Origin of the sequence: Methylobacterium sp. Leaf361, from assembly GCF_001424445.1 — a bacterium.
Classification (GTDB): domain Bacteria; phylum Pseudomonadota; class Alphaproteobacteria; order Rhizobiales; family Beijerinckiaceae; genus Methylobacterium.
Window position 1 is genome coordinate 1 of record NZ_LMPY01000056.1, and the last position, 112941, is coordinate 112941.

General features: G+C 72.9%; 101 protein-coding genes, 1 tRNA gene and 1 pseudogene (1 of these 103 only partly in view). 70 read left to right on the top strand and 33 right to left on the bottom strand.

Translation table 11 applies throughout. The annotated features are described in order from the left end of the window. The 4 genes from ASG32_RS26820 to ASG32_RS26835 form a co-directional block, all read right to left on the bottom strand. A partial coding sequence (locus tag ASG32_RS26820; protein WP_157862087.1) for a HAMP domain-containing protein occupies positions 1 to 938 on the bottom strand: 938 nt, incomplete at its 3' end. 36 nt (positions 939 to 974) lie between these two features. Continuing rightward, a complete protein-coding gene (locus ASG32_RS26825; RefSeq protein ID WP_056532348.1) occupies positions 975 to 1547 on the bottom strand; it encodes a chemotaxis protein CheW in 573 nt (190 codons plus the stop codon). Beyond that, entirely contained in the window at positions 1547 to 3079 is a 1533-nt protein-coding gene (locus ASG32_RS26830; protein ID WP_056532350.1) for a protein-glutamate O-methyltransferase CheR, read from the bottom strand. The genes ASG32_RS26825 and ASG32_RS26830 overlap by 1 nt, the downstream gene beginning before the upstream one ends. Positions 3080 to 3086: 7 nt before the next feature. Continuing rightward, complete coding sequence (locus tag ASG32_RS26835) at positions 3087 to 3581, bottom strand: chemotaxis protein CheW (RefSeq protein ID WP_056532757.1); 495 nt, start codon at positions 3579 to 3581, stop codon at positions 3087 to 3089. A 207-nt stretch (positions 3582 to 3788) separates the two neighbouring features. On the opposite strand from ASG32_RS26835, the gene ASG32_RS26840 reads away from it, so the two are divergent. The 7 genes from ASG32_RS26840 (at position 3789) to ASG32_RS26870 (ending at position 10891) form a co-directional block, all read left to right on the top strand. After that, a complete protein-coding gene (locus ASG32_RS26840) occupies positions 3789 to 4031 on the top strand; it encodes a hypothetical protein (protein ID WP_026605287.1) in 243 nt (80 codons plus the stop codon). A 278-nt stretch (positions 4032 to 4309) separates the two neighbouring features. Next, positions 4310 to 5131, top strand: coding sequence for a DeoR family transcriptional regulator (locus tag ASG32_RS26845; RefSeq protein WP_020095420.1), 822 nt, complete (start codon positions 4310 to 4312; stop codon positions 5129 to 5131). Positions 5132 to 5214: 83 nt separating this feature from the next. Then, on the top strand, positions 5215 to 6747 hold the full coding sequence (gene glpD, locus ASG32_RS26850; protein WP_056532352.1) for a glycerol-3-phosphate dehydrogenase: 1533 nt from the start codon (positions 5215 to 5217) through the stop codon (positions 6745 to 6747). 55 nt (positions 6748 to 6802) lie between these two features. After that, complete coding sequence (gene glpK / locus ASG32_RS26855) at positions 6803 to 8308, top strand: glycerol kinase GlpK (RefSeq protein WP_056532354.1); 1506 nt, start codon at positions 6803 to 6805, stop codon at positions 8306 to 8308. Positions 8309 to 8567: 259 nt separating this feature from the next. Next, positions 8568 to 9299 carry an MIP/aquaporin family protein gene (locus ASG32_RS26860; RefSeq protein WP_056532356.1) on the top strand — a complete coding sequence of 244 codons (732 nt, stop codon included), beginning with the start codon at positions 8568 to 8570 and terminating at the stop codon, positions 9297 to 9299. 134 nt (positions 9300 to 9433) lie between these two features. Continuing rightward, positions 9434 to 10417, top strand: a complete 984-nt coding sequence (lipA, locus tag ASG32_RS26865; protein WP_056532358.1) for a lipoyl synthase — start codon at positions 9434 to 9436, stop codon at positions 10415 to 10417. A gap of 15 nt (positions 10418 to 10432) precedes the next feature. Continuing rightward, positions 10433 to 10891 carry a type II toxin-antitoxin system RatA family toxin gene (locus tag ASG32_RS26870; protein WP_020095415.1) on the top strand — a complete coding sequence of 153 codons (459 nt, stop codon included), beginning with the start codon at positions 10433 to 10435 and terminating at the stop codon, positions 10889 to 10891. 258 nt (positions 10892 to 11149) lie between these two features. On the opposite strand, the pseudogene ASG32_RS33550 reads toward ASG32_RS26870, so the two are convergent. Then, positions 11150 to 11298, bottom strand: a pseudogene (locus ASG32_RS33550) (FAD-dependent oxidoreductase); the annotation flags it as partial. 77 nt (positions 11299 to 11375) lie between these two features. Then, complete coding sequence (locus tag ASG32_RS26875) at positions 11376 to 11873, bottom strand: CinA family protein (RefSeq protein ID WP_056532360.1); 498 nt, start codon at positions 11871 to 11873, stop codon at positions 11376 to 11378. A 103-nt stretch (positions 11874 to 11976) separates the two neighbouring features. Between ASG32_RS26875 and ASG32_RS26880 the strand changes: the two genes are divergently transcribed. Next, complete coding sequence (locus ASG32_RS26880; RefSeq protein WP_020095413.1) at positions 11977 to 12375, top strand: MAPEG family protein; 399 nt, start codon at positions 11977 to 11979, stop codon at positions 12373 to 12375. 45 nt (positions 12376 to 12420) lie between these two features. Here ASG32_RS26880 and ASG32_RS26885 read toward each other — a convergent pair whose 3' ends face one another. After that, positions 12421 to 13752 carry a bifunctional 2-C-methyl-D-erythritol 4-phosphate cytidylyltransferase/2-C-methyl-D-erythritol 2,4-cyclodiphosphate synthase gene (locus ASG32_RS26885; RefSeq protein WP_056532362.1) on the bottom strand — a complete coding sequence of 444 codons (1332 nt, stop codon included), beginning with the start codon at positions 13750 to 13752 and terminating at the stop codon, positions 12421 to 12423. Between the two features lie 171 nt (positions 13753 to 13923). Here ASG32_RS26885 and dusB point away from each other — a divergent pair, with 171 nt between their 5' ends. From dusB to ntrC, 3 genes are read left to right on the top strand one after another with little or no spacing between them, the layout of a single operon-like run. Further along, positions 13924 to 14958 (top strand): tRNA dihydrouridine synthase DusB, encoded by a 1035-nt coding sequence (dusB, locus tag ASG32_RS26890; RefSeq protein ID WP_056532364.1) that lies wholly within the window; start codon positions 13924 to 13926, stop codon positions 14956 to 14958. Continuing rightward, positions 14955 to 16097 (top strand): ATP-binding protein, encoded by a 1143-nt coding sequence (locus ASG32_RS26895; protein WP_020095410.1) that lies wholly within the window; start codon positions 14955 to 14957, stop codon positions 16095 to 16097. The genes dusB and ASG32_RS26895 overlap by 4 nt, the downstream gene beginning before the upstream one ends. 48 nt (positions 16098 to 16145) lie before the next feature. Further along, a complete protein-coding gene (gene ntrC / locus ASG32_RS26900) occupies positions 16146 to 17612 on the top strand; it encodes a nitrogen regulation protein NR(I) (RefSeq protein ID WP_012319142.1) in 1467 nt (488 codons plus the stop codon). Between the two features lie 99 nt (positions 17613 to 17711). Here the strand turns inward: ntrC and ASG32_RS26905 are convergent, their stop codons facing one another. After that, on the bottom strand, positions 17712 to 17981 hold the full coding sequence (locus ASG32_RS26905) for a hypothetical protein (protein WP_056532366.1): 270 nt from the start codon (positions 17979 to 17981) through the stop codon (positions 17712 to 17714). An 88-nt stretch (positions 17982 to 18069) separates the two neighbouring features. Between ASG32_RS26905 and ASG32_RS34625 the strand changes: the two genes are divergently transcribed. The 10 genes from ASG32_RS34625 (at position 18070) to ASG32_RS26950 (ending at position 27627) form a co-directional block, all read left to right on the top strand. Then, on the top strand, positions 18070 to 18243 hold the full coding sequence (locus ASG32_RS34625; RefSeq protein WP_012319140.1) for an Rmf/CrpP family protein: 174 nt from the start codon (positions 18070 to 18072) through the stop codon (positions 18241 to 18243). 107 nt (positions 18244 to 18350) lie between these two features. Further along, complete coding sequence (metC, locus tag ASG32_RS26910) at positions 18351 to 19541, top strand: cystathionine beta-lyase (protein WP_056532368.1); 1191 nt, start codon at positions 18351 to 18353, stop codon at positions 19539 to 19541. Positions 19542 to 19706: 165 nt separating this feature from the next. After that, entirely contained in the window at positions 19707 to 21428 is a 1722-nt protein-coding gene (locus ASG32_RS26915; RefSeq protein ID WP_056532370.1) for a glycosyltransferase family 39 protein, read from the top strand. Continuing rightward, positions 21425 to 22216 carry a glycosyltransferase gene (locus tag ASG32_RS26920; RefSeq protein ID WP_056532372.1) on the top strand — a complete coding sequence of 264 codons (792 nt, stop codon included), beginning with the start codon at positions 21425 to 21427 and terminating at the stop codon, positions 22214 to 22216. Before ASG32_RS26915 ends, ASG32_RS26920 begins: the two co-directional genes overlap by 4 nt. Then, the gene (locus ASG32_RS26925; protein ID WP_020095404.1) at positions 22210 to 22542 is read left to right on the top strand and encodes a lipid-A-disaccharide synthase N-terminal domain-containing protein; all 333 of its coding nucleotides are present in this window, start codon (positions 22210 to 22212) and stop codon (positions 22540 to 22542) included. Before ASG32_RS26920 ends, ASG32_RS26925 begins: the two co-directional genes overlap by 7 nt. Further along, a complete protein-coding gene (locus ASG32_RS26930) occupies positions 22539 to 23141 on the top strand; it encodes a pyridoxamine 5'-phosphate oxidase family protein (protein WP_056532374.1) in 603 nt (200 codons plus the stop codon). The genes ASG32_RS26925 and ASG32_RS26930 overlap by 4 nt, the downstream gene beginning before the upstream one ends. Positions 23142 to 23287: 146 nt before the next feature. After that, on the top strand, positions 23288 to 24184 hold the full coding sequence (rarD, locus tag ASG32_RS26935) for an EamA family transporter RarD (RefSeq protein ID WP_056532376.1): 897 nt from the start codon (positions 23288 to 23290) through the stop codon (positions 24182 to 24184). A gap of 52 nt (positions 24185 to 24236) precedes the next feature. Then, entirely contained in the window at positions 24237 to 26627 is a 2391-nt protein-coding gene (locus tag ASG32_RS26940; RefSeq protein WP_056532378.1) for a response regulator, read from the top strand. Then, positions 26624 to 26905: a hypothetical protein gene (locus tag ASG32_RS26945; protein ID WP_056532380.1), complete on the top strand. Its 282-nt coding sequence runs from the start codon at positions 26624 to 26626 to the stop codon at positions 26903 to 26905. The genes ASG32_RS26940 and ASG32_RS26945 overlap by 4 nt, the downstream gene beginning before the upstream one ends. A gap of 107 nt (positions 26906 to 27012) precedes the next feature. Next, positions 27013 to 27627: an NIPSNAP family protein gene (locus ASG32_RS26950; RefSeq protein ID WP_056532382.1), complete on the top strand. Its 615-nt coding sequence runs from the start codon at positions 27013 to 27015 to the stop codon at positions 27625 to 27627. 66 nt (positions 27628 to 27693) lie between these two features. Here the strand turns inward: ASG32_RS26950 and ASG32_RS26955 are convergent, their stop codons facing one another. Together ASG32_RS26955 and ASG32_RS26960 are read right to left on the bottom strand one after the other, a co-directional pair. Further along, entirely contained in the window at positions 27694 to 27960 is a 267-nt protein-coding gene (locus tag ASG32_RS26955; protein ID WP_100252347.1) for a hypothetical protein, read from the bottom strand. Between the two features lie 133 nt (positions 27961 to 28093). Beyond that, the gene (locus tag ASG32_RS26960) at positions 28094 to 29116 is read right to left on the bottom strand and encodes a P1 family peptidase (RefSeq protein ID WP_056532384.1); all 1023 of its coding nucleotides are present in this window, start codon (positions 29114 to 29116) and stop codon (positions 28094 to 28096) included. Here ASG32_RS26960 and ASG32_RS26965 point away from each other — a divergent pair. Together ASG32_RS26965 and ASG32_RS26970 are read left to right on the top strand one after the other, a co-directional pair. Beyond that, positions 29115 to 30095, top strand: coding sequence for an NAD(P)-dependent oxidoreductase (locus tag ASG32_RS26965; protein WP_348271902.1), 981 nt, complete (start codon positions 29115 to 29117; stop codon positions 30093 to 30095). The two genes, ASG32_RS26960 and ASG32_RS26965, sit on opposite strands and share 2 nt — an antisense overlap. A gap of 127 nt (positions 30096 to 30222) precedes the next feature. After that, positions 30223 to 31911, top strand: coding sequence for a methyl-accepting chemotaxis protein (locus ASG32_RS26970; RefSeq protein ID WP_244492240.1), 1689 nt, complete (start codon positions 30223 to 30225; stop codon positions 31909 to 31911). 4 nt (positions 31912 to 31915) lie between these two features. Here the strand turns inward: ASG32_RS26970 and ASG32_RS26975 are convergent, their stop codons facing one another. Further along, on the bottom strand, positions 31916 to 32773 hold the full coding sequence (locus ASG32_RS26975) for a S49 family peptidase (RefSeq protein ID WP_056532389.1): 858 nt from the start codon (positions 32771 to 32773) through the stop codon (positions 31916 to 31918). A 246-nt stretch (positions 32774 to 33019) separates the two neighbouring features. Between ASG32_RS26975 and ASG32_RS26980 the strand changes: the two genes are divergently transcribed. From ASG32_RS26980 to ASG32_RS27005, 6 genes are all read left to right on the top strand, one after another. After that, positions 33020 to 33349, top strand: coding sequence for a hypothetical protein (locus tag ASG32_RS26980; protein ID WP_056532391.1), 330 nt, complete (start codon positions 33020 to 33022; stop codon positions 33347 to 33349). Positions 33350 to 33562: 213 nt separating this feature from the next. Continuing rightward, positions 33563 to 36295: a DNA gyrase subunit A gene (gene gyrA / locus ASG32_RS26985; RefSeq protein WP_056532393.1), complete on the top strand. Its 2733-nt coding sequence runs from the start codon at positions 33563 to 33565 to the stop codon at positions 36293 to 36295. Positions 36296 to 36344: 49 nt separating this feature from the next. Further along, the gene (coaD, locus tag ASG32_RS26990) at positions 36345 to 36848 is read left to right on the top strand and encodes a pantetheine-phosphate adenylyltransferase (protein ID WP_020095391.1); all 504 of its coding nucleotides are present in this window, start codon (positions 36345 to 36347) and stop codon (positions 36846 to 36848) included. Positions 36849 to 36875: 27 nt separating this feature from the next. Next, positions 36876 to 37424, top strand: a complete 549-nt coding sequence (locus tag ASG32_RS26995; protein ID WP_020095390.1) for a peptidylprolyl isomerase — start codon at positions 36876 to 36878, stop codon at positions 37422 to 37424. 7 nt (positions 37425 to 37431) lie between these two features. Continuing rightward, positions 37432 to 37929: a hypothetical protein gene (locus ASG32_RS27000; RefSeq protein WP_056532395.1), complete on the top strand. Its 498-nt coding sequence runs from the start codon at positions 37432 to 37434 to the stop codon at positions 37927 to 37929. Positions 37930 to 38006: 77 nt separating this feature from the next. After that, positions 38007 to 38465, top strand: a complete 459-nt coding sequence (locus ASG32_RS27005; RefSeq protein ID WP_010686120.1) for a peptidylprolyl isomerase — start codon at positions 38007 to 38009, stop codon at positions 38463 to 38465. Positions 38466 to 38623: 158 nt separating this feature from the next. Here the strand turns inward: ASG32_RS27005 and mobA are convergent, their stop codons facing one another. The 3 genes from mobA to ASG32_RS27020 form a co-directional block, all read right to left on the bottom strand. Beyond that, positions 38624 to 39172, bottom strand: a complete 549-nt coding sequence (gene mobA, locus ASG32_RS27010) for a molybdenum cofactor guanylyltransferase MobA (RefSeq protein ID WP_244492257.1) — start codon at positions 39170 to 39172, stop codon at positions 38624 to 38626. A 70-nt stretch (positions 39173 to 39242) separates the two neighbouring features. After that, positions 39243 to 40391 (bottom strand): iron-sulfur cluster carrier protein ApbC, encoded by a 1149-nt coding sequence (apbC, locus tag ASG32_RS27015; RefSeq protein ID WP_056532397.1) that lies wholly within the window; start codon positions 40389 to 40391, stop codon positions 39243 to 39245. Positions 40392 to 40546: 155 nt separating this feature from the next. Continuing rightward, the gene (locus tag ASG32_RS27020) at positions 40547 to 40834 is read right to left on the bottom strand and encodes a hypothetical protein (protein WP_026605283.1); all 288 of its coding nucleotides are present in this window, start codon (positions 40832 to 40834) and stop codon (positions 40547 to 40549) included. 127 nt (positions 40835 to 40961) lie between these two features. Here ASG32_RS27020 and ASG32_RS27025 point away from each other — a divergent pair, with 127 nt between their 5' ends. From ASG32_RS27025 to ASG32_RS27060, 8 genes are all read left to right on the top strand, one after another. Then, entirely contained in the window at positions 40962 to 41465 is a 504-nt protein-coding gene (locus ASG32_RS27025; protein WP_024830124.1) for a pyridoxamine 5'-phosphate oxidase family protein, read from the top strand. Between the two features lie 122 nt (positions 41466 to 41587). After that, complete coding sequence (locus ASG32_RS27030) at positions 41588 to 42880, top strand: nicotinate phosphoribosyltransferase (RefSeq protein WP_056532399.1); 1293 nt, start codon at positions 41588 to 41590, stop codon at positions 42878 to 42880. Between the two features lie 277 nt (positions 42881 to 43157). Further along, positions 43158 to 44612 (top strand): MmgE/PrpD family protein, encoded by a 1455-nt coding sequence (locus tag ASG32_RS27035; RefSeq protein ID WP_056532401.1) that lies wholly within the window; start codon positions 43158 to 43160, stop codon positions 44610 to 44612. Between the two features lie 114 nt (positions 44613 to 44726). After that, complete coding sequence (locus ASG32_RS27040) at positions 44727 to 46814, top strand: AI-2E family transporter (protein ID WP_056532403.1); 2088 nt, start codon at positions 44727 to 44729, stop codon at positions 46812 to 46814. 107 nt (positions 46815 to 46921) lie between these two features. After that, complete coding sequence (hisN, locus tag ASG32_RS27045) at positions 46922 to 47710, top strand: histidinol-phosphatase (RefSeq protein WP_012319114.1); 789 nt, start codon at positions 46922 to 46924, stop codon at positions 47708 to 47710. A gap of 46 nt (positions 47711 to 47756) precedes the next feature. Continuing rightward, positions 47757 to 48884, top strand: a complete 1128-nt coding sequence (locus ASG32_RS27050; RefSeq protein WP_056532405.1) for a hypothetical protein — start codon at positions 47757 to 47759, stop codon at positions 48882 to 48884. A gap of 86 nt (positions 48885 to 48970) precedes the next feature. After that, entirely contained in the window at positions 48971 to 50416 is a 1446-nt protein-coding gene (locus tag ASG32_RS27055; protein WP_056532408.1) for a YcjX family protein, read from the top strand. Between the two features lie 28 nt (positions 50417 to 50444). Continuing rightward, complete coding sequence (locus ASG32_RS27060) at positions 50445 to 51473, top strand: TIGR01620 family protein (protein WP_056532410.1); 1029 nt, start codon at positions 50445 to 50447, stop codon at positions 51471 to 51473. A gap of 7 nt (positions 51474 to 51480) precedes the next feature. On the opposite strand, the gene ASG32_RS27065 is transcribed toward ASG32_RS27060, so the two are convergent. The 3 genes from ASG32_RS27065 to ASG32_RS27075 form a co-directional block, all read right to left on the bottom strand. Beyond that, positions 51481 to 51708 (bottom strand): hypothetical protein, encoded by a 228-nt coding sequence (locus tag ASG32_RS27065; RefSeq protein ID WP_012319110.1) that lies wholly within the window; start codon positions 51706 to 51708, stop codon positions 51481 to 51483. A 154-nt stretch (positions 51709 to 51862) separates the two neighbouring features. After that, positions 51863 to 52414, bottom strand: coding sequence for an alpha/beta hydrolase (locus tag ASG32_RS27070; RefSeq protein WP_056532412.1), 552 nt, complete (start codon positions 52412 to 52414; stop codon positions 51863 to 51865). A 46-nt stretch (positions 52415 to 52460) separates the two neighbouring features. Then, positions 52461 to 53534, bottom strand: a complete 1074-nt coding sequence (locus ASG32_RS27075) for a UV damage endonuclease UvsE (protein WP_056532415.1) — start codon at positions 53532 to 53534, stop codon at positions 52461 to 52463. 113 nt (positions 53535 to 53647) lie between these two features. Between ASG32_RS27075 and ASG32_RS27080 the strand changes: the two genes are divergently transcribed. The 6 genes from ASG32_RS27080 to ASG32_RS27105 all read left to right on the top strand — a co-directional run bounded on the left by ASG32_RS27080 (position 53648) and on the right by ASG32_RS27105 (position 60214). After that, positions 53648 to 54838 carry a YihY/virulence factor BrkB family protein gene (locus tag ASG32_RS27080; protein WP_056532419.1) on the top strand — a complete coding sequence of 397 codons (1191 nt, stop codon included), beginning with the start codon at positions 53648 to 53650 and terminating at the stop codon, positions 54836 to 54838. A gap of 99 nt (positions 54839 to 54937) precedes the next feature. After that, the gene (gene msrB / locus ASG32_RS27085; RefSeq protein WP_020095375.1) at positions 54938 to 55348 is read left to right on the top strand and encodes a peptide-methionine (R)-S-oxide reductase MsrB; all 411 of its coding nucleotides are present in this window, start codon (positions 54938 to 54940) and stop codon (positions 55346 to 55348) included. Between the two features lie 318 nt (positions 55349 to 55666). Beyond that, a complete protein-coding gene (locus tag ASG32_RS27090; protein ID WP_056532421.1) occupies positions 55667 to 56659 on the top strand; it encodes a hypothetical protein in 993 nt (330 codons plus the stop codon). 223 nt (positions 56660 to 56882) lie between these two features. Then, positions 56883 to 58256: a dicarboxylate/amino acid:cation symporter gene (locus ASG32_RS27095; RefSeq protein WP_056532763.1), complete on the top strand. Its 1374-nt coding sequence runs from the start codon at positions 56883 to 56885 to the stop codon at positions 58254 to 58256. Next, positions 58256 to 59194, top strand: coding sequence for an ROK family protein (locus ASG32_RS27100; RefSeq protein WP_056532423.1), 939 nt, complete (start codon positions 58256 to 58258; stop codon positions 59192 to 59194). Before ASG32_RS27095 ends, ASG32_RS27100 begins: the two co-directional genes overlap by 1 nt. Positions 59195 to 59317: 123 nt before the next feature. Further along, entirely contained in the window at positions 59318 to 60214 is an 897-nt protein-coding gene (locus ASG32_RS27105) for a bestrophin family protein (RefSeq protein WP_056532425.1), read from the top strand. 3 nt (positions 60215 to 60217) lie between these two features. Here ASG32_RS27105 and ASG32_RS27110 read toward each other — a convergent pair whose 3' ends face one another. Beyond that, positions 60218 to 60799 (bottom strand): histidine phosphatase family protein, encoded by a 582-nt coding sequence (locus ASG32_RS27110; protein WP_056532426.1) that lies wholly within the window; start codon positions 60797 to 60799, stop codon positions 60218 to 60220. A 186-nt stretch (positions 60800 to 60985) separates the two neighbouring features. On the opposite strand from ASG32_RS27110, the gene ASG32_RS27115 reads away from it, so the two are divergent. The 3 genes from ASG32_RS27115 to metH all read left to right on the top strand — a co-directional run bounded on the left by ASG32_RS27115 (position 60986) and on the right by metH (position 67033). Further along, on the top strand, positions 60986 to 62011 hold the full coding sequence (locus tag ASG32_RS27115) for a metalloregulator ArsR/SmtB family transcription factor (RefSeq protein WP_020095369.1): 1026 nt from the start codon (positions 60986 to 60988) through the stop codon (positions 62009 to 62011). Between the two features lie 56 nt (positions 62012 to 62067). Next, positions 62068 to 62988: a methylenetetrahydrofolate reductase [NAD(P)H] gene (gene metF / locus ASG32_RS27120; RefSeq protein ID WP_020095368.1), complete on the top strand. Its 921-nt coding sequence runs from the start codon at positions 62068 to 62070 to the stop codon at positions 62986 to 62988. Positions 62989 to 63280: 292 nt separating this feature from the next. Then, positions 63281 to 67033, top strand: coding sequence for a methionine synthase (metH, locus tag ASG32_RS27125; protein WP_056532428.1), 3753 nt, complete (start codon positions 63281 to 63283; stop codon positions 67031 to 67033). Between the two features lie 135 nt (positions 67034 to 67168). Here metH and ASG32_RS27130 read toward each other — a convergent pair whose 3' ends face one another. The 4 genes from ASG32_RS27130 to ASG32_RS27145 all read right to left on the bottom strand — a co-directional run bounded on the left by ASG32_RS27130 (position 67169) and on the right by ASG32_RS27145 (position 72080). Next, positions 67169 to 68173, bottom strand: a complete 1005-nt coding sequence (locus tag ASG32_RS27130; protein WP_107352004.1) for an SMP-30/gluconolactonase/LRE family protein — start codon at positions 68171 to 68173, stop codon at positions 67169 to 67171. Between the two features lie 51 nt (positions 68174 to 68224). After that, positions 68225 to 69955, bottom strand: coding sequence for an L-arabinonate dehydratase (gene araD / locus ASG32_RS27135; protein ID WP_056532430.1), 1731 nt, complete (start codon positions 69953 to 69955; stop codon positions 68225 to 68227). Between the two features lie 16 nt (positions 69956 to 69971). Continuing rightward, the gene (locus ASG32_RS27140) at positions 69972 to 71279 is read right to left on the bottom strand and encodes an MFS transporter (protein WP_056532432.1); all 1308 of its coding nucleotides are present in this window, start codon (positions 71277 to 71279) and stop codon (positions 69972 to 69974) included. A gap of 81 nt (positions 71280 to 71360) precedes the next feature. Beyond that, complete coding sequence (locus tag ASG32_RS27145) at positions 71361 to 72080, bottom strand: ribonuclease activity regulator RraA (RefSeq protein ID WP_012319094.1); 720 nt, start codon at positions 72078 to 72080, stop codon at positions 71361 to 71363. Between the two features lie 192 nt (positions 72081 to 72272). On the opposite strand from ASG32_RS27145, the gene ASG32_RS27150 reads away from it, so the two are divergent. The 6 genes from ASG32_RS27150 to ASG32_RS27175 all read left to right on the top strand — a co-directional run bounded on the left by ASG32_RS27150 (position 72273) and on the right by ASG32_RS27175 (position 77695). Beyond that, the gene (locus ASG32_RS27150) at positions 72273 to 72974 is read left to right on the top strand and encodes a GntR family transcriptional regulator (protein WP_244492241.1); all 702 of its coding nucleotides are present in this window, start codon (positions 72273 to 72275) and stop codon (positions 72972 to 72974) included. A gap of 129 nt (positions 72975 to 73103) precedes the next feature. Continuing rightward, positions 73104 to 74774: a thiamine pyrophosphate-binding protein gene (locus tag ASG32_RS27155; protein ID WP_056532437.1), complete on the top strand. Its 1671-nt coding sequence runs from the start codon at positions 73104 to 73106 to the stop codon at positions 74772 to 74774. A gap of 59 nt (positions 74775 to 74833) precedes the next feature. After that, positions 74834 to 76411 carry an aldehyde dehydrogenase (NADP(+)) gene (locus tag ASG32_RS27160; protein WP_056532439.1) on the top strand — a complete coding sequence of 526 codons (1578 nt, stop codon included), beginning with the start codon at positions 74834 to 74836 and terminating at the stop codon, positions 76409 to 76411. Between the two features lie 82 nt (positions 76412 to 76493). Then, positions 76494 to 76568, top strand: a tRNA-Gln gene (locus ASG32_RS27165). Positions 76569 to 76887: 319 nt separating this feature from the next. Beyond that, complete coding sequence (locus ASG32_RS27170) at positions 76888 to 77088, top strand: hypothetical protein (protein ID WP_056532440.1); 201 nt, start codon at positions 76888 to 76890, stop codon at positions 77086 to 77088. Between the two features lie 58 nt (positions 77089 to 77146). Continuing rightward, on the top strand, positions 77147 to 77695 hold the full coding sequence (locus ASG32_RS27175; RefSeq protein ID WP_056532441.1) for an HD domain-containing protein: 549 nt from the start codon (positions 77147 to 77149) through the stop codon (positions 77693 to 77695). Positions 77696 to 77748: 53 nt separating this feature from the next. On the opposite strand, the gene ASG32_RS27180 is transcribed toward ASG32_RS27175, so the two are convergent. Beyond that, complete coding sequence (locus tag ASG32_RS27180; RefSeq protein ID WP_056532442.1) at positions 77749 to 77988, bottom strand: hypothetical protein; 240 nt, start codon at positions 77986 to 77988, stop codon at positions 77749 to 77751. 878 nt (positions 77989 to 78866) lie between these two features. Here ASG32_RS27180 and ybaL point away from each other — a divergent pair. Beyond that, positions 78867 to 80741 carry a YbaL family putative K(+) efflux transporter gene (ybaL, locus tag ASG32_RS27185; RefSeq protein ID WP_056532444.1) on the top strand — a complete coding sequence of 625 codons (1875 nt, stop codon included), beginning with the start codon at positions 78867 to 78869 and terminating at the stop codon, positions 80739 to 80741. Positions 80742 to 80820: 79 nt separating this feature from the next. Here the strand turns inward: ybaL and ASG32_RS27190 are convergent, their stop codons facing one another. Further along, on the bottom strand, positions 80821 to 81999 hold the full coding sequence (locus ASG32_RS27190) for a heparan-alpha-glucosaminide N-acetyltransferase domain-containing protein (protein WP_056532446.1): 1179 nt from the start codon (positions 81997 to 81999) through the stop codon (positions 80821 to 80823). 387 nt (positions 82000 to 82386) lie between these two features. Beyond that, a complete protein-coding gene (locus ASG32_RS27195) occupies positions 82387 to 83292 on the bottom strand; it encodes an AraC family transcriptional regulator (protein ID WP_056532448.1) in 906 nt (301 codons plus the stop codon). A gap of 96 nt (positions 83293 to 83388) precedes the next feature. Between ASG32_RS27195 and ASG32_RS27200 the strand changes: the two genes are divergently transcribed. After that, entirely contained in the window at positions 83389 to 84135 is a 747-nt protein-coding gene (locus ASG32_RS27200; RefSeq protein ID WP_056532449.1) for an SDR family oxidoreductase, read from the top strand. A 97-nt stretch (positions 84136 to 84232) separates the two neighbouring features. On the opposite strand, the gene ASG32_RS27205 is transcribed toward ASG32_RS27200, so the two are convergent. The 4 genes from ASG32_RS27205 to ASG32_RS27220 form a co-directional block, all read right to left on the bottom strand. After that, the gene (locus tag ASG32_RS27205) at positions 84233 to 87274 is read right to left on the bottom strand and encodes a PAS domain-containing protein (RefSeq protein WP_056532452.1); all 3042 of its coding nucleotides are present in this window, start codon (positions 87272 to 87274) and stop codon (positions 84233 to 84235) included. Between the two features lie 208 nt (positions 87275 to 87482). Continuing rightward, positions 87483 to 89945, bottom strand: coding sequence for a two-component system VirA-like sensor kinase (locus ASG32_RS27210; protein ID WP_056532454.1), 2463 nt, complete (start codon positions 89943 to 89945; stop codon positions 87483 to 87485). Continuing rightward, complete coding sequence (locus tag ASG32_RS27215; protein WP_056532456.1) at positions 89942 to 90970, bottom strand: cytochrome c peroxidase; 1029 nt, start codon at positions 90968 to 90970, stop codon at positions 89942 to 89944. Before ASG32_RS27215 ends, ASG32_RS27210 begins: the two co-directional genes overlap by 4 nt. 2 nt (positions 90971 to 90972) lie before the next feature. After that, the gene (locus ASG32_RS27220; protein ID WP_056532458.1) at positions 90973 to 91833 is read right to left on the bottom strand and encodes a response regulator; all 861 of its coding nucleotides are present in this window, start codon (positions 91831 to 91833) and stop codon (positions 90973 to 90975) included. Between the two features lie 374 nt (positions 91834 to 92207). Here ASG32_RS27220 and ASG32_RS34205 point away from each other — a divergent pair, with 374 nt between their 5' ends. The 4 genes from ASG32_RS34205 to ASG32_RS27235 all read left to right on the top strand — a co-directional run bounded on the left by ASG32_RS34205 (position 92208) and on the right by ASG32_RS27235 (position 96002). Continuing rightward, positions 92208 to 92510: a hypothetical protein gene (locus ASG32_RS34205; RefSeq protein ID WP_157862089.1), complete on the top strand. Its 303-nt coding sequence runs from the start codon at positions 92208 to 92210 to the stop codon at positions 92508 to 92510. Positions 92511 to 92620: 110 nt separating this feature from the next. Continuing rightward, positions 92621 to 93904 carry a nucleotide disphospho-sugar-binding domain-containing protein gene (locus ASG32_RS27225; protein ID WP_056532460.1) on the top strand — a complete coding sequence of 428 codons (1284 nt, stop codon included), beginning with the start codon at positions 92621 to 92623 and terminating at the stop codon, positions 93902 to 93904. Continuing rightward, on the top strand, positions 93895 to 95148 hold the full coding sequence (locus ASG32_RS27230; RefSeq protein ID WP_056532462.1) for a Bcr/CflA family efflux MFS transporter: 1254 nt from the start codon (positions 93895 to 93897) through the stop codon (positions 95146 to 95148). Before ASG32_RS27225 ends, ASG32_RS27230 begins: the two co-directional genes overlap by 10 nt. After that, on the top strand, positions 95145 to 96002 hold the full coding sequence (locus ASG32_RS27235; RefSeq protein ID WP_056532463.1) for an alpha/beta hydrolase: 858 nt from the start codon (positions 95145 to 95147) through the stop codon (positions 96000 to 96002). The genes ASG32_RS27230 and ASG32_RS27235 overlap by 4 nt, the downstream gene beginning before the upstream one ends. 82 nt (positions 96003 to 96084) lie before the next feature. Here the strand turns inward: ASG32_RS27235 and ASG32_RS27240 are convergent, their stop codons facing one another. Next, the gene (locus ASG32_RS27240; RefSeq protein ID WP_056532465.1) at positions 96085 to 96324 is read right to left on the bottom strand and encodes a hypothetical protein; all 240 of its coding nucleotides are present in this window, start codon (positions 96322 to 96324) and stop codon (positions 96085 to 96087) included. Between the two features lie 244 nt (positions 96325 to 96568). On the opposite strand from ASG32_RS27240, the gene ASG32_RS27245 reads away from it, so the two are divergent. The 4 genes from ASG32_RS27245 (at position 96569) to ASG32_RS27260 (ending at position 101011) form a co-directional block, all read left to right on the top strand. After that, positions 96569 to 97891 (top strand): cytochrome P450, encoded by a 1323-nt coding sequence (locus ASG32_RS27245; protein ID WP_082558074.1) that lies wholly within the window; start codon positions 96569 to 96571, stop codon positions 97889 to 97891. A 307-nt stretch (positions 97892 to 98198) separates the two neighbouring features. Next, the gene (locus ASG32_RS27250; RefSeq protein ID WP_056532467.1) at positions 98199 to 99500 is read left to right on the top strand and encodes a glycosyltransferase; all 1302 of its coding nucleotides are present in this window, start codon (positions 98199 to 98201) and stop codon (positions 99498 to 99500) included. A 300-nt stretch (positions 99501 to 99800) separates the two neighbouring features. Then, positions 99801 to 100046, top strand: coding sequence for a hypothetical protein (locus ASG32_RS27255; RefSeq protein ID WP_056532469.1), 246 nt, complete (start codon positions 99801 to 99803; stop codon positions 100044 to 100046). A gap of 8 nt (positions 100047 to 100054) precedes the next feature. Beyond that, on the top strand, positions 100055 to 101011 hold the full coding sequence (locus ASG32_RS27260; protein ID WP_082558075.1) for an adenylate/guanylate cyclase domain-containing protein: 957 nt from the start codon (positions 100055 to 100057) through the stop codon (positions 101009 to 101011). A gap of 57 nt (positions 101012 to 101068) precedes the next feature. On the opposite strand, the gene ASG32_RS27265 is transcribed toward ASG32_RS27260, so the two are convergent. After that, positions 101069 to 102673 (bottom strand): ATP-binding cassette domain-containing protein, encoded by a 1605-nt coding sequence (locus ASG32_RS27265; RefSeq protein ID WP_056532473.1) that lies wholly within the window; start codon positions 102671 to 102673, stop codon positions 101069 to 101071. A 237-nt stretch (positions 102674 to 102910) separates the two neighbouring features. Here ASG32_RS27265 and ASG32_RS27270 point away from each other — a divergent pair, with 237 nt between their 5' ends. From ASG32_RS27270 to ASG32_RS27305, 8 genes are all read left to right on the top strand, one after another. After that, positions 102911 to 103660 (top strand): NAD(P)H-binding protein, encoded by a 750-nt coding sequence (locus ASG32_RS27270; protein WP_056532476.1) that lies wholly within the window; start codon positions 102911 to 102913, stop codon positions 103658 to 103660. Positions 103661 to 103722: 62 nt separating this feature from the next. Next, the gene (locus tag ASG32_RS27275; protein WP_056532478.1) at positions 103723 to 104664 is read left to right on the top strand and encodes a sigma-70 family RNA polymerase sigma factor; all 942 of its coding nucleotides are present in this window, start codon (positions 103723 to 103725) and stop codon (positions 104662 to 104664) included. 86 nt (positions 104665 to 104750) lie between these two features. Beyond that, a complete protein-coding gene (locus tag ASG32_RS27280) occupies positions 104751 to 105248 on the top strand; it encodes a peptide deformylase (protein WP_056532480.1) in 498 nt (165 codons plus the stop codon). Positions 105249 to 105377: 129 nt separating this feature from the next. Beyond that, the gene (locus tag ASG32_RS27285) at positions 105378 to 106145 is read left to right on the top strand and encodes an FkbM family methyltransferase (RefSeq protein ID WP_056532483.1); all 768 of its coding nucleotides are present in this window, start codon (positions 105378 to 105380) and stop codon (positions 106143 to 106145) included. 202 nt (positions 106146 to 106347) lie between these two features. Next, on the top strand, positions 106348 to 107466 hold the full coding sequence (locus ASG32_RS27290) for an HWE histidine kinase domain-containing protein (RefSeq protein ID WP_056532772.1): 1119 nt from the start codon (positions 106348 to 106350) through the stop codon (positions 107464 to 107466). Continuing rightward, entirely contained in the window at positions 107463 to 107921 is a 459-nt protein-coding gene (locus tag ASG32_RS27295) for a response regulator (protein ID WP_056532487.1), read from the top strand. Before ASG32_RS27290 ends, ASG32_RS27295 begins: the two co-directional genes overlap by 4 nt. 67 nt (positions 107922 to 107988) lie before the next feature. Then, on the top strand, positions 107989 to 108183 hold the full coding sequence (locus tag ASG32_RS27300; RefSeq protein ID WP_020092206.1) for a helix-hairpin-helix domain-containing protein: 195 nt from the start codon (positions 107989 to 107991) through the stop codon (positions 108181 to 108183). Between the two features lie 306 nt (positions 108184 to 108489). Next, on the top strand, positions 108490 to 109734 hold the full coding sequence (locus tag ASG32_RS27305; protein ID WP_020092207.1) for a capsule polysaccharide transporter: 1245 nt from the start codon (positions 108490 to 108492) through the stop codon (positions 109732 to 109734). A 261-nt stretch (positions 109735 to 109995) separates the two neighbouring features. On the opposite strand, the gene ASG32_RS27310 is transcribed toward ASG32_RS27305, so the two are convergent. After that, positions 109996 to 112719, bottom strand: coding sequence for an ATP-binding protein (locus ASG32_RS27310; RefSeq protein ID WP_082558076.1), 2724 nt, complete (start codon positions 112717 to 112719; stop codon positions 109996 to 109998). Between the two features lie 85 nt (positions 112720 to 112804). Continuing rightward, a protein-coding gene (locus ASG32_RS27315; protein ID WP_056532491.1) for an HD domain-containing phosphohydrolase crosses the window boundary here: on the bottom strand, positions 112805 to 112941 show its 3' end. The gene runs 901 nt beyond the window's last position; 137 of the gene's 1038 nt are visible here — the last part of the coding sequence; the start codon falls outside the window, past its right edge; it ends in the stop codon at positions 112805 to 112807.

Here is a 112941-nt window from a genome sequence, read left to right on the forward strand (position 1 = left end):
GAGGCCGCCTGCTCCTGCGCCGAGGCCGCCTGCTCCTGCGCCGAGGCGCGGATCTCGGCCGCGGCCGCGTTCAGGTCCGCCGTCGCCGCCCGGTTCGTCCGCGCCAAGTCCGACAGACCCGAGACCATCGTGTTCAGCGTCGTGCTCAGACGGCCGATCTCGTCGCGCCCGCCCGCCGCCAGCTGGCCGGACAGGTCACCCTCGCCGACGCGGCCGACGAAGGCCATGACCGTCTCGAGCGGCCGCACCACCGCGCGGCTGATCAGCCACGTGATCAGGACCGCCAGCAGCACCGCGGCGGCCAGGGTCAGGTAGATCGAGAGGCGGGAGCGCTCGTAGACCTCTTGCGCGGCGCGCTGGCCCAGCGCCATGCCGCCGTCGAGCTGCGAGCGGAGGTTCTTGATCCCCTCGAGGAAGGGTGCCTGCAGCCGCGCGATCTCCGCGTTGCGGGCCTCGACCGCCGCGACGTCCTGCTGGGCGATGGCGGCGAACTGCGCCTCGCCCTGCGCCTTAACCTCGCGGAACGAGCCCTGGACCGCGGTCGCCGCCGCGGCGATGCGGTCCCAGGCCGCGACGCGCTCGGCGGATACGACCTGCGTCCGGTACTGGGTGGCGAGCTGGATCGTCGTGGCGAGCCGGTTCTCGACCTGGGCCGCGGTCTGGCGCCAAGCCGCCAGGGTGTCGCCGGCCTGGGTCGCGCGCCCCTGGGCCTGCATCAGCATCGTGATCACGGCCGTGCGGCGCAGGAGACCGAGGTCGCGCGCGTCGTTCCCGAGATCGTCGAGCTGGCGCAGGATCGTCATGTCCCGCCGGACGATCGCGTCGGTCGTGTCGCGCACCGCGCCGATCTGCTCCAGGGCGTAGAGGCCGAGCGCCACCACCACCACCGTGATGGCGAAGAAGCCGAGGAGGATGCGTTTTCCGATCGAGAGCGACACGGGCGGGGATGGCTCCGGTTGGGGCAGGCGGCCCGGTCAGGGCAGCGCGCGGCGCAGGAGGCGGGGGAGGTCGATGACGACGAAGTCGGGACGGCCGTCGCCCGCCGCCCCGGAGGCCGGGGCATAGACCGAGGCGGCCTCGTTGCCCAAGCGGTCGGGATCGGCCGCCCCGGCGCCGGCCGCGGCGACCGCGCCAGGGGCCCGGGCGATGCCCAGGACCCGGTCCACCGCGAGGGCGAGGGGCTGGGGGTGGACGCCGCGCAGCACGATCATGTGGCCCGCCGCGTCGGCGTCGGACGCGGGATCCGGCCGGCCGAGGGCCCGGGCGAGGCTGAGCACGCCGACGATCCGCCCGGACAGGGCGACGAGACCGTCCAGCGCCGGCACCGCCCCGGGCATCGGCGTGGCGGGGCGCGACGGCAGGACCTGGGCGACGGCCGCCAGCGGCACGCCGTAGCGCTCGCCGCCGCAGGCGCAGACGAGGTGATCGACGCCCGAATCGGTCGCGGCCGCCGCGGCACAGCGCCGGGCGAGGGCGGCGGCGCGCTCGGCGCGCAGGTCCCGCTCCGGCCGCGGACGGCCGCCCTGTGCACTCGGGCCTGCGCCCATCAGGACCTCCTGCTGCCGGCACCGCCGAGCGCGGCGCGGGCCGCGGCCGCGCTGGCCGCGATCTCGCCCGCGGAGGCGCCGTCGCCCTCGGGCAGCGCCGTGTCCGGCCCGAGGGCTTGACTCAAGGCGACGGCGTTGTCGAGGGCGCGGAGCGCCTCGTGCGGCCGTCGCAGCGCGATCAGCAGCAGGCCGAGGTGGTAGTGGGCCATCACGAAACCGCGGTCGAGGTAGAGCGCGGCCCGCAGCGCCCGCTCGGCCTCGGCGTCGCGTCCGAGGGTGCGGGCCAGGAGACCCTCGTAGAAGCGCAGGGCGGTGTCGGTCGGATCGCGGTCGAGGGCGCCCCGCAGCGCGCGCCAGGCCGCTCCGGTCTCGCCGGAATCGGCCAGCGCGCGGATCCGGTCGAGGTCGACGGCGTCCTCCTCTTCCGGCCGGTCCTCCCGGGTCTCGGGCGCTGCGGGAGCCGGACCGGTGCCGGGTGCGGCGACCGGGTCCGGGGCGGGAACAGCCGCGGCGTCGGCCTCTGCGGCCCCGGACTGGCCCGGGCCAGGATCCGCCGGGAGCGGCTCCGTCGCCTGTCGCGCCGGAGGGACGGGGTTCGGCGCGGGCGCAACGGACAGGTCGACCGGCGGCGCGACCGGCGGCGCCTCGGCGCGCGGTCGGTAGGCCACGGTCCCGGGCAGGCTGACGGCGTCGAGGAAGCTCGCGAAGGCGGGACTCGGCTCGGCGTGGCCGAGGAGCAGCCAGCCCTCCGGCCGCAACCTTCGGCCCAGCCCGCGCACCACCGCGGCGACCGTCCGGGCATCGAAGTAGATCAGCACGTTCCGGCAGAGGATCAGATCGAAGGGCTCGCCCTGCGGCGGCCCCGGCTCGACGAGGCTCAGCAGGTTGCCGCGCTCGAACCGGACCGGACCGCGGTATTCGGGCCGGAGGGCGTAGCCGCCCTCGCGCCGGATGCCCGGCGCGGGCGGCAGCCGGGTGAAGTAGCGGAGCCGGTCCTCCGGCGGCATGGTCCGGAGCGCCCAGCGGCCGTACTCGGCGGCGCGGGCCGTGGCGAGCGCCTCGACGCTGATGTCGGTGCCGAGGATCGCCACCCGCCACTCGGGCAGGGCGTCGCCGAGCAGCTCGTGCACCAGGATCGCCAGGGAATAGGCCTCGGCCCCGGTGGAGCAGCCCGCGCTCCAGATCCGCAGGACGCGCTCGGACGCCCGTGCCGCGATCAGCGCCGGCAGGATCGTCGCGCGCAGCGCGCTGAACTGCTCGGCGTAGCGGAAGAAGAACGTCTCGCCGACGGTGATCTCGGCCTCCAGCCGGGCCCATTCCGCCTCGCCCTCCGGGCCGCTCGACAGGAGGGCCGCGTAGGCGGCGCAGTCGGCCACGGCGGCGGCGCGGAACCGGCGGTGCAGCCGCTCGATCAGCAGCTCGTCCTTGTCGGTGTAGTAGTGGTGGCCGGTGCGCGCGATGATCCGCGCCTTGAGCGGCGCGTAGGCGGGATCGGCAGCCAGGTCGGGACGGGGATTCCCCGGTCGGGCCATCGCGCGGTCAGACGGCGTGCGGCAGCGCGGCGAGACGTTCGGCGGCCGCCCGGGCCAGGGCGTCGACGCGGGCCCGTTCCTGCACGGTCAGAAGGCGCTCCGGCGCCAGAGCGTGGACGAGGCGCTCGCCGAGGACGAGCTCGGCCGCGACGCAGCCGTTGAGCGTGTCGGCCGCCTCGGCCGGCCGGATCGCGGAATCCGGGACGGTCGCGAGGTCCGCCACGCGATCGACGAGGTACGCGACGGCCTCGCCCTGCATCAGCGCGAGATGGGCGTAGAGTCCGGGCGTCGCGCCGGCCGGGCGCAGGCCGAGCAGCGCCGCGAGGTCGACGACCGGGACCGGCGTGCCGCCGAGATTGAGGAAGCCGGTGAGCCAGCTGCCGGAGGCGGGCGGCGCGTGCAGATCCGGCAGCGGCAGGATCTCGGCGACCGCGCCGCGGGGCAGGGCGCAGGCCGTGCCTGCGACATCCAGCAGGAGATAGGCCGAACCGCTGCTGGCCACCGCCACCCGCTCCCCTGTTGCTCGGTCGCGGCCGGGCCGGGACGGGTCGCGACATAGGCCGAGTTAACGCTGCCGGCAATTGTGCGCCGCACGGGCGCGATGACGCGGAACCAAGTCTCGCCTGAGCCGCTTATTTTCCGACGCAGCGGCAACGCGCCTGACGAGGCGCGGCGCTTTGCCTGCGCCGGTCTACGCCAGGGATTGACGATGAGGAAACTTCTGTTGGCCGCCGCGTCGCTGACGCTCCTCGCGGGCTCCGCCTACGCCCAGGGCAACTCGCCCTACAACGCCTCGGGCGCGCAGGCCGGCGGCCCGCGCGGCGGCCTGGAGCGCGCCGGCGAGGCGGCCGCGATGGAGCAGGGAGCCGCTCCGGCCGCGCGTCCGATGATGCGCAAGCGCATGAAGCACAAGCGGATGAAGCATCATCGCCGGATGCGCCACCACATGTGAGTGGCGAACACCGGGACGCGCCGCAGGCGTCGTCCGGGTGGCTCGGCCTGTCGCACCCGCGGCAGGCCTTTTTTATGCCCGGTCGCAGGCGAAGTGCCGGTCGTGCGGGCCTGAAGCATAGTGCAGTCCGGTCGACGCGTGCCGTCCGACTGTTGCCGGCCGGCGCGGCGCGGTCCAGAGTTGTGCGAAAGCCGCGACGCCCGAACATGTTCGCAAACGAACATCGTCCGGCAATCAGTACAGCGGTGCGACGGCCTCACGAAGGCGAGGGAGTATCGATGTCACGACCGCTCGACCGGAGATCCGACGACAGGATCGAGGCGACCGGTGTCGAGGGGCGGCGCAGCGCGATCGTCGCCTCGGTCCGCCAGCGCGGCTTCGTGACGATCGAGGCCCTGGCGGCGCAGTTCGGCGTCACCGTCCAGACGATCCGGCGCGACCTCAACGAGCTGAGCGCCGAGGGGCGGCTGGAGCGCTACCGCGGCGGCGGCGGCCTGCCCTCCAGCGTCGAGAACATCGATTACGCCGACCGGCGGGTGACCCTGCTGCCGGAGAAGAGCCGGATCGGCCGCCTCGCGGCGAGCCGTATCCCGTCGCACTGCTCGGTCTTCATCAACATCGGCACGACACCGGAGGCCGTCGCCCGCGAGCTGACCCGACACGACGATCTCAGCATCATCACCAACAACCTCAACGTGGCGATCTCGCTCGCCGAAACGACCGAGTTCCGCATCGTCGTGGCGGGCGGCACCGTGCGGAACCGCGACGGCGCGGTGCTGGGTCAGCTCACCTGCGACACGCTCAGCCAGTTCCGGGTCGACGTGGCGGTGATCGGCATCAGCGGCATCGACGGCGACGGGGCGCTCCTCGACTACGATTACGAGGAGGTGCGGGCGACCCAGACCATCCTGGCCCATGCCCGGAAAACCTTCCTGGTGGCCGACCACACCAAGTTCACGCGGCGGCCCATGGTCCAGGTCGGGCGCTTGGAGCAGGTCGACACCTTCTTCACCGACCGGGCGCCACCGGCCGAGATCGTCGCGCTCATGGAGCGCCTGGGCGTCAACCTGGCGGTCGCCGACAGCGCGGACGAACCGTAACGAACATCGATTTTTCGCTTGCGAAAGCCGACCGCCGCGTCAATATAGTGCCGAACCGCCACCAAGGCGGCCCAGGAGGAACCATGGCGGCTGCACCGCGACAGCGCGAGCCGTCCGACGCCTACGATCTCCTGATCATCGGCGGCGGCATCAACGGCACGGGCATCGCCCGGGACGCGGCCGGCCGGGGCCTGTCGGTCCTGTTGGCCGAGCGCGGTGACCTAGCCGGCTTCACCTCCTCGTCGTCGACGAAGCTGATCCACGGCGGCCTGCGCTACCTCGAATACTACGAGTTCCGCCTCGTGCGTGAGGCGCTCGCCGAGCGCGAGCGGCTGCTGCGGCTCGCCCCGCACGTGATCTGGCCCCTGCGCTTCGTCCTGCCTCACGACGAGGGCCTACGCCCGGCCTGGATGCTGCGGCTCGGCCTGTTCCTCTACGATCACCTCGCGCGGCTGCGCACGCTCCCGGGCTCGCACGGGGTCGACCTGCGCAGCTCCGCCTACGGGGCGCCGCTGCAGCGGCGCCTGACGCGCGGCTTCGTCTATTCCGACTGCTGGGTCGAGGACAGCCGCCTCGTGGTGCTCAACGCCATGGACGCCCGCGAGCGCGGGGCCACGGTGATGACCCGCACCGGTGTCGTCTCGGCCCGGCGCGAGGGTGACGGCTGGGTCGCGACGCTGCGCGACGAGCGCGGCGGCACCGAGCGGACGATCCGCGCGAAGGCCGTCGTCAACGCCGCCGGCCCGTGGGTCAGCGAGACGCTCGGCGGCACGCTCGGCATCAACAGCCGCGCGGCGGTGCGGCTGATCAAGGGCAGCCACATCGTGGTCAAGCGCCTGTTCGCGGGCGATCAGGCCTACATCCTGCAGCAGCCCGACAAGCGCATCATCTTCGCGATCCCCTACGAGCGCGACTTCACGCTGATCGGCACCACCGACGTCCCCTACGAGGGCGAGCCCGGCCCGGTCTCGATCTCCGAGAGCGAGACCGACTACCTCTGCGGCTGCATCAACCGCTCCTTCGACACGACGATCACCCCGGCCGACGTGGTCTGGAGCTACTCGGGCGTGCGCCCGCTCTACGACGACGCGGCCGAGAACGCGTCGGCCGTGACCCGCGACTACGTCCTCGACGTGGAGGACCAGGGCGGGGCGGCTGCGGTGCTGTCGGTCTTCGGCGGCAAGATCACGACCTACCGGCGGCTCGCCGAGCACGCGCTCGAGAAGCTGAAGCCCTACTTCCCGCACCTCGGGAAGTCCTGGACCGGCGACGCGGTCCTGCCGGGCGGCGCCATGAAGGACGCCGATTTCGACCAGTTCCTCGCCAAGCTGCGGGCCGAGACGCCGTTCCTGCCGGAGGAGACCGCCCGGCGCCTCGCCCGCGCCTACGGCACCCGGGCCCGGGACATCGTCGGGACGGCGCAGTCCCTGGCGGATCTCGGCGAGGCCTTCGACGGCGGCCTCACGGCGGCCGAGGTCGACTACCTGCGCACCGAGGAGTGGGCGGTCACCGCCGACGACATCCTGTGGCGGCGCTCCAAGCTCGGTCTGCGCACCGGCGCGGAGAGCGCCGCGCGCCTCGCCGCCTACCTCGACCGCAGGGCCGAGGCCGCCTGACGCTTTCGAACCCGATCCGGCGACAGACCGGTCGGGCCATCTAGGGGAGGGAACGATGAGCCGTTACGTCGGGGCCATCGACCAGGGCACAACCAGCAGCCGCTTCATCGTGTTCGACCGGGAGGGCAGCGTGATCGCGCTCGCCCAGGCCGAGCACGCGCAGATCTACCCGGCTCCCGGCCACGTCGAGCACGACGCCACCGAGATCTGGACGAAGACCCAGAGCGTGATGCGCGAGGCCCTGGAGAAGGGCGGGCTCCAGCCCTCCGACCTCGCGGCAGTCGGCATCACCAACCAGCGCGAGACCACGCTGATCTGGGACCGGACGACCGGCAAGCCCCTGCACAACGCCCTGGTCTGGCAGGACACCCGCAACGACCGGCTGGTGGGCGAGTTCGCCCGCGACGGCGGCCGCGACCGGTTCCGCGACCTCACCGGCCTGCCGCTGGCGAGCTACTTCTCCGGCCTCAAGCTGCGCTGGCTGCTCGACCACGTCGAGGGCGCCCGGCAGAAGGCCGAGGCCGGGGACGTGCTGTTCGGCAACATCGACACGTGGCTCGTCTGGAACCTGACTGGCGGCTCCGAGGGCGGCCTCCACGTCACCGACGTGACCAACGCCAGCCGCACGCAGCTCATGTCGCTGAAGACCCTCGACTGGGACGAGGGCATGCTGACGACCTTCGGCATCCCGCGGGCGATGCTGCCGAAGATCGTCTCGTCGAGCGAGGTCTACGGCGAGACCAGGGCACCGTTCGCGGGCGTTCCGATCGCCGGCATCCTGGGCGACCAGCAGGCGGCCCTGTTCGGCCAGACCTGCTTCGCGCCGGGCGAGGCCAAGAACACCTACGGCACCGGCTGCTTCGCGCTGATGAACACCGGCGAGGAGCCGGTCCCGTCGAAGGCCGGCCTCGTCACCACGCTGGCCTACCGCCTCGACGGCCAGAAGCCGGCCTACGCGCTCGAAGGCTCGATCGCCATCACGGGCGCCCTGGTGCAGTGGCTGCGCGACAACCTGCACATGATCAAGGATTCCGCCGAGGTCGAGACGCTCGCCACGACGGTCGAGGACAACGGCGGCGTCTACTTCGTGCCGGCCTTCTCGGGCCTCTACGCGCCGCACTGGAACGAGGGCGCCCGCGGCCTGATCATCGGCCTGACCCGCTACGTCAACCGCGGCCACATCGCCCGCTCGGTGCTGGAGGCGACCGCCTTCCAGACCCGCGAGGTGCTGCAGGCCATGGCCAAGGATTCCGGCATCCCCGTCAAGGAGTTGCGGGCCGACGGCGGCATGGTCGCCAACAACACCCTGATGCAGTTCCAGTCCGACCTGCTCGACGTGCCGGTGGTGCGCCCGAAGGTGGCCGAGACCACGGCGCTCGGCGCCGCCTACGCGGCGGGTCTCGCGGTCGGCTACTGGAAGGGCCTCGACGACCTCAAGCGCAACTGGGGCGTCGACAAGCGCTGGACGCCGAAGATGGATGCCGGCCAGCGCGAGAAGATCGCCGCCGCCTGGAGCCGGGCTGTGCAGCGCTCCTTCGACTGGAAGACCGACGAGGATTGAGACGGGCTCGGGGCGCACACGCCCCGCGCAGTCCCACTCGCGCCCGCATCCGGAGCCGCTGCGCGGCGGCCTCGAAGAAGCGCTCCAGATCGCCGCGGGATCCCCGGAGGCCTTCGAAGAGGCCTCCGGGGCGCTCCGGTACCGCAGGAGAGGGCGCCGGCCCGGACCTGCGTAACCATTCGGTGACCGCCACCAGCGTTCACGCGCCCGCCAAAGCTTTGAACTTTCACAAAAAGCAGCGAACGGGGGAGACGAGACGATGACATCACCCTTCCTGGGCGAATTCCTTGGCACGATGACCCTGATCGTGCTCGGCGACGGCGTCGTGGCCGGCGCCCTGCTCAAGCATTCCAAGGGCGAGAATGCCGGCTGGATCGCCATCACGGCGGGCTGGGCCTTCGCGGTCCTCGCGGGCGTCTTCGTGGCCAACGCCACCGGCAGCGCCGACGCCCACATCAACCCGGCCGTCACCGTGGCGGGCGCGGTCAGCTCCGGCGATTTCAGCAAGATCCCCGTATACATCCCGGCCCAGATGCTCGGCGCCTTCGTGGGCGCCGTGCTGGTCTGGCTCCACTACCTGCCGCACTGGGGCGCGACCCAGGATCCCGGCCTCAAGCTCGCCTGCTTCTGCACCGGCCCGGCGATCCGCGACGCGAAGGCCAACTGGATCTCCGAGATCATCGCGACCTTCTTCCTGATCCTGACGATCTCCGCCCTCGTGACCACCACGCTGGGCTCGGCCGGCGCGATCCCGCGGGCGGTCGCGCCCTACATGGTCGGCATGCTGGTCTGGGGCATCGGCCTGTCGCTCGGCGGCACCACCGGCTACGCCATCAACCCGGCCCGCGACCTCGGGCCGCGCGTCGCCCACGCGGTGCTGCCGATCGCCGGCAAGGGCAACTCCGACTGGGGCTACGCGCTGATCCCGGTGGCCGCGCCCCTGGTCGGGGCGGTGCTGGCCGGGCTCTTCGTCCGGGCGCTGGGGATCTGACGGAACGGCCGCACCCTCAACCACCGCGGGGCGGCCCGGCGTCGCGGCGGTTTGCGGCGCGCGGCCTTGGGCCTTAAGTCAGGGCGATCCCGACCGCGCCCCTGGGGCGCTTGCCCGCGGTGTGCCCCCGACCCATGGCCGTCGTCCTCGACACTCTGAAGAACGATCCGCGGCCGGTCCGCCTGCGCCACCCGGAGAAGGCGCACCGGCCCGACCAGCCCGTCCAGGCCAAGAAGCCGGACTGGATCCGCGTGAAGGCGCCCGGCTCCAGGGCCTGGTCCGAGACGCAGAGGATCGTGCGCGAGCACGGTCTGGTCACGGTCTGCGAGGAGGCGGGCTGCCCGAATATCGGCGAGTGCTGGGAGAAGCGGCACGCCACCTTCATGATCATGGGCGACACCTGCACGCGGGCCTGCGCCTTCTGCAACGTGCGCACCGGCCTGCCCGACGCCCTCGACCTGGGCGAGCCGGACAAGATCGCCGATTCGGTAGCCAAGCTCGGCCTGCACCACGTGGTCATCACCTCGGTGGACCGGGACGACCTGAAGGACGGCGGCGCCGAGCATTTCGCCCGGACCATCGCGGCCATCCGGCTCGCGAGCCCCGGCACGACCGTCGAGATCCTGACGCCCGACTTCCTGCGCAAGGACGGGGCGCTGGAGGTCGTGGTCGCCGCCAAGCCCGACGTGTTCAATCACAACCTGGAAACAGTGCCGGCCAAGTACCTCACGGTGCGGCCGGGTGCCCGCTACTTCCACTCGGTGCGCCTGCTGCAGCGGGTGAAGGAGCTCGACCCGACGATCTTCACCAAGTCCGGCATCATGGTCGGGCTCGGCGAGGAGCGGAACGAGGTGCTCCAGCTCATGGACGACCTGCGCTCGGCCGACGTCGACTTCCTCACCGTCGGCCAGTACCTGCAGCCGTCGAAGAAGCACCACGAGGTCGTGCGCTTCGTCCCCCCCGACGAGTTCAAGGCCTACGAGACCACCGCCTACGCCAAGGGTTTCCTGCTGGTCTCGGCCACGCCGCTCACGCGCTCGTCGCACCATGCCGGCGAGGATTTCGCGCGTTTGCAGGCGGCGCGTCTGGCCAAACTGTCGCCCGCGCTCTCGGCCTGAGGATATCCGAAGACCATGCCGTCCTTCCGGGTCACCCGCGCGGTGAAGCACACACCGCAGCAGATGTACGACCTCGTCGCCGACGTGGAACGCTACCCCGAATTCCTGCCGCTCTGCGAATCCCTGCGGGTGATCCGCCGGCAGGACATGCCCGAGGGCGGGCAGGTGCTGATCGCCGAGATGGGCGTCGGCTACAAGGCGATCCGCGAGCGCTTCACCACCCGGGTCACCCTCGATCCGGCGAGTCTCAAGATCGTCGCCGAGTACATCGACGGCCCGTTCCGGCACTTGGAGAACCGCTGGCTGTTCAAGGACGGCCCCGACGGCGGCTGCAACGTCGACTTCTTCATCACCTACGAGTTCAAGAGCCGCACCCTGGGGCTCCTCATGGGCACGATGTTCGACCGCGCCTTCCGCAAGTTCACCGACGCCTTCGAGGGGCGGGCGAACCGGATGTACGGGGCGCGGGCTTAGCCGCCGTCCTCGCGCGCGCCGTGAAGCGGCCCAGGGAAATGGGGCGCCTCCGAATGTGGCGTTGCCCTGGATTGCTTCGCTGCGCTCGCAAAGACGGTGCGCAGGGATGGCGTCAGGCCCGCAGCGACACGCGCACGTGCTCGGGCCGCACATCCATCTCGATCATCCGCGCCGGCAGGACCTGAAGCCGCGGCAGGGCGTCGAGGAGGCGCAGGGCGAGCGGCCGCCAGCGACGCGGCGATCACGCGGGACTGAATGGGGGAGGGCGCGGAAGCGCTCGGTGAAGCCCGGCTCGTCCATCGGGTGGAGGGGTGGATGGTGTCGCCGCAGAAGTCGCGCAGGAAGTCCGCGTGCTGCTCCAGAACGGTGACGTCGAGGCTCGCGCGGACGAAGAGCAGGCCGGCCATCGTCCCGGCGGGGCCCCCGCCGACGATGCAGAGGCGGGTCGTCACCGTACCCGTGGGCCGTCTTTCCCGTGCCGCGATCAGTCGCCGAGGGCGTCCTCCAACAGACCGAGCGCGTCGGCCACGGCGGCGCGGCGGATGCCCGCGCGCCCGAGATCGCCGTAGCGCCGCTCCAGGTGGCGCGTCTCGCCATCTCGCCGACTGAGGCCGAAATGCACCAGCCCCACCGGCTTCACGGCGCTCCCGCCCCCCGGGCCGGCGATGCCGGTGATCGCGACAGCGACGGAGGCCCGCGACGCGGCCAGCGCCCCGGCGGCCATCGCCCGCGCCACGGGCTCGCTGACCGCGCCGTGCCGGCGGATCAGGTCGATGGGCACACCGATCGCCTCGGCCTTCGCGTCGTTCGAGTAGGTGACGAAGCCGCGCTCCAGGACGGCCGACGAGCCCGGCACCGCGGTGAGCAGCCCGGCCACGAGGCCGCCCGTGCAGGATTCGGCGGTGGCGACGGTGCGCCCGTCCGCCGCGTAGGCGTTAACCAGCGCCTCGGCCCGGGCGAGAAGCTCTGCGTCGTCGACCATCGCGAACGGGCTCCCCTCGGGCGCCGCCGCCCTATCTCCTGTTGTGACCCATGGCCGAGCCCGGCTCAAGGACCGGCGGCCGCCGACTGGAGACAGCCCTTTCATGATCTTCCCCGCGACCACGGCCTTCTACGCCGGGCTGCTTGCCCTCGTGTATCTCGGCCTCTCGGGATGGGTGATCGGGGCCCGCGTCTCCGGGAACGTGCTGCTCGGCGACGGCGGCGACGACACGGTCCTCAGGCGCGTGCGCTCGCACGCCAATTTCGCGGAATACGTGCCGCTGGCCCTGATCGTCATCGGCCTGCTGGAGGCGAGCGGCGGCAGCCACGGGCTCGTCCGGGCGCTGCTGGTCGCCCTGCTGGTCGCCCGGATCCTGCACCCGATCGGGATGTTCGCGCCCCCGAACTCGCCGCGCCAGTTCGCCTGCCGGGGCGGCGGCATCCTGCTGACGATGGCGGTCCTGGGCGTCGCGGCGATCGCGCTGCTGGTGCGGGTGGCCTGACACCGAGCGCGACGCGCCCGGTCCTGGCCGCCCAGCCCTGGCCGCTCAGCCCTGCCGCATCGCCGTCTCGGCCTGCGCGTCGAGGGCGGGGCCGTCCTCCTCGGGCAGCCGGACCGTCGCGGCCGCCTGGGCGGCGAGCCCCTCCGCCCGGCCGACGAAGCCGAGCTTCTCGGTGGTCGTCGCCTTGATGGAGACCGCCGAGAGCGGGACGCCCGCGATGGCGGCGATGCGCGCGCGGATCTCCTCGCGGTGCTTGCCGATGCGGGGAGCCTCGGCGAGCACGGTGATGTCGAGGTGGTCGATGCGGCCGCCGCGGGCACGGACGAGGTCGCAGGCATGGGCCAGGAACTGGTCCGAGGAAGCCCCGCGCCAGCGCTCGTCGGAGGGCGGGAAGTGGGTGCCGATATCGCCGTCCGCGATGGCCCCGAGCAGGGCGTCGGTCAGGGCGTGCAGCGCCACGTCGCCGTCCGAATGGGCGAGCACGCCGCGGTCGGCGGGGATCTTGACCCCGCCCAGCCAGACATGGTCGCCGGTGGTGAATGCGTGCACGTCGAAGCCGGTGCCGAGGCGGGTCACGTAGGTGGTCATGGCGCGGGCTCCCGGCGCTGGCAATGCGGTGGTCTCGGTCGCGAAGGCGCGGTCCGCCTCGATCAGGTCGGCGGGCTGGGTGATCTTGCGGTTGGCGACGTCGCCCGCGAACACCACCACCGGCAGGCCGGCCCATTCGGCGAGGGCGCCGTCGTCGGTGAAACCGTCGAGGCCCTGCGCGGCGGCGTCCCGGTGGGCGCCGAGCAGCGGGCCGAACACGAAGGCCTGGGGTGTCTGGACCGCGCGCAGGTGCTCCCGCGGCGGGGTCTCGTGCACCCGGCCGATGCCGGGCGCGATGTCGACGACGCGCTTGACCGTGTCGGTGACCGGCACGCCCGGAACGGCCGCCCCGTGGTCGCGGCCGGCCGCGATCGCCCGGGCGATCAAAGCGGAATCCACGTAGGGGCGGGCGGCATCGTGGACGAGCACGATCTCGGGCGCGTCGCCGGCGGCCAGGGCCTCGAGACCGGCGCGCACGGAGAGCTGGCGCGTCGCGCCGCCCTCGACCGGCGGCGTGACCTTGGCGCGGATCGCGGGCGCGAGTTCCTCCAGGCAGTCGCGGAAGAATTCCGCCGCGTCGGCGGCGATCACAGGCTGGATCCGCGCGATCGCGTCGTCCGCCGCGAGCGCCGCCAGGGTGCGGGTGAGGACCGCCTGGCCGCCGACGCGGCGGTACTGCTTGGGGGTGCCGCCGCCGATGCGGATGCCGCGTCCGGCCGCCACCACCACCGCGGCGACGCCGGCTCCCGCGCTGGCGGGTCCGGTGGCTGGCGTGCCGGTGGCGGGCATGGGCAACGAGCTCGTGACGTCCTGAGGGGCGGAATGGCGGCCAGCGCGCGGGCCAGGCGTGCCGCCGTGACCCTGCCGCGGAGGGTGCCCGTCGTTTAAGCGGGGGAGGGCCCGAAATCAACGCGCGGTCCCGCTTGCCAGCGGCCCGGCTTTGCCTCATTGTTGTGCAGAATGACGACTGACCAATATTTGAGCGCGCTGCGCCGTGCGGGAACGACCGCGGAGGGGGCAAACGGGACCGATCCCGCCCCGCTCTGCCTGCTCGCGCCGCTCTCGGGCGTCACCGACCTGCACATGCGCCGCATCGCCCGCCGCTGCGGCGCCGACGCGGTCGTCTCCGAGATGGTGGCGGCCCGGGAACTCGCGCGCGGGTCCGGCGAGGCCGCGATGCGCGCGGAGGGCTCCGGGGTCGACCTGCACGTGGTCCAGCTCGCGGGCTGCGAGGCGGGCCCGATGGCGGAGGCCGCCCGGATCGCGGAGTCCGGGGGCGCCGACGTGATCGACGTGAACATGGGCTGCCCGGCCAAGGTCGTGACGGGGATCGCCTCGGGCTCGGCCCTGATGCGCGACCTCGACCACGCCGAGCGCCTGCTCGCCGCGGTCCGGGGCGCGGTGTCGGTCCCGGTGACGGTGAAGATGCGCCTCGGCTGGGACGACGCGAGCCGCAACGCCGCGGATCTCGCCGCCCGGGCCGAGCGGCTGGGCCTGAACGCCGTGACGGTCCACGGGCGCACCCGGCAGCAATTCTACAAGGGCAGCGCCGACTGGTCGGCGATCCGGGCCGTCGTCGCGGCGGTGTCGATCCCGGTGATTGCCAACGGCGACGTGACCGACCTCGCCAGCGCCCGCGCCTGCCTGGACGCCTCCGGCGCCGCGGGCGTCATGATCGGCCGTGCGGCGACCGGCCGCCCCTGGCTGGTCGGCCAAGTCGCCGCGGCGCTCGCGGGCCGGCCGACCGCGGAGCCGTCCCGGGCCGCGCAGGCCGTCCTGGCCGCCGAGCATTACGCGGGGCTGCTGTCGCTCTACGGCCGCGACATGGGCGTGCGCCACGCCCGCAAGCACCTCGCCGCCTACGCCGAGACCGGCGGCGCGCTGGGTCCCGCGGAACGCGCGACCCTCCTCACCACCACCGACCCGGAGATCGCGCTCAACCTGCTGGCCCGGGCCTTCGCGGGCGCGGCGAACCCCGTGCAGGAGGCCGCGTGAGCGACGAGCCCCTCCCGCGCGAACCCGGCACCCGGCGCGACACGGCCGCCGAGGCCGTCCTGAACGCGCTGCCGCTGCCGGTCCTGACCATCGGCGCCGACGAGCAGATCCTCCACTGCAACCACGCCGCGGAGGCGTTCTTCGACTACTCGGCGCGCCTGATGCAGCGCCGGCGCCTGCGCGACATCATCCCGTTCGCCTCGCCGATCATCGCGCTCGTGGCCGAGGTCCGCCGCCGCCGCGCCAGCGTCAGCGAGTACCGGGTCGAGCTGACCCAGCCGCGCCTCGGCCTGGAGCGCAGCGTCGACGTGTTCGCGACGCCGCTCGGCGACGACGGCGAGGCCGTGGTGATGATGCTCCAGGAGCGCACCATCGCCGACAAGATGAACCGCCAGCTCACCCATCGCGGCGCGGCGCGCTCGATGGTGGCGCTCGGCGCGATGCTGGCCCACGAGATCAAGAACCCGCTCGCCGGCATCCGCGGCGCGGCGCAGCTCCTCGAGAGCACCGGCGCCGAGGAGGACCGGCTGCTCACCCGCCTGATCTGCGACGAGTCGGACCGGATCGTCCGCATCGTCGAGCGCATGGAGCTGTTCGGCGACGAGCGCCCTTCGGATCGCGGCGCCGTCAACGTCCACGGGGTGCTCGACCAGGTGAAGCGCTCGGCGCAGTCGGGCTTCGCGCGGCACATCCGGTTCATCGAGACCTACGACCCGTCGCTGCCGCCGGTGCTCGGCAACCGCGACCAGCTGATCCAGGTGATCCTGAACCTCGTGAAGAACGCCGCCGAGGCGATCGGCCCGGACGCGGTCGAGGGCGAGATCACCCTGTCGACCGCCTTCCGCACCGGCCTGCGCCTTCAGGTTCCGGGCTCCCGCGAGCGGGTCAGCCTGCCGATCGAGGTGGCGGTGCGCGACAACGGCCCGGGCATCTCGGCCGACCTGCTGCCCGACCTGTTCGACCCGTTCGTCACCACCAAGGCGCAGGGCTCCGGCCTGGGTCTTGCTTTGGTGGCCAAGATCGTCGGCGATCACGGCGGGATCGTCGAGTGCGATCCCGCCCCGCGCCGCACGGCGTTCCGCATCCTTCTGCCGATGTCGAGTGCCCGGGACGGGCGCGAATCGGCGGTCGATCCGTGATGTCGATCCCCGAATCCGGCCCCCCGTCGGAGGTCTGAGTAGAGAGTCATGCCGAACGGCCACATCATCGTCGCCGACGACGACGCCGCCATCCGCACCGTGCTGAACCAAGCGCTGTCCCGGGCGGGCTACGAGGTCCGCTCGACGGGCAACTGCGCCACCCTCTGGCGCTGGGTCGCGCAGGGGGAGGGCGACCTCGTCATCACCGACGTGGTCATGCCCGACGAGAACGTGTTCGACCTGCTGCCGCGCATCAAGCGGGTGCGGCCGGAGCTGCCGATCATCGTGATGAGCGCGCAGAACACCTTCATGACGGCGATCCGCGCCTCGGAGCGCGGCGCCTACGAGTACCTGCCCAAGCCCTTCGACCTGAAGGAGCTGATCGCCATCGTGGGCCGGGCGCTCTCGCGCCCCCGCGGCGCGGCGCCGGCCGGGGCGCCCCCCGAGAACGAGGACATCCCGCTGGTCGGCCGCTCGCCGGCCATGCAGGAGATCTACCGGGCGCTCGCGCGGCTGATGCCGACCGACCTCACCGTGATGATCACCGGCGAGTCGGGCACAGGCAAGGAGCTGGTCGCCCGGGCGCTGCACGATTACGGACGCCGCCGCACCGGCCCGTTCGTGCCGGTCAACATGGCGGCGATCCCGCGCGACCTGATCGAGTCCGAGCTGTTCGGCCACGAGAAGGGCGCCTTCACGGGCGCGCTCCAGCGCTCCGCCGGCCGGTTCGAGCAGGCCGAGGGCGGCACGCTGTTCCTCGACGAGATCGGCGACATGCCCATGGAGGCGCAGACCCGGCTGCTGCGCGTGCTCCAGCAGGGCGAGTACACGACGGTGGGCGGGCGGGTCCCGATCCGCACCAACGTCCGGATCATCGCGGCCACCAACAAGGACCTGCGGGTCTCGATCCAGCAGGGCATCTTCCGCGAGGACCTGTTCTTCCGCCTCAACGTCGTGCCGCTGCGGCTTCCGGCCCTGCGCGAGCGCTCCGAGGACGTGCCGGACCTCGTCCGCCACTTCTTCGTGCTGGTCGAGCGCGAGGGCCTGACCCGGAAGACCCTCGACGGCGACGCCATGGAGCGGCTGAAGCGCTACCGCTGGCCCGGCAACGTCCGCGAGCTCGAGAACCTCGTCCGGCGGCTCGCCGCCCTCTACCCGCAGGAGACGATCACCGGCCCGGTGATCGAGGCCGAGCTCGACACGCTGCCGCTGGCGACGCCCGCGGCGCCGGCCGCCAACGGCGCCGCTCGCAAGGCCAACGGCGAGTCGGAGACCCTGTCGAGCGCGGTGGAGCGCCACCTCTCGGACTACTTCTCCGGCTATCGCGACACGCTGCCGCCCCCCGGGCTATATCACCGGATCCTGCGGGAGATCGAAGGCCCGCTGATCGGCGCGGCGCTCGCCGCCACCCGCGGCAACCAGATCCGGGCCGCGGAGCTGCTCGGCGTCAACCGCAACACCCTGCGCAAGAAGGTCCGCGACCTCGACCTGCAGGTCTTCCGGACGGCGCGGTAGGGCGATCCCAGGCCGATCCGGCCAAGATCCATCATCCCGAGGCGCGTCGGGCGCCTCGCGATGAGGTCCGAAACGGGATGAGCGCGCTCCGGCCCGCTCTCAGCGGCCCGGCAGGATCGGGTCGCCGCGCATCAGCGCGTGCAGCCGCTCCGTGTCGAACCCGTTGGGGATGCTGGGCACTGCCGGCTTCGGCGCCGGTGCGGCCTTCGCCGGAAGCGGGATCGACCCCGTCGCCGACGGCTCGGCCTGGGCGGCACGGACCACCGGCGCCGGCGCCAGATGGGCGAGCCGGTCGGCGCTGACGAGGGCGACGGTCGCCGTCGAGACGAGGACGAGGACGGCGCCGAGGAGGGAACGCAGGATACGCAAGCGACCACCCGGGACGCGACTTGAGACGGCAACAGATTTACGGCGCGGCCGTTAACGAAGCCCCACTCCAAGTCTTCGGGAGGCGATATTGACCAACGTCCAGGCCACCGCGAGCGACAGCCCGTTCATCCAGGGCCGCAACGCGCGCCTCTACGGGAAGCCCGTGAGCGAATGCCCCTATCCGGAGGGCTCCCAGGAGCGCGCCGCGTGGATGGAGGCCTACGAGGAGGCCGTGGTCTCGGATCCGCCCGAGAAGCCGTGACGGCGGAAAACGCGGCGGCCCGGCACTGCGAGCCCGCGCGTCCGGCTTGACCTCGCCGGGCGCGGCGCGCTTCGTGCGGTGCACCGCAACGCGATCTCCGAGCCTCGATGTCCCTGAAGCCCTCGCCCGACGCCACGCAGACCTTCGCGCCCGCGACGCGCCTCGTCCACGCGGGCCGCGACCCGGGCGAGCAGCACGGCTTCGTGAACACGCCGATCTACCGCGGCTCCACGGTCCTCTACCCGACCTACGACGCGATCAAGAACCGGCGCGGGCGCTACAATTACGGCACCTCGGCGACGCCCACCATGGACGCGCTGACGGGGGCCTGGACGGAACTCGCCGGCGCCGCCGGCACCGTCGTGACGCCCTCGGGCCTCGCGGCGCTCACCGTCGCGCTGATGGCCGCGGTGTCGGCGGGCGACCACCTCCTCGTCACCGATTCCGCCTACCGGCCGACCCGCCAGTTCTGCGACGGCGTGCTGGCGCGCTACGGCGTCGACGTGACCTACTACGACCCGGTCATCGGGGCCGGCATCGCGGCGCTGATGCGCCCGAACACCCGGGCCGTGCTGGTCGAGGCGCCCGGATCTCAGAGCTTCGAGATGCAGGACATCCCGGCCATCGCCGAGGTGGCGCACGCCCACGATGCCTGCGTGATCATGGACAACACCTGGGCAACGCCGCTGCTGTTCCCGCCGCACGCGCGCGGCGTCGACATCGCGGTTGAGGCCGGCACCAAGTACCTGAGCGGCGGCTCGGACCTGCTGATCGGCCTGACCTCCGCCAACGCGCGCTACTACCCGGCCGTGCGCCGCACCTTCGACCATTTCGCCATGTGCGCCGGCGCCGAGGACATCTTCCTGGCGCTGCGCGGCCTGCGGACGATGAACCTGCGGCTGCGCGAGCACGGCCGCGCCGGCCTTGAGATGGCCCGGTGGTTCCAGGCGCGCCCCGAGGTGCTGCGGGTGCTCCATCCCGGCCTGCCGGAGGATCCGGGCCACGCGATCTGGAAGCGCGACTTCGCGGGCGCCTCGGGTCTGTTCGGGGTGATCCTCAAGCCGGTGCCCGAGGCGGCGGTGGCGGCCATGCTCGACGGGCTGCAGCTCTTCGGGATGGGCTTCTCCTGGGGCGGCTTCGAGAGCCTCGTGATCCCCTTCGACTGCGCGGGCTACCGGACCGCGACCCGGTGGGCGCCCGGCGGACCGGCGCTCCGCTTCCACATCGGCCTCGAGGACACCGCCGATCTCAAGGCCGACCTCGACGCCGGCTTCGCGCGCCTCCGGGCGGCGTCGTAGGGCGGTCCCGTCCCCGACGGGCGGGGACCGGCGGACCTCAGGGCCGGGACGCGCGGCGGGAGCGGCGCCACATCCGCGCATCGTGATGTGCGCGCCCGCCGTCGCGACCGGCGACGGCACCGCCGTATTTGACCTCGCGCCGCGTTCCTGATTGACCGGCCCGGCATGACCACGAGCCTCTCCGCCGGCGGCGCGCCGCGCCTTGTCCCCGTCGACCGGATCGGCCGCGGGCTCGACGCGCTGAGCCTCACCCATGGCAGGGCCGTCGCCGCCCTGCTGGCGCTGTGCCTGATCCTGTTCCTGCCGGGCCAGATCTCGCTGCAGCCGATGGACCGCGACGAGCCCCGCTTCGCCCAGGCCTCGAAGCAGATGCTGGAGAGCGGCGACCTCGTGGATATCCGCTTCCAGGGCGAGGCGCGGCATAAGAAGCCGGTGGGGATCTACTGGGCGCAGGCCGCCGCCGTGGCGGCCGGCGAGGCGCTGGGCGTGCCCGGCGCCCGCACCCAGATCGCCCTGTACCGCATCCCCTCGCTGATCGGCGCCGTCGCCTCGGTCCTGCTCGCCTACTGGGCGGCGCTCGCTTTCCTGCCCCGCCGGTCGGCGCTGCTGGCGGCCGGCCTCTACGGCGCCTGCCTGATGCTCTCGGCCGAGGCCCACCTCGCCAAGACCGACGCGCTGCTCGCCGCCTGCGCCACCGCGAGCCTCGCCGCGCTCGCCCGCGCGTGGCTGGCGCCGCGGGACGGCAAGCCGGTCTCGGGGCCGACCTTCTCGGCGTTCTGGCTCGGCATGGCGGTCGGGATCCTGGTGAAGGGGCCGATGGTGCCGCTCTTCGTCGCGCTGCCGGCGCTCGGCCTGTCGCTCGTCGCGCGGTCCGGCCGCTGGCTGCTGCCCCTGCGGCCGTGGCCGGGCCTCGCCCTGACGCTCCTGCTGGTGGCGCCCTGGTTCGCGGCGATCGCCTGGAAGAGCGGCGGCGCGTTCTATGCCGAGGCGGTCGGGCACGACATGCTCGGCAAGGTCGGCGGGGTGGCCGAGCGGCACTGGGGACCGCCCGGAGCCTACGCGCTCGTGTTCTTCGCGACCTTCTGGCCCGGGGCGGCCTTCGCCGCCATGAGCCTGCCCTTCGCGTGGCGGGCGCGGCGGGAGCCCGCCGTGATCTTCCTGATCGCCGCGGTGCTGCCGGCCTGGCTGATCTTCGAGGCGGTGCCCACCAAGCTGCCCCACTACGTGCTGCCGCTGATGCCCTGGCTCGCGATCCTGACCGTGCTGGCGCTGAACCGGGGTGCGCTGGACCCGCGCCTGCGGGGCGCCCGCCTGACGGCCCTGCTGCTGCCGGCGATCCCGGTCGCCCTGACCCTCGGCCTCTGCCTCGCCGGCTGGCGCCTCGACGCCCACACGATCCCGTGGCCGGCCCTCCCGCTGCTCGCCGCCGCCTGCGCGGTCGCATTCCTGGCCTGGCTCGCCTTCGCCCACGGGTCGGCCGAGCGCGCGCTCGTCCTCGGCGTGCTGGCCTCCGCCCTGCTCGGGCCCGCGGTGCTCGGCGTGGCGCAGCGCTCGCTGCCGGCCCTGAAGGTCTCGCCGCGGCTCGCGGCCCTGCGCGAGCGGATGCCCTGCCCGAACCCGCTCGTGGCGAGCCTCGGCTACCGCGAGCCGAGCCTCGTCTTCCTCGTCGGCACCGGCCTCGCCCTGCCGCCCGACGGGGCCGCCGCCCGGTCCTTCCTCGAGGGCGGCGGCTGCCGCCTGCTCTTCGTGGAGTCCCGGGACCGCGACGATTTCAACGCGGCCTGGCCGGTGGGACGCGGCGCGCCCGCGCCCATGGCGGAGGTCGAGGGCTTCAACCTCAACACCGGCCGCCGGGTCTTCGTGACGGCCTACGCGGTGGCGCCGTGAGCGGATCCCCCCATCTCAGCGTCGTCGTTCCGGTCAAGAACGAGGCCGGCAACATCGCGCCCCTGGTGGCCGAGATCGAGGCCGCCTGCGCGGGCCTCGCCTTCGAGCTGATCTACGTGGATGACGGCTCCACCGACGGCACGCCGGCGGCCCTGGCGGCGGCCCGGGCGGGGCGCCCCTGGCTGCGGGTGCTGCGCCACGCGCGGAGCGGCGGCCAGTCGGCGGCGGTGCGCAGCGGCGTCCTGGCGGCCCGCGGTGGGATCGTCGCGACCCTCGACGGCGACGGCCAGAACGATCCGGCCTTCATCCCCGCGCTGCTCGCGGCCCTGGAGGCGGCGGGACCGGGGGCCGGTCTCGCCCAGGGCCAGCGGCGCGGCCGCAAGGATGGCCGCTTCAAGATGCTCCAGTCCCGGATCGCCAACGGCGTGCGCGGCCGGATCCTCAACGATTCCACCCGCGACACCGGCTGCGGCCTGAAGGTCTTCCGCCGCGCCGTGTATCTCAGGCTGCCGTACTTCGACGCCCTGCACCGGTTCATGCCGGCCCTGGTCGCCCGCGAGGGCTTCTCCGTCGTCCACCGCGACGTGGTCGACCGGCCGCGGCTGACGGGCGTGTCCAATTACGGCCTGTTCGACCGCCTCTGGGTGGGGCTTCTGGATCTCGCCGGCGTCTGGTGGCTGATCCGGCGCAAGCGCGCGGACCCGCGGCCCGAGGAGATCGCCGGCCCCGCCGGCGCGCCGGCGGAGCCGCCGGCCGGCCAACCCGCGGACCAGGACGTCGGATGCTGATCCAGCTCGCCCACGATCTGCCGGCCTATTTCTACGACGTGTTCGTCACCCGGCTCGACTTCTGGCTGGTGTTCGGAATCGTCGCCCAGGTGGTGTTCGGATCGCGCTTCATCCTGCAATGGATCGCCAGCGAGCGGGCCGGGCGGAGCGTGATGCCGCTGTCGTTCTGGTTCCTGTCGATCCTCGGCGGGATGATGACGCTGGTCTACGGGTTCGTGCGCCGCGAGCCGGTGATCATCATCGGCCAGAGCCTCTCCACCGGCATCTACCTGCGCAACCTCGCGCTGATCTTCCGCGAGCGCCGGAGGAAGCGGGGCGCCGCATGACACGGACGCCGCTGCCCGCCTTCTACGACGACCTCGACGCCACCTTCGCGGAACTCTGGCGGCTGCTGGCGGACGGGGCCGCCCATGGCCGCGGCGGCTTCCACCTGCCGACCCTGGCGACGCTCGGGGCCGACGGCGGGCCGCGGCTGCGCACCGTGGTCCTGCGCACCGCCGACCCGGCCGAGGGGACGCTCCGGTTCCACTGCGACCGCCGCTCCGACAAGGCCGCCGAGATCCTGGCCGATCCGGCCTGCGCCCTCGCCGCCTACGACGCGGCCGCGAAGATCCAGATCCGCGTCGAGGGCCGCGCCACGCTGCACACCGACGACGCTCTGGCCGAGGCGGCCTGGACCGGGTCCCGGGCGATGAGCCGGGTCTGCTACGGGGCCGAGCCCGGCCCCGGTACGTCGCTTCCGGCGGGGGACGCCTACAGCCTGCCGGACGAGACCGCGGCCGCGACGCTCGGCCGGCCGCACTTCGCCGCCGTTCTGGTTCGGGCCGAGCGGCTGGATTTCCTCTATCTCGACCGCCGCGGACACCGCCGGGCCGCCTGGCATCGGCTGGCCGGCGGGTGGTCCGGTGGCTGGATCGCGCCGTAGCCGGAGCGCCGTCCGCGAGCCGGGCCGCCCGGGGTCGGCTCGCCGGTCCGGATGGCAGCCCTGCACCGCCCGGCCTGTCGCGATCGGGCCGTCCGGGCTAAAGCCCGCGGACCCGGCCGCCCATCCGGGTCGACCGGGAGGACTCCGTGGGCCTCGTCTACGCGCTCGCCGCCTATCTGAGCTGGGGCCTCGTGGTCCCGGTGCATTTCCGGATGCTCGGGGCCTACACGCCGTACCACATCCTGTCGGAGCGGATCGTCTGGTCGAGCGTGTTCGCCGGCGCGCTGGCGCTGATCCTCGCGGCCCGCCACCGCCTCAACCTGCCGCTGCCCCTCCGGAAGCGCCACGCGCTGCTGCTGCTCTCGGCGGCGATGATCGGCGTGAACTGGCTGCTCTACCTCTACGCCGTCAGCGGCGGGCACCTGCTCGACGCGAGCCTCGGCTACTACATCAATCCCCTGGTGAGCGTGGCCTTCGGCCGGGTGGTGCTGGGCGAGCGCCTGCGGCCGGCGCAGGCCGTCGCGATCGGCATCGCCGCGACGGGCGTCGCCGTCGCGGTGGTGTGGGCCGGGGAACTGCCCCTGATGTCGCTGTCGCTGGCAGTGAGCTTCGCCCTCTACGGGCTCGCCCGGAAGATCGTCGGCGTCGACGCGCTGGTCGGCTTCCTGGCCGAGACCCTGCTGCTGCTGCCGGCGGCGATCGTCTGGCTCGTCCTGTCGCCCGAGCCGTTCCTGCCGGCCGCGCCGGGGGACCGTGCCCTGCTGATGCTCACGGGGCTGACCACCGCGCTGCCGCTGATCTGGTTCGCCGCGGCGGCGGTGCGCCTGCGGCTCACGACCCTGGGCCTCCTGCAGTACGTGGCGCCGACCTGCCTGCTCGTCCTCAGCGTCCTCGTCTACGGCGAGCGCGTCGAGCCGCATCGGGCGCTGATGCTCGCGCTGATCTGGGTGGCGCTCGCGCTCTACACGATCGACGCCCTGCGGTTTCGCCGGCCGCCGGCTCCCGCGACCGCGCGGTCGGATCCGGACGCGATGCGTGTATAAGGAATACTGGTTCGAGCCGCCGCGGGGCGGGTGACGGGACAGCGTCGGGTCGATGAGCGAGACTGAGAGCGGCCCAGGATCCGTCACGGAGGCCGATTACCGCAACCTCGCCGAGACGTTGCCGCAGCTCGCCTGGATCGCCGAGGCCGACGGCACCATCGTCTGGTACAATCAGCGCTGGTACGACTACACGGGCACCTCCCTCGACGAGATGCGGGGCTGGGGCTGGCGCACGGTCCACCACCCGGACCACGTCGCGGCGGTGACCGAGCGCTACCGCGCCGCGATCACGCTGGGCCGGTCCTGGGAAGACACGTTCCCGCTGCGCGGCCGCGACGGGAGCTACCGCTGGTTCCTGTCGAAGGCGCTGCCCTACCGGGACGAATCCGGGCGGATCCTGCGCTGGTACGGGACCAACACCGACATCACCGTCCGCCGCGCGGTCGAGGAGCGCCTGCGCCATTCCGAGCAGCGCTTCCGGGCGCTGGTGGACGCCTCGGCGGCGGTGATCTGGAACACGGACGCGGCGGGCGAACTGATGCCGCCGCAGGTCCGGTGGAGCACCTATACCGGCCAGACCGAGGAGGCCTACCAGGGCTGGGGCTGGCTGGACGCCGTCCATCCCGACGACCGGGGCCACGCGGCCGATGCCTGGGCCGCCTGCGTGGAGGCGCGCGCGACCTACGAGGTCGAGTACAGGCTGCGGCGGCACGACGGGGCTTGGCGCGCCATGGAGGTGCGCGGCGTGCCGGTCCTCGCCGAGGACGGCTCCCTGCGGGAATGGGTCGGCACCTGCGTCGACGTCACCGAGCGCAAGGAGGCCGAGGAGGCGGTGGAGCGCGCCCGACAGGCCGCCGAGGCGGCCAACCGGGCGAAGAGCCAGTTCATCGCCAACATGAGCCACGAGCTGCGCACCCCGCTCTCGGCGGTGATCGGCTACTCCGAGATGCTCGGCGAGGAGCTGGAGGATATCGGCCAGGCCGCCCTCCTGCCGGACCTGCGCAAGATCGAGGCGGCCGCCCGTCACCTGCTGTCGCTGATCAACGACGTCCTCGACATCTCGAAGATCGAGGCCGGCCGCATGACCGCCTCGGCCGAGACCTTCACGGTGGCCGACCTGCTCCGGGACGTCTCCGATTCCACCGGATCCCTGGTCGAGAAGAAGGGCAACCGCTTCGTCCTCGACGCCGGCGCGGCGGGCGAGGCCGGCCTCGGGTCCATGCACCAGGACCAGACCAAGATCCGCCAGTGCCTGCTGAACCTGATCGGCAACGCCGCGAAGTTCACCGAGCGGGGGACGATCACCCTGACGGTGCGGCGGCACCGGGACGCGGGGGCCGACTGGCTGTCCTTCGCGGTCGCCGACACCGGCATCGGCCTGACCGAGGCCCAGATCGACCGCCTGTTCGAGCGCTTCGTCCAGGCCGACGATTCGACCACCCGGCAGTTCGGGGGGACGGGCCTCGGGCTCGCCATCACCCGCGCGTTCTGCCGGACGATGGGCGGCGATATCGGCGTCGCCAGCACCCCGGGCGCGGGCGCGACCTTCACGATCCGCCTGCCCGCGACCCTGCGCCCGGAGGACGCGCCGCCGACCGAGGCCGAGGCGCACACGCCGGTGGAGCCGCACGAGGAGCACGAGACGGTGCTGCTGGTCGACGACGACCCGGCCGCCCGCGAGCTGCTCCAGCGCTTCCTGGAGCGCGAGGGCTTCCACGTCCGCAGCGCCAACGACGGCCGCGCCGGCCTGACGCTCGCCAGGGCCCTGAAGCCGCGGGCGATCCTGCTCGACGTCGAGATGCCGCGCATGGACGGCTGGGCGGTCCTGCACGCGGTCCGCAACGACCCCGACCTCGCCGGGACGCCGGTGATCATGACCTCGGTGGTGGCCGAGCAGGGGCTCGGCCAGGCGCTCGGCGCCACCGACTACTTCGTCAAGCCGATCGACTGGGACCGGCTCAAGGGCCTGATGGAGCGCTACCGGCCCGCGGCGCCGAACGAGGCGCGGGTCCTCGTGGTCGACGACGACGCGGATGCCCGGGAGCGCCTGCGCCGGTCGCTCGGCCGCGAGGGCTGGACCGTCGACGAGGCGGAGAACGGCCGGATCGCCCTGGAACGGGTCAGCCAGGCGCGGCCGAGCCTGATCCTGCTCGACCTGATGATGCCCGAGATGGACGGGTTCGGCTTCCTGCGGGCCCTCCGGTCGCGGCCCGACGGCGACGTGCCCGTGGTGGTGCTCACCGCCAAGGAGGTCACGGCCGCCGAGAAGGAGAGCCTGAACCGGCAGGCCGACCGGGTGATCGCCAAGGGCTCGATGAGCCTCGCGGAGATCGGCCGGCAACTGCGCGTCCTCTACGCGCGTTCGGCGACCGAGCCGGTGCCGGGGCAGCTCCAGGGCTTGCTGGATCGGCTCGCCGAGAAGGACGCGGGAGAACCACGATGAGCGCGGACGGGATCGATCCGGAGAAGGCGGTGGCCATCCGGCTGCGGGCGCGGCTCGCGGTGGTGGAGCGGGCGGCATGGTTCGGCTTCGTCCACGCGATGAAGACCCGGCCGGTCGAGACCGAGGCCTACATCGCCGCGGAGCGGGCGCGCTGCACGGACGGGTTCGGCAGCGGCGCCTGGGCCAAGGACCTCACCGACGCCGAGCGGACGATGCTCGCCGAGGAGGTCGACAGCGGGCTGGCGCAGCTGCTGGAGGATGCCCGCGCCGAGCTGTGAGGCTCGGCCGGCAGCGCGGAGGCTGGTCCGCGCGTCCCGATGGCAACGAAAGACGATCTCCCGCTTTGACGGCGTGACGTCGATGGGACGACGTCGCCGAGGCGCCCATGCTGTACGAACTCGCGACCCTCTCGTGCCCGCTGCTCGCGGTGGGTCAGGTCTCGGAGGGCGTCGAGGCCTGGCTGGACGATCCCGACGCCAAGGGCGAGCTGGTCGGCTGCTGGCGCAGCGAGATCGGGACGCTGGGGCGCCTGATCGTGCTGCGCGGCTTCGCGGCGCCTGAGGACATGACCGCCGAGCGCCGGCGCGCCCTCCTCAGCGCCAACCCGTTCAACGCCGGGCACGTGATCACCGCGCTGGAGATGGACAGCTACGCCCCGTTCCCCTTCCTGCCGCCGATCCGGACGGGCGACCGGGGCGGGGTGTACGAGATCCGGACCTATCGCCAGAAGCCGGGGGGCCTGCCGCCGACCCTCGCGGCCTGGGAGGCCGCGATCGAGCCGGCACGCGCCTACACGCAGCACCTCGTCGTCAACATGTACGCCCTCGACGGCGCGCCGCGCATCACGCACGTGTGGGGTTTCCGCAGCCTGGAGGAGCGGGCCGCGCTGCGAGCCCGCGCCTACGAGGCGGGAATCTGGCCGCCGAAGGGCGGCCCGGACCAGATCGCCGAGGCGACCGCGACGATCGCGCTCCCCCAGGGGCGCTCGCCCCTGCGCTGACCGCCATCCCTCGAGAGCCGCAACCCGCGCTGGCGCCACCCCAGGGGGCGGCGCCAGCGCCGTCACTCAGCGGCGGCAGACGCCCCGCGGGCCGCGATAGAGGCCGGGCGGGCAGCCGCGGGGAGCGCCGGTGACGGCGCGGCGGATCGCACCGCGCGGGCCGCGATTCAGGCGGCAGCCGCCGTAGGCCCCGCGATGGGCGCCGAACCCGCAGCCGCCGCGGACGAGGGTGACGGCGGCGTCGCCGCCGGTCAGCGGTGCCACGGGCATCGCCTGGGCTCCGCCGGCAAACAGGGCGACGGACGCGGCGACGATCAGGCCGGTCATTCTCATGAGATTCTCTCCCGCTGGGCACAGGGCGCGGCCCGGTGCGATCCGGGCCGCGTCGCGGCCTCCGGCCGCGGCCAGTAACCCCGGGCCTGCGGCATCGTTCCGCGCCGGGGCGGGGCGGGGCCGGCGCCGCCGATCAGGCGCCGAACAGGTCGCGCCAGGCCGGTGGAAGCCCCGTGCCGGCCAGGGGCGGCGACGGCGCGTGCCCGGGCAGGCTCGTCGCCGAGAATACGCCGCGGGCCACCGCCCGGGCCAGGACGCGCGCGGCGATGTCGCCGAGGCGGGCGAGGTCGACCACCGGTTCGGCGAGGGGCACGGCGCCGGTCGCCGCGGCGAAGACTAGGTCGCCGTCGAGGGGCGTGTGCGCCGGCACGAGCGCGCGGGCGAGGCCGTCCTGCGCGGCCACAGCGAGGCGCCGGCACTGCGCCTTGGTCAGCGCCGCGTCGGTCGCCACCACGGCCAGCGTCGTGGCGGCGCCCGGCAGCGCCCGGGCCGGGAAGGCGAGGGCCTCCGGCGGCACCCGGACCGGCGCGCCGAGACCACCGAACTCGTCGCCCTCTTCGAAGGGCGCCGCCCAGAAATGCGGCCCGGCGCCGATCGTCGCGTTGCCGAAGGCGTTCACGGCCGCGAGCGCCCCGACGCGGAAACCCGTTCCCGGCACCTGCGCCGAGGCGGATCCGATCCCGCCCTTCAGTCGCCCGGTGCGCGCGCCTGTCCCGGCCCCGACCGAGCCCAGGGCGAAATCCTCCGCCGCGGCCGCGGCGGCCTGAAAGCCCAGCTCGCGATAGGGCGGATAGCGGCCCCAGGCCTTATCGCCGCCGTTGGGGAGATCGAACAGGACCGCCCCGGGGACGATCGGCACCCGCATGGCACCGACCGGGAAGCCGCGCCCGGCCTCGGCGAGCCACGCCGCCACGCCCGCCCCCGCGTCGAGGCCGAAGGCCGAGCCCCCGGAGAGCACGAAGGCGTCGACCCGCTCCACGGTGCGCTCGGGGTCGAGCAGGTCGGTCTCGCGGGTGCCCGGCCCGCCGCCGCGCACGTCGACCGCGGCGATGGCCGGCTCATCGAACACAATCGCGGTGACGCCGCTGGCGAGCCGCAGGTCGGTGGCGTGGCCGACCCGCAGGCCGGGAATGTCGGTGATGCGATTCTGCGGCATGGACCGAGCTTGCCACGCCGCGTCATCGCCGCAAATCCGGCCGGGGCCGTTGACCGTCGGCCAGGGTTTCCCAGGTTGGCAGACGGCACAGCGCGTCGAGGAGCACGGCATGGACGTCGGATTCATCGGGATGGGGCGGATGGGTCGCGCCATGGCGGCCAATCTCGCCCGGGCCGGCCACACGGTGCGCGCCTGGAACCGCTCGCCGGAGGCCGCGCGCGGCATCGACGGCGTTACCCCGGTGGCGAGCTCCGCCGAGGCGTTCGCCGGGGACGCCGTGATCACCATGCTGGCCGACGACGCGGCCCTCGAGGCCGTGATCGTGGCCGGCGGCCTCCTCGACCGGCCGGAGCGCCCCGGCCTGCATATCGGGATGAGCACGGTCTCGGTGGCCCTGGCGAAGCAGCTCGCCGCCGTCCACGCGCGGGCCGGCGTCCCCTACGTCTCGGCCCCAGTCTTCGGGCGGCCGGACGTGGCGGAGGCCGGGAAGCTCAACATCGTTGCGGCGGGAGAGGGAGCCCTCATCGACCGCGCCGGCCCGCTGCTCGACGCCATGGGCGCCAGGACCTGGCGCTTCGGCGACGACCCGACGCGGGCGAACGCCGTCAAGCTCGCCGGCAACTTCATGCTGATCTCGGCGATCGAGGCCATGGCCGAGGCCTGCGCCCTGACGGAGGGCCACGGCATCCCGGGCGCCGAGTTCCTCGACCTGATGACCAACACGCTGTTCGCCTCGCCGGTCTACAAGGGCTACGGCGCGTCGATCGCGCAGAACCGCTACGAGCCACCGGGCTTCATCCTCAGGCTCGGGGCCAAGGACGTGCGGCTCGCCCTGCAGGCGGCCGAAGGCGCCGGGGTGCCGATGCCCTTCGCCAGCGTGCTGCGGGACGGTCTCATCGAGGCGATCAGCCACGGCGACGGTGAGAAGGATCTGGCGGCGCTCGCCCGCGTCTCCGCCCGGCGCGCAGGGCAGGGTTGAAATCTGCGGCAATAGCTCGCCTTTCTGGCGAACCTTAACCCGTCATTTCAACCTCACGACAGAGTGTCCGGCCGGCTATAGGCACGGATACCAATATATGCGCACACATTCCTATTCGCTGCGCAGGATGACTCTGTCGACGAAAGTCATCCTGCTGGCGATGCTCGCCGTGACACTCACCGCCGGCGCCATCTGGATTACGGTCTCGCGACAGACTTGGTCGCAGATGGAAGCGCGCCAGCGCACCAACGGCGAGCGCAACCTGAGAACTCTGGCGCTCGTCCTGGCGGCGCGGGTCGAGGGCGCGGCGGCGGATCTCGACGGCGCGCGCGTCGCCCGGGTGTCGACGCCGAGCCTGTCGGGCTTCGCCGATGCCCGCGTCGTGGACGACGCCGTCGCCTACTCTGGCGGCCTGGCGACGGTGTTCAGCTACGAGCTCGCCTCCGACAGCTTCGTACGGCGCCAGACCACCGTGCGCCGGGAGGACGGGACCCGCGCGGTCGGCACGGCGCTCGCCGCCGACAGCCCGGCCCAGGCCGCGATCCGCGGCGGGCGAACCTACGAGGGGCCGGCGACCCTGTTCGGGCGGCGCTACCACACGGTGTACCAGCCGACAGTCGACGCCGCCGGCAAGGTGAACGGCATCCTGTTCGTCGGCCTGCCGATCGAGATGTACTTCGACGCCCACGCCCAGACGATGACGAGCCTCAGCGTCGCCGCCCTGATCATCGCGGTGCTGGCCTGCGCCCTCGTGGGGCTGGCGGCGGCGCGACTGTTCCTGCCCTTTTCTACGATCGCCGCGCGGATCGAGGCCCTCGCGGCCGGCGACTTGGACTCGGCGATCCCCCACGCGGCGCGCGGCGACGAGATCGGCACGGTGGCGCGCGCCCTCGAGGTGCTGCGCGTCTCCGGCCTGCGGACCCGGGAGCTCGAGAGCCTGCAGAGCGCGGGCGCGGCCGACGAGACGCGGCGGCGGGCCGCGCTCGACCGCGCCATCGAGGCGTTCCGGGGCCAGATCGTCCGCCTGAAGGACGCGCTGACCGCCAGCACCGGCGCGATGCGCGCCCGGGCCGGCGAGATGGCGGCCAGCTCCGCCGAGGCGGAGGCCGCCGTCGCCGAGACCGAGCGCGGCTCGCACGAGACCTCCGCCAGCGTCCAGACCGTCGCGAGCGCCGCCGAGGAGCTCTCCGCCTCCATCGCGGAGATCGGGACCCAGCTCGACCAGGCCGAGGCCCTGGTGGCCACGGCCGCCGCGGAGTCGGACGCCATGAACGCCGAGATCGGCGAGCTCGCCGAGGCCGCAGGGCGCATCGGCGCCGTCGTCGGGCTGATCCGCCAGATCGCCGAGCAGACCAACCTGCTGGCGCTCAACGCCACGATCGAGTCCGCCCGGGCCGGCGCCGCCGGCAAGGGCTTCGCCGTGGTGGCCGCGGAGGTGAAGGCGCTGGCGTCGCAGACCGCGCGGGCGACCGAGGAGATCGGCAGCCAGATCGCCGGCGTGCAGGCCTCGACGACGGCGGCCGTGGCGGCCATCGGCCGGATGGGCGAGCGGATGCGGGCGGTCAGCGCCACCACGGGCGGGATCGCGTCGGCGGTCTCGGCCCAGGGCGCGGCCACCGCCGAGATCTCCCGCAACGTCGCCGACACGGCCGGCGCCACCGAGGCCATCGCGGGCGGCCTGACCACGGTGGCCGGCGCCGCGCGGCGCTCGGCCCGCATGGCCGCCACGGTCACCGAGGCGGCGCAGACCGTCGACGCGGTCGCGGCCGACCTCGAGGGCGAGATCGAGCGCTTCCTCGGTCAGGTCGCGGCCTGAGCCCTCAGAGCCCGTAGCGGGCGAAGGCCGCGCGCTCCGCGAACGCGGCCATCGCCCCCTCGGCCAGGTCGATCCCGCCCGGCGCGCCGCCCCGGCGCAGGATGCGGGAGAGCAGGCCGCCGCGCGCCTCGGCGACGAGGCGCAGGTCGACCTTCTCGCCGAAGCGCGCGCGCATCGCGGTGCGCACGTCGCCCAGGGCGTCGACGAGGCCGAGGGGCAGCGCCTGCCGCCCGGTCCAGACCGCGCCGGTGAACAGGTTCTCGGACGTCGACAGGCCCGGGCGCCGGGCCGTGACGAGGCCGGTGAACAGGTCCTGCACGTCGGCCTGGATGCGCTTCAGGCGCTCCACGTCGGCGGGATCCTCCGGGCGGAACGGGTCGAGCATCGACTTCGCCTCGCCCTGCGTGTGCACCCGGCGCTCGACACCGAGCTTCTCCAGGAGGCCGTGGAAGCCGAACCCGGCCGAGACCACGCCGATCGAGCCGACGATCGAGGTCGGGTCGGCGACGATCTCGTCGGCCGCGCATGCGATCATGTAGCCGCCGGAGGCCGCGACATCCTCCACGAAGGCGATCACCGGCACGCCCTTCTCGTCGGCCAGCGCCCGGATGCGGCGGTGGATCAGGTGCGACTGCGCCGGCGAGCCGCCGGGCGAGTTGATCACCAGCGCCACCGCCTTCACCCCCGGCATCCCGAAGGCGCGCTCCAGGCTGCCCGCGACGCCCCCGATCGAGAGGCCCGGCCGGAGCGGCGAGACCGCCCCGATCGTGCCCGACAGTCGGACCACCGCGACCCGCGGGCGTCGGTCCCGGAAGCGGCGCGGGAGGAGGGCGCGGAATGTGTCAGGGAACGCGAACGCCATGGGAGTCTTACGCGGCTCATCGGGAAGCCGGGCGGGAGACGGCCCGGAAGCGCCTGCTCCGGAAACTGGGCGCTTTCCGGCCCCGCGCAAGGGCGGTGCGCGAGGGTGGTGCGCGAGGGCGGCGCGTCTGCGCAGTCGGAACGGATCGAACCGTTTGCCGACCTTGGCCGTTTCAGGCGACGGCGCGAGCCTCGTGCCGGCCCGGATCCGCTGGACTCGGACGGGCGCTCACACGGGAGAGAAACGATGCGACCCTGGCCGATCCTGGTCCTCCTCGCCGCGCTGCTCGGCGGGCTGGCGAGTGCGCCCGCGCGCGCGGCGCCCCTGCCGGTCCCCGCGAGCGCCGAGGCCGCCGCGCCCGCCCCCGCGGTGCAGCAGGCCCACTGGCGCCACCGCCGCCACTGGCACCGCCGCCACCACTGGCGCCGCCACTGGCACCACCGCCGCCACCACTGGCACCGTCGCCATCACTGGCACCGGCACCACCATTTCCGCCGGCACTGGCACCGCCACCACGTCTGGCACGGCCGCCCGTACGCCCGTCCGTACGGCCACCGGCACGTCACGTTCTACTGAGCGCAGCCCTGCGCGCCCCGGCCCGATCGGGCCGGGACGCATCCCTGCCGGGACGCGCGCCGGCAGCCGCGCTGCGACCTTGCGGGCGGCCTCGGAAAACCTTATTTAACCGTCTGATATCACTGCTCTTCCGAGAGGCCGTTCCGGCGCATCGCGCGCCACCCGGGAACGGCCGTGAGCACCGCCCGTCCGGGCTTCAGAACGGATACCGACTTGGCCGAGAACGATCCGACTGGCGCCGCCCCGCCCGCCAGCGACATCCGCCCCGTCTCCATCACCGACGAGATGCGCCGCTCCTACCTCGATTACGCGATGAGCGTGATCGTGAGCCGGGCGCTTCCCGACGCCCGCGACGGTCTCAAGCCGGTGCACCGGCGCATCCTCTACTCCGCCTTCGAATCCGGGCACCTGCCCGAGCGGAAATACGTCAAGTCGGCGCGCATCGTCGGCGACGTGATCGGTCTCTACCACCCGCACGGCGACCAATCGATCTACGACGCCCTCGTGCGGATGGCGCAGGACTTCTCCATGCGCCTCATGCTCATCGACGGGCAGGGCAATTTCGGCTCGGTGGACGGCGATCCGCCGGCCGCCATGCGCTACACCGAATCGCGGCTGGCCAAGCCCGCGACCGCGCTGCTCACCGATATCGACAAGAACACCGTCGATTTCGGACCGAACTACGACGAGTCGCGCGAGGAGCCGACCGTCCTGCCGGCCCGCTTCCCGAACCTGCTGGTCAACGGCGCGGGCGGCATCGCGGTCGGCATGGCGACCAACATCCCGCCGCACAATCTCGGCGAGCTGATCGACGCCTGCGTGGCGCTGATCGACGATCCGGGCCTGACCATCGAGCAGCTCACCGAGATCGTGCCCGGCCCGGACTTCCCGACCGGCGGCATGATCCTCGGCCGGGCCGGCACGCGGCAGGCCTACGCGACGGGCCGCGGCTCGGTGATCATGCGCGCCAAGTCGCATGTCGAGGAGCTGCGCAAGGAGCGCGAGGCGCTGATCTTCACCGAGATCCCCTATCAGGTGAACAAGGCGACGCTCGTCGAGAAGATCGCCGAGCTGGTGAAGGAGAAGCGCGTCGAGGGCATCTCGGACCTGCGCGACGAATCCGACCGGACGGGCATGCGCATCGTCGTCGAGATCAAGCGCGACGCCATGGCCGACGTGGTGCTGAACCAGCTCTACCGGTTCACGCCGCTGCAGAGCTCCTTCGGCTGCAACATGGTGGCGCTGAACGGCGGCCGCCCCGAGCTGATGAACCTGAAGGACCTGCTCCAGGCCTTCGTGGATTTCCGCGAGGAGGTCGTCTCCCGGCGGACCAAGTTCCTCCTCGGCAAGGCCCGCGAGCGGGCGCACGTCCTGTGCGGCCTCGCGATCGCGGTCGCCAACATCGACGAGGTGATCCGCCTGATCCGGACCTCGCCCGACCCGAACACGGCCCGCGAGGCCCTGATGGCCCGCGACTGGCCGGCCCACGACATCGCGCCGCTGATCGCGCTCGTGGACGACCCGCGCCACCGGGTCGCCGAGGACGGGACCTACCGCCTGTCCGAGACCCAGGCCCGCGCCATCCTCGACCTGCGCCTGCAGCGCCTCACGGCGCTCGGCCGCGACGAGGTCGGCGACGAGCTGAAGACGCTCGCCGACGAGATCGCCGACTACCTCGACATCCTGCGCTCGCGGGTGCGCATCCAGGGCATCGTGAAGAGCGAGCTCGCCGAGGTCCGGGACCAGTTCGCCACCCCGCGCCGGACCGAGATCGTCGACTTCGACGGCAGCGTCGAGGACGAGGACCTGATCGCCCGCGAGGACATGGTGGTGACCGTGTCGCACGCCGGCTACGTCAAGCGCGTGCCGCTCTCGACCTACCGGGCCCAGCGCCGCGGCGGCAAGGGCCGCTCCGGCATGGCGACCCGCGACGAGGATTTCGTCACTCGCCTGTTCGTGGCCAACACCCACACGCCGGTGCTGTTCTTCTCCAGCCAGGGCCAGGCCTACAAGGAGAAGGTCTGGCGCCTGCCGATGGCCGCCCCGAACGCCCGCGGCAAGGCGCTGGTGAATATCCTGCAGTTGCAGGACACCTCCGAGCGCATCACCACGATCATGCCGCTGCCCGAGGACGAGGCGTCGTGGGAGACGCTCGACGTGATGTTCGCGACCGCGCGCGGCAACGTCCGGCGCAACAAGCTCTCGGACTTCACCACGGTGAACCGCAACGGCAAGATCGCCATGAAGCTCGACCCGGGCGACCACATCGTCCACGTCGAGATCTGCCGGCCGGACCAGAACGTGCTGCTGACCACCGCTCTGGGTCAGTGCATCCGCTTCCCCGTCGAGGACGTGCGCGTCTTCAAGGGCCGCGACTCGACCGGCGTGCGCGGCATCCTGCTGGCCAAGGACGACCGGGTCATCTCGATGACCATCCTGAACGCCTTCGACGCCAGCGCCGAGGAGCGGGCCGGCTACCTGAAGATGCGCCGCGCCGTGACCGGCGAGGCCGAGGAGAACGGCGACGCGGAGCCCGAGGACGGCGCCGAGGCGGCGGCGATCTCGCTCGACCGCTACAACGAGATGGGCGCGGCCGAGCAGTACGTGCTGACCCTGTCGGAGCGGGGCTTCGGCAAGCGCTCCTCGTCGTTCGAGTACCGGACCTCGGGACGCGGCGGGAAGGGCATCACGGCGATGCGGGTCAATGCCCGCAACGGCAGCCTCGTGGCGTCCTTCCCGGTCGAGGCCTCGGACCAGATCATGCTGGTCACCGACGGCGGCCAGCTGATCCGCGTGCCGGTGGACGACATCCGCATCGTCGGCCGCGCCTCGCAGGGCGTGACGGTGTTCAACACCGCCAAGGACGAGAAGGTCGTCTCGGTGGAGCACATCGAGGGCGAGGACGAGGGCGCCGAGGCCGGTCCCGAGGGCGGCGAGGAGGCCTGAGGCGCCGCCCGGTTCCGTCCGGCGCGAAAATGCTCTAGGTCGGGTCGCGATGACCCGCACTGCCCTCTACGCCGGCTCGTTCGATCCGGTCACGAACGGCCATCTCGACGTGGTCCGCCAGGCCTGCCGGCTGGTGGACCGCCTCGTGATCGCCATCGGCGTCCACCCCGGCAAGGCCCCGCTGTTCTCCGCCGAGGAGCGGGCGGCGCTGCTGAGCGAGACCTGCGGGCCGGTGGCCCAGGCCGAGGGTGCGGCGCTGGAGATCGTTACCTTCAACGATCTCGCCGTCTCGGCCGCCCGGCGCTGCGGCGCCGCGATCTTCATCCGCGGCCTGCGCGACGGCACGGATCTCGACTACGAGATGCAGCTCGCCGGCATGAACGGCGCCATGGCGCCCGAGGTGCAGACCGTGTTCCTGCCCGCCTCGACGCAGGCCCGCCCGATCACCGCGACGCTGGTGCGCCAGATCGCCGGCATGGGGGGCGACGTCTCGCCCTTCGTGCCCGCGGCGGTCGCCGCGCGGCTCCGGCAGCGCTTCGCCGCCCATTCCTGACACCGGCCCGACCCTGGAAGGACTTCGATGAACCGACGCCACGCCCTCCTCGCGCTCGCCCTGACGCTCGGCACCGCTCAGGCGGCCCGGGCCGCCGACGCCAACACGGTCTATCTCCAGACCAAGGACGGGCGGATCACCATCGAGCTGCGGCCCGACATCGCGCCCAAGCACGTCAAGCAGATCAAGACCCTTGTCTCGCAGGGCTTCTACAACGGCCTCAAGTTCCACCGCGTCATCGACGGGTTCATGGCCCAGACCGGCGACCCGAAGGGCAACGGCACCGGCGGCTCCAGCCTGCCGAACATCCCGGCCGAGTTCACGCAGTCGGCCCAGTTCCGCCGCGGCACCGTGGGCATGGCCCGCTCGCAGGATCCGAACTCGGCGAACTCGCAGTTCTTCATCTGCCTCGGCGACGCGCCGTTCCTGAACGGCCAGTACACGATCGTCGGCAACGTCACGGACGGGCTCGACGTCCTCGACAAGATCAAGAAGGCCGCCCCGGGCGCGCCGGGCGGGGCCGTCCAGGATCCCGACAAGATCGTCAGCATGACGCTCGCCGAGAAGGCCAAGTAGCGGCCGCATGCCGGGCCGGCGCGCCGCCTCGATCCTCCTGCTGAGCTTGATCCCGGCGGCCGCCGCGGCCTATGACGGCGCGCCGTTCTACGGCTACGCCGAGGAGCCGGGGGGCGGCTACCCGCTGAGCCTGCCCCAGACCCTGCGCGCCACGGTCCCGGTCCCGGTCGCCCGGATGGCGACCAGGCCCGCCGACACCCTGGCCGAGCTCTACCCGGCGCTCGCCGCCTGCTGGCAGGCACCGGGCGGCCTCGGCCGCCCGAGCGGCGGGTCCGACGACATCGAGATCACCCTGCGGCTCGCGCTGCGGCGCGACGGCAGCCTGATCGGGCCGCCCCGCGTCACCTACGCGGCGGGGGTCGCGGGCGATCGGCGGAATACCCTGGTGCGCGGGACCCTCGACGCCCTCGCGCGCTGCACCCCGGTCCACATCACGCCGGGTCTGGGCCGGGCGATCGCGGGGCGGCCGGTGGCGCTCCGCTTCGTCTACCGCCCGCCGGCCTGAGCGCCGGCGAGACCGACACGGGCGCTGGCCGGATCCGGCACGCGCCGATACAGTTCCCCCAACCGGAAGGAAAGACTATGGCCGACAACGAGACCATCGTGCTGGAGACCACCAAGGGCCGCGTCGTGATCGCGCTGCGCCCCGACCTCGCCCCGGGCCACGTCGAGCGCATCAAGACGCTCGCCGCCCAGGGCTTCTACGACGGCGTGCCGTTCCACCGGGTGATCGACGGGTTCATGGCCCAGACCGGCGACCCGACCGGCACCGGCTCGGGCGGCTCCGACCTGCCGGACCTGAAGGCCGAGTTCAACGCCGAGCCGCACGTGCGCGGCACCTGCTCGATGGCGCGGACGAACTTCCCGCACTCGGCGAACTCGCAGTTCTTCATCTGCTTCGACGACGCCCGCTTCCTCGACAAGCAGTACACGGTGTGGGGCAAGGTCGTGGAAGGCATGGACGTGGTCGACACGATCAACAAGGGCGAGCCGCCGCGCTCGCCGGACAAGATCGTGAAGGCGACCGTCGCGGCGGCCTGAGCTCGGATCAAGCCTCACAGCCGAAGCCATCTCTCGATGGCTTCGGCTGTACCGTCTTTGCGAGCGAAGCGAAGCGAGCCAGGGTCGCGCCACATCTCCAAGATGTCGCGCTGCCCTGGGGGGTCACTTCGCTTCGCTCGTGATGACGGCGGGCCGCATCACCCGCGGTCCAGGGCTTCCGCCGCCGCCAGATCCGCCGGCGAATTGATGTTGAGGAACGGGTCCACCGGCTCGACCGGCCAGGTCGCGACCGCGGCCCCGTGGCGCGCGATGAAGGCGCCGACGCGCCGCTCGCCGCGTTCGAGATAGTCCCGAAGCGCGTCGCTCAGAGCCGTCGGCCAGAGCGCGATCGTGTAGTGCTGCCGCTCCCCTGAGGCCGCGAGCCCGATGCAAGTCTCCGGTCCGGCCGCGCCGAGGCGCGCTACCAGATCCTCCGGCAGGAACGGCGCGTCGCCCGACACGCTCACCACCCGCGCGATACCCCGCGCGCCGGCGTGATCCAGCCCGGCGAGGATGCCGGCGAGCGGGCCCGGCTGATCCGGCACGGGGTCCGGCAGGACCGGACCGGGAAAGCCGGAGAACCGCGCCGGGTCGCCGTTGGCGCTGAGCGCCAGTCCCGCCCCGCATTGCGGCCCGAGCCGCTCGACCACCCGCTCCAGCAGGGTCCGCCCCCCGAGCCGCAGCAGCGGCTTGTCGCCCCCGCCCATCCGCCGCGCCCGCCCGCCGGCGAGGATCAGGCCCAGGACCGGCGGCGGAAGAGGCGGGGAGGGCACAGGATCACTCGAAGACGATCTTCGGCGCCGTCCGCCCGGCCGGCGCCCCGGACAGGTTCGCCCAGAGCTGGGCGGCGATGTCCCGGTAGACCTTGGCGTGCGGCCCCTCCGGATCGGTCGCCACCACCGGCCGACCGGAATCCGAGGTCTCGCGGATGGTCATGTTCAGCGGCACCTCGCCGAGGAACGGCACGCCGAGCCGCTGCGCCTCGTTCCGCGCGCCGCCGTGCCCGAAGATGTGCGAGGCGTGGCCGCAATTCGGGCAGACGAAGGTCGCCATGTTCTCGATCACGCCGAGGATCGGCACCGCGACCTTCTTGAACATGGTCACGCCGCGCCGCGCGTCGATCAGCGCGAGGTCCTGCGGGGTGGAGACGATCACGGCGCCGGACAGCGGCGTCGCCTGCGCCATGGTGAGCTGCGCGTCGCCGGTACCGGGCGGCATGTCGACGAGCAGCACGTCGAGCTCGCCCCAGAGCACGTCGCGCAGCATCTGGGTGATGGCCGACTGCACCATCGGGCCGCGCCAGATCATCGCCGTCTCGGGCTCGATCAGGAAGCCGATCGACATAACCTTGAGGCCGTAGCCGACCATCGGCTCCATGGCCTTGTTGTCGACGACGTTGGGCTTGCCCGAGAGCCCGAACAGCTTCGGCACGGAGGGGCCGTAGATGTCGGCGTCGAGGAGGCCGACCTTCAGCCCCTGCGCCTGGAGCGCCAGGGCGAGGTTGCAGGCGGTGGTCGACTTGCCGACGCCGCCCTTGCCGGAGGCGACCGCCACGATGTGGCGCACGCCCGCGATCTGCGGGCCCTGGTTCGGCGGCGCGCCGGGCCGCGGCGGCGCGACCGGCGGCGGCGTCACGGGCCGGGGAGCGGCGCCGCTCTGGGCCGGGTGGCTCTGGTTCCGCTCGGAGGTGAGGCTCGCGAACACGCCCGAGACGCCCGGCATCTTCAGGACGCGCCCCTCGGCCTGGCGCCGCACCGGCTCGAACCGCTCGGCCTCGCTGGGATCGACGAGGATCGAGAACATCACGCGGCTGTTCGGATCGACCACGACCTGGGACAGCCGTCCCGAGCCGGGCAGGGTGGTGCCGGCGGCATCGACGGTGACGTCGGCGAGCGCCTTCAGCACGTCGTCGCGGGTGATCGCCAAAATCGTTCTCCACCGGGGCAAGCAGGTATGCCAGTGCATGTAACCGAGCGGGCCCAGAACACCAGACCCCGGGCCCGAGATCGGCGCGCGCCGGTGGCCCGCGTCCCCGCGGCCATCCCGCGCTGGAGCGGGGCGCTGCCCGGACCGTGCCGGCGTCAGTGCGGCCGGGCGATGAGGTTGCACGCCTCCATCGGGCCGCGCACCACGGTCCCGTCGCCGCGCCGGTAGAACCCGTGCCGCAGGCGACGGCAGCCGAGGGGGCCGCGCAGGCGCTTCACGCGCTCGATGTGGACGCTGCCGTAGCGGCGGTTCGAGAAGTCGTGGCCGCCGATGCGCACGCCCGGGCCGAAGCGCACCTCGGCGCCGGCCGGCCGAGCGCCGAGACAGAGCGCGCCCAGCGCCAGCGCCGCGGCCGTGCGCCCCAATCTCCGAACACCGCGCATACGAACCTCCTCACCGCACGGGCAAGCTGAACCAACCGGAGACTGATCCGTTGTCGGGGCAGCCTTCGGGCGGGGCACCCTCCGGAGACCCCGCCGGGACCGAAACGACGCGTAGGAGACCACTTTCATGCATCAGGGCAACCACCGCGACCACGAGGGCGCGAAGAAGCTGTTCGAGCTCATCAAGGACGTGAAGATCGCCATGATGACCACCGTCGACTCCGACGGCACGCTCAACAGCCGCCCGATGTGGAACAACGACGCCGACGAGAACGGCGACCTGTGGTTCTTCACCAAGCTGCACTCGCCCAAGACGGCCGAGATCAGCAAGGACAACCAGATCAACCTCGCCTATTCCGACCCGTCGAGCCAGAACTACGTCTCGGTGGCCGGCAAGGCCGAGATCGTCCGCGACCAGTCGATCATCGACGCGAAGTGGAATGAGAGCCTGAAGACCTGGTTCCCGAACGGCAAGGACGACCCGGAGGTCGCTCTGATCCGCGTCCACCCGGAGAAGGGTGAGTACTGGGACAGCCCGAACAGCACGATGCTGCACCTCTACGGCTACGTGAAGGCCTCGCTCACCGGGGAGAGCCCGAAGACCGAGACCAAGAAGGTCGACCTCGCCTGAGGATCGGTCGTCAGGATCGGCGGTTTCGCGGGCGGTCTCCGGGCGGAGGCCGCCCGTCTTCTTGACGTGTGCGGTCCCGGCATGCGCTCTGCGCGTTCCAAGCGCGGCAGAGTGCCTGACGAATGCTCGATCTGGCGAAACGGGTCTACGATCACAGTTTCCGCATCGACCCGATCGTGCGGTCGCTCCTCGACACCGATTTCTACAAGCTCCTGATGGCGCAGACGATCCTGCGCCGGCACCCCGCCATCCAGACCACCTTCGGCATCACCAACCGCACCCGCCGGATCCGGATCGCCGACGAGGTCGATGCCGGGCTGCTGCGGGAACAGCTCGACCACGCCCGAACGCTGCGCCTCAGCAAGGGCGAGATCACGTGGCTGCGGGGCAACGTGTTCCGCGGCCAGGGACGCATCCTCGGCCCCGAATTCGTCTCCTGGTTCGAGACCTTCCAGCTCCCCGAATACGAGCTCGCCGTCCATGACGGCCAGTACGAGCTGACTTTCCACGGGCCCTGGGTCGAGACCACCATGTGGGAGGTCCCGGCGCTCGCGATCCTGAACGAGCTGCGGGCGCGGGCCGTGCTGCGGGGCCTCGGCAAGCTCGACCTGCAGGTGCTCTACGCCCGCGCCATGACCCGGGTCTGGGAGAAGATCGAGCGGCTGCAGAGGCTTCCGGACCTGTCGGTGGCGGATTTCGGCACGCGTCGGCGCCACGGATTCCTGTGGCAGGACTGGTGCGTGCAGGCCATGGCGGAGGGCCTGGGCAGCGCGTTCCTCGGCACCTCCAACTGCCTGATCGCGGCCCGGCAGGAGGTCGAGCCGGTGGGGACGAACGCCCACGAATTGCCGATGGTCTACGCGGCGCTCGCCGAGGACGACGCGGCGCTCGCCGCCGCGCCCTACGCGGTGCTCGCCGACTGGCAGGAGGATTACGGCGGCAACCTGCTGGTGATCCTGCCCGATACCTACGGAACCACCGGGTTCCTGGCGAACGCCCCCGACTGGGTCAGCGACTGGACCGGCATCCGCATCGACTCGAAGGATCCGATCGAGGGCGGCGAGGAGGTCATCCGCTTCTGGCAGGATCGCGGGCACGACCCGCGGGAGAAGCTCGCGATCTTCTCGGACGGCCTCGACATCGACGAGATCGAGCGCATCCACGCCCGATTCCACGGGCGCATGCGCATCGGCTACGGCTGGGGCACGCTGCTCACCAACGATTTCCGCGGGCTCCTGCCGGACGGCAAGCTCGACCCGGTCTCCATCGTCTGCAAGGTCACGCAGGCCGACGGCCGGCCGACCGTGAAGCTCTCCGACAATCCCACCAAGGCGCAGGGCCCGGCCGACGAGGTCGCCCGGTACCGGCGCGTGTTCGGTGTGGGCGCGCAGGAGGCGTTGCCGGTGGTGGTGTGAAGGGGGTTCGTACCGTTTCCGGTTGATCAGATCGGTTCCGCCGTCCTTGCGAGCGGAGCGAAGCAATCCAGATAGCGCCACGCCCCCTGCTGTCCCGCAGCCCTGGGTTGCTTCGCTGCGCTCGCAAGGACGGAGCGGGCCGCACCGACCGAAGCGTTCAACCGGAAACGGTATCAGACCCGCTGCGGTGAAACACGGAGGCCGCCGACCCAGGGATGAATTCATTATCATGTCCGGCAATCGGGGCGCCTCGGGCGGCCCTGTCCGGGAGAACGCCATGTCGATGAATCGCCGCTCGCTCATCGGGGCCGCGGGCCTCGCCCTGACGGCGCCCGCCCTGCAGGGCGCGCAGGCGGCCGAGGCCGCGAAGCCGGCCGCGAAGGCAGCGCCGCCGCACGTCACGAAGATCCTCGCGCAGTGGATCCTGGGATCCTCCTACGACACCCTGCCGGAGCCCGTCCGCCGCGAGGGCGTGCGCAGTTTCCTCAACTGGGTCGGGGTGGCCATCGGCGGCTCGCACCACGAGACCGTCGACGTGGCGGTCTCGGCGCTGCAGCCCTTCTCGGGGCCGCCGCAGGCCGGGCTGTTCGGACGGACCGAGCGGTTCGACATCATGAACGCCGCCTTCCTCAACGGTGTGTCGAGCCACATCTTCGACTTCGACGACACGCACCTGAAGACGATCATCCACCCGGCCGGCCCGGTTGCCTCGGCGATCCTGGCCTACGCGGCGATGAAACCGGTCTCCGGCAAGGACTTCCTCGAAGCCCTGGTGGTCGGGATCGAGGCCGAATGCCGGATCGGCAACGCGGTCTACCCGAACCACTACGATGCCGGGTGGCACATCACCGGCACCGCGGGCGTGTTCGGATCGGCCGCCGCCGCCGGCAAGCTGATGGGGCTCACCGAGCAGCAGATGGTCTACGCCCTCGGGCTCGCCGCCTCGCAGCCGGTGGGCCTGCGCGAGTCGTTCGGCTCGATGAACAAGAGCTTCAACCCGGGCCGGGCCGCGTCCAACGGCCTGTTCGCGGCGATCCTGGCGGCCAAGGGCTTCACCTCGTCGGACGGCATGATCGAGGCCAAGCGCGGCTGGGCCAACACGATCTCCACCAAGCAGGACTGGTCGCAGATCACCGACGGCCTCGGCACCCGCTACGAGGCGCAGCTCAACACCTACAAGCCCTTCGCCTGCGGGATCGTCATGCACCCGACGATCGACGCGGCGATCCAGATCCGCGACCAGGACCACGTCAAGCCGGAGGACATCCAGCGCGTCGACCTGAAGGTTCACCCACTCGTCCTGGAGCTGACCGGCAAGACCGCGCCGAAGACCGGCCTGGAGGGCAAGTTCAGCATCTACCACGCCGCCGCGGTGGCCTTCGTGGAGGGCGCGGGCGGCGAGAAGCAGTTCAGCGACCGGTCGGTGAACGATCCGCGGGTGGTGGCCCTGCGCCAGAAGGTGGTCCCGGTGATCACCCCCGGCGTCGATCCCGCGCAGGTCGACATGACCGTGACGCTGAACGACGGGCGGACCTTCCACCGGCATATCGAGCACGCCATCGGAAGCGTCGAGAAGCCGATGTCGGACGCGCAGCTGGAGGCGAAATTCACCGACCTCGCCGCCGGCATCCTGCCGGACGCGCAGGCCAGGAAGGTGATGCAGCTGTGCTGGTCTCTGCCCGAGCTGAAGGATGCGGGCGACGTGGCGCGGGCCGGCGTCGCGGGGGCCTAACCTGAACGCGAAACCCTCGGGATCGATTTCGCGTCCTGTGCCGTTCCCCGTCCGCGAGGCTTCCGCCGCTCCCGGCGGCCGCCCGCGCGTGGCGTTCGGGACGTGGATCACGGTATGGGCACGAGAACCCCGGTCGGGGTCGAACCGGCAGCGCGGCCCGGGACTCCGCTGATCACACCGCGGCCGACCCGCGTCGCCGCCGCCGAGACGCCGCGGGCCGCCATGGCGTCGCCGGTCGTGGTCGGCGCCACCATCATCGCCGCCCTGTATTTCGGCCGCGAGATCTTCATCCCGATCGCGATCGCGCTGCTGCTGTCGTTCGTGCTGACACCGCTGGTGAACCGCCTGCGGCGGCTGCGGCTGCCGCGGCTGGTGGCGGTGGGGGTCAGCGTACTCCTGACCGTGGGCATCGTGGCCTCCCTGGCGACCCTGATCGGCATCCAGGCGGCCGATCTCGCGGGGGACGTCCCGCGTTACCGGGCCACGATCGAGCGCAAGATCAACGGCCTGCGCGACTCGCCCGTGGGCCACGTCACGGAATACGTCGCCAATATCGGCCGGGCGCTGCACGGCGGAGCCAAGGAGGCCGGGAGCCCGGAGGCGCAGCCTGCCGCTCCCCCACCCTCAACGCCGCCGGCAACGCCGCCCTCGTCGCCGTCGGCGGCTCCCGAGCCGGCCCAGGCCGCGCCCAAGCCCGTCCTCGTCGAGGTCGCCACGACCCCGCCGGGCTCCCTGGAGATGCTCTCGACCGTGCTCACGCCGGTGATGCATCCCCTGGCCACGGTCGGCATCGTCTTCGTGGTGCTGCTGTTCGTGCTGATGCAGCGCGAGGACCTGCGCGACCGCATGATCCGGCTGGCCGGATCGAGCGACCTGCACCGGACCACCGTGGCCATCGACGACGCGGCCAAGCGCCTGAGCCGCTACTTCGTGGTCCAGCTCGCCCTCAACGCCGCCTTCGGCGTGGTCATCGGCATCGGCCTCTACCTCATCGGCGTGCCGAACCCGGTGCTCTGGGCGATCTTCGCGGCCCTGATGCGCTTCGTGCCGTATCTCGGGGCGGTCCTGTCGGCGATCCTCCCGATGGCGCTCGCCGCGGCGGTCGATCCCGGCTGGAACATGATGATCGCCGTGGCGATCCTGTTCGTCGTCCTGGAGCCGCTGACCGGCCAGGTATTCGAGCCGATCTTCTACGGGCAATCCACCGGGCTCTCGCCCTTCGCGGTCCTGGTCTCGGCCCTGTTCTGGACGTGGCTGTGGGGGCCGGTCGGCCTGCTGCTCTCGACGCCCCTGACCGTCTGCCTCGTGGTGCTCGGACGCTACGTCGAGCACCTGGAGTTCCTGGACGTGCTGTTCGGCGACCGGCCGGCGCTGACGCCGGTCCAGAACTTCTACCAGCGCATCCTGGCGGGCGATTCCGAGGAGGTGCTGGGCCATGCCGAGCTGATCCTGCAGCAATGCTCGCTCTCGTCCTACTACGACGACGTCGTGCTCAAGGCGCTGGAACTCGCCGCCCGCGACGCGGCCCGCGGGGTGCTGACCGCGCAGCAGAAGGGCGCGATGCGCGCCGCGCTCACCGAGCTGATCGCCGACCTCTCCGACCGCAGCGACGCCGTCGCGGGGGCGACGGGCGACGGCGAGGAGAGCGCCTGCAGCCCGCTCCCGATGGGGCCGGCCCCGGAGGCGCTGCCCGCCGCCTGGACGCGCGAGGGCGCGGTGCTGTGCGTGGCGGGGCGCGGCTTCCTGGACGAGGCCGCGGCCGCGATCCTCGCGCAGATCCTGGAGAAGCGCGGCCTCGGCGTCCGCACGGTCCCGTTCGCCGAGACGGCCTCCGTGCGGATCGGCCGGTTCGAGGCCGGGCCGGCGCGGATCGCCTGCGTGGTCTCCCTGGCACTCGACGGCGAGCCGACGCACCTGCGCCGCCTGATCCGCCGGCTGCGCGGCCGGGTCCCGGGCGTTCCGGTCCTGCTCGGCCTGTGGCTCGCGCAGGACAGCGGGGCGAACCGCCTCGCCGGCGGGCCGGGGGGCGCCGAGGCCGACGCGCAGGTCGGATCGCTGCGCGAGGCCGTCGAGGCTATCCTGGCGGCCGCGCAGGAGGACACGACCTGCGCGGCCGCGACGGACGCAGCGACGGACGCATCGGAGGGCACGTCGGACGCCCGCGGCCAGGCGGCGCGTCTGCCCGCGCCGGCCGGGGCGTGAGTCGCGGATGCGCGGGGCGGGGGCTTGACGGGCAGGGGCGCGCGCCGGTTTCGTCGGGACGGGCCGTTTGGCCGGGCGGCCTTCGGGCGGAACAGGGGACGGAACGGATGAGCGTCGTCGAACTCGGCCGGTTCATGGACGACCTCGCGGATGCGTCCGGGAAGGCGATCCTGCCGTTCTTCCGGGCCCAGTTCGGCCTGGACGACAAGGCCCGCGGCGGGGCGCCGTTCGATCCGGTCACTGAGGCCGACCGGGCCGCCGAGGTCGTCCTCCGGGCGATGATCGGCCAGACCTTCCCGGGCCACGGCATCCTCGGCGAGGAGTTCGGCGCGGAGCGCACCGACGCCGAGTGCGTCTGGGTCCTCGACCCGATCGACGGCACCCGCGCCTTCATTGGCGGCCTGCCGACCTGGGGAACCCTGATCGGGCTGACCCGAAACGGCGTGCCGGTGCGGGGGATGATGCACCAGCCCTACCTCGCGGAGCGGTTCACCGGGGACGGGCGCAGCGCCAAGCTCCGCGCGCCGGCGGGCGAGCGGACCCTGCGCACCCGCCGCTGCGGTGACCTCGCCCAGGCGATCCTGGCGACCACGGATCCCCGGCTGTTCGCGGCCGGCGACGAGGCCGAGCGCTTCCGGGCGCTGGAAGGCCAGGTGCGGATGTCCCGCTACGGCGCGGATTGCTACGCCTACTGCATGCTGGCCGCCGGCCAGATCGACCTCGTCGTCGAGGCCGGGCTGAAGCCCTACGACATCGTCGCGCTGATCCCGATCGTCGAGGGGGCGGGGGGACGGGTCACCGCCTGGGACGGCGGCTCCGCCGCCGGCGGCGGCCGCGTGATCGCGGCCGGCGACCCGCGGCTGCACGAGGCCGCGCTCAAGGTCCTGAACCCGTGACGCGTGTCGGCATCCAGGCCGTCCGCCGCCGCGAAGGCCCGACCGCGTGCTGCTGAACGCGCTCATCCTGATCACGACCCTGGTGCCGAGCGCCGAGGCCGGAGCGGACGCCCTCGCGCGCGCCCTTCCGCCCCGCGCGACGGTCGCCGCCCCGGCGGACAGCCGGCCCCCGCGCTTCGACCCCGCGACCCGCTCCGTGTCCAACTGGCACGCCCAGACCGGCGCGCAGCTGACGCCGCAGGCGCTGGCGATCACCGCCTCGCTGACCGACGATCCGCCCTACGTCGCCCGCTGCGTGCGGCTCAACAACGGCTGGTGCATCAAGTCCGCCCGCTGGTCCGGCGAGATCGGCGCCGACGGGGAGGGCCACACCGCCTTCGCCACCCTCGACGACGGCGCCGACGCCGCCGCGAGCCTGCTGCGGCGCTACTACCGCGACTACGGCCGCCGCACGGCGCTGGCCATCGTGCGCCGCTGGGCGCCGGCCGAGTGCCGCGTCGGTGCCGCCCCCGAGCGGCCGGGCCGGGCGGTGGCGGCGCCCGCCGTTTCGGCGGCCCTCGCGCCCCGCGGGCTGGGGCGGACCCTGCGGGCGCGCTACCTCGCCGCGCACCGCCCCGGCGGCGCGCGGCGGGGCCGGGCGGCCCTGCGGGTTCAGCCCTGGTCGCCGCTCGCCCGGATGGCCGGCCGCCCGACCCGACGCCCGGCTGCCATCCCGCGGGTGGCGATGCTCCAGCCGGTTCCCGACATCGCCGCGGGCATCACGGCCTCCACCGGGCGCCCGGCCGGGAGCGTCGCCGACCCGTCGGCGCTCCTCGACCGGAAGCCAAGCCGCGTCCCGAGCGCCGATCGGATGGTCGCCGAATCCGCGCTGCTGCCGGCGATCGCGGCCGGCCTGCCGGTCCTCGACCTGCGCCTGCCGGCCCCGCTCTGCACCGGCGACGAGGTCCGGATCCAGGCCTACGCCAACCGGATCAGCGGCAGCGTCGGCCTGAAGCCCGGCGACGACCTCGACTTGTTCGGCCCGGACGGCGCGCCGCGCGCCAATCTGGCGCCCGTGATGCTGGCGATGTCGGCGGTGGAGCTCGGCACGCTGCGCGCCGGCCCGGACCTCGTCGCCGGGGCGATCGCCCGGCTGAGGCCGCCCACGCCGGCCGCCAACACCGCGCCGCCCTAGGGGACGCTTCCCGGGCGGCAAGCCTTGCGGTTCCGGCTCGTCCGCGCCACCTCTGCCCGGCCCGTTCCCTCACCCCGAGCCCGCCCGTGCCCCTGATCGACCTTGCCGCGCGTGCCGGCTCGGCCGTCAAAGCCTTCGCCGAAGCCTCGCACGACCTGCTGGTCCAGCCGACGCTTCGGCTGGGCGTGACCGGGCTCGCGCGCTCGGGCAAGACCGTGTTCACCACGGCGCTGATCCACCACCTCGTGGAGACCCACGCGCTGCCGGCCTTCGCGCCCGCCCAGGAGGGTCGCCTGCGCCGCGCCAAGCTGGTGCCGCAGCCCGACGACGACGTGCCGCGCTTCCCCTTCGAGGAGCATTTCGCGACGCTCACCGAGGCGCGGCGCTGGCCGCGCTCCACCGACCGGATCAGCCAGTTCCGCCTGGAGATCGCCTACGAGCGCGCCGCCGGCTGGCGCACCGGCCCCGCGACCCTGATGCTCGACGTGGTCGACTACCCGGGCGAGTGGCTCCTCGACCTCGCGCTGATCGAGACCAGCTACACGGCGTGGTCCCGGGCCACGATCGGCGGCACCCGCCGGCCCGGCCGCGCCGCCGTGGCGGCGCCCTGGCTGGAGGCGCTGAAGGGCTTCGACCCGAACGGCCCCCTCGACGAGGTCGCGGCCGAGCGGGCGAGCGACGCCTTCAAGACCTACCTCGCGGGCCTGCGCGCCGGCCCCGAAGCCGTCGCGACGACGCCCCCGGGCCGGTTCCTGATGCCGGGCGACCTCGCGGGCTCGCCGGCGCTCACCTTCGCGCCCCTCGACCGGCTCACCGAGACCATCGCCCCCGACAGCCTCGCCGGGCTGATGGAGCGGCGCTTCGAGGCCTACAAGGCCAAGGTCGTGACGCCGTTCTTCCGCGACCATTTCCAGCGGGTCGACCGGCAGATCGTGCTGGTGGACGTCCTGTCGGCGGTCGATGCCGGGCCGACCGCCCTGGCGGAGCTGGAGGAGGCGCTGGACGCGGTGCTGCTCAGCCTCAACATCGGCCGCAACACGGTGCTGTCGCGGCTGTTCGCGCCACGGGCCGACCGCGTGCTGTTCGCCGCCACAAAGGCCGACCACCTCCACCAGACGAGCCACGACCGGCTCGACGCGCTGCTGCGGCTGCTCGTGTCGCGGGCCATGCGGCGGACCGAGGCCGCGGGCGCCCGGGTCGGTACGGTGGCGCTCGCCTCGGTGCGCGCCACCCGCGAGACCACCGTCCACGACGGGTCGGAGACGCTGCGGGCGGTGGCCGGCACGCCGGAAGCCGGCGAGGTGGTGGGCGACGAGGTCTTCGACGGCAACAGCGAGGCCGCGATCTTCCCGGGCGAGCTGCCGGCCCGCGCCGAGGCGGTGCTGGAGGGGGCGGTCGAGCCGGGCTCGCTGCGCTTCCCGCGCTTCCGGCCGCCGCTGGTGCGCCCGGACGGGCTCGGCCGCGCGGGGCACCTGCCGCAGATCCGGCTCGACCGGGCGATGCAGTTCCTGATCGGCGACCGGCTGGCGTGACGATGTGTGCGATGCGGAGCCCGCGACCATGACCTCCGGCCAGAAACCCCGCGCCTTCCGGATCAACCCTGAACCGGTCGGCGAGCCGAGCGTGACCACGACGCCGCTCGGGCCCCGGCCGCCGCAGGCCAGGATCGTCGAGGAACCCTTCGAGATCCTCGACGCCGCCGACGGCGTCGCCGTGCCGGTGGCGCCGCGCTCGCGCTCGCCCTGGGGCGCCCTGTTCTTCTCGGCGGTGGGCGGCCTCGTCTCCCTGGGCGTCGGCCTGTCGGTCGAGCGGATGATCAGCGACCTGTTCCAGGCCGCCCCCTGGCTCGGCTGGGTCGCGCTCGCGCTGCTGGGCCTCGCCGCGCTGGCGCTGCTGGCGATCGTGGTGCGGGAACTCGCCGGCCTTCGGCGCGAGCGCAAGATCGAGCGGCTGCGCCAGTCGGCGCTGGACGCCCTCGCCACCCGCGACCACACCGGCGCGCAGGCGGTGGTGCAGGCGCTCTCGACCTTCTACGCGGACCGCGACGCCCTGTCGGCGGGCCGCGCCCGGATCGACGCGGCCGCCGACGCGATCCTCGACGTCGACGACCGGATCGGACTGGCCGAGCACGAACTGCTCGCCGGCCTCGACCGGCAGGCGCGGAACGCCATCGCGACGACGGCCAAGCAGGTCTCGGCGGTGACGGCGCTCAGCCCGCGGGCGATCGTCGACGTGGCGTTCGTCGTGTTCGCGGCGGTGCGGCTGCTGCGCCGGATCGCGGCGATCTACGGCGGCCGGCCGGGCTTCCTGGGCTTCCTGCGACTGGGGCGCGCGGCGCTCGCGCATCTCACGGTCACCGGCGGCATGGCGGTGGGCGAGAGCGTGATGCAGCAGGTTCTGGGGCTCGGGATCGCCGCCCGGGTCTCCGCCAAGCTGGGGGAGGGCGTGCTCAACGGGCTGATGACCGCCCGGTTCGGGCTCGCGGCGCTCAACGTCTGCCGGCCGCTGCCGTTCGTGCGGGAGTCCCCGCCGCGGCTCGCCGACGTCGCCGGCGAGCTGCTGCGCTCGGCCGAGGCCGAGCCGAAGTAGGGGCGCGCTACTTGGCGCCCGCGGCGGCGCGGCGGTTGGCGATGCGCGAGAACATGTTGCCGGTGTAGTCGGCGGTCTTCGGCTTCTCGGGCTCGCCGAGCTTGGCCTCGAAGGCCTCGATCCGCTTGAGCAGCGTCACGTCGTTGAACAGCGAGCTGTTGAAGTTGCTCTGGGCCCGGGGGCCGAGGGCGGTCTGCACCGCTTCGAGTCGTTCCAGAAGCTCTTTGCGCGTCACGGTGCTCTCCAGGGGCGGCTTCGGGACGAAGGACCGCCCGTGCCGCCACTGAAGAGGGCGGTGGTAAACAGCGCGTTAATGCGACCCGCGCCGGTCCCATCCCGCCGAGCCACGGGGACGCCGATCGTCCTCGCGCGCCGCAGGGCTCGCAGGCTCAGAGCCCCTTCAGGAACCCGGCGAGCCGCATCAGCCCCTCGGGCCAGGGACCGTGCCCGCTCGCCACGTTGAGGTGGCCGGATTCGCCCGCGTCGACCGTGAGCGCCCCCCAGGCATGGGCGAAGTCGTCCGCCCGCTCGTAACGGCAGTACGGGTCGGTACGGCTGGCGACCAGCAGGGACGGGAAGGGCAGGGGATCGCGCGGCACCGGCGCGAAGGCCCGGACCGCGTCGGGCAGGCCCGGCGCTTCCTCGACGTCCGGGAGCGCCACCAGGAGGGCGCCGCGCACCACCCCTACGGGGAAGCGCGGCACCGCCTCGACGCACGCCACCACGCCGAGGCTGTGGGCGATCAGGATGACCGGCCGCGTCGCCGCCGCGACCGCCTCGGCGATGCGGCCGCACCACGCCTCCGGGGTCGGTTCGTGCCACTGGTCCTGCTCGACCACGCGCGCGGTGGCGAGGCGGCCCGCCCAGCGGGCCTGCCAATGGTCCTCCTCGGAGCCCCCGAGCCCCGGGACGATGAGGATGTCGCAGTCGGCGGTCTTCATACCGGGATGCCTAGTGCGGACCGACGGACGCGTCGAGACCGTCCCGTCATTCGGCCGCGATCGGCGCCGCTCCCTCGAGGGCCAGGATGTGTCGGGCGATCTGCACGGAGGCGCGGTTCTTCGCCTTGGCCTCGATCTCGAAATCCGCCCAGGCGAGGTGCCGGGCGACGAGGTCGTTCACCGCCCGGTTCCACATCATGTCGGAATGGGCCGCGAGGTCCCGGACCGCGTGGCCGGCCGCGCGCAGGGCCGGGAAGTCGGGCAGGGCCTCCGGATCGCAGGCGGCGGAGACCGCCTCGCGCGACACGCTGATATGGGCCACGGGCCGGACGCCGCGCCAGGATGCCTGCACCCGGGCGATCCGGGCATCGTCCGGCTCGAGATACTCCCCGCCGCTCTCGACCCAGTGGTGGTGCAGGTCGAGCACCACGGGCACGAGGTCGGCGAGCCGCAGCACCGCGTCGAGGCCGAACACGTTCTCGTCGTTCTCGACCGTCACGAGGTCGCGCGCCACCCGGCTCGCCCGGGGCAGGGTCTCGCGGAAGCCCTCGACCCCCGGGTCGCCCGCGCCGACATGGATGTTGATATGGGCGCCGTGCGGGTGCCAGCCGCCGCCGTAGCCCATCCGGTCGAAGATCTCGGCGTGGTAGTCGAGCTCGGACAGGCCGTTGGCGATCGCCGCCGGGTTGCGGCTCGCCAGCAGGCAGAACGGTCCCGGGTGGAAGCTCAGGCGCACCCCGAGCCGGCGGGCCAGCGCGCCGGCCTCGGCGAGGCTGCGCTCGACCAGCGCCGCCATCTCGGGCTCGGCGTAGAGCGGCTGCGCGATCGGGTGGGTGTAGCCCGGAAGGACGTTGCTCGCCATGCGCAGGAGACGCTCCAGCGGCGGCCGGGCCCCGACCCAGGCGATCTGGCGGGCGAGGGCGTCGAGGTTGTGGGCGACGAGCCCGGTGAGCTTCACCCGCCGAGCGGCCGGCTCCAGCTTCGTGAGATGGGCCATGGTCACGCTGGTGAGGTTCATGTGCAGCGTGGCCTCCCGCTCCGCCTTGAGGGTGGCGTGGGTGCCGGGCGGCTCGTCCAGGACGAACTTGCAGCAGAATCCGAGTCGGGGCTGATCGCGCATAACGAGCACAACGCGCGGAGGGCCGCGGCGTCCCCGCGCGACGCGCGGAACGGCCGCGGCACGACGACGTTGGGAGTCCCGAGCGCGGCAGTTCCGCGCACTGGCCCCGATCCATGCCCCCGTCACCGTCGCGTTCGACCGGCCCCTCGGAGGGCGGCTCGATCCTCTGGATCCTGATGCTCGGTTCGGCGCTGGTCGCCCTCGCGGCGGCGCCGGCGCGGCGCCGCGTGCCGGCGGCTCTCCCCGCCGACGAGCCGCCGCTCGACCGCGATCCGTCCTGCGACGATCGGGGCCTGCGGAAGGGCGTCGCCGCGGGGGCGCGCTCGATCTCGGGGCGCGCCGCGCAGCTCACCGCCGCGACCCAGCCGGAGCGCGGCCGCGCCGCCGACAGCCCCGTCGAGATGACGCGGTCCGGCTGGAAGGACATCGTCGTCCGACTCTACCTGGAGTTCAACAAGGACCGGGTCCTGGCGGTCGCCGCCGGGGTGACCTTCTACACGCTGCTGTCGCTGTTCCCCGCCATCGCCGCGCTGGTCTCCTGCTACGGCCTGTTCGCCGACGTGACCGTCATCAACGATCACCTCGCCCAGCTGCACGCGGTCCTGCCGTCCGGCGCGGTCGAGCTCATCGGCGACCAGGTCAAGCGCATCGCCGCCAAGGGCAGCGGCTCCCTCAGCATCACGTTCTTCTCCAGCCTGCTCCTGTCGATCTGGAGCGCCAACGCGGCCATGAAGGCGATGTTCGACGCGCTGAACGTCGTCTACGAGGAGGAGGAGAAGCGAAACTTCTTCTGGCTCAACCTCCGCTCGCTCACTTTCACGGTCGGCGCCCTGCTGTTCATCATCGTCGCGCTCAACGTGATCGTCGTCGTGCCGGTGATGCTGAACTTCCTGGGCCTCGGCTCGACCGCGTGGCTGCTCGCGGCCCTGCGCTGGCCGGCGATCCTGATCGTCCTGCTCGGCGGCCTGTCGGTGCTCTACCGGTTCGGGCCGAGCCGGGAGCACGCCCGCTGGCGCTGGGTCGGGTTCGGCAGCGTCGTCGCGGGCCTGCTCTGGCTCGCCGCGTCGCTCCTGTTCTCCTGGTACGTCGCCAATTTCGGCACCTACAACGAGACCTACGGGTCGCTCGGCGCCGTGATCGGCTTCATGACGTGGATCTGGATCTCCTCGACGATCGTGCTGCTCGGAGGCGAGATCAACGCGGAGCTGGAGCACCAGACCGCCCGCGACACCACCACGGGCGCGCCGCTGCCGATGGGCGCGCGCCGGGCGCGGATGGCAGACACCGTCGGCGCCGCCGCCTGAACGCCGCGTCTCCGATCCCGGAGACGGCCTGCGGCATCCTCCGGGACTGCCGGATAGGGCGCGCGATCCCTATATAGCGTGGCGAGAAGGGAGATCGTCATGGCCGACACGCCGACCACCAGCCCGGAGACCCGCAGCGACGCCGAGTGGCGCTCGGCGCTGACACCGGAGCAGTACCGGGTCCTGCGCGAGCACGGCACGGAGCGGGCCGGCACGAGCTGTCTGCTCGCCGAGAAGCGGGCCGGGACCTTCACCTGCGCCGGCTGCGGTCAGCCGCTGTTCGAGCAGGGCACCAAGTTCGAGTCCGGAACGGGCTGGCCGAGTTTCTTCGAGCCCCTCGACGGCGCCGTCGAGACCACGGTGGACCGCAGCCACTGGATGGTCCGCACCGAAGTGCACTGCGCCCGCTGCAAGGGCCATCTGGGCCACGTCTTCGACGACGGCCCGGCGCCGACCGGCCTGCGCTACTGCATGAACGGCGCGGCGATGAATTTCGAGCCGGCTGAATGAATCGCGGGGGCCGCTAACCTGGGTTCGGAAACGCGGCGCGAAAGCCGGGATATCGGGGACAGGGACCGCCGGGGCCGGATCCTCGGCCGGATCCGGTCTTGATTTCGTCGCGTTTTTGCTTAGCGCTCTATAGTCTCAGGATGTCGCTGTCCGGTGATTGGCGACGGAAGTGGTCAGGCTCTGGCGAATACGGCGTGGCAGTCAGCTTATACGCCGTGCGGGCCGGCTCCACGTGCCCCCTTCCGTGCGGCCCGGCGGCGCTGAGGGCTGTCCGCCGGATCGGCGCGCCGCCGACCAAGCGGGAGGGGTTTTGAGTTCATGAGCACCGTTCGCCGATTTCTGGTCGCACCATCCCTGGTCCGCCTGATCCGCAAGGAGCGGGGTGGCGCTCGCATCACCGAGGGTCACTTCGCGCCCCAGGGCGGCCGGGCCTCCTACGTGCGCGTCGACGGCCAGGTCTGCCAGCTGGTCCTGGTGAACAAGGGGCCGGACGGCGTCCCGGTCGAGGAGCGCACCGACGTCCCGCGCGCCCACGGCGACGCCCTGCTGGACGTGTGCCCCGGCAAGGCCGCCTACGACCGCACCACGCTGAATGCCGGCGGGCGCGAGATTGCCATCGACCGCTACGTCACCCCCGGCAGCCTGGACCTGATCAGCGTCACCTTCGACGATGACGGCGAGGCCGCCGGCTTCCACGCCCCGAGCTGGTTCGGCCGCGAGGTCAGCAGCGAGCCGGCCTTCGAGCGGGCGGCCCTGGCCATCCAGGGCGTGCCGGCGGCCGAGGAGGTGGCGCTGAGCAACGCCGCGCTGGACGCGGTGCTGGACCTGATCGAGCCGCGCTTCGGCTTCGGCCGCTACGGTAGCAGCAGCAGCAGCCGGAGCACCGAGTCCGACGAGGGCGCGATGGGTGCTATCCGCCGGGCCGCGGCTCCCGCGGCGCTGGCCGCCGCCGCGCCGGTCGTCGCCGCCCCGCCGCCGGCTCCCGAGCCCGCCGCGGCCGCCCCGCGCCCGCCCGAGCCGGCCCCGGAGCATCACCCCGAGCCCGAGCCGCAGCCGGAGTCCGCGCCGGAAGCGGCCGCGCACGCCGCGCCGGCCGCCGAGACGCCCGCCCCGCAATCCGGCAGCGGCGACGCCCTGCACGGGGATGCCCGCATCGACGACGTCATCGAGAGCCTGTCGCAGGCCCTCGGCGCGGCGATCCACCAGCAGCCCGATCCCGCCGCCGAGAACAAGGACGGGAAGAGCGAGGATCCCGCCTCGATGTTCGAGCGCTGGACCGTCCGCCCCCGCCGGACCCAGCAGCAGACCTGAGCCGCGTCGGAACGACGCGAGGCACGGCCGGGCCGCAGCGCAGATCGCGCTGCGGCCCGTCTGTTTTCGCGGGTCTCGGATACGAGAGATCTTCGTCCGGGAATGACAGGTTTTTGTCACGGATGGTTCCGGGCGGATAAGCGTGCAGCCGTTGAGGCGCCGGGTGATAGTCGCTAGCGTGCCGGCAAATCGGGAGGGTGCGCGGTCGTCGCACGGGATGGACATGGCACAGGCAATCCAGGCGACGGCTCCCGCCGCAGCGCCCCGCGAGCCCTGGTACAAGGTGCTCTACATCCAGGTGCTGATCGCCATCGCGCTCGGCGTCCTGCTCGGCTGGTACGACCCGGCCACTGGCAAGTCGATGAAGTGGCTCGGCGACGCCTTCATCGGCCTGATCAAGATGATGATCGCGCCGATCATCTTCTGCACGATCGTCCACGGCATCGCGTCGATCGGCGATCTGAAGAAGGTCGGCCGCGTCGGCCTGAAGGCGCTGGTCTACTTCGAGGTGGTGTCCACCATCGCGCTGCTGATCGGCGTCATCGTCGGCGAGGTGATCCGGCCCGGCGCCGGCTTCAACGCCGACCCGTCGAAGCTCGACGCCAGCAAGGTCGCGACCTACGCCAGCAAGGCGGCCGCCGATTCCACCGTCGCCCACATCCTGGCGATCATCCCGAAGAGCTTCCTCGACCCCTTCGCCACCGGCGACCTGCTGCAGGTGCTGCTGATCTCGATCCTCACCGGCGTCGTGGTGACGAATCTCGGCGAGCGCGCGGCCTCGGTGAACCACGCGATCGACACCGCCGGCCAGATCTTCTTCCGGATCATCGGCATCGTCGTGAAGCTCGCCCCCGTCGGCGCCTTCGGCGCCATGGCGTTCACGATCGGCGAGTACGGCATCCAGAAGGTCTACGACCTCGCGTGGCTCGTCGGCACCTTCTACATCACGGCGATCCTGTTCGTGCTCGTGGTGCTCGGGACGATCGCCCGGGTCGCGGGCTTCTCGATCCTGCGCTTCCTCGCCTACATCAAGGACGAGCTGCTGATCGTGGTCGGCACGTCATCCTCCGAGACGGTGCTGCCGCAGCTCATGACCAAGATGCGCCGCCTCGGCGCCTCGGACTCGGTCGTCGGCCTCGTGGTCCCGACCGGCTACTCGTTCAACCTCGACGGCACCAACATCTACATGACGCTGGCGACGCTGTTCCTGGCGCAGGCCGTGGGCGTGGACCTGTCGATCAGCCAGTACGCGACCATCATCCTGGTGGCGATGCTGACCTCGAAGGGCGCATCGGGCGTCACGGGTGCCGGCTTCATCACCCTGGCGGCGACGCTCTCGGCGATCCCCAACAGCCCGGTGCCGGTCGCCGCCATGACCCTGGTCCTCGGCATCGACAAGTTCATGTCCGAGTGCCGCGCGCTCACCAACCTCGTGGGCAACGGCGTCGCCTGCGTGGTGGTCAGCCGCTGGGAAGGCGAGCTCGACGTCGCCAAGCTCAACGAGGTGATGGCCCACCCGGTCGCCATCGGCACCCACATCGCCGACGAGTCGCCGCAGCTGATGGGCACCGACAGCAAGGTCGCCGCCGCCGAGTGATGGGATCGCCGACGGCGAAGAACGCGGGTCGCCCGCGTCTCGGGATCGATCTCGGCGGCACCAAGATCGCCGGGATCGTGCTCGACCGGGACGGGTCGACCCTGGCCGAGGCGCGGATGCCCGCCCCGCGGGGCGCCTACCGGGCCACCGTCGAGGCCGTGGCCGACCTCGTCCTGCGTCTCGAGGCCGAGGCCGGCGCGCCCTGCAGCGTCGGCATCGGCATGCCCGGGAGCCTGTCCCCGGCGACGGGCCTCGTGCGCAACGCCAACTCGCACTGGCTCAACGGACACCCGTTCGCGGTCGATCTCGGCGCGCGCCTGGAACGCCCGCTCCGGATCGAGAACGACGCCAACTGCCTGGCGGTGTCGGAGGCGATCGACGGCGCCGGCGCCGGGGCCCGCGTGGTCTGGGCGGTGATCCTGGGCACCGGCGTCGGGTCCGGCATCGCCCTCGACGGTCGGGTGCTCACGGGCCGCAACGGCATCGCGGGCGAGTGGGGCCACGGCCCCCTGCCGGCGCCCCGCGACGACGAGCGGCCGGGCGCCCCCTGCTACTGCGGTCGCCGGGGCTGCGTCGAGACCTGGCTGTCCGGTCCCGGGCTGGCCGCCGACCACGCGCGGCGGCACGGCGGCAACCTCACCGCCGAGGCGGTCGTCGCCGAGGCCCGGGCCGGAGGCCCGGCGGCGCGGGAGACGCTCGCCGTCCACCTCGAGCGCCTCGGGCGCGCGGCCGCCCAGGTGGTGAACCTCCTCGACCCGGACGTGATCGTGATCGGCGGCGGCCTGTCGCGCATCCCGGAGCTGATCGCCGGCCTGCCGGCGGCGATCGCCCCCCACGTCTTCTCCGACGCCTTCGACACGCCCGTGCGGGCGAGCCTGCACGGAGACGCGTCGGGCGTGCGCGGCGCGGCGTGGCTGTGGGAGGCGGAGACCGTCTGAGACTTGTCCGCGGCCCGTCCGCGACCCGGCCTTGGTCGATCGAACTGCCGAGCTCACAGAGACGTCGGTTGCGGGACCGGAGGGCGCAGGGCAGGACGGCAGCACCGCATCGCCGAAGTCCCGATGATCGTCCGCACCCGGCCCAACCTGCTGACCCTGCTGTTCACCCTGCGCGGCTCGATCGTGCCGCGGGTGGCGCCCAAGATCGCGGGGATCGTCGCGGTCTCGTGCGCGGTGGTGTGGGCGGAATCGCGGTGGCCCGCGCTGTTCCCGGTCAGCGCAGGGGTGACGCCGTTCACCGTAGTCGGCCTCGCCCTCTCGATCTTCCTGAGCTTTCGCAACAACGCCTGCTACGAGCGCTGGTGGGAGGCGCGCAAGCACTGGGGCAACCTGATCGGCGAGGTGCGCAACCTCGCCCGCGCCCTCCCGGCCCTGCTGCCCGAGCGGGAGGCCGCGCTCCAGCTCCGGCGCCTGTCGGCCTTCGCGCACGGCCTCCACGCCCGCCTGCGCGACCTGGACGAGGCCGCCGCCGTCGACCGCACGAGCCCCGGATCGGACCTGTCCGGCCCGAACCCCACCGACTCGGTCCTGGCCGCCATCACCCGAGACCTCGCCGCGCTGACGCGCGCGGGCCGGCTCAGCGACATCCAGTTCGGCATCCTCGAGGCCCGGATCGAGGCGCTGTCGGGCGTGCACACCGCCTGCGAGCGGCTCGCCAACACGCCGCTGCCCTTCGCCTACACGTTGCTCGTGTACCGGACGGCGTGGCTCTACTGCCTGCTCCTCCCGGTGGGCCTCACCGGCGCCCTGGGCTGGGCGACTCCGATCGTGGTGGCGCTCGTGGCCTACACGTTCTTCGGGCTCGACGCCCTCGGGGACGAGCTCGAGGAGCCGTTCGGCACCGAGCCCAACGACCTGCCCCTCGACGCCATGGTCCGCGCCGTGGACCGCATCGTCCACCACGCGCTCGGCGAGCCGATGCCCCAGGCGCTGGCACCCGACGGGTACTGGCTGCGCTAGCGCCTACCCGTTCCAGGCACGCAGCACGGGCTCGGTGCGGTCGTGCTCGTAGCCGAGCACCGAGACGCTCGCGGTGCCGAGGACGAGGAGCGCGCCGCCCCGCGGCTCCAGGCCGATCCAGCGCGCGGCGAGCACGCGCAGAAGGTGTGCGCTGGAGAACACGATGAGGTCGGCGTCGCGGGCGCGGGCCCGGGCGATGACCCGGTCCGCCCGGGCACCGACATCCGCCGCCGTCTCGCCGCCGGGGCAGCCGTCGCGGAACAGCCGCCAGTCCGGCCGCTCGGCCAGGATCGCCTTCGTGGTCCGGCCCTCGTAGGCGCCGTAATCCCACTCGGCGAGATCCGGGTCGATCGCGCGGCGGTCGCCGAAGCCCGCCAGCGCGCAGGTCGTGGCCGCCCGGCCCGACGGGCTCGACCACACCTCCGCGTAGGCGCGGCGCGCCAGGCGCGGTGCGAGGGCGCGCGCCGCGTCCTCACCCTCCAGCGTCAGGGGGATGTCGCTGCGCCCGGTATGCTGACCGGACCGGCTCCAGGCGGTCTCGCCGTGGCGGACCAGCGTGATCTGCGGGAACGGGCTCTCGGCCATGCGTGCCTCCCCGGGCACGCGGTCCGCGGCCCTGTCATCGATCCAGTCATCGACCCTGCCATCAACGCCGCCGCCGCGCTTCGGTCTCATCGGTTCGGCAATGCCGTCGGGAGCCGTCACGCGCCGTCTTGGACCCGATCAAGATCGTGCTTGCGCCCGCGGGAAAACGGACATAAACATATCTTTATGTCTATCGAACGCAGGCAAGAAGCGGGGTCGATCCCCTTTCCGGAAGCCCTGGGCGTCCTGCGTGCCGCCGCGGAGGAGACGCGCCTGCGCATCCTGGCGCTGCTCGTCGAGGGGGAACTGTCGGTGTCCGACCTCACCGACATCCTGGGTCAGTCGCAGCCGCGGATCTCTCGCCACCTCAAGCTATTGGTGGAGGCCGGGCTGGTCGAGCGCCACCGCGAGGGGGCCTGGGCGTTCTTCCGGCTGTCCGACGCCCGCGCCGGCTTGGCGGACCCGCTCCTGTCCGGTCTCGACCGGACCGCGCCGCCCCTGTCGGAGGACCGCGCGCGCCTCGACGCCGTCCGGGCGCAGCGGGCGGATGCCGCCACGACCTTCTTCGCCCGGCTGGCCCCCAAATGGGACGAGCTGCGCTCCCTGCACGTGCCCGAGGCGATCGTGGAGGCCGCGGTGCTCGACGCCCTGGGCGACCGCCCGATCGGCAGTCTGATCGATCTCGGCACCGGCACCGGCCGGATGCTCGGCCTGCTGGCGCCCCGGGCCGGCCGCGCCACCGGGCTCGATTCGAGCCACGCCATGCTGTCCGTCGCCCGGGCCAACCTGGAGCGCCAGGGCTTGGCAAGGGTGGACCTGCGGCAGGGCGACATCCACGCGCCGCCCTTCGCGCGGGCGAGCTTCGACCTCGTCGTGGTCCATCAGGTGCTGCACTATCTCGACGACCCGGCCCGGGCGCTCCGCGGGGCCGCGCGGCTCGTGGCGCCGGGCGGCCGCCTGCTGGTGGTGGACTTCGCGCCGCACGAGCTGGAATTCCTCCGCACCGGGCAGGCCCATCGGCGCCTCGGCTTCTCGGCCGAACAGGTCTCCGGCTGGCTCGCCGAGGCCGGCCTCGCGACGGTCGCCACCCGCGATCTGACGCCGCGCGAGTCGGGCCAGCTCACCGTCACCCTCTGGCTGGCCCAGGACGGGCTGGCTCAGGACGGGCTGGCCGACACCGACACAGAACAGCCTCAGCGCGCCGTCGCCTGAGACACTGACCTCCGCAGACTTCGTCTGAACCGACCGACATAGAGGACGAGACCCCGATGCGCCGCTCCACCCACCGCGCCAGCCGCGACGGCTACCACCCGATCCGCGTCTCGATCGAGTTCTTCCCCCCGAAGACCGACGAGATGGAGAAGATCCTCTGGAACTCCATCGAGCGCCTCGCGCCGCTGCAGCCGAGCTTCGTCTCGGTGACCTACGGCGCCGGCGGCTCCACCCGCGAGCGCACCCACAACACGGTCGCCCGCATGGTCCGCGAGACCGGCCTCAAGCCCGCCGCCCACCTCACCTGCGTGGACGCCTCTCGCGACGAGATCGACGCGGTGGTCCAGTCCTACTGGGACGCGGGCGTGCGCCACATCGTGGCGCTGCGCGGCGACCCGGCCGAGGGTGTCGGCCACGCCTACCGGCCGCACCCGGAGGGCTACGCCTCGACCGCAGAGCTGGTGAAGGGGATCAAGCGGATCGGCGACTTCAAGGTCTCGGTCTCGGCCTATCCCGAGAAGCACCCCGAGGCGGCCTCCCTCGACGCAGACATCGACGCCCTGAAGGCCAAGGTCGATGCCGGGGCCGACCAGGCGATCACCCAGTTCTTCTTCGAGAACGAGATCTACCTGCGCTACCTGGACAAGGTCCGGGCCGCCGGGATCACGATCCCGATCATCCCGGGCATCCTGCCGGTGCAGAACTTCAAGCAGGCGGCGAACTTCGCCCGCCGCACCGGCGCCTCGGTGCCCTACTGGCTGGCCGCCCGGTTCGAGGGGCTGGAGGACGACGTCGAGACCCGCCGGCTCGTGGCCGGCGCGGTGGCGGCCGAGCAGGTGCTCGACCTCGTGGACGAGGGCGTCAACGACTTCCACTTCTACTCGATGAACCGCTCCGACTTGGTCTACGCGATCTGCCACCTGCTCGGCCTGCGCGCCCAGGCGCCGAAGCTGGCGGCCGCGAAGGCCGCGGCTTAACTTCTCGGGGCCGCGGTCCGTCATCGCGGACGCAGCGAAGCGACCCAGGGCAGCGCGACATCCGTGAGCGTGGCGCGGCTGGATTGCTTCGCTGCGCTCGCAAAGACGGCTTGTGTCCGAGACAGCAGCCAGGGCACGCACGAGAGACCGAAGATCCCCCTCCACCTCGTCCTGAGGGGCCGCGTGAGCGGCCCCGAAGGAGGGCTCCAGGGAACACCGAGATATCTGGAGGCCTCCAAGGCCTCCGCTTCGCTCCGGCACCTCAGGACGAGGTGATCTGACAGGACGCACGATGACCGATTTTGCCCCCGTCGACGGCACCGAGATCGCGAAGGCCTTGCGCCACCGCGCCGCGGAGAAGATCCTCGTCCTCGACGGGGCGATGGGCACGGTGATCCAGCGGCTCAAGTACTCGGAAGAGGACTTTCGCGGCGACCGATTCAAGGATCACGGCCACGATCAGAAGGGCAACAACGACCTGCTGATCCTGACCCAGCCCGACGCGATCCGGCAGATCCACCTCGACTACTTCCTGGCCGGCGCCGACGTCTGCGAGACCAACACCTTCTCGGGCACCACCATCGCCCAGGCCGATTACGGCATGGAGTCGATCATCCACGAGCTGAACGCTCAAGGTGCGCGGCTCGCCCGCGAGGCCGCCAAGCTCGCCGAGCAGAAGGACGGCCGCCGCCGCTTCGTGGCCGGCGCCATCGGCCCGACCAACCGCACCCTGTCGATCTCGCCGGACGTGAACAACCCGGGCTTCCGGGCGGTGACCTTCGATCAAGTCAAGCAGGCCTACGTGGAGCAGATCCACGGCCTCATCGACGGCGGCGCCGAGCTGATCCTGATCGAGACGATCTTCGACACGCTCAACGCCAAGGCGGCGGTTGCGGCCGCGTGGCAGGTCTTCGACGAGACCGGCATCCGGCTGCCGATCCAGATCTCCGGCACGATCACCGACCTCTCGGGCCGCACCCTGTCGGGCCAGACCCCGGCGGCGTTCTGGCACTCCCTGCGCCATTCCGAGCCGCTGACCTTCGGCCTCAACTGCGCGCTCGGCGCCCGCGAGATGCGCGGCCACATCGCCGAGCTGTCGCGGATCTGCGACACGCTGGTCTGCGCCTACCCGAATGCCGGCCTGCCGAACGAGTTCGGCCTCTACGACGAGAGCCCGGAGGCGATGGGCAAACTGGTCGGCGAGTTCGCCGAATCCGGCCTCGTCAACATGGTCGGCGGCTGCTGCGGCACGACCCCGGACCACATCCGCGCCATCGCGGAGGCCGTCGCCGGCAAGGCGCCGCGGCCGATCCCCGAGGTGCCGCGCCTGATGCGGCTCTCGGGCCTGGAGCCCTTCGTGCTCACGCCGGAAATCCCGTTCGTGAACGTCGGCGAGCGCACGAACGTCACCGGCTCGGCCAAGTTCCGCAAGCTGATCACCAACGGCGACTACGCGGCGGCGCTGGACGTCGCCCGCGATCAGGTGGCGGCCGGCGCCCAGGTGATCGACGTCAACATGGACGAGGGCCTGCTCGACTCCCAGAAGGCGATGGTCGAGTTCCTGAACCTCGTCGCGGCCGAGCCCGACATCGCGCGCGTGCCCGTGATGGTCGATTCCTCGAAGTTCGAGGTGATCGAGGCCGGGCTGAAGTGCATCCAGGGCAAGCCGATCGTGAACTCGATCTCCATGAAGGAGGGCGAGGAGAAGTTCATCGAGGCCGCCAAGGCTTGCCGCTCCTACGGGGCCGCCGTGGTGGTGATGGCCTTCGACGAGCAGGGCCAGGCGGATTCCTATGAGCGCAAGGTCGAGATCTGCACCAAGGCCTACCGGATCCTGACCGAGCAGGTCGGCTTCCCGCCCGAGGACATCATCTTCGATCCGAACATCTTCGCCGTCGCCACCGGCATTGAGGAGCACAACCCGTACGGCGTCGCCTTCATCGAGGCGACCCGCACGATCCGCGAGACCCTGCCGCACGCCCACATTTCGGGCGGCGTCTCGAACCTCAGCTTCGCGTTCCGCGGCAACGAGCCGGTGCGCGAGGCGATGCACGCCGTGTTCCTGTTCCACTGCATCAAGGCCGGCATGGACATGGGCATCGTCAATGCCGGCCAGCTCGCCGTCTACGACGAGATCCCGGCGGAGCTGCGCGAGTTGTGCGAGGATGTGGTCCTCAACCGCCGCGACGATTCCACCGAGCGCCTGCTGGAGGCGGCCGAGCGGTTCAAGACCGGCGCCTCGGCCCAGGCCAAGACCGCCGACCTGTCCTGGCGCGAGGCCCCGGTCGAGAAGCGCATCGAGCACGCGCTGGTCAACGGCATCACCGAGTACATTCTCGCCGACACCGAGGAGGCGCGGCAAGGCGTGGAGCGGCCGCTCCACGTCATCGAGGGGCCTCTGATGTCGGGCATGAACGTGGTCGGCGACCTGTTCGGCTCCGGCAAGATGTTCCTGCCGCAGGTGGTGAAGTCCGCCCGCGTGATGAAGCAGGCGGTTGCCTATCTTGAGCCGTTCATGGAGGAGGAGAAGCGCGCCAATGGCGGCGACGGCAAGCGCCAGGCCGCCGGCAAGGTGCTGATGGCGACCGTGAAGGGCGACGTCCACGATATCGGCAAGAACATCGTCGGCGTCGTGCTGGCCTGCAACAACTACGAGATCATCGATCTCGGCGTGATGGTGCCGGCCGCCAAGATCCTGGAGACCGCCAAGCGCGAGCAGGTCGACATCGTCGGCCTGTCGGGCCTGATCACCCCGTCGCTCGACGAGATGGTCCACGTGGCCGGCGAGATGGAGCGCGAGGGGCTCGACGTGCCGCTGCTGATCGGCGGTGCCACCACGAGCCGCGTCCACACGGCGGTCAAGATCCACCCGGCCTACGCCAAGGGTCAGGCGGTCTACGTCACCGACGCGAGCCGCGCGGTCGGCGTCGTGTCGAGCCTGATCTCGAAGGAAACCCGCGGGACCACGATCGAGAAGGTCCGAGCCGAGTACGCCAAGGTCGCCGACGCCCACAAGCGCTCGGAGGCCGACAAGCAGCGGCTGCCGCTCGCCAAGGCGCGGACCAACGCCTTCAAGATCGACTGGTCGGGCTACAAGCCGGCGAAGCCCTCCTTCACCGGCACACGGGTCTACGGCTCCTACGAGGTCGCCGACCTCGTGCCCTACATCGACTGGACGCCGTTCCTGCAGACCTACGAGTTCAAGGGCCGCTTCCCGGCGCTCCTGGACGATCCCGAGCAGGGTCCGGCCGCTCGCGCCCTCTACGAGGACGCGCAAGAGATGCTGAAGCAGATCGTGGCGGAGCGCTGGTTCAACCCGAAGGCGGTGATCGGCTTCTGGCCGGCCAACAGCGTCGGCGACGACATCGTCCTCTACACCGGCGAGAGCCGGTCGGAGCGGCTCGCCACCTTCCACGGGTTGCGCCAGCAGCTCTCGAAGCGCGACGGGCGGTCGAACACCTGCCTGTCGGATTTCGTGGCCCCGGCGGAGACCGGCATCGCCGATTACGTCGGCGGCTTCGTGGTGACGGCGGGCCTTGAGGAGGTGCGGATCGCCGAGCGTTTCGAGCGGGCCAACGACGATTACCGGGCGATCCTCGTGAAGGCGCTCGCCGACCGCATCGCCGAGGCCTTCGCCGAGCGCATGCACGAGCGGGTGCGCAAGGAGTTCTGGGGCTACGCGAGCGAGGAGGCCTACGCCCCCGAGGAACTGGTGCTGGAGAAGTACGACGGCATCCGCCCGGCCCCGGGCTACCCGGCCCAGCCCGACCACACCGAGAAAACCACGCTGTTCGACCTGCTGAAGGCCGAGAGCCGGATCGGCGTGAAGCTCACCGAGTCCTACGCGATGTGGCCGGGCTCGTCGGTGTCGGGGATCTACATCGCCCACCCGGAGGCGCACTATTTCGGCGTCGCCAAGGTGGAGCGCGACCAGGTCGAGGATTACGCCGCCCGCAAAGGCATGGATATCCGTGAGGTCGAGCGCTGGCTCGGGCCGATCCTGAACTACGACCCGGCGCGGTACCTGCCGCAGGCGGCGGAGTAGGGGCGGGGCACCACCGTCATCGCGAGCGTAGCGAAGCGACCCAGGGCAGCGCGACATCTGTCGGCGTGGCGTAACCCTGAATTGCTTCGCTCCGCTTGCAAGGACGGCGCGGCGGCCCGAACCGCCCGTCCGACCTCAGCAGGTCCCCGCACCCCGCGTGTTCACGTACAGTGAATAGACCGAGTGCGACGCCGTCATCAGCAGCAGGTTGCGGTTGAGGCCGCCGAAGCACAGGTTGGCGCAGCGTTCCGGCAGGCGGATCCGGCCGATCAGCTTGGCCTGCGGCGACAGCACGATGACGCCGTCCTCGGCCTCGCTCATCCCCCAGCCGCACCAGAGGTTGCCGTCGACATCGACCCGGAACCCGTCCGGCGTGCCGGTGCCGGCATCGTAGAAGACGCGGCCGTTGGCGGTCCTGGTGCCGTTCTCGACCACGTCGTAGACACGGATCAGGCGGTTCGGCTTCGCCCGCGCCTCGATCACGTAGAGCTTGGACTCGTCGGGCGAGAAGCACAGGCCGTTCGGACCCGCCACGCCCTCGACCACGACGCTGGCCTGCCCCGTCTTCGGATCGATCCGGTAGACGTTGCCGGGCAGTTCCGGCGCGGCCATCGACTCGTGCGGGTTCGGCCCGAAGGCCGGGTCGGTGAACCAGACCGCGCCGTCGGAATGGCAGACCACGTCGTTCGGCGAGTTCAGCGGCTTGCCGTCGAACCGGTCGAGCAGCGTGGTGAGGCTGCCGTCGTGCTCGGTCCGGGTCACGCTGCGGGTCCTGTGCTGGCAGGTGATCAGGCGGCCCTGCCGGTCGCGGGTGTTGCCGTTGGCGTAGTTCGACGGCTTGCGGAACACCGAGAGCGCGCCGGAGGCCTCCTCCCACTTCATGATCCGGTCGTTGACCACGTCGCTGAACAGCAGCGATCCCATGTCGCCGAACCAGACCGGCCCCTCGGCCCAGCGGAAGCCGGTGGCGACCCGCTCCACCGTCGCCGAGGCGAGGCGGTATTTGGCGAAGGCCGGATCGAGGATCTCGACGGCCGGGTCGGGCACCCGCTGCGACGGTTCCCAGCCGGCTCCGGCCGCCCGCGCGGCGCCGAGCAGGGCCGCCCCGGCGAGCAGACCCCTGCGTGCGATCGTGACCATGGTACCTCCCTGTGATGGGGCCTGCCGCCTGTTGCCGGCGGCTCGGGCCGGTCAATGAATCTCGGGTTCCGGGATCCCCCCGGCGCCCTCCAGAAAGTCGAAGTCGCAGCCCTCGTTGGCCTGCCGCACGTGCCGGGCGAACAGCCGGTTGTAGCCCCGCGGATAGGCCCGGTCCGGCGGAACGAAGGCCTTCACGCGCGCCGCGATCTCGGCGTCGTCGAGATGCAGGTGGATCCGCCGCCCGGGCACGTCCACGGTGATGAGGTCGCCGTCGCGCACGGCCGCGAGCGGACCGCCCGCGGCCGATTCCGGCGCCACGTGCAGGATGCAGGCACCGTAGCTGGTCCCGCTCATCCGCGCGTCCGAGATGCGGACCATGTCGCGCACGCCCTGCCGGAGCAGCACCTTGGGGATCGGCAGCATGCCCCATTCCGGCATGCCGGGACCGCCGATCGGGCCGGCATTGCGCAGGATCATCACGTGGTCGGGGGTGACGTCGAGGTCGAGGTCGTTCACCGCCGCGCTCATCGCGTCGTAGCTGTCGAAGACCAGCGCGGGACCGGTGTGCTGCAGCAACCGCGGGTCGGCGGCCGGCGGCTTGATCACGCAGCCGTCGGGAGCGAGGTTGCCGTACAGGATCGCGGTCCCGCCCATGGCGACGATCGGCCGGTCGAGCGGCCGGATCACGTCGTCGTTGAACACCCGCATGCCGGCCAGCCCGTCGCCGATCGTGCCGCCGGTGACCGAGCGGGCGTCGAGGTGGAGGAGGGGGGACAGGCGCGCCATCAGAGCGCGGATGCCGCCCGCGATGTGGAAATCCTCCATGAGCCACTGACCCGAGGGCCGGAGGTTGGCGATGACCGGCACCTTCTGGGCGAAGTCGTCGAACTCGGTGAGCTTGACCGGGATACCGGCCCGACCGGCCATGGCCACGAGGTGGATCATCGCGTTGGTGGAGCCGGCGAGCGCGTTGTGGACCACCAGCGCGTTGTCGACCGAGCGGCGGTCGAGGATGTCGGACGGCTTCAGGTCCTCCCAGATCATCTCGACGATCCGCCGGCCGCAGGCGCCGGCCATGCGCGGATGGTCGGCGTCGGCCGCCGGGATCGAGGCCGAACCGGGCAGCGATAAACCCAGGGCCTCAGTGATCGCCGTCATGGTCGAGGCCGTGCCCATGGTCATGCAGGTTCCGGCGGAGCGAGCGATGCCCGCCTCCATGTCGTTCCATTCCTGCGTGGTGATGTTCCCGGCCTCCTTCTCGGCCCAGTACTTCCAGACATCCGAGCCCGAGCCCAGGATCGTCCCGCTGAAATGGCCGCGCATCATCGGTCCCGCCGGCAGGAACACCATCGGCAGGTTCATGGAGATCCCGCCCATCACCGTGCCGGGTGTGGTCTTGTCGCAGCCGCCCATCAGCACCGCGCCGTCCACGGGGTGCTGGCGCAGCAGTTCTTCCACCTCCATGGCCAGGAGGTTGCGGTAGAGCATCGTGGTCGGCTTGACGAAGTTCTCCGACAGCGACAGCGCCGGCAGCTCGATCGGGAAGCCGCCCGCCTGCCAGACGCCGCGCTTCACGTGCTCGACGCGCTCGCGGAAATGCTGGTGGCAGGGGTTGATGTCGCTCCAAGTGTTGATGATGCCGACGATCGGCTTGCCGGTGAAATCCGCCCGCTCGTAGCCCATCTGCAGCATGCGCGAGCGGTGGCCGAAGCTGCGCAGGTCGGTGGCGCCGAACCAGCGCTGGCTGCGCAGATCCTCCAGGGTCTTCTTGCGCGCGGTCATCGCTCTGTCTCCGGTCTCACGCGTTCGACCCGGCCGGGCGGCCCGCGACGAGCGTGATCGCCGCGGCGGCGAGCGCGCAAGCCGCCAGGAAATAGAGGCCGGCCTCGTAGGTCCCGGTATAATCCTTCAGCCAGCCCAGGACGTAAGGGCCGACGAAGCCGCCGAGATTGCCGATCGCGTTGATCAGCGCGATCCCCCCGGCGGCCGCGGGCCCGGCCAGGAACTCCCCCGGCATCGCCCAGAAGGCGGGCTTGCTCCCGTAGAGCCCGATCGTGGCCACCGACATCGCCGCGAGCGCCCAGAGGCTGCCGAGCATGGGGCCGGAGACGACGAGGCCGAGGGCGGCGACCAGCGCGGCGATCGCGAAGTGCCAGCGGCGCTCGTCGCGCCGGTCCGACGACCAGCTCCAGGCGATCATGCCCAGGGTCCCGACGCCGTAGGGCACCGCCGTCGCGACCCCCGTCTCCCAGTCGGTGAGGTGCAGGCTCTTCAGGATCGGCGGCAGGAAGAAGGTGATGCCGTAGGTGGCGGTACCGATGCTGAAGTACATCGCGCCCAGCGCGAGCACGCGCCGGTCGGTCAGGACCTGCCCCAGGGTGAAGGGCCCGTGGGCCCGGACCGTGCCGTCCCGCTCCGCCGCGATCGCGGTCCCGAGCCACAACCGCTCCTCGGACGTGAGCCACGCGGCCTGTTCGGGCCGGTCGGTCATCAGCGCCAGGACCGCGAAGGCCAGCAGGATCGAGGGCGCCGCCTCGAGGAGGAACAGCCACTGCCAGCCGTGCAGGCCGAGCGCCCCGTCGAGCTGGAGCAGCGCCCCCGAGATCACCGCCGTGAGGGCGTTCGAGCCCGGGACCGCGAGGAACAGCGCGGCGACCACGCGCGCCCGGTACCGCTTCGGGAACCAGTAGGTGAAGTACAGGATCACGCCGGGGAAGAAGCCGGCCTCGGCCACGCCCAGCAGGAAGCGCAGGGCGAGGAAGCTCGTCGGGCCGGTGATGAGCGCCATGCTGCCCGCCACCAGCCCCCAGGTGACCATGATCCGGGCGATCCAGAGCCGCGCCCCGGCACGCTCCAGGAGAACGTTGCTCGGCACTTCGAAGATGACGTAGCCGAGGAAGAAGATGCCGGCCGCCCAGCCGTAGACCGTGGCGGAGAACCCGAACTCCCGGTTCAGCCCGAACGCGGCGAAGCCGACGTTGGTCCGGTCCATGTAGGCGACGAAGTAGATGAGGACGATCAGCGGCAGCAGACGCCGCGACACCTTGGCGACCGTCCGCCGCTCGATCTCCGGCGCCGCATCGCCCCCGCGCAATCCCGCCGCCATGGCGTCCCCCCGAGCCGAATCCGACGCGTCCCGGCCCTTTGCCGATCGCGGGCCGGGCCGGAGCGGGCCGGTGCGGCACGCTCAGCGGCCGGTCCGCGTCCGCCAGGCGGCGAAATCGGCGAGGCTCTGCTCGTCGGTGGCAGGGTAGAGGCCGAGGATTGTGCGGCCCTTGCGTACCTCCTCGGTGACGAAATCCTCGTAGGCGGTCATCTCCACGGCCTCGTCGGCGACCGCGTCAGCGAGGTGGGCCGGGATCACCGCCACCCCGTCGCCGTCGCCGACGATCACGTCGCCGGGGAAGACGGGCGCGTCGCCGCAGCCGATCGGCACGTTGATGTCGATCGCCTGGTGGACCGTGAGGTTCGTCGGTGCCGACGGGCGCGCGTGGTAGCTCGGCATCTCGAGCCGGGCGATCTCGTCGGCATCGCGGAAGCCGCCGTCGGTGACGAGCCCGGCGCAGCCGCGCACCATCAGCCGGGTCGCCAGGATCGAGCCCGCGGAGGCGGCCCGGGCGTCCTTCCGGCTGTCGATCACCATCACGGCGCCGGGCGGGCACTCCTCCACGGCCTTGCGCTGCGGGTGCGCGCGGTCGCGGAACACCGTGATCGGGTTCAGATCCTCCCGGGCCGGGATGTAGCGCAGGGTGTAGGCCTCGCCGACCATCGTCGGGCCGCCGGCCTTCAGGGGCAGCACGCCCTGGATCATCTGGTTGCGGAAGCCGCGCTTGTAGAGGGCGGTCATCAGCGTGGCCGTGCTGACGGTCTTCAGCTTGGCGCGCGTCTCAGGGGACAACCCGGACATCCGCTTCTCCTCCCCGGGCCTCGGTCTCGGCACCCGCAGACGGTGACAATCACGCGTCGCTTGCGCCGGCCTTGGCTCCCGTCCGCGCTGGGCGCGGACTGATATCCCAGCTCTTGAGTAACACGGGGCGCCGCGCCATTGTCAACCGGCGCGGGTCGCGACCGACCCGAGCGGAGATCGACGGGGAAGCCCTTGGCCGAATTGGACTTTACGGGCGGCGGCAGCGCCTCGACGGCGGAGGCGCGCAGGCCGCGCTCGCTGGCCGAGACCGCCTACGACGCCATCGAGCAGATGATCATCAGCCGCCGCCTCGCGCCAGGCGCGATGGTCTCCGAGGGCGAACTCGGCGCGGAGCTGGGCCTCGGCCGGACTCCGGTCCGCGAGGCCCTGGCACGGCTGAAGACGATCGGGTTCGTGGAGGTCCACCCGCGCCGCGGCGTCCTCGTCACCCAGGTCGACATCATCAGGCACCTCGAGCTGCTGGAGGTGCGGCGGCCCCTCGACGAGACCGTGGCCCGCTGCGCCATCGCGCGGGGCACCGAGGACGACATGGCGCAGCTGCTGGACCGCGTCGGCGGGCTGCGCCGCACCGCGGAGGCCCGCGACCGGGAAGCGTATTTCCGGCACAAGCGCGCCCTGCACGAGGGGCTGGTCGGCGCCGCCTACAACCCGACGCTCGCCGGCACCATGGCGGCGCTGCACGCGCAGTCGCGACGGTTCTGGTACACCTACGAGCCGACCGCGAGCTTCCCGGACTGCGCGGCGATCCACGCGGCGATCGTGTCGGGCATCGCGGCGCGCGACGCGGAGGCGGCCCTTGCCGGGATCGGGACGCTGTTCGACTTTCTCGACCGGATGACCCGCCGGGCCCTCGACCGGCGCCCCCTGGTCTGACAGGTTGACCGCCCCGAACCCGCCCCTATCCTGAGACTGGGATATCAGACGCATCTCAGCGGCGGGCGGATCCACGGCCGATCCCGGCGCCATGCCCCGGACGCGGCCCGAGCGCCAGGGAGGAACGGCTTGAGCGGATTGCCCCCACGCACCGGCGCGCAGGTGCTCGTCGACCAGCTCCGCGCGCAGGGCGTCGAGCGCGTGACCTGCGTCCCCGGCGAGAGCTATCTCGCGGTGCTCGACGCCCTGCGCGACAGCGGCATCGACGTTCTGGTCTGCCGGCAGGAGGGCGGCGCGGCGATCATGGCCGAGGCCGCCGGCAAGCTCACGGGCCGCCCTGGCATCTGCTTCGTGACCCGGGGGCCCGGCGCCACCAACGCCTCCGCCGGCGTGCACATCGCCCGCCAGGATTCGACGCCGATGATCCTGTTCGTCGGCCAGATCGCCCGGCGCATGCGCGACCGCGAGGCCTTCCAGGAGGTCGACTATCGCCAGATGTTCGGCGGCGTCGCCAAGTGGGCGGTGGAGATCGACGACGCGGCGCGCATCCCGGAGATCCTCGCCCGGGCCTTCCGGGTCGCGCTGCAGGGCCGCCCGGGCCCCGTCGTGGTCGCCCTGCCGGAGGACATGCTCGACGACGTCGCGGCCGTGCCGGACGCGCCGCGCGTCGTCCCGGCCGCGCCGGCCCCGTCGGGGGACGATCTCGCGCGCCTGCGGGCCATGCTGGCGGAGGCGCGGCGGCCGGTGGTGCTGCTCGGCGGCTCCCGCTGGACGGAAGGCGCCGTCGCCGCCCTGGCCGCCTGGGCCGAGCGCCACGACCTGCCGGTGGCGGTCTCGTTCCGGCGGGCGCAGCTCTTCCCCGCCGACCACCCGAACTTCGCGGGCGAGCTCGGGATCGGGCCGAACCCGGCGCTGCTCGCCCGGATCCGGGAGGCCGACCTGCTGCTGATGGTGGGCGGGCGCCTCTCCGAGATGCCGGCGCAGTCCTACGGCCTGCTCGGCATCCCCGATCCCGGCCTGCCGCTGGTCCACGTCCACGCCGACGCGGCGGAACTCGGCCGGGTCTACCAGCCGGCGCTGGCGATCGAGGCGGCGCCCGAGACCTTCTGCGCGGCCCTGCCGGAGTTCGAGGCGACCGGGACCGGCCGCGCCGCCGAGGCCCACGCCGCCTACCGCGCGTGGTCCGAGACCCCGGAGCCGAAGCCCGGCGCGTTCCAGTACGGGGAAGCGATCACGTGGCTGCGCGAGCGGCTGCCGCCGGACGCGGTGATCTGCAACGGCGCCGGCAACTTCGCCACCTGGGTTCACCGCTATTACCGGTTCCGCGCCTTCGGCACGCAGCTCGCGCCGACCTCCGGCTCCATGGGCTACGGCCTGCCCGCCGCCGTGATGGCGAAGCGCAGCCGCCCGGAGCGGATCGTCGTGGCGCTGGCCGGCGACGGCGACGTGATGATGACCGTGCAGGAATTCGCGACCGCGGTTCAGTACGGGATCGCCGTCGTTGTGGTGGTGCTCGACAACGGCATGTACGGCACGATCCGGATGCACCAGGAGCGCGAGTATCCCGGCCGCGTCTCGGCGACCGAGCTGCGCAACCCCGACTTCGCGGCGCTGGCCCGCGCCTTCGGCGGCCACGGCGAACGGGTGGAGCGCACCGAGGAGTTCGCCCCCGCCTTCGAGCGCGGCCTCGCCTCCGGGCTGCCGGCCATGATCCACTGCCTCGTCGATCCCGAGGCGCTCACCCCGACCATGACCCTCGCGGCCATCCGCGAGAAGGCCCTGGCGGCGCAGCGGGGCTGACCGCCCGCTCGCGCCGTCCCGGTGCGGCCCGCCCGCACCCCCACCGAGAGGAGCAGCTCATGACCCTGCGCGGCGAGAACCTGATCGGCGCCGAGGCGCGGCGCGGCACCGAGGCGGCCTTCCGGGCCGTCGAGGCGGCCACCGGACAGGCCCTGGAGCCGGACTTCCCGGGCGCGAGCCGGAGCGACCTCGACCGGGCCTGCGCGCTCGCCGAGGCCGCCTTCGACACCTTCCGCGAGACCGACCCGGAGGCGCGGGCCGGCTTCCTGGAAGCGATCGCCGCGAACATCCTGGAGATCGGGGATGACCTCGTCACCCGCTGCATAGCCGAGACGGGGCTGCCCCGGCCGCGGATCGAGGGCGAGCGCGCCCGGACGGTCGGCCAGCTGCGCCTGTTCGCCGGCGTCGTCCGCGAGGGCAGCTACGTCGAGGCGCGGATCGACCCGGCCCTTCCGGACCGCAAGCCGCTGCCCCGTCCGGACCTGCGCCTGCGCCGGATCGCCGTCGGCCCGGTGGCGGTGTTCGGCGCCTCGAACTTCCCGCTGGCCTTCTCGGTGGCGGGGGGCGACACCGCCTCGGCCCTGGCGGCGGGCTGCCCGGTGGTGGTCAAGGCCCATCCCGCCCATCCCGGCACCTCGGAACTGGTCGGCCGCGCCGTCCAGAAGGCGGTTGCGTCCTGCGGCCTGCCGGAGGGGACCTTCTCGCTGCTGTTCGATGCCGGCCAGTCGATCGGGCAGGGGCTGGTGGCCGATCCCCGGATCGCGGCCGTCGGCTTCACGGGCTCGCGCCGGGGCGGCACCGCCCTGATGGCGATCGCGGCCGGGCGCCCGTCGCCGATCCCGGTCTACGCCGAGATGAGCAGCATCAACCCGGTGCTGCTGTTCCCCGGCGCGCTCGCCGCGCGGGGTGCCGCGATCGGCAAGGCCTTCGCGGCCTCGCTGACGCTCGGCGCCGGGCAGTTCTGCACCAATCCCGGCCTGATCCTGGCGCTGCCGGGTCCGGGTCTCGACGCCTTCCTCGAGGCGGCCGGCGCGGCCCTGCGCGAGAGCCCGGCCGCGACCATGCTGACGCCCGGCATCCAGCGCGCGTACCGCGAGGCCGTGGCGCGGGTGGCCGGCCACGCCGCCGTCACCCGCATCGCCGAGGGCACGGAGGGCGGGGCGACCCAGGGCCGGGCGACCCTGTTCGCCGCGGACTCGGACGTGTTCCTGGCGGATCCCGAGCTGCAGGAGGAGATGTTCGGCGCCTCGGGGCTCGTGGTGCGCTGCGCGGACTTCGCCGCGATGCGGGCGGTCCTGGAGCGTCTGGAGGGTCAGCTCACGGCCTCGCTGCACCTCGCGCCGGAGGATCACGCGGCCGCCCGGGACCTGCTGCCGCTCCTGGAGCGCCGCGTCGGCCGGATCTTGGTGGACGGGTTCGGGACCGGCGTCGAGGTGGCGCACGCCATGGTGCATGGTGGGCCTTACCCGGCGACCTCGGACGGGCGCACGACCTCGGTGGGCAGCCTCGCGATCGACCGGTTCCTGCGGCCGGTGAGCTACCAGGACGTCCCCGACGCCCTGCTGCCGGCGGCGCTCCAGGCCGCCAACCCGCTGGGCCTGCCCCGCCGGATCGACGGCACACCCGAGCGCCGCTGAGCGGCGGCTTGCGGGGGCCGGGAGGCCGCGATCCGCCGCTTGCCAGGGGCGGGCGCGGCGTCTAGACAGCCTCCGCTCACCTTGGGGCGTCGCCAAGTGGTAAGGCAGCGGTTTTTGGTACCGCCATTCCCAGGTTCGAATCCTGGCGCCCCAGCCAAATTGCCCAAGGGAAACAGGACCTTCGGGGCCGGGACTGAGCGGGCCCGCCGGAACGCGCGGTGTCGCCCCGCGGCACGAGAATCCGCACGGTCCCGAACGGCCCGCGGGCCGTCCGGCGCCGGTGCTCCGCACTGTGAGGCCGAGACGACCGCTGTGGAGAGCGAGACCGCGACGGCTGAGCCCTTCACGATCCCGACAGGCCACCACGTCGACGTGGCCCAGGCCATCGAAATGCGCTCTCGGGCGAGGAGCCTCCGCGCCGACGCTGCGCCGCACGTGGCCGAGAGCGCGATCAACATGAGTTTCCCGAGGACGACATGAGCGACGTGCCCGATCCGAAGCGGAAGACGATCGCCGACAGCGTGCTGGTTCGTCTCAGCACGTTCGCGCTGGGCATCGGCCTGTACGACGGCATCGCTCGGAGCATCGTCGAGAAGGCGGTTGCCGACATGCCGGAGGCCACCGTCGAGCAGATCGCGGCGGCGGCGCGGATGATGATGCTGTTCGTGTCGGGCTGAGAGCGGTACATGGCCGGGACAGCGATCCTGCTGGCGTATCCGGTGAAGGGATGACCGCGTGATCCTGCCTCCCCTCCGCCGGACCGCGGCCGACGCGCGGACGGTGGCCACCGTCGCCCACGACGGCCAGGTCGACAAGGGCGGCAGGCCGTATATCGAGCATCTTGCGCGCGTGGCTGCCGGCGTGCTCGGGCTGTCGGAAGGGTGCCCGTTCTGGTCCGACCTGGAGCGGGACGAGGCGCTGCAGGCCGCGTGGCTGTACGATGTGGTCGAGGATACAAGCTACGGGTTCGGCGACTTGGCCAAGGAGGGCTTCAGCGACAACGTGCTGACCTCGGTCGCCATGCTCACGAAGCCCGGAGGTCGCGTCACCTACGCGGCCTGGATCAACAACATCGCGAAAGTGGGCACCCTCCGGGCGACCCTCGTCAAGCTCGCCGACCTCGAGGACAATTCGGATCCCGGGCGTCTGGCGCTCCTGCCCCCGGAGACCCGCGAGCGGCTTCATCTCAAGTACGAGCCGGCCAAGGCAATCCTGCGCGCGGCGGCGGCGGCGAAGGGCTGGCTCGGTTCACCGACGACGGTCGAAGGCAGCGGGCCGCGTTAGCCCAGCGCCTTGCCCATGCGGCGAAGCTTCGCGCGACCGGCGCCGTCCCGCTGTCACGGCCGCGGCATGCGCGGCGACCCGCGCCGCGACACCCCTGATAGCTCGGCGCCGAACCTCCCGCGCGCGTGCACCGCGACAGCGAAGCCGCCGTCGACGGTCAGATGGAGAAGCCGCTCGTCCATCTCGGTCAGCATGGGGGCGGGCTTCACGCGATCGACCAGCCCGTCATCGATCGAGGTCGGCCAGACGACGTGCACCTCCCGGAATGTCTCGGCGAACAGGATCGTCAGCATGAACGGCGCCCGGTGGCCGAAGCTGTCCCCGAAGAGCAGCGGCCGCCCGCGACCAAGACCCGGACAATCGAGGGAAGGTCAAATCATCCTCTTCCTAGATCGTAGACGTGCGCCAGCGCACGCGATTTACAATGCTCGCGGTTCGCGCGCGGATGAAGAGCCGATCATGTGAACGTTAATACAAGGGGCCTCGATCTCTGGGGGCATCGCGTGAGCCGTACGTATCCGCACACTCGCAAGGGGCGAGCTTTGCTGTTCAGCCGTCAAGCTGAGCCGACCATTCGGACGTCGGATCTGGTGGGAGCCACGGCCGGGGTCGCACTCTTGGGCGGCCTGTGCTTGCTGCTCGTGGCCCTGCTCACGAGCGAGGCCCAGGCGTTCACGGATCTCACGTCGATCCTCACGGACAGCTAGAGCAAAACCCGACCCTGTTGCGGCCGGACGCGCGCCCGCTTCCGGGCCGCGTGACGGAGTCGCGCATCCCGGTCAGGCTGCCGCACGTCGCGCGGGCGGCACCGCTCCCGCGGCGCGGGTCCCAACGAGGCGCCCGGTTCCGGCAGCGGCGAGGCCGCGGGTTCCAGGTCCCGGCCGTTCGTCCCGCCCCGACCCGCCTCGGCCCTCGACCGCGCGCCGGATTCCTGCACGATGGGCGATCGGGACGCGAGGACGCGGGCGGCGCCCGCCGCCCTGGCGCGGGACAGCACTCCGGAAGACCATCGCGGCTCGGCGGGAGGCGGTTTCGCGGCGCCCGAGGGGCACGCGGCGATCGCCGACGGCGGTTCGCACAGGCGTTCGGTCGGAAGGGCGTTGAATCGCGGCCGCCATTCGGAAAGGCTCGCTCCGCCCGATCCGCATCGCCCCCCGGAGGTGAAGACCCTGTGCCGCACGCGACCGAACTGATCGCCATCATCGCCCTCGGGCTGACCCTCGCCTTCATCTGCGGGATGGTCGCGCAGCGCCTCAGGCTGCCGCCGCTGGTCGGGTACCTGGTCGCGGGCGTCCTCGTCGGCCCCTACACGCCGGGCTTCGTGGGCGACAGTAACCTCACGGGCCAGCTCGCCGAGATCGGCGTCATCCTGCTGATGTTCGGGGTCGGGCTGCACTTCTCGTTCAAGGACCTGATGGCCGTGCGCGCCATCGCCCTGCCCGGCGCGGTGGTGCAGATCGCGGCGGCGACCGCCATGGGGATCGGCCTCGCCTTCGCCTGGGGCTGGACCCTCGGGCAGGGCCTGGTCTTCGGCCTCGCCCTCTCCGTCGCGAGCACGGTGGTCCTGCTCCGCGCGCTGGAGGAGCGCGGCCTCCTCGACACGGACAACGGCCGCATCGCGGTGGGCTGGCTCATCGTCGAGGATCTGGCGATGGTGCTGACCCTCGTGGTCCTGCCCGCCCTCGCGCCCTCGCTCGGGGGCGAGGCCCGGGGCCTCGGGCACGGCACGGCCCACGCCCTCACGGACCTCGTCGCCCAGCTCGTCGGACCGGAGTACGCGCAGAGCCTCGCGCTCACCGTCGTTCTGACGCTCGCCAAGGTCGCGGTCTTCGCGGGGCTGATGCTGGTGGGCGGACGCCGCTTCGTGCCCTGGCTGCTCGACCAGGCGGCGCGCACCGGCTCGCGGGAGCTGTTCACCCTCGCGGTCCTGGCCCTGGCCCTGGGCATCGCCTTCGGCTCGGCGGAGCTGTTCGGGGTCTCCTTCGCCCTCGGGGCCTTCTTCGCCGGGATGGTGCTCGCCGAGTCCGATCTCAGCCATCAGGCGGCCGCCGATTCGCTGCCGCTGCAGGACGCCTTCGCGGTCCTGTTCTTCGTGTCGGTCGGGATGCTGTTCGATCCGGGGATCCTCCTGCGCGCGCCGCTCTCGGTCCTGGCGGTGCTCGGCGTCATCATGGTCGGCAAGTCCCTCGCGGCCGTCGCCATCGTGCTGGCCTTCCGGCACCCGCTCGGCACGGCCCTGACGATCGCCGCGAGCCTCGCCCAGATCGGCGAGTTCTCCTTCATCCTGGTATCGCTCGGCCTGTCGCTGAAGCTGCTGCCCGAGGAAGGGCGCAACCTGATCCTGGGCGGAGCCCTGCTGTCGATCACGCTGAACCCGCTCTTCTTCGCCCTGGCAGCGCGGATCGAGCAGGTCTTCGCCGACCGGCCGGACCTTGCCGCCCGCTTCGCGCGCAAAGGCGCGGCCGACGTCGCCATCTCGGGCGGGGAGCCGCCGCGACGGGACCACGTCGTGATCATCGGCTTCGGGCGCGTCGGCAGCAGCATCGGCGCGACGCTGGAGACCTGGGACCTGCCCTACGTGGTGGTGGAGCGCGACCGGCGCCGCGTGCTGGCCCTGCGCGCGGCCGGCACGCAGGCCGTGTTCGGCGACGCGACCGCGCCCGGCATCCTCGAGGCGGCCGGTATCGGCACCGCGCGCCTGCTCGTCGTCGCCACGCCCGACGCGCATCAGGCCCGTCGCCTCGTCGAGGCCGCGCGCGCCGCCAACCCGGGGATCGACACCGTGGTCCGCACGCACAGCGAGGCGGAACGTCGGCATCTCGAGGAGGACGGCGTCGGCCTCGTGCTGATGGGCGAGCGGGAGCTGGCCCTCGGCATGTCCTTCTACGCGCTGCGCAGTCTCGGCGTGCGCGAAGGCGAGGCGCGCGTCTTCATCGACACGGCCCGCGCGGAGAGCCGGAGCGACGCGGAGGTCACCGTCGGGCCGGTGAAGGGGACCCCCGAGCTGCGCCATCAGCACGACCGCGACGGGGCGGACCTGTCGTGACGCGGGACCGCGGGGGCGGCCCGGTCGTGGCCGCTCCCTCACGGGGCCGCGGCGGATGTCGGCGGCCGGGGGGCCGCCGTCAGAGGTAGCTCAGGACCGGCGATGTCGAGGCCCGCTTCAGGCGCACCATGGCGCGGCACGCCAGCCAGAGGGGAACGCTCACGGCGGCCGCGACGAGCCAGAGCGCGAGGGGCGAGCCGGCCTCCACCCGTCCCGACGCCCCGGCGAGGCCCAGCGCCACCGCGCCGTCGTAGAGGACGCGCAGCAGCGCGAGGTGGAGCAGGTAGAAGAACAGCGGCGCGCCGCCGAAGACGCGCAGGCCGCCGAGGAGCCGCTGCGGCATCACCTCGAACAGCGCCAGCAGGCCGAGACCGAGGCCGAGGGTCAGCAGCAGGAAGTCGGCCGAGGGCGGGTACTTGGTCAGGTTGACGAAGGACAGCACCGTGGCGAGCGGCGTGGCCCCCGCCTGCCACGGCACCGGCTCGCCGTAGCCGTTGAGCCCGCGCAGGACGAGGAAGCCGACCAGGGCGGCCGCCCCCAGCCCGAGGAGCCCCGCGCGTCGGCGCGCGGCGTCGACACCGCCGGCGAAGAGCGGCCCCAGAGCGTAGCCGGCCGCGATCACGCCGATCCAGGGCAGGAGCGGGTACGAGGTCCGCGCCAGCCCGCCCCAGGGCAGCGCGATCATCCCGCGCTGGTGCAGGATCGACCAGAGCACGTAGCCGGGCTCGTCCGCCCGGATCGCGACCCCGTCCAGCAGGTTGTGGCCGAGCATGAGCGCCAGGGCCCCGGCCACGAGGGCGGCCCGCGGCAGCCAGAGCAGGCCGGCCAGCGCCACCATGCAGAGACCGATCACCCAGATCACCTGCAGGTACAGGATCGGCGGCCGGACGCTGCCGGCCCAGGCGACGTTGACGAGCGTCACTTCCAACAGGATCAGGAGCAGACCGCGCTTGAGCAGGAAGGCGGCGGTCGCCCGCGCGCCGTGCCTCTGCCCGTAGAGGCACGCCGAGAGGCCGGTGAGCAGGACGAAGACCGGCGCGCAGAGGTGCGAGGCAGCCCGTGTCAGGACTAGGTCGGGCGGCGTCGCGGCGAGGTCCATCGGGTCGCGGACCTGCGCGTGAAGGTAGAAGAACTCCCGCACGTGGTCGACGAGCATCAGCAGCATCACCAGCCCGCGCAGGGCGTCGATGGAGCCGACGCGCCGCGATGCCGCCGGACCGCCGGGTGCGGCGGCGGGCGCCCAGGACGATGCGACCATCAGGAGCGCGCCGCCGTGCCGAGGGTGCCCCGCGGGGGAGCGCCGATGTCGGCTCGGACGCCGCCGGCGATCGCGCGGAATGCCAGCGTCCATCGAGCGGCGCGGTCCTGGCGGCGGCTCGCACGGGCACCGGCCTGCGCGCGGAGGGCCTGCGGATCGGTGATCAGGACGTTCTCCTGCGCGAGGGGCCGTGGCGCGTCGGTCGCGCCGCGGCGGGTGACGGGGTCGAGCGCGATTCCGGTCTCGTACCCGAACCCGGCTTCGGGGCGAAGGGCCGGCTGGCACCGTCGATGCCGGTGCCGGACCGGAAGGAAGCCGCCTCACCGTGTCCGGGCCTGGCCCGGGCTTGGCCCGGGGCTCGTCCGGGGCACGGCCAGCCGGCCCGGATCACGGCACTGGCCGCTCGCGGGCGTACCGGATCGGCGGCCGGCCGACGTGCCGGGCGAAGGCGACGCTGAAGGTGCTCGCCGAGCTGTAGCCCACCCGCGCGGCTACCTCGGCCATCCCGACCGCCTCGCGGCGCAGCAGATCCTTCGCCAGCGCCATCCGCCACGCCAGCAGGTACTCCATCGGGGCGACCCCGACCGCGCGGCGGAACCGCTCGAAGAACGTGGACCGGGAGAGGCCCGCCTCGCGCGCGAGCGCGGCCACCGTCCAGCTCGCCGTCGGACGGTCGTGCATCCGCCGCAGGGCGGCGGCGAGCCGGTCGTCGGCGAGCCCGCGCAGCAGTCCCGAGGGCGCCGCCGGCCCGGCGGTGGCGCGCAGCGCCTCGATCAGCACGACCTCCAGCAGGCGCGCCAGGACCACGTCGCGGCCCGGCCGGTCGGCGCGGGTCTCCTCGTTCACGAGGCCGAGCAGAGTGGTCAGCCGGGCGGCGCCGCGCACGTGGACATACCGGGGCAGCAGCGAGACGAGCAGATCCGCGTCGCTCGACGCGAAGACGCAGTGGCCCACGAGCATCCGGACATTCGGCGGCCCCTCGGCGTCGCCGAGCCGGAACACGCCGGGGCTCACAGCGACGGGACGCTGCGCTGCGCGCCGCGGGGGCGGCGGCTCGAGGCTGGTGGTGGTGAACGCGTGGGCCGCGGGGATGAGGACGAAGTCGCCCTCTCCGAGCACGATCCCGGCCTCGCCGTCGATCGCGAGGCGGCACCCGCCCTCGAGCACGGCGGCGTAGAACGGAAGCCCGGAATCCGTGCGCCGCACCGCCCAGTGACCGCAGCCGGTGACGAGCTTGGACAGCGGGGCGCTCGGCCGGAGGAGGCCGACCACCTGGGTGAGCGGATCGGGCATTCTCGGACGCTCGCCAATGCGAAACGGACTTGCGCACGTATCAGGTCCGGCCCGCGCTCCCTATCACCCCGTTGCCGCTTCTGCACGGGAGTTCCCATGAACACGATCCTGATCACCGGCTGCTCGTCCGGCTTCGGCCTGGAGACGGCCCGCACCTTCCTCGAACGGGGCTGGCGCGTGGTCGCCACGATGCGCGGGCCGCGGAGCGACCTGCTGGCGCCCTCCGATCGTCTGAGCATCCTGCCGCTCGACGTGACCGACCACGACAGCATCGACCGCGCGGTCGCGGCGGCCGGACCGGTCGACGCGCTGGTCAACAACGCCGGCGTCGGGCTCCTGAACGCGCTGGAGGGCGTCTCGATGGACGCCGCGCGGGAGGTGTTCGAGACCAACACCCTCGGCACCATCGCGATGACCCGGGCCGTGGTGCCGCAGTTCCGGGCGCGCCGCGCGGGCGTCGTCGTCAACGTGACGTCGAGCGTGACGCAGCGCCCGCTGCACCTGCTGTCGGTGTACACGGCGAGCAAGGCGGCGGTGAACGCCTTCACCGAGTCCCTGGCGCTGGAGCTCGAACCGTTCGGAATCCGCGCCCGGCTGGTCATTCCCGGCCGCGCCCCGGAGACCGCGTTCGGCGCCAACGCGCGCGCCCGCATGGGCATGGACATCCCCGAAGCCTACGCGGCGGTGGCCGCGAAGGTCTTCGCCGGCATCCAGCAGGCGGACGGGGACCTGACCCGGTCCTCGGACGTGGCGGAGGCGGTGTGGCGCGCGGTGACGGACCCGTCGTGCCCCATGCGTCTGCCGGCCGGCGCCGACGCGGTGGCGTGGGCCAAGGCGAGCTGAGGGCGGGCTGAGGGCGAGCTGAGAGCTGGCTGAGGGCGGCGGCGAACCGCGCAGGCCCCGGCCCGGAGGTCCGGGATCCCGACGCGGGAGCCCGGGCTCAGGACGGATCCGCGAGCGCGCCGGCCTTCCGGCGCGGATCCAGGGCTCGATGCAGGATGCGGCCGAGCTGCTCGGCCGAGTACGGCTTGTGCAGCAGCGTGAAGTCGTGGGCGTCCGACTGCGCGAGAACGTGGCTGTAGCCCGATGTCAGCACCACGGGTACCTGCGGCGCGCGCCGCCGAAGCTCCTGCGCGAGCGCGACGCCGCCCATGCCGGGCATCACCACGTCCGAGAAGACCAGGTCGTATCGATTCCCCGCCCGGCCGAGCTCCTCGAGCGCCTCCTCGGCGTTGGCCGCCCAGGTCGGCCGGTAGCCCAGATCCTCCAGGATCTGCGTCGCGAACTGCCCGACGCCGACATTGTCCTCCACGACCAGGACACGCTGCCCGCTCCCGAGCGGCGCGAGGTCGGCATCTTGCAGGCGGTCATCGGCCGGCCGCTCCTCGGACGCCACCTCCGGCAGGTAGAGGGTGAACGCGGTGCCCGCAGCGAGGGTGCTGCGCACGTCGACGTCGCCGCCCGACTGCTTGGCGAAGCCGAACACCTGGGACAGGCCGAGGCCGGTCCCCTTGCCGACCTCCTTGGTGGTGAAGAACGGCTCGAAGATCCGGCCGATCTGCTCGGGCGGGATGCCGGTGCCGGTGTCGATCAGCGACACGGCCGCGAAGGGCTTCCGGGACCCGGCATGGCCGCGGATGGCCGGCAGGGCCGCGCCGCAGGTCACGCGCAGGGTCAGCGTGCCTTCCCCGTCCATGGCGTCGCGGGCGTTGACCGCCATGTTGACGAGCGTGGTCTCGAACTGGCTCACATCCGCCCGGACCAGGCAGGTCGCCTCCGGCACCTCGGTCACGACCTGCACCCGCGCGCCTGTCAGGGTGTCGAGCATGTCGGCGATCGCCCGCACCCTCTGGCCGACGTCGAACACCTCGGGCTTGAGGGCCTGACGGCGGGCGAAGGCCAGCAGCTGGCCGGTGAGCTTCGCGGCCCGCTCCACGGTCTCGGAGACCGCGTCGAGGTAGCGGCGCTTGCGGACCTCCGGCAAATCGGGCCGGCGCAGGAAGTCGACGGACGAGCGGATGATGGTCAGCAGGTTGTTGAAGTCGTGCGCGACGCCGCCGGTGAGCTGGCCGACCGCCTCCAGCTTCTGGGACTGGCGCAGCGCCTCCTGCGCCTGGGCTAGCTCGGCCTGGCCGCGCAGCCGCTCGGTGACGTCCATGACGAACTGGTAGCAGCCCGTGCGCTCGCCCCGCGCGTCGCGCAGGGTGCGGAAGCTGATCTCGTAGTAGGGGCGCGCCCGCTCCGCGTCGCCGAACTCCTCGACCAGGGTGATCTCCTCGCCGGCGAGCCCGCGCCCCCACCCCGCCCGCACCTGCGCCTGATGCTCGGGCTGGTCGGCCAGCAGGTCGAGCATGTTGTCGCCCACCTTCGGCATCACGCCGTAGATGCGCGCGAACTCGTCCGCATTCGCCTTGTTGATCGCCAGGATGTTGTAGTCGAGATCGGCCGCCATCACCATGATGTCGGTTCTCTCGACGATCGTGGCGAAGAGATTGCGCTCCGCGGTGCGCTCGGAGACCTGCAGCTCCAGCGTCTCGTTCAGGTCCTGGAGGCGGCGCTCGCTCTCGGCCAGCCGCGTCTCGGCCTCCTTGCGCCGGCTGAGATCGGCCGTGACGATCAGGAGGCTCTTGAGCCTGCCGTCCGCGTCGTCGAGGCGCCGGATGCTGCTGCTGGCCCAGATCGCGCTGCCGTCCGGGCGGAGATAGCGCTTGTCGAGGGTGACGTCGCGGTCGGTCTCGAGGGCCCGCGCCAGCGCGGCCGCGCTCGGCGCCCGGTCCGCGGGATCGGTCACGTCGGCGACGCCGAGCCGCAGCAGCGCCTCGGCCGGGCGCCCGAGGATCCGGCACAGCTCGGTGTTGACCCGCAGGAAGCGCCCCGCGGCATCCACCTCGGACAGGCCGACCGAGGCGCCGGCGAAGATCGCCGCCAGGTGCTCCTCGCTCTTGCGCAGGGCCGCCTCCGCGCGGGCGCGCTCGATCGCCGCCTTCACGCGCTCGCCGACGTCGCGGATCAGGTTCCCCTCGGCGGTGGTCCAGGCGCGCGGCACCGCGCTCTGCACCGCGAGCAGGCTCACCCACTCCGCGCCGCGGAACAGCACGACGTCGACGAAGGCCGCGACCTCTCGGGATCCGAGGCCGGCGCGCGCCGCTTCGCTGAAGCGGGGATCGGCGGCCACGTCCTCGACCGCGACCACCGTCCCGTCGCGGTAGGCGGCCAGGAGGTCGGGGCCGAACGCCGCCAAGGAATGCTCCCCGACGATCGAGCCGACGCCCCGGACGTATTCCCGCTCGACCTTCATCAGGCTGCCGGCGATCTCGGCGTAGAAGACGCGGCTCGCGCCGACGCGCTCGCCGAGGCGCCGCGAGGCCACCGCGACGATCTCCGCCGACGCGGTCAGCGGACGGAGCGTGTCGCTGAGATCGAGCAGGAAGGATTGCCGCTCCTCGTTGTCCCGGCGCGACGCCTCCGTCTCGCGCGGACGGCGGGCGGCGGCCGCCTGGCCGGCGATCGCCGTGCAGGTCCCGACGAGGCCGGTGACGCGCCCCGCCGTGTCCCGGACCGGCACCAGGGAGAGCGCGAAGCGCGCCGCGTCGGCACCGCCGTCGCCGTGGAGGAGGGGCTCACCCTCCGCCGTGTGGACCGGCCGGCCGGCATAGGCCCTGTCCACGAGGGACGCGAGACCGGCACCGACCCCGCCCCAGACCGCGAGACAGTCCCGGCCGAGGGCCGCGGGATGCCGGTCGCCGAGGATCTCCGCGTAGAGATCGTTGTACAGGAGCCGCCGCTCGGGGCCCCAGAGGATGAACGTCGGCCGGTCCGCGCCGAACATGACCCCGACGAGGGTCGTCAGCGATTCGGGCCAGGCGAACAGCGCGCCGAGGGGCGTGCTGTCCCAGTCGTGCGCGCGCAGGAGCACGGCCATCGCGCCGCCGTCGGCGAGGAAGGCCGGGTCGCAGATCGGGGCGTCAGATCTCCCGTGCATGGCGTCCTGACGCGGCTTCGACGGGCATCGGGGGTTCCTCGCGCGATGGGGTCTCGGCGAGACCCGACCCGGCCCGTTCGATCGTCGGGGCGGCATCGCGCATCTGGCCGCCCGGCATGCCAGACCGGTCCCACGTGACGCCGAGCTTGTCAAAGCCGGGATAGCGCCCGCGTGGCCGGATCGCAGGATCCTGATGCCGCCGGTGCCCTCAGGAGACGGCGGCCGGGCGACGCGCCGGGTCGGCGGAGGCGAGATGGCGCCGCAGCGTCAGCGCCAGGGCGTTCGAGCGCCACGGCCGCCGGACGATGTCGGCGACGGGAACCGCCGCGAGGAGTTCCGGCTGCACCGCGTCGGTCGACGACAGCGAGAGCACGATCGGCCGCCCGGAGATCCGCGCGGCGCGGTGCGCGAAGGCGAGGCCCGAGAGATCGGCGAGACGGTTGTCGACGATCAGCAGATCGAACCGCCCCGGCTCCCGCCGCAGGACGGCCAGGGCCGCCTCGGGGTCCGCGTAGCCGACCGGCTCGTAGCCGAGCGCCGCCAGCGTCTCCTCGTCGTCCTGGACCGACCGGCGCGTGCGCCCGACCAGCATCACGGTCCCGCCGGCCGCCGCGCCGGCCGCGGCCTGCGGGATCACGGGCAGCCACACCGCGAAGGTGCTGCCGCTGCCCGGCGCGCTGCGCACGTCGAAGGCGCCGTCGTGCTCCTGAACGAACTCGAAGGCGGTGGCGAGCCCGAGGCCGGTCCCGGCCGGTCGGGTGGTGAAGAACGGCTCGAAGATCCGCGCGAGCGTGGCCTCGTCCATGCCGCGGCCGGTGTCGGACACGCGGATCCGGACGTAGGCGCCGGGCCGCAGGGTGCCGTGGGTCAGGGCGCTCGACCGCGGCAGGGTGACGTGGTCGAGCCGCACGTCGACGGCCGCGCCCGGCGCGGAGGCCTGGACGGCGTTGCGGATCAGGTTGTGGACGACCTGCTGCAGCTGTGCCGGCTCGCCGCCGACTCGGGCGCCCGCCGCGGTGCCCGAGAGCGCGATCGTGGCCGGTCCGGCCGTGGAGGCCCGGATCTGCGCCACGGTCTCGTGGACCACCGCGTCCGCCGCGCTGGTGCACTGCGCGGAGCGCGCGGGGCGGCCGAAATCGAGGATCTGGCCGGCGATCTCGCGCGCGCGGCCGCCGGCCTGGACCAGCAGCCCGATATGCTCCGCCGCCCGCCCCGGATGAGCCGGCAGGGCGTCCCCAGCGATCTCGGCGTGGCCCAGCATGACGTTGAGGACGTTGTTGATGTTGTGGGCGACCCCGCTGGCGAAGGTCCCGATGGCCTCGAGCCGCTGGGCGCGGCGCAGCGCCGCCTCGATCTCCCGGCGCTCGGCCCAGACGTGCTGTCGCTCCAGGGCGGCCGCGAAGCTGTCGGCGACGACCTGCAGCAGGCCCCGCGAGTGCCGCAGCCAGGGCGGCAGGCCGGAGGTGGTGCGCTCGAAGCAGAGCAGGCCGACGATCCGATCGCCCCGGCGCAGCCGCGCGCAGGCCCACGAGACGACGCCGCGCTCGGCCAGGGAGCGGCGCAGGGCCGGCGGCCCGGTCTCGTCCGCCACCTCGACGAAGATGAGGTCGCTGGCGGCGGCCGCGACGTCGTGAACGAGGGCCTGCTGCGCCGCCGGCCAGCCGCTCGGCGGCGCGAGGCCGGGCCGGTTCCAGAGATGCACCGCGCCGGTGCCGTCGAGCATGAGAACGTAGCCGTGATCCGTGTCGAGCCCTTCGCCCACCATGGCGAGGACGTCCACGATGCGCGTGTCGGTCTCGTCGGGCTGGATCGCCAGGAAGCGGTTGGCCGCCTGCGCCACGACGGTCTGGAAATCCACGGTCCGGCGCAGGATCCGGGTCCCGGCACGCATCAGCACCCCCACGCGGACCACGAGGGCGAGCAGCGCGAGGGCGACGGCGTAGAGCGCGAGGCGGAATCCGTCCGCCCGGGCCTGGCGCCGGTCGCGGAGGCTTCGCCGGGATTCCAGGAGCGCCTCGCGGGCCGCCTCGCTCGACGAGGCCGGCAGCGAGCGCGTGACCGCGTCGACGTGCGGCAGCAGTTCGAGGAGCTGGCGCCCGTGCAGGACGATGGCGTCGACGTCGCCGGCCCGGGCGGCCGCCCCATCGCCTTCGTGCAACGTCTCGAGACGGGTGCGGATGTCGGCGAGGCGCGCGGGCGTCGAGTCGCGCACGAGCTCCGAGATGCGGATCTGGAGCGCGGCCACCGCGCGCGCGAGGCCGGGAGCGATGTCGGACTCGGACAGCCGGTCGCTGAGCGAGTCGAAATAGGCGATCGAGTTCTGCACCAGGGCGTTGCCGGTCTTGAACCGTTCGACCATCGCGGCCTCCCGCTCCACCGCTTCGGCCAGCGCCTGGACGTCGGGATCCCCGGCATTGCTCGCCTGCAGGTCGGCCCCGGCCTTCTGCATCTCGCGCAGGTGCGCGACGATCGGGTCGTAGTTGCGCAGCAGGCCGGTCCGGGCCCGCAGCACGTCGTGCTGCATGCGCGACTCGGCCAGAGCCAGGGCGTCGACGGTCCGCTGGGTCGCCASGTAGGCGGCCTCCATCCCGCCGTTGCCGTTGATCAGCAGCCACGTCAGCAGCGCCGCGAGCAGCGCGCCGAGCGTGACGGCCTGCAGGGTCAGTCTCATAGCTGCGGCTTGCCGTCCTGAGAGGCTGCGCCGGGCGGTGGCGGCGCGGTCAGGGGCCGGCCCTCGTAGGTGCCGGTCAGGGTCCCGAGGAAGGCGACGATCCCGTCGATCTGCGCGGGGGTGAGTTCCCGGCCGAGCTGCGCCCGCGCCATGAGCCGCACCGCCTCGGGGAGCGTGGCGATCCCGCCGTCGTCGAAGTAGGGCGCCGTGACGGCGACGTTGCGCAGGCTGGGCACCCGCAGCACCTCGGCGACCTTGTTGGGGATCGTGACGAAGATCCCGACCTTCTCGAACAGGTTGCCGCCGACATTGACGCCCTGGTGGCAGGACGCGCAGCCGATCCGGCGGAACAGGTCGTAGCCCGCCTGCTCCGCGCCGGTGATGGCGTGGGCGTCGCCGCGCAGCCAGCGGTCGAAGCGGCTGTCGGGTGTGAGGAGCGTGCGCTCGAAGCTGTTGATCGCGTCGATCACCGTCTCCCGGTCGGCCSCGCGCCCGTAGGCGGCCTGGAACATCGGGGCGAGCACCGGGTCGCCGCGCACCGTGTCGAGGATCCGGGGCCAGGAACCGCCCAGGAACTCGGGCCGCGTCAGGGCGAGYTCGGCCTGCTCGCGCAGGCTCGGGATGTCGCCGGCCCAGCCCAGCCGGAAGCTGAGCGCCGCGTTGAAGGCCGTCGGCGTGTTGCGCGGAACCGGCGTGCCGTCGGCGGTCAGGTTCCGGGGYATCGCGCTCGCGCCGCTGGTGCGGATGTCGTGGCAGGTGATGCAGGCCCGGTCGCCCCCGCGTGACAGCCGCGTGTCGGTGAAGAGCAGGCGGCCGATCGCGRCCCGGGCCGGRTCCGCCTCCAGGGTGTCYGGCACCGGGGTGATCACCCCCAGCGCGTCCGCCGCCTCGGCGGAGAGCGCGGTGTCGRCCGGCCTGTCGTGGCCGGCTGGCCTCTCGTGGGCGGYCGCGGCGAGGAGCGCCGCGGCGCTGCCGAGGAGCGCCGCGACCGCGACGCGCCATCGGCCGGCCCGGAACCGGGTCACGGCTACAGCTTCTCGACGGTCGCGGCGAGGACGTAGCCGACGCCGCGCTCGGTGACGATCAGGCGCGGCGCGCTCGGATCCACCTCCAGCTTGCGGCGCAGCCGCAGGATCTGGACGTCGATGCTGCGATCGAACACGTCYTCGTGGACGCGCGTGGCCTGCAGGAGCTGCTCGCGGCTGAGCGGGCGCTGGGGCGCGTCGAGGAAGGCCACCAGCAGGGCGTACTCGCCCTTGCTGAGCGCGACATCCGCGCCGTCGGGATTGGTGAGGCGCCGGCGACGCCGGTCGAGCACCCAGCCTTCGAAGCGGCTGCGGTGGGACTCCTGGACCCGCGCCGGGGCGGGCGCCACCTCGGCCCGGCGCAGGATGACCCGCACCCGCGCGAGCAGCTCGCGCAGGCCGTAGGGCTTCACGAGGTAATCGTCGGCGCCGAGTTCGAGGCCGATCACCCGGTCGATCTCGTCCCGGCGATGGCCGGTGGTGATGATCACCGGCAGGTCGCTCCTGGCCCGCAGGTCGCGCAGCAGGTCGAGCCCGTTCTCCGAGCCCAGCCGCAGGTCCAGCACGACGAGGTCGAATTCGGCCTCCGCGAGCCGCTTCTCCGCCTCCGCCCGGTCGGTCGCCGCCGTCACGGCGACGTCGTGGTCGGCGAAGTGGTCCGAGACGATGCGCTGCATGCCCGCGTCCGCGAGCCGCTTCTCCGCCTCCGCCCGGTCGGTCGCCGCCGTCACGGCGACGTCGTGGTCGGCGAAGTGGTCCGAGACGATGCGCTGCATGCCCGCGTCATCCTCGACGAGGAGGATGCGGGTCGTGCCGGCGCGCGCGCTCCGACCCTGACTCCGGTCCAGACTGGATTCGATCATGGCCACCTCCGGTTCGCGGCGGCCCGCCGCGACGGCACGATCTCGACGCGCCGGTTCGGGGAGCGGGAGGAGCGTCCGGTCGGGCTGATAGCGCCACGCGGAGGTCCTTCGCGTCCGTCGCCGGCCCGCCCCGGCGGCCAATCTGGGCGCGTCCGGTCATCGGGCCTTACACGGCTGAGTTGATACCACGCCCCCTAAAAGATTGCGCGCTTCATATTGTGCGTGACAGCACAGCGCGAGCATTCGTCCCGGCACGTACCGTATCGAACAAACGAAAACGCCACCGTTACGGCTGTAACCGAGATCATCTTGTTGAGACACCGGGATGTAACCCGCGGAAACCAGGATCGTGCTCTCACAATAGAGAGGTGATCATGACTGACGCCGCGATCCCGGATATCGGTCCGCACCTTCACCGAAATCTCTGCAAGTCCGAGCCCGACTGTCGGAAGCCCGCCGCTGGTCTTCCCGGTCCGTCGGGACGCCCGGCGCGGGAGCGCGGCGGCCCGGCTTCGTCCCCGATCGCCGCGCCGCGACCGGTGTTCGCCGGCCACGGACGATGGCTGCTCGACGCGCTGGTGGTCAACTTCGCATTCGGCGGATGCATTCACAGTATCCACCCGGATTACGTCGATTTTCTGCGCGATATCAGCAGTAGAACTCGGCACCGAACCTGATGCTGCTGTCGTCGAGAGCTCCACGTCGTCTTTCAGCCCGCTCCAGGGAGTCCAGCCGATTCGCGGCCTCCGCGCGCCTCCGCGCGCGATCATCTCGGGACATCCAGATCATGTCGCTCAACGTCCTCTGCATCTCGTGGGGCACCACCGGCAATCTCAGCCCCGTGCTCACGGCGGCCCGGCAGCTGCGCCGGGCGGGGCACCGCCCGCGCGTCATGGCCGACCCGGCGATGTGCGGGGAGGTCGAGGCGGCGGGCTTCCCGTTCGTCGGCTGGCGCCGCGCCCCGACCGGCCTCGACGCCGACCCGGCCGATTTCTCGGATCTCGCGGACTGGCTGCGGCAGACGATGTTCTCCCCGGCCGGCGCCTACGCGGCCGACACGCTCGACGAGATCCGCCGCCTCCCGACCGATGCCGTCCTGAGCCTCGACCTCCTGCCCGGCTGCGCCCTGGCGGCCGAGGCGGCCGACCTGCCGCACGCGGTCCTGTCGCCGCATATCAGCATCCGACCGCTCCCCGGCATTCCGCCCGCCGCGAGCGGCCTGACGCCGCCGCGGACCGAGGCGGAGCGGGACGCGGTGGACGCGGCGACGGCCGCCATCGTGTCGGCGATGGAGCGGGGCCGGCCGGCGCTCAACGCCGCGCGGCGCGCCTTCGGGCTGCCGCCGGTCGCCAGCGCCTTCGCCCATTTCGATCGCGCCGACCGCGTCCTGCTGGCCGTCAGCCGCGCCTTCGACTTCGACACGCAGGCGCTGCCCGCCAATTACCGCTACATCGGCCCGCTGCTCGACGAGCCGGGCTGGTCCCGCGGGACGGGGCACGCGTGGTCCGGTACGGGACGGCGGCGGATCCTCGTCGCCGGCAGCACCGGCGCCCAGAACCAGACAGACCTGCTGCGGCGCGTCGCGCGCGCCGTCGGCGCGGTCGAGGCCGAGACCATCGTGACGACCGGACCGAATGTCGGGCCCGCGGACCTGGCCGCCCCCGCCGCCGTCCGGGTCGTGGCGGCCGCCTCCCACGACGCCCTCATGGCGCAGGCCGACCTGGTGGTGTGCCAGGGCGGTCACGGGACGGTCAGCCGCGCCCTGCTGCACGGTGCGCCGCTGCTGGTGATCCCCCTGGCCCGCGACCAGGCCGACAACGCAGCCCGCGTCGCCCTGCGCGGCGCCGGCCTGCGCCTGCTCGCCGACGCGGGCGAGGCCGAGATCGCCGCGGCGGCGCGCCGGCTCCTGGCGGAGCCGGGCTTCCGTAGGGCCGCCGCAGTTCTCGGGGCGGCCGTGCGGGCGGATCTCGACGCGGGCGGCCTCGTCCGCGAGATCGACGCGATGGTGGCGGCGCGCCGGGCCTCCGCGGACCGCGGCGGCGCCCCGGGCGGAGACCGGCTTTGGGCCTGATCCGCGCGCCCGCGCCGGCGCGGGCGCGCATCCGCCCCGGCTCGGCCGCCTTCTCGGCGCTCCTCGGGCTGCTGGCGGCGCTCCCGACCTTCGGGATCGACATGATCCTGCCGAGCCTGTCGGACACGGCGGCCGCGCTGCACGTCCCGGCCACCGCGATGGGCGCGGCCATGGGCGTCTACCTGCTCGGCTTCGGCGGCGCGCTGCTGGTCTACGGCCCGGTCTCGGACCGGCTGGGCCGCAAGCCGGCCATCGTCTGCGGCTGCCTCCTCCTCGTCGTGGGCAGCCTCGGCTGCGGCGCGGCGCGGACGCTGCCGAACTTCCTGCTGTTCCGGGCCCTCCAGGGGATCGGCGCGGCGGGACCCGGCATGGCGGTCCTCGCGATGGTGCGCGACCTGTTCGAGGGCGAGGCCGCGCGCGCCCGGATGTCCTTCGTCGTCCTCACCATCAACGTGGTGCCGATGGTGGCCCCGACCGTCGGTGCCGGGCTGATGGATCTCGGCGGCTGGCGCCTGATCCACGCCGCGCCGGTCGCCGCCGCCCTGGCGGCCCTGGTGGCGATCCGGCACATCGACGAGCCCCTGCAGCGGGCCGCGGGCCCCGGGCCGGCCTCGGGGATCCTGCGCGGCTACGGGCGGATCCTGGCGAGCCGGGTCTTCCTCGGCCACGCCCTCTGCAACGCCGCGGCCGCGGGGGCGGTCTTCGCCTACATCACCGGCTCGGCGCTGGTGTTCATCGACGCCCTCGGGCTCAGCCCGCTGGCCTACGGGCTGGTCTTCGGGGCCAGTTCCCTGTCGGTGATGGTCGGCGCCTTCCTGAACGGGCGGCTCGCGGCCCGGGGCGTCCCCCCGCCGCGGGTGATCGCCGCCGGCCTCATTCTGGCGACCGGCGCGGCTTCCCTGCTCCTCGTCGCGGCGCTCGCCCGGCCGCCCGCGGGCCTGCCAGTGGTCGCCGCGATGGTCGGCGTGGCCCTGGCCTTCGGCCTCGTGTCGCCCAACGCCGTGCACGGCGCGACGGAGCGCAGCCCGGAGGCGGCGGGCGCGGCCAGCGCCGTCGCGGTCTTCCTGCAGATGCTCGCGGCGGCCGTCGCCAGCGATCTCGTCGCCCGGTTCTTCGACGGCCGGTCCGCCCTGTCGATGGCCGCCGTGATGCTCGGCTGCTGCCTCGCGGCCGCCGCCGCCCACGCAGGTCTCGCCCGACCGGCGACCCGCGCCCCGTCCCAGCCCCACGGAGAACCCGCATGATCTTCGACCCGCCCCCCTGGCCGCCCCTCCACCTGGAGCGCGACGGCGGCCGGCTCGCCCATATCGAGGCCGGGCCGCTCACCCCCGAGGGGCAGCCGCTGCTGCTGATCAACGGCTGGACCGGCGACCACGGGATCTTCACGCCGCAGATCCGGCACTTCTCGCGGACGCGCCGCGTCGTGGCGGTCGACCTGCGCGGTCACGGCGCCAGCGACGCGCCGGAGCGCGACTACACGGTCGCGGGCTTCGCCGAGGACGTCGCGTGGCAGAGCCGGACGCTGGGCCTCGCGAAGCCGATCGTGATCGGCCACAGCTTCGGCGGCGCGGTGGCGCTGGAGCTGTGCGGCCGCCATCCCGACCTCGCCGCCGGCCTCGTCATGATCGACTCGATCGTCCTGCCGTCGGCGGACGCGGCGGGCGGCGCCGCGATCGAGGGGCTGCTGGCGGGCGTCGGCGGCCCGGATTACCGGTCCGTCGTGCGGGAGATGGCCTGGGCGATCGGCGGCGCCTACGACCACCCGGCCCGGCGGAAGGCGATCTTCGAGACCTTCATCCTCGGCCCCTGCCAGCGGACACCGCAGCACGTGGCCTACGCGGCGCTGCGCGACATGGTGCTGGCCCACGATCCCGTCCCGGCCGCGCGCGCCTGCCGGGTCCCGATGGCCTACATCTCGGCGGACGTGCCGCTCGTGGCGGAGGCCCGCGACCTCGACCGGCTGCGGGAGCTCTGCCCGCAGCTCGTCACCGCCCAGACGCTGCTGGCGGGCCACTTCAACACGATCGAGGTGGCCGAGCAGGTCAACGCGATGATCGAGCGCTTCCTGGCGGTCGGCCTGCGGCCGCGCGCGCGGTAGCGGGACGCCGCGGGACCAACGCCCGTCAGGCGGGGCGGGACCCTCCGCGGAGGCCGTCCCGCGACCCGTCGCGCGGGGCGCGTCAGGACGCCCGGCCGGCCTCCGTCCGGTCGCCCAGGAGGCGCCGCGCCGACGAGATGACCTGGAGCGTCTGGGAGCTCAGCTGCTCCTGGCGCGCCCGCTGCTCGTACTGTCTCAGGCGGACGATCAGGCCGTCCTCGTCCGGGATCCCGTGGTCCATACCGCCGATCACGAAGTCCGTGATCGTCCGTCGGAGCAGCGTCTCGAAGACGTCGTCCGTATTCGCCAGCCCTGCAACCATGAGGACTTCTCCTTCTGCGAAGCGGCGCCTTTTTCGAAGGGTCAAGTTACGGCATGATTTCGGAACATCTCACACACCATCCGCGCGGCGACCGGCGTGCTCTTCCGCACAAGGCGGCCGCGGCGGCGACCGGGCCGCCGGCGCGCCGCATGTTATGGCTGTAATGTTCGACCCAACTCCCGCAATCATCCTGTAGTCCGGGCTTCCGAGAGTTCTCGCGCAACACAGCAGCGAGAACCCACAGATGAATGCGACCGAAAATCTGACGCGACAGGCAGGCCCGCCCGAAGCCCCGACCGGCACACCGACCCGCGTCCCGACCGGCGTCCCGACCGGCGTCCCGACCGGCGTCCCGACCGGCGTCCCGACCGGCGTCCCGACCGGCGTCCCGACGCTCACGGTGGCGGAGTTGGAGGCCGACCCGCACGGTGTCTACCGCGCCTGGCGGCCGCGGCTGCCCTTCGTCGGTCACGAGGTCGCGGGCGTCCTCGTCCTCCGCGCCCGCGACGTCGATCTGCTGATGCGCGACCCCCGCGCCCAAGCCACGGAGACGCTCTATCCGGAGTCGCGCGCGATCCCCGAGGGGGCGCTGTTCGACATCTTCGCGCACGGCATGCTCACGGCCAACGGCGCGGTCCACCGCCGGCGCCGCTCGCCCTTCACCCGCACCTTCGCGGCGCGCCTGATCGAGGGCCTTCGGCCCCGGATCCGCGTCGCCGCTGAGGGCCTCGTCCGCGACTGGCTGGGGGACGGGGAGGTCGACCTCGTCGCGCGCTACACCGCGCAGATCCCGGCCCAGGTCATCGCCGACATCCTCGGCCTGCCGCGCGACGACATCCCGCGGTTCACGCACCTCGCCTACGAGGTCTCCCGGGTGCTGAGCTTCACCTTCGGACCGGAGGACATCCCCGATCTGGAGGCGGCGGCGGTCGCGCTGCAGGACTACGTGGCCGGGATCCTCGCCGCGCGCCGGTCGGCGCCCCGCGCCGATTTCCTGTCGCGCTTCCTCGCGGAGACCGAGGTGGCCGGCGAGCTCACGCAGCAGGAGGTGGTGATCCAGCTCGTGCAGATGATCATCGGCGGCACCGACACGACCCGGGTCGCCGGCTCCATGCAGGTGGCGCTGCTGCTACAGCATCCCGAGCAGTGGGCGGCGGTCAGCCGCGATCCCGACCTGATCCCGGCCGCGGTGGCGGAGTCGCTCCGCTACGAGCCGAGCGCCGGCTCCGCCGGCCGGGTCGCCCGGGAGGACATTCCCCTCGACGGGCACGTCGTGCCGGCCGGAAGCCTGATGCTGCTCTCGACGCTGTCGGCGATGCGGGACGAGACGGTCTACGCGCGTCCCGACACGTTCGATATCCGGCGCACCGACCTCCCGCGCCTCCACCCGGTCTTCGGAGGCGGCGCGCACCGGTGCATCGGCGAGGCCCTGGCGCGGGTCGAGCTGGAGGAGGGACTGGGCGCCGTGCTGCGCCTCGCCCCGCGCCTGCGCCTGACCGGCGCGATGCCGGTCCTCCGCGGCCACAGCGGCATCCGCCGCATCGACGCGCTGCGGGTCGCCGCCTAGCGCCGTTCCCGACCGGATAGGGACGGCGGCGCTCGCCGAGCCCTTCGCCGCGCGTAGCGAGGTCCCTCTCCCGCACGGGAGGGGGACCAGGGCGCGGCTGCCTCGACAGGATCGCCGCCCCTCCGGACCGCTGCGACCCTGTCGCGCCGTCTCCCGCGCGTCCGACGCGCGCCCGTTGCAGCCGTAGCCGCTTCGGCCCCGCGCCGCAGCGACGCCGTAACGGACCGCCCCCAGCCTCGCTCCCGGACGCCCCGGTGATCGCGCCGCGATCGCGGCGCCCTCACGCCCCCCACGGAAAGGACAAGCGATGAAGGTCCTCCTCTGCTCGACGCCCGCCACGGGCCATCTCAATCCCCTCCTCGCCATCGCCCACATGCTGATCTCGGACGGCCACGAGGTCATGGTGCTCTCGGGCTCGGCCTTCCGCGACCGCATCGTGGCGGCCGGCGCCCGCTTCATGGCCCTGCCGGGCGCGGCGGATTTCGACGGCCGCGACCTCCGCGCGGTCGTGCCCGAGCTGGCCGAGATCGCGCCGGGACCGGACTGGCTGCGCGTCGCCATGGAGCGCGTGTTCGTCGACCGCATCCCCGACCAGGCGCGCGGCCTGCGCGCGGCGCTCCGGGCCTTCCCGGCCTCGCTGGTGATCGGCGACGACATGTTCTTTGGCGCCCTGCCGCTGCTGCTGGGGCCGCGCGCGGAGCGCCCCGCCATCGTCCTGTGCGGCACGTCGATCCTGCACTGCGCGCGGCCCGACCGGGCTCCGGTCTTCCTGGGTCTCCCGCCGGCCGAGACGCCCGAGCAGGAGGCCGCCTACGGCCGCATCGCAGAGGCCTACGAGGCGGCGGTCGACCGGCCGGTCGGGCTGAGCCTCGCCGCCAAGCTGGCGGAACTCGGCCGGGCCGCCCCGCCCTGGCCGCTGTTCGACGCGGTGGTCCGGCTCGCCGACACCTACCTGCAGCTGACCGTCCCCAGTTTCGAGTACCCGTTCCCGCTGCCGCCGACGGTGCGCTTCATCGGGGCGCTGCCGATCGTCCCGGGGCAGGCGGCGCTCCCGCCGTGGGCGGGCGACCTCGACGGCGCGCGCAAGGTCGTGCTGGTCACGCAGGGCACGGTCGCGAACCACGATTTCGGCCTGCTCGTCGGCCCCGCCCTCCGGGCCCTCGCCGATGAGCCCGACATCCTGACCGTGGTGACGGGCGGCGGCCGGGGGCTCGACGCCATCCCGGGCCCGATCCCGGCCAACGCGCGGCTCTCGCCCTACCTGCCCTTCGAGTGGCTGCTGCCCCGGGTCGACGCCATGGTGACCAACGGCGGCTACGGGAGCGTGAACCAGGCCCTGAGCCACGGGATCCCCCTCGTCGCCGCCGGCCTCACCGAGGACAAGGCCGACGTGAACGCCCGCATCGCGTGGTCGGGGGCCGGGATCGACCTCGCCGCGAACGACCCGACGCCGGAGACGATCCGGAAGGCGGTGCGGACCGTGCTCGACGCGCCCGGCCATCGCCGGGAGGCGCGACGCCTCGCCGCCGAGTTCGCCGCCTACGACGCGAAGGCCGAGATCCTGCGGCTCCTGTCCAGCCACGGCGGCCGCGCGCGCAGCGCCGCCTGAGCGTCCGCCGCACCCGGCGTGGGACCGTCCCGGGACCGTCCCGGCGGGGACGGCCCCCACATCCGCGCCCATCACGGCACCCGGTCCGGCGGACCGGGTGCCGTTCGCGTGTCGGGGCGACTGTCGGGGCGACTGTCGGGGCGACGAGCCCGGACCCGGGTCACGACCGTCCCGGCAACGATCCCGCGCCCGTCCGTCGTTCGCGCCGCATGTCTGCTGTCATTGTTTTCCGATCCGCCGAAATCGCGGTGAAAGATCGGATTTTTACTTCGGACGCTCCACCACGAGGAGCACGAGATCATGATCTCACACCGCACACGGGCCGCCGCAGCCACCGCGCTCGGGACGATGCTGACAGTCCTGTCAGCCCCGACCGCCGCGCCGGCGCAGCCGGTCCCGCGCTTCGCGCAGCCCGACGTCCCGAGCGTCGCGGCGATCGCCCGGGCACGCCCGTTCCGGACGGATCTAGACCTCCGCTCCCCCGCCGTGGAGCGGGAGCATTTCCGGGCGCAGCGCATCATCGCCCGCGTCTGCTCGCGCTGCTGATGCCCGCGATGGCGCTGCGGGAGCCCCGCGCGGACACGGCGGACGCCTGTTCCGGGCTCGCTGGCGGTGTCGGGCGACGGGCGCGGGCCGTTCCCCTCCGCCGACACCTCGCCGGCGCGGCGGCGGGGCGCGGCCGGCTCCTCGCCGCCGCGCCGCTGCCGCTGCTCCTGGCGCTCGCGGCCACGACGACGCCCGAGCCCGTCACGGTCGGGCTCGGCGGGCTCGCCCTGGCATGGCTCTCGCTGCGGGTGCAGCGCCTGCGCGGCGCCGCATGCGCCGCGACGCGGCAGCGGAACAACCTCGCGCGCCTGACCGCGCCGACGGTCGCCCGATGGGTCGCCGAGACGGATCGCGCCGCCCGGCGCCCCGGCTGGGAGCAGGAGGCGACGGTACTCTTCGCCGACATCCGCGGCTTCACCCGCCTCTGCGAGGGCATGGCGCCCGGCGAGGTCGCGGCGTTCCTCGCCGCGTTCCGGTCCCGCGCCGCGCGGGCGATCGAGGCGGCGGACGGCTTCGTCGACAAGTTCGTCGGCGACGAGGTGATGGCGGTGTTCGGCGTGCCGGACGCGGCGCCCGGGGATGCCGGTCGCGCCGTCGCGGCGGCCCGCGCGCTCGCGGCCGCGATGGCGACCTGGAGCCGGGAGCGCGGACAGGCCGGCCTGCCACCGGTGCGGGTCGGCATCGGGCTGCATCGCGGCCCGGTCTTCATCGGCGTCATCGGGGCGGAGCGGGTCGAGTTCACGGCAGTCGGCGACACCGTCAACGTGGCCCGTCGGCTGGAACAGATGACCCGCGCGCTGCCCTGCGACTGCCTCGCCTCCGAGGCGGTCGTCCGGGCGGCGCCGTCCGGCGGGGCGCGGATCGTGGCCGTCGGGCCCGTGCGCGGCACCCGCACCGTCCTGCGCCTGTTCACCCTCCGGCTCGATCCGGCCGGGACGCGTGCGGACCGAACCGACGCCTCCTGAAGAGCCGGCGGGGCAGGGGGCGGCGAACGCGTCCCGCCGCCGTTCCGGATGCCGCCCTCAGGCGCGGGGCCGGTCGGCGAGGTCGTCGAGGTCGACGCGCCGGGTGATCCCCAACGCGTCCAGGAAGGCCGCGTCGTGGCTGACGACGAGGAGCGCGCCGTCATAGGCCGCCAACCCGGCCTCGAGGGCCTCGACCGCGTCTAGGTCGAGGTGGTTGGTCGGCTCGTCGAGGATCAGGAGGGGCGGGGGCGCGCGGTTGCCGAGCACGCAGGCGAGGGCGGTCCGGACCCGCTCGCCGCCGCTCAGCGCCGCGACGGGGCGGTCCGCGGCCGCCGCCCGGAACTGGAACCGCGCCAGCGCCGCCCGGCACCCGTTCGCGTCCTCCTCCGGGTTGAGACGCGCGAAGTTCTCCGCCACGGTCCGGTCTCGGTCGAGGAGGTCGAGGCGCTGGTCGAGCAGCGCGGCGCGCACCCCGACCGAGACGCGGCCCGACCACGGGTTGAGGCGGCCGGCGACCAGCGCGAGCAGGGTCGACTTGCCCGAGCCGTTCCGCCCGCAGAGGGCGACGCGCTCCGGACCCGTGACCGCGAGGGACACGTCCCGCAGGACCGGCTGACCCGGCCGGTAGCCGACCGTCACGTCGGTGAATGCGAGGACGCGCCGGTCGGCGTGGAGCCCGCTCGGCGGGAGCGCGATCGCGGCCGGCTTCACCGCCGCGATCCGGTCCCGGGCCTCCGCCAGATCGGCCTCGGCGCCGGCGCGCTGGCGCTCGGTGAGGCGCGCGCTCCCGCCCGCCGTCCGCTCCGCGTTGTCCCGGCGAGCCCCTGCGAGGATCCGGGGCAGGTCGCCCTTCGCGGAGCGCCGGTGCCCGGCCGCGTCGCGGCGCTGCTGGCGCTCGACGCGCTCCTGCGCCCGGCGGGCGAGGTCCGTCGTCCGCTTCTCGGCGACCGCGAGGTCGTGCTCGGCCGCGGCGAGACGCGTCGCCTTAGCCTGCCGGAAGGCGTCGAAATTGCCCCGGTAGCGGGTCGCCTCCGCCGGCGCGAGGTCCACGATCGCGTCCATCGCGTCGAGCAGGGCCCGGTCGTGGCTGACCACGATCGCGCCGGCGCGCCATCCCTGCAGAAGTTCTAGGACCGCCCGCCGCCCGTCGCGATCGAGGTCGTTGGTCGGCTCGTCGAGGAGCAGGAAATCCGGCGCGGCGAAGATCGCCGCCGCCAGCGCCGCGCGGGCGCGCTGCCCGCCGGAGAGGCGCCAGAGCGGCGTGTCGGGCCCCACCGCCACGCCCATCCGCGCCAGCGCTCCCGTCAGGCGCTCCGCGAGCGTCCAGTCGGCGGCGGCGAGCTCGTCGGCCTCCGCCGCACCGGCCTCCGCGCGGCGGAGCAGCGCCAAGCCCGCCGTCGCGCCGAACAGGTCGGCGATGGTCTCGTCGGCGGTCGGGGCCGCGAACTGGCGCAGCAGGGCGACCGTGCCGTCGCGGTGGATGCTGCCGCCCGTCGGCGCGAGGCGGCCCGCCAGGAGGTTCAGGAGCGTGCTCTTGCCGGCGCCGTTGCGGCCGACGATGCCGGTCCGCTCCTGCCCGAAGCTGGCGGTGATGCCGGAGAGGACGGCGCGCCCGTCAGGCGCGGTCCACGCGAGGTTCAGGAGGGAGAGCTGTGCTGGCATGCGGAGAGACGGTCCTGGCGGCAAGGCGGGGCGGCGTTGCAGTCAGGGTCAGTCTCATCGGCGTCTCGGCTCCGGCGGGGGGCCTCCGTAGCGCCGGTCGCGGCCTCTCGCAACGCCGCGGCCGTCGCTTTTTGCGGCGGGATGTCACAAACCGAGATGCTGCATCGTCCTGTCACCGACCGGGACGCCGGAGCGGCAGGGTGCCCCTCGGCCCGGTTCGCGCGGGAGACAGACGTCATGAAGATCGTGGTGATCGGCGGCAGCGGGTTGATCGGCCGGCATCTGACGGCCGAGCTGAAGCGCGCGGGCCATGAGGCCGTCCCCGCCTCCCCGAGCACGGGCGTCGACGCCGTGACCGGCGCCGGCTTGGCCCAGGTTCTCGTCGGCGCCGACACCGTGGTCGATGTGGCGAACGCGCCCTCCTTCGAGGAGGCGGCGGTGCGCGACTTCTTCGAGCGCTCGAGCCGCAACCTCCTCGCCGCCGGCCGGCAAGCGGGCGTCAAGCACCACGTCGCCCTCTCGATCGTCGGCGCGGACCGCGCGGACGGCAACGGCTACTTCCGGGCGAAGGTCGCGCAGGAGCGGCTGATCGCGGCGTCGGGCCTTCCCTACACCATCGTCCGCGCCACCCAGTTCTTCGAGTTCGTCGCGACGATCGCCGAAGCCTTCGCGGTCGGGGAGCGGATCCTCGTGCCGGACGCGGATTTCCAGCCCATCGCGGCGGCGGACGTGGCCGCGGCGCTCGCCGCGGTGGCGGTCGGCGCGCCGGTCGACGGGACGATCGACGTCGCGGGGCCGGAGCGGCTGCCGTTCCGGGCGTTCGTCGCCCGGCGCGTGGCGGCCGCCGGCGACGGCCGCGCGGTGACGGTCGACGCCGCGGCCCGCTACTTCGGTGCCGCGCTGGCGCGAGGCTCCCTGGTCCCCGACGACGCGGCCGCGGCCCGCCTCGGGGATACGCGCTTCGAGACCTGGCTCGCGACGGCATGACGGGACCCGACCTTCCCCGCGGGCGGGCTCCGCCCCGACGCGATCAGGCCTCCGGTCCGGTCATGCCGCCGGGGCGCGGGGACGGGACCGCCGCCTTCGAGGCCCACCGTCCCCGGCTCCTGCGCATCGCCTACCGCATGCTCGGCTCGCGCAGCGAGGCCGAGGACGTCGTGCAGGACGCGTGGCTGCGCTGGGTCGCGGCGGACCGGAGCGGGGTCGCGGCGCCCGACCGGTTCCTCGCGCGCGTCGTGACGCGCCTCTGCCTCGACCAGATCAAGTCGGCGCGCGCGCGCCGGGAGAGCTATGTCGGCCCCTGGCTGCCGGAACCGCTGATCGAGCCGCTGGTCGAGCCGGGGGCGGACGGCGTGGACGGCGTGGACGAGGACGACCTCACGCTGATGCTCGCGCTCGAGCGGCTGTCTCCCTTGGAACGCGCGGCCTTCCTGCTCCACGACGTGTTCGGCCTGCCGCTCGGCGACGTCGCGGAGACGCTCGGGCGAACGGCGCCGGCCGTGCGCCAGCTCGCGGCGCGCGCGCGCCGGAACGTCCGGGCCGCGCGCCCGCGCTTTCCCGTGACCCGCGACGAGGGCGAGCGCGTCGCCCGGGCGTTCTTCGAGGCCTCCGCGAGCGGCGATGTCGCGGGGCTGCGGACGCTGCTCGCCGACCGCGTGACGCTCTCCTCGGACGGGGGCGGCAGGGTGCTCGCCTTCGTCAACCCGATCCGGGGGATCGAGCGCCTGCTCCGGCTCTACGCGGGCGCGCGGCGCAAGTGGGGCGACGGCCGGGCGGCGCTGGTCGGGTTCGTGTGGATCGACGGGCTTCCGGGCTATGTCACCCGCGAGCGCGGCGGCCTCCTGCAGACGACGGCCCTCGCGATCGAGAACGGCCGGGTCGACGCCATCTACATCACGCGCAATCCCGACAAGCTCCACCACGTCGCGCGCGCCGTCGCGGCCGGCCCGGGACCCGGCGACGCGGGCGGGCCTGCGGCGCGCCGGTCTTGACGATCCGCCCCGCGGCGCGGCTTGCATGGCGCGCGGCGGGCCCTCGCGGCGCCGCTGGTGAAACGACCCACGCGGACTGATCAACCATGCCGGCGCGCCCGCTCGTCCTGTTTCCCGATCCCCGCTTGGCGCGCCCGGCCGAACCGGTCGACGCGTTCGACGCGGCCCTGCGGGCCCTCGCCGACGACGTCCGGGACACGCTCATGGCCGAGAGCGCCATCGGCCTGACGGCCCCGCATATCGGCGTCCCCGCGTGCCTCGTGGTGGTGCGGATGTCGCCGGACGAGAGCGCCCGCGTCTACGTGAACCCCGTCGTGTCCTGGGCGTCCCCCGACACGGAGGCCCACGACGAGGGCAGCGTCAGCATGCCGGGGGTGCGCGAGCGGGTCACCCGGGCCGCCCGCATCCGCCTGAGCTACCGCGACCTCGACGGATCCGCCCACGAGGAGGAGACCGAGGGCTTCCCGGCCGCGGTCCTCCAGCACGAGATCGACCAGCTCGACGGCGTGTTCTGGATCGCCCGCCTGTCGCGCCTGAAGCGCAAGCGACTGCTGAAGCGGTTCGGGAAGGGCCGGCCCGCCTGATCCGGTCGGGGCTCGCGGCGGGCGTCGGCACCCCGCCGCGGCGCGCTGGCAGAGCCGGCGCGGGGCGGGCTACCATGGGCGCGACCTCGCCGACCCTCCGGACTCGTCCCCTCTGAACGGACCCTGCGCATGCATCCTGCCGTGGCCGCCGCCAACGCCTTCAGGGCGGTTCATGACGCCGGTCAGGTCCCGGACTACGAGCGCATCCTGCGGCAGGGCTACAGCCGCTTCCTCGCTCCGGGGGATGTCGTCGTCGACGTCGGCGCCCATACCGGGCTCCACCTCGTCGCGTTCGTCGACATCGTCGGCCCGACCGGCAAGGTCCACGCCTTCGAGCCGATCCCGTTCCTGATGAAGGATCTGGCGGGGCGTTTCGGCCGACGACCCGAGGTCGAGCTGCACGACGTTGCCCTCTCCGACGCGGCGGGCCGCACCGATTTCACGGTCGCGAGCGTGCCCGGCGAGAGCGGGCTCCTCGCCCGCTACTTCAGCAGTCCCGCCATCACGGCCAAGACCATCAAGGTCAGGACGGAGAGGCTCGATACCGCCCTCGGTCACGTCCCCGCGGTGGCCTATATCAAGATGGACATCGAGGGCGGGGAGTTGAACGCCCTGAACGGCGCGGCCCAGCTCCTCCGGCGATGCCGCCCGATCGTCAGCGTGGAGTACGGCTGGGCCGGCTACTCCGCCTACGGGCACGCGCAGGATTCCCTCTACCGGTTCGCCGAGAGCCACGGCTACATCTGCGCGGACATCACCGGAAACCTGATCGACGATGCGAGCACGTGGCTCGCGGTCAGCGACTACGTGACGTGGGATTTCTTCCTCGTCCCGCAGGAGCGTCGAGCCGACTGGGCCGCCCTGTTCGCGCGCCGCCCGGAGCCCGGACCCGCGTGATCCGGACCCGCGTGATATGGACCCGGGCGGAACGGCGCGGCCGGACCGTCCGCGCGGCGGAACAACGGCTCCGCATGGTGCGTTGCACGCTCCCACCTCTAGGCCGTCCGGCGCGGCCAGCCACCCACCGTGCCCAGTCCCGAAGGTCCACCAGGATCGCGCGCAGGGTATCTCAGATCAACCCGCGTGAAGGGTCGTGACCGTGCCGAACTCGCGGCAGCCGTTTCAATCCTCGTCCGCCGCCAGCGCGCCGCTGGCGAGCCCGCGGCGTGGGTCGGGCCAGCTCTTCGAGAGCGAGCGTCGCCTCAACGCGGTCCTCGACAACGCCTCGGTGTCCATCTTCCTGATGGATGACCGCCAGCACTGCATCTACATGAACCGCGCCGCCGAGCAGTTGACCGGCTGGACGCTGCGGGAAGTCCTCGCCCGCGATTGCCCGCTGCACGACATCGTCCACCACACCTACCCGGACGGAAGGCCCTTCCCGCTGGAGGAGTGCGCGATCGACCGCGCCTTCCCGGAGAACAATCAGGAGCGCGGCGAGGAGGTGTTCGTGCACAGGGACGGGCACTTCTTCCCCGTGGCGTTCACTGCCAGCCCGATCCGCGACGACGCGACCAACATCATCGGGACGATCATCGAGGTCCGCGACATCAGCGAGGAGAAGGCGGCCGCCGAGCGCCAACGCCTGCTGATCAACGAGCTCAATCACCGGGTGAAGAACACTCTCGCCACGGTGCAGTCGATCGCCGCGCAGACCTTCCGCGGGCAGACGGACCAGACGACGCGCGCCGTCTTCGACGCCCGGATGGCGGCCCTGTCCAACGCCCACAACGTGCTGGTCGAGGACAATTGGGAGAGCGCCAGCCTGCGCGGCGTGGTCGAGCGCGCGCTCGCCCCCCACCTTTTGGCAGAGGTCGATGCCGGCCGCTTCCGGTTACAAGGCCCGGACGCGCGACTGCACCCTAAGGTGGCAGTGACGCTGGCAATGGCCCTCCACGAGTTGATGACCAACGCGGCGAAGTACGGCGCCCTGTCGACGCCCGAGGGCGGGGTCGCGGTGACGTGGTCCCTTCACGATCGCGATGACGGCCGTCAGCAGCTCGACCTGCTCTGGGAGGAGCGGGGTGGCCCGCCAGTCACGCCCCCGACCCGGAAGGGGTTCGGCTCGCGGCTCATCGAGCGGCAATTGCCGCTGGAGTTCGACGGCAGCGCGGCGATCACCTTCGCGCCGGCGGGCGCGACCTGCCAGATGCGGATCCCGCTGACCCGGCTCGGCTGGATCGGCCAGGAGGCGGTCGAAGGACCGCGCGCGCCATGACGCCGCTCGCCGGACGCCGGGTCCTGCTGGTCGAGGACGAGAGCCTCGTCGCCATGCTCGCCGAGGACATGCTGCTCGACCTGGGCTGCGAGGTCGTGGTGGCGATGCGCCTCGAGCAGGCCCTGGCCCATGCCCGGACCGAGGCGTTCGATCTGGCGGTGCTCGACGTGAATCTCGGCGAGGCGCGCAGCTACCCGGTCGCCGACCTGCTGCTGGCGCGCGATACGCCGCTCCTGTTCGCCACCGGGTACGGGCAGCACGGCCTTGACGCCGCCTATCAGGCGGTTCCGGTGCTCCAGAAGCCCTATCAGGCAGCGCCGCTCGAGCATCTTCTGCTGCGCCTGTTGAGCCGTGAGGGGCCGAACCGCACGGACCCGACCGGCCTGCCACCCGCCTGCCGCTGTCGGGCGTCCGAGCCCGCCCACGGGCAGTTCCGCGCCGATCCGATCCGCTGAGGCGCCCGGGCCGGCGCGGGACCGGAGCGACCGAGTACGGCGCCGACCGGCGCGGAAGGGCACCACCGTGATCGATCTCAACACGGCGACGGCCGAGGAGCTGGACAGCGTTCCGGCACTCAAGGGCCACGGCTTCGAGATCGTGCGCTACCGGGAGGAGCGCGGCCGGTTCACCAGCCTGCGGCAGCTCGACGAGGTGCCGGGCCTCAGCGGCAAGACCGACGGTGTCGCCGATCAGGTCACGATCGCGGACAGTCCTTAGCGCCGGTCCCGACCGGTCCGGCGCGGATCTCGGTCAGGCCCGAGATCCGTCGGGAGAGGTCTGCTCTCGCGGAGCGCCCGGTCGGCGATCAGGTCCGTCCGGACGAGGCACATCCGGACCCAGCGGCTCTACGGCGCGCTCCACCTCGAAGCGTCCTGCCGCTCCCCAACGCCCTCCCGCACGGGGGAGGGGGCACGGCGCGGCTGACATGCTTTCGCCGCCTGTCCGTGTGATGGGCTGCGCGAGCGGCGTGAAAGCCGCGCGGGTCGACGACGCCCGCGCAAGCCCGAGCTTCGAGAAGCAACGATGGACATGCAGGTCGAGAAAGCCCAGGGCCGGCCTCTGAAAGGCATCGATCGGAACAAGGTCATCGCGCAGTCGCTGCGGCAGTTCGCGCGCCTCCCGGGCCTGCCCGACACCAAGAAGGGCGTGCGCTCGTACCAGAGCCACGTCAAAAGCGACCCCTGGCTGCCGCTCCTGTTCGTCGTCTGCTTCGTCCTGCCGACCCTGGCCGCCGGGATCTACTACGGGCTGATCGCCTCCGACCGCTACGTCACCGAGGCGCGGTTCGCGATCCGGCCGACCATCGGCACCGCCGACAAGGCGACGCCCGACACGGTCGGCACGAATGCCGGTGTGATCAAGGCGACCGTCGCCCAGGAAACGCTCATCGCGCAGGAATACATCCACAGCCGGCCCATGGTCGAAGCGGTCGCGGCGGAACTCCCGATCCGCGCGTGGTTCGGTCGGGACGACATCGACATGTTCTCCCGCTTCAACCCGGAGAAGCCGGTCGAGAAGTTCCTGCGGTACTGGCGCCGCCGGGTCGACGTCGACGTCGAATCGGCGTCCGGCATCATGTCGCTGACCGTCGAGGCCTTCGATCCCGACGAGTCGCTCGCCATCACCAAGGCGGTCATGACGGATACGGAGCGGATGCTGAACGACCTCAGCCTGCCGTCCCGGAAGGACGCCCTCGACGTGAGCACGCGCGTCCTGAAGCTCGCGGAGGAGCGCGAGGCCAAGGCCAACGCCGCCCTGAACGAGCTGCGCAACCGCGAGGGCGTGCTCGACGTCATCAAGTCGAACACCGCCACCATCAAGTCGGTCTCGGAACTGCGGGAGACGCGCACCAAGCTCGCCGTCCAGCTGGCGGTGCTCCAGCGGGACCTCGGCCCGCAATCCCGCAGCATCGTCGACCTGAAGCAGCAGATCGGCGATCTCGATGCGAACATCGCGCGGGTCCAGCAGCAGCTGGCCGGCACCGCGCCGACCGAGAAGCGGCGCCTCTCGGACGCGCTCACGCGGTTCGAGGATCTCGAGCACGAGCGCGAGAATGCTGAGAAGTATCACCGCGACGTGCAGCTGGCCTATGACCGGGCCCGCATCGTGGCCCAGCAGCAGGTCGTGGCCCTGGTGCCGATCGTCGAGCCCATCAAGGCCGGATCCTCGACCGAGCCGCGCCGCATCCTGATGACGAGCATCATCACCGCCGGCGCCGCCGTGCTGTTCGCGGCCGCGATGTTCACCCGCCGCATGCTCATCACCTGATCCCGAGCCGCGTCGGCGCGCGGACGCGGTCGGGACGGTCCGCGGCCCGCCGGCAGCGCCGACGAAAAAGCCCGCCGCGGCGAACCGGGCGGGCTGAGGGAGTGCTTGGGAGGAAGCGCAACCGTACGGCGGACCCTGCTGGCATGCCAGATGCCGAATCGCAGGGCAGGTCTGCGAAATCGGGCGGTCTCCCGATGGAATACTTTTCCTGAACGCCTCAATAGGCCGGGTCGACGGACTCCGGGGCCGCTCGCGACGATCCTAGGCGGCCGCCGCCCGGGACCGCGTCCGCTCCTCGAGGCCGCGGATCGTCGCGGCTAGCAGGCTGTCCAGGGCGTCGCACGCGTCCGCCCGCTCGACGCAGGCCGCGTTCCGCGCGTCCTCCTCGATGACGCGCAGCCGCGCCACGAGGACGCGCGCGCCGACATTCGCGCTCATCGACTTGAGGCTGTGCGCGGCCCGGGCGATCGCCGGCTGGTCGGAGGCGGCGAGGGCGGCTCTCAGACCGGCGAGCGCCACCGGGCCCTGCGCCCGATACAGGTCGAGGACGCGGTCGAGGAAGGCGCCATCTCCGAGGCCGAGCAGCCCGTCGATCACCTCGGCGTCGATGAGGTCGTCGGCGGCGTTCGCGACGGCCGGCGCGGCGAGCGGAGCGACCGGGGCCGGCGTCACGGTATGCGCCGCGGCGGCAGCCGGCGCGACGCGGAGCGCCGGGACCTGCGCCTGCAGCAGGTCGGCGAGCTGCCGCAGCGTGAAGGGCTTCAGGAGCGTCCCGTCCATGCCGGCCGCCGCCGCGGCGTCGGCGGCCTCGCCGAGGACGTGCGCCGTGAGGGCGACGATCGGGACGCGCCCGCCGGTGGCCGCCTCGCGCTGCCGGATCCGCCGCGCGGCCGCGAAGCCGTCCAGGACCGGCATGCTGCCGTCCATCAGGATCAGGTCGAAGCGTTGCGTCTCGGCGGCCGCCACCGCCGCGGCCCCGTCCTCGACGGTCACGACATCGGTCACGTCGCAGCGGGCCAGCGCCTCGAGGGCCACCTCGCGGTTGACCGCGCTGTCGTCGGCGACGAGCACCCGCGCGGCCGGGAATCGTGGGAGCGCCTCGTCTGTGCCGGCGGGCGAGGCCGGGGAGGCGGCCGCGGCGAGGGCGTCGCCCGCGGCCAGCGCTGCCAGGACGGGCTGCCACTCCGCCTGGGTCACCGGCCAGCGCAGCACCGCGTCGGCGAGACCGGCGCGGAGCGCCGCGTCGGCCGCGCCGTCGCCCGGTCCCGCGACCGCGAGCACCCGCACGGCCCGGTCCGGCCGGCGGCCCGCCGCCACGAGGGCGGCCGCGTCGCCGATCCAGTGGTCGGCGGCGCTCCCCGGCGCGACCGGCGCGAAGCCGGCCGCGCGCAGGCCGGCCGCGAGGGCGGCGCGGGTGGCGGGACCGGCCGTGTCGAGCGCGATCGCGGCCGGCACCGCGTCGCGGCGCCGGACCGGGCGGGCCGGCTCGGCGACCGTGACGGGGATGCGCGCCGAGAAGGTCGAGCCCGCGCCGACGTGGCTCGTCACCGCCACGGTGCCGCCCATCGCGGCGACGATCTGCTGGGCGATCGAGAGCCCGAGGCCGGTGCCGCCGAACCGGCGGGTCGTCGACTGGTCGGCCTGCGAGAAGGCCGAGAAGATCGTCGCCAGCTTGTCCTGCGGGATGCCGATCCCGGTGTCGGAGACGGCGATCACGAGGCACCCGTCGGCGGCATCGACTGTCATCCGGACGGCGACGTGGCCGGCCTGGGTGAACTTCAGCGCGTTCGACACGAAGTTGCTCAGCACCTGCCCGAGGCGGACCGGGTCGCCGAGGATCGCCCGCGGCACCTCCGGCCCGACCTCGGCCGCGAGGTCGAGCCCGGCCGTCCGGGCCCGCTCGGCGAAGAGCGTCACCGCGGTGTCGGCGAGTTCGGCGGGGCTCACGGGCACGCGCTCGAGCTCGAGCTTGCCCGCCTCGACCTTCGCGAAGTCGAGGATGTCGTTGATGATCGCCAGGAGCGACCGGCCGGACCGGGCGATGACCTCGGCGTAGCGGCGCTGGCGCGCCGGCAGGTCGGACCCCGCCAGCAGCTCGGCCATGACCAGGACGCCGTTCATCGGGGTCCGGATCTCGTGGCTCATCGTGGCCAGGAAGGCCGACTTGGCGGCGTTGGCGGCGTCGGCGGCCTGCTTGGCCTCGCTCAGGTCGGCCGTCCGGGCGCTGACCTCCGCCTCGAGGTGGGCGCTGTGGGCGGCGAGGCGGTGATCGCGCTCATTCACCGCGGAGAGCAGGTCGTTGAAGGTCCGCGCCAGCGCGCCGACCTCGTCGTCGCCGGCCACGGGCGCGCGCTGCGCGTAGTCGTGGCGCAGGCGGACTGCCTCCATGGTGCGGGCGAGGGCGGCGAGCGGGCGCGTGACGCTGCTCTGCAGGTAGAGCGACACGCCGACGCCGATCGCGACGGCGAGCAGCGCCGCCAGCGCGGCGTTCTGCGCAGCGGCCCAGAGATGGCCGAGGATGTCGTCGGTCTCGCCGATCAGCACGACCCGGCCGACCGGGACCCCGTTCTCCACGATCGGCGCGGTCGCCTGGAGGCTGCGGGTGGCGAGCAGGTGCAGGAGCGACAGGTCCGCGCCGTCCTGGGCGGCGTCCCGGGTCAGGCGCAGGCCGATCCCCTGCTCGGCGAGCACGGACCCGTCCGGACGCTCGATCGCCCCGTAGACGATGGACGGCACCTTGCCGATCGCCCGCAGCGACGCGTCCGCCCCGTCGGCGTCGCCCGCCGCGGTGGCCCGGGCGCCGCCATGCGCGAAGACCTGCGCGACGGCCTCCAGCGCCGCCTGCTTGTCGGCGGCGTAGCGGGCGACCTCGCGCCAGACCGACAGGGCCGCTGCCAGGACGAGCGCCGCCGTGACGGCGCCGGTCACCGCCAGAGCCAGCCGGCCCGCCAGGGAGCGCCTCGGCCTCAGCCACGCGAGATGCACGCTCGGCTCCTTCAGGTGGCCCGGTCGGGCCCGATCGCGGGGAGGGACGGGGAGGGGCGGTAGGGCGACGGTACCGGGGAGCGGATCAGGCGGCGGCGCGCAGGCAGGTCCGCGCCACCGTGTCCCAGCCCGCGAGGAACGCCTCGACGCAGCGCGGGTCGAAGTGGCGGCCGGCTTGGTCCGCCACGAAGGCCCGCGCCCGCTCGAGCGGCCAGGCCGCCT

What these genes read in the sequence shown, in the direction of transcription:
- ASG32_RS26980 (WP_056532391.1), top strand. Translation starts at nt 33,020, where the DNA reads ATGCGACCCTGGCCGATCCTGGTCCTCCTCGCCGCGCTGCTCGGCGGG.
- ASG32_RS26885 (WP_056532362.1), bottom strand. Translation starts at nt 13,752, where the DNA reads ATGCCCGCCACCGGCACGCCAGCCACCGGACCCGCCAGCGCGGGAGCC.
- glpD (WP_056532352.1), top strand. Translation starts at nt 5,215, where the DNA reads ATGGCGGCTGCACCGCGACAGCGCGAGCCGTCCGACGCCTACGATCTC.
- ASG32_RS27025 (WP_024830124.1), top strand. Translation starts at nt 40,962, where the DNA reads ATGCATCAGGGCAACCACCGCGACCACGAGGGCGCGAAGAAGCTGTTC.
- lipA (WP_056532358.1), top strand. Translation starts at nt 9,434, where the DNA reads ATGGCCGTCGTCCTCGACACTCTGAAGAACGATCCGCGGCCGGTCCGC.
- ASG32_RS27200 (WP_056532449.1), top strand. Translation starts at nt 83,389, where the DNA reads ATGAACACGATCCTGATCACCGGCTGCTCGTCCGGCTTCGGCCTGGAG.
- ASG32_RS26970 (WP_244492240.1), top strand. Translation starts at nt 30,223, where the DNA reads ATGACTCTGTCGACGAAAGTCATCCTGCTGGCGATGCTCGCCGTGACA.
- ASG32_RS34205 (WP_157862089.1), top strand. Translation starts at nt 92,208, where the DNA reads ATGACTGACGCCGCGATCCCGGATATCGGTCCGCACCTTCACCGAAAT.
- ASG32_RS27100 (WP_056532423.1), top strand. Translation starts at nt 58,256, where the DNA reads ATGGGATCGCCGACGGCGAAGAACGCGGGTCGCCCGCGTCTCGGGATC.
- ASG32_RS26965 (WP_348271902.1), top strand. Translation starts at nt 29,115, where the DNA reads ATGGACCGAGCTTGCCACGCCGCGTCATCGCCGCAAATCCGGCCGGGG.
- araD (WP_056532430.1), bottom strand. Translation starts at nt 69,955, where the DNA reads ATGACCGCGCGCAAGAAGACCCTGGAGGATCTGCGCAGCCAGCGCTGG.
- ASG32_RS26860 (WP_056532356.1), top strand. Translation starts at nt 8,568, where the DNA reads ATGACATCACCCTTCCTGGGCGAATTCCTTGGCACGATGACCCTGATC.
- ASG32_RS27280 (WP_056532480.1), top strand. Translation starts at nt 104,751, where the DNA reads ATGCCGGCGCGCCCGCTCGTCCTGTTTCCCGATCCCCGCTTGGCGCGC.
- ASG32_RS26825 (WP_056532348.1), bottom strand. Translation starts at nt 1,547, where the DNA reads ATGGGCGCAGGCCCGAGTGCACAGGGCGGCCGTCCGCGGCCGGAGCGG.
- metC (WP_056532368.1), top strand. Translation starts at nt 18,351, where the DNA reads ATGTCCCTGAAGCCCTCGCCCGACGCCACGCAGACCTTCGCGCCCGCG.
- ASG32_RS27095 (WP_056532763.1), top strand. Translation starts at nt 56,883, where the DNA reads ATGGCACAGGCAATCCAGGCGACGGCTCCCGCCGCAGCGCCCCGCGAG.
- ASG32_RS27090 (WP_056532421.1), top strand. Translation starts at nt 55,667, where the DNA reads ATGAGCACCGTTCGCCGATTTCTGGTCGCACCATCCCTGGTCCGCCTG.
- ASG32_RS27265 (WP_056532473.1), bottom strand. Translation starts at nt 102,673, where the DNA reads ATGCCAGCACAGCTCTCCCTCCTGAACCTCGCGTGGACCGCGCCTGAC.
- ASG32_RS27235 (WP_056532463.1), top strand. Translation starts at nt 95,145, where the DNA reads ATGATCTTCGACCCGCCCCCCTGGCCGCCCCTCCACCTGGAGCGCGAC.
- ASG32_RS27070 (WP_056532412.1), bottom strand. Translation starts at nt 52,414, where the DNA reads ATGAAGACCGCCGACTGCGACATCCTCATCGTCCCGGGGCTCGGGGGC.
- ASG32_RS27195 (WP_056532448.1), bottom strand. Translation starts at nt 83,292, where the DNA reads ATGCCCGATCCGCTCACCCAGGTGGTCGGCCTCCTCCGGCCGAGCGCC.
- ASG32_RS26930 (WP_056532374.1), top strand. Translation starts at nt 22,539, where the DNA reads ATGACACGGACGCCGCTGCCCGCCTTCTACGACGACCTCGACGCCACC.
- ASG32_RS27160 (WP_056532439.1), top strand. Translation starts at nt 74,834, where the DNA reads ATGACCCTGCGCGGCGAGAACCTGATCGGCGCCGAGGCGCGGCGCGGC.
- ASG32_RS27245 (WP_082558074.1), top strand. Translation starts at nt 96,569, where the DNA reads ATGAATGCGACCGAAAATCTGACGCGACAGGCAGGCCCGCCCGAAGCC.
- ASG32_RS27260 (WP_082558075.1), top strand. Translation starts at nt 100,055, where the DNA reads ATGGCGCTGCGGGAGCCCCGCGCGGACACGGCGGACGCCTGTTCCGGG.
- ntrC (WP_012319142.1), top strand. Translation starts at nt 16,146, where the DNA reads ATGCCGAACGGCCACATCATCGTCGCCGACGACGACGCCGCCATCCGC.
- ASG32_RS26875 (WP_056532360.1), bottom strand. Translation starts at nt 11,873, where the DNA reads ATGGTCGACGACGCAGAGCTTCTCGCCCGGGCCGAGGCGCTGGTTAAC.
- dusB (WP_056532364.1), top strand. Translation starts at nt 13,924, where the DNA reads ATGACGACTGACCAATATTTGAGCGCGCTGCGCCGTGCGGGAACGACC.
- ASG32_RS26955 (WP_100252347.1), bottom strand. Translation starts at nt 27,960, where the DNA reads ATGAGAATGACCGGCCTGATCGTCGCCGCGTCCGTCGCCCTGTTTGCC.
- hisN (WP_012319114.1), top strand. Translation starts at nt 46,922, where the DNA reads ATGAGCGTCGTCGAACTCGGCCGGTTCATGGACGACCTCGCGGATGCG.
- ASG32_RS26945 (WP_056532380.1), top strand. Translation starts at nt 26,624, where the DNA reads ATGAGCGCGGACGGGATCGATCCGGAGAAGGCGGTGGCCATCCGGCTG.
- ASG32_RS26995 (WP_020095390.1), top strand. Translation starts at nt 36,876, where the DNA reads ATGAACCGACGCCACGCCCTCCTCGCGCTCGCCCTGACGCTCGGCACC.
- ASG32_RS27060 (WP_056532410.1), top strand. Translation starts at nt 50,445, where the DNA reads ATGACCTCCGGCCAGAAACCCCGCGCCTTCCGGATCAACCCTGAACCG.
- ASG32_RS27205 (WP_056532452.1), bottom strand. Translation starts at nt 87,274, where the DNA reads ATGCACGGGAGATCTGACGCCCCGATCTGCGACCCGGCCTTCCTCGCC.
- msrB (WP_020095375.1), top strand. Translation starts at nt 54,938, where the DNA reads ATGGCCGACACGCCGACCACCAGCCCGGAGACCCGCAGCGACGCCGAG.
- glpK (WP_056532354.1), top strand. Translation starts at nt 6,803, where the DNA reads ATGAGCCGTTACGTCGGGGCCATCGACCAGGGCACAACCAGCAGCCGC.
- ASG32_RS27305 (WP_020092207.1), top strand. Translation starts at nt 108,490, where the DNA reads ATGGACATGCAGGTCGAGAAAGCCCAGGGCCGGCCTCTGAAAGGCATC.
- ASG32_RS27180 (WP_056532442.1), bottom strand. Translation starts at nt 77,988, where the DNA reads ATGCTGACGATCCTGTTCGCCGAGACATTCCGGGAGGTGCACGTCGTC.
- ASG32_RS26925 (WP_020095404.1), top strand. Translation starts at nt 22,210, where the DNA reads ATGCTGATCCAGCTCGCCCACGATCTGCCGGCCTATTTCTACGACGTG.
- ASG32_RS27275 (WP_056532478.1), top strand. Translation starts at nt 103,723, where the DNA reads ATGCCGCCGGGGCGCGGGGACGGGACCGCCGCCTTCGAGGCCCACCGT.
- ASG32_RS27270 (WP_056532476.1), top strand. Translation starts at nt 102,911, where the DNA reads ATGAAGATCGTGGTGATCGGCGGCAGCGGGTTGATCGGCCGGCATCTG.
- ASG32_RS27140 (WP_056532432.1), bottom strand. Translation starts at nt 71,279, where the DNA reads ATGGCGGCGGGATTGCGCGGGGGCGATGCGGCGCCGGAGATCGAGCGG.
- ASG32_RS27105 (WP_056532425.1), top strand. Translation starts at nt 59,318, where the DNA reads ATGATCGTCCGCACCCGGCCCAACCTGCTGACCCTGCTGTTCACCCTG.
- mobA (WP_244492257.1), bottom strand. Translation starts at nt 39,172, where the DNA reads ATGGGCGGGGGCGACAAGCCGCTGCTGCGGCTCGGGGGGCGGACCCTG.
- ASG32_RS26840 (WP_026605287.1), top strand. Translation starts at nt 3,789, where the DNA reads ATGAGGAAACTTCTGTTGGCCGCCGCGTCGCTGACGCTCCTCGCGGGC.
- ASG32_RS27255 (WP_056532469.1), top strand. Translation starts at nt 99,801, where the DNA reads ATGATCTCACACCGCACACGGGCCGCCGCAGCCACCGCGCTCGGGACG.
- ASG32_RS26960 (WP_056532384.1), bottom strand. Translation starts at nt 29,116, where the DNA reads ATGCCGCAGAATCGCATCACCGACATTCCCGGCCTGCGGGTCGGCCAC.
- ASG32_RS27030 (WP_056532399.1), top strand. Translation starts at nt 41,588, where the DNA reads ATGCTCGATCTGGCGAAACGGGTCTACGATCACAGTTTCCGCATCGAC.
- ASG32_RS27005 (WP_010686120.1), top strand. Translation starts at nt 38,007, where the DNA reads ATGGCCGACAACGAGACCATCGTGCTGGAGACCACCAAGGGCCGCGTC.
- ASG32_RS26870 (WP_020095415.1), top strand. Translation starts at nt 10,433, where the DNA reads ATGCCGTCCTTCCGGGTCACCCGCGCGGTGAAGCACACACCGCAGCAG.
- ASG32_RS26880 (WP_020095413.1), top strand. Translation starts at nt 11,977, where the DNA reads ATGATCTTCCCCGCGACCACGGCCTTCTACGCCGGGCTGCTTGCCCTC.
- ASG32_RS27115 (WP_020095369.1), top strand. Translation starts at nt 60,986, where the DNA reads ATGTCTATCGAACGCAGGCAAGAAGCGGGGTCGATCCCCTTTCCGGAA.
- ASG32_RS26915 (WP_056532370.1), top strand. Translation starts at nt 19,707, where the DNA reads ATGACCACGAGCCTCTCCGCCGGCGGCGCGCCGCGCCTTGTCCCCGTC.
- ASG32_RS27295 (WP_056532487.1), top strand. Translation starts at nt 107,463, where the DNA reads ATGACGCCGCTCGCCGGACGCCGGGTCCTGCTGGTCGAGGACGAGAGC.
- ASG32_RS27145 (WP_012319094.1), bottom strand. Translation starts at nt 72,080, where the DNA reads ATGTCCGGGTTGTCCCCTGAGACGCGCGCCAAGCTGAAGACCGTCAGC.
- ASG32_RS26940 (WP_056532378.1), top strand. Translation starts at nt 24,237, where the DNA reads ATGAGCGAGACTGAGAGCGGCCCAGGATCCGTCACGGAGGCCGATTAC.
- ASG32_RS27240 (WP_056532465.1), bottom strand. Translation starts at nt 96,324, where the DNA reads ATGGTTGCAGGGCTGGCGAATACGGACGACGTCTTCGAGACGCTGCTC.
- metH (WP_056532428.1), top strand. Translation starts at nt 63,281, where the DNA reads ATGACCGATTTTGCCCCCGTCGACGGCACCGAGATCGCGAAGGCCTTG.
- ASG32_RS26845 (WP_020095420.1), top strand. Translation starts at nt 4,310, where the DNA reads ATGTCACGACCGCTCGACCGGAGATCCGACGACAGGATCGAGGCGACC.
- ASG32_RS27130 (WP_107352004.1), bottom strand. Translation starts at nt 68,173, where the DNA reads ATGGTCACGATCGCACGCAGGGGTCTGCTCGCCGGGGCGGCCCTGCTC.
- ASG32_RS27035 (WP_056532401.1), top strand. Translation starts at nt 43,158, where the DNA reads ATGTCGATGAATCGCCGCTCGCTCATCGGGGCCGCGGGCCTCGCCCTG.
- ASG32_RS27110 (WP_056532426.1), bottom strand. Translation starts at nt 60,799, where the DNA reads ATGGCCGAGAGCCCGTTCCCGCAGATCACGCTGGTCCGCCACGGCGAG.
- ASG32_RS27080 (WP_056532419.1), top strand. Translation starts at nt 53,648, where the DNA reads ATGCCCCCGTCACCGTCGCGTTCGACCGGCCCCTCGGAGGGCGGCTCG.
- ASG32_RS26950 (WP_056532382.1), top strand. Translation starts at nt 27,013, where the DNA reads ATGCTGTACGAACTCGCGACCCTCTCGTGCCCGCTGCTCGCGGTGGGT.
- ASG32_RS27075 (WP_056532415.1), bottom strand. Translation starts at nt 53,534, where the DNA reads ATGCGCGATCAGCCCCGACTCGGATTCTGCTGCAAGTTCGTCCTGGAC.
- coaD (WP_020095391.1), top strand. Translation starts at nt 36,345, where the DNA reads ATGACCCGCACTGCCCTCTACGCCGGCTCGTTCGATCCGGTCACGAAC.
- ASG32_RS27190 (WP_056532446.1), bottom strand. Translation starts at nt 81,999, where the DNA reads ATGGTCGCATCGTCCTGGGCGCCCGCCGCCGCACCCGGCGGTCCGGCG.
- ASG32_RS27285 (WP_056532483.1), top strand. Translation starts at nt 105,378, where the DNA reads ATGCATCCTGCCGTGGCCGCCGCCAACGCCTTCAGGGCGGTTCATGAC.
- ASG32_RS26975 (WP_056532389.1), bottom strand. Translation starts at nt 32,773, where the DNA reads ATGGCGTTCGCGTTCCCTGACACATTCCGCGCCCTCCTCCCGCGCCGC.
- ASG32_RS27000 (WP_056532395.1), top strand. Translation starts at nt 37,432, where the DNA reads ATGCCGGGCCGGCGCGCCGCCTCGATCCTCCTGCTGAGCTTGATCCCG.
- ASG32_RS26830 (WP_056532350.1), bottom strand. Translation starts at nt 3,079, where the DNA reads ATGGCCCGACCGGGGAATCCCCGTCCCGACCTGGCTGCCGATCCCGCC.
- ASG32_RS27020 (WP_026605283.1), bottom strand. Translation starts at nt 40,834, where the DNA reads ATGCGCGGTGTTCGGAGATTGGGGCGCACGGCCGCGGCGCTGGCGCTG.
- ASG32_RS27225 (WP_056532460.1), top strand. Translation starts at nt 92,621, where the DNA reads ATGTCGCTCAACGTCCTCTGCATCTCGTGGGGCACCACCGGCAATCTC.
- metF (WP_020095368.1), top strand. Translation starts at nt 62,068, where the DNA reads ATGCGCCGCTCCACCCACCGCGCCAGCCGCGACGGCTACCACCCGATC.
- ASG32_RS27040 (WP_056532403.1), top strand. Translation starts at nt 44,727, where the DNA reads ATGGGCACGAGAACCCCGGTCGGGGTCGAACCGGCAGCGCGGCCCGGG.
- ASG32_RS27250 (WP_056532467.1), top strand. Translation starts at nt 98,199, where the DNA reads ATGAAGGTCCTCCTCTGCTCGACGCCCGCCACGGGCCATCTCAATCCC.
- ASG32_RS27170 (WP_056532440.1), top strand. Translation starts at nt 76,888, where the DNA reads ATGAGCGACGTGCCCGATCCGAAGCGGAAGACGATCGCCGACAGCGTG.